We start from the raw sequence: 115,343 nt of genomic DNA, 5'->3' as shown, positions 1-115,343 counted from the left end.
GGGAAGGACTGGATAAAGGACTGGGATATTTTATTAATGAAGAAGAGGTGCCACGCGCCGGTACTAATGTATACCGGGCTTACCAGCGTACCCGGTGGTACAACGGCGCAATATTCACGTGGGTGGGTACACGTAAACAGACAGGCAGAGGGGAAGGCGCGAGCAACCTGGCGTTTGACAGGATATTGAAAAAGTAAAAATAACTTGTCGGTTTATTAAAACATACAACTAAAAGGGTAACCAATTTATTCCAAAATTTGTAATTTTAGCTTCTGCAAATTAAGCACTAACCCTAATTACGAGACCCTTACCATGAAAAAGGTAGTTGCATTTACTGTCGCTGCAGCAAGCATTTTATTGTTTAGCACCTGTATATCCCGAAAAAGCCTGGATGCCAATTACGTCGGAGAAAATTACTATGCAATACAGGCATATGATGGCTTCTCTGATATGAGTATAGGCGACACCGTTATGAACGACCCTGGCCCGCTTTCCTATATAGATGGAAAGGACACCTTGATTTACCAGCACCGGCGGATAGAAATTGATGGGGAGCCATTTTACCTGGTGGAAGGTGATATCCTGATGACTCCTGACCAGTATGATCGGTTTCGCAACAAAACACCGCTGTTCAAAAAGCCCAAGTATGCAAAGCGGCAACTAAAACAACGTGAGTTATGGGGAATGAAAGATGAATTTGGGAAGTTACTGCAATGGCCCAAGGAAACGGTGTTGACATTTGCAATTATCGAACGCTCCTTTTCAACGAAGCAACAATACGAAACGGTGCGAAAAAACATGCTCCAGGCGGTTGATGAATGGCAAAAAATCTGTGATATCAAATTTGAATACATTGCTGCAAAAGACAAACAGTATGAAAAACGTCCTACGGAAGGTTTACAATTTGTAGTAATCGGCGTGGAGTCCTATAACAAATTCATCGCCTGCGCATTCCCACCCAAAACGGCCACTCCGGAAAGACGCTTGAGAATTGACAGTTCCTATTTTCATACAGATTACGACAAGGTAGGTTTACTACGCCATGAAATTGGCCATGTCCTTGGCTTTATCCATGAACAAATCAGAGTAGGTGCTCCTCCCGTTTGCAGAGAGGATGTCATCAGCGGCGATTTCACAGAAATCACCGATTATGACGATCGTTCGGTGATGCACTATTACTGTGGCGGTAAAGGCACCTTATCACTTGCATTTACCGACCAGGATAAAAAAGGCGCGGTAGAGGCCTTTGGGCCACCTAAAAAATAATTCATTCCTCAAATATTTCTCTATCCCAAACCAAAAACATTTCTATCATGAATTTTAAGTATGGATTAATGACAGTAATCCTATCCCTCTGCACATTATTTTTAAAGGCGCAATCTCGACCCAGTGGTATACTGAACAAAGCAGTGCTAGATTCTATTCGATGTAAAGACTGTGGAGATAAAGCGGTGCTGATATATGACTTCAGTTGCAACACCCTGTATCAGCTCCAGGATACAGACTTTACACGTGTTACAAATTTACGCGGCGTAAAAGTTAAATATAATCAGGAATTGAAGTTCATGGTAGTTAACGTAAACCGCTACATATACAATGTGGGATTCAGCGTTGATGACATAGAATTTGGGAGCGAGCCTCCTGCGCTTTTTAACCAGCTATTTCTAGGTCAGGGAGAGTTTTATGATGCGTTGTTAAAATTGCTTCCTGCTGACAAGAACAGCGCATCCAAATCGCCCCTCGCTAAATTGAAGGATGCAATGGAGATCTATAAAACATCCTATGATAAGCTGATGGACAATTATGTAATGGCCTACAGCAGCTGTGGAACACTAGCGTGTTGTGATGAACTAAAAAACACGGGAAAGCAATCCTTCAGTACTTTGAGCAACCAGTTATCAGCTGTGAGAAATAGCTATAATGATGGCTATGCCGGTATTTCATCAGAAATAAACAAAGCACAGCTTAACTTAAATAACTTCAATCTTAATTTGGACGGTTGTCGCAAAACAATCACGACTAAGAATGCGCTCTCAGAGGAACTCAAAAAACTGAAAGAAAAACCGAAAGAGAATGCTGCCAAAATAATTGAAACGCAGAAAAAAATAGATGCCTTACCTACATGCGATACACTTGAAATCAAGGAGGAAATCAACACGGCTGAATTAGCGGTAAAAGAATACACCCTTACAAAGGAAACACTCGAAAGACTGTGGACCGCTTTCGAAAAACCAGCAGAAGATCAACTGCTCAAACTCGTATTATTTAACAACAACATGAGCCGCGAGCATCTTTATTACACTGCACCTCCCATCTATCCGCAAGGCCACCAGTTACAATTCGGGCTGCGCATAAGCCCCAGAGATACCGGCTCGCTGGTAACCAAATGGAATATTATGCCATTGCGTAATGACAGTACTGGTTTTGATGTGACAGTCGTTAATAAATGGTATGTAAGTTTTAGCTCAGGTGTTTTTGGCAGTTTCGGCAAACGGTTCAAGGACGAGACGTATGAATGGCAGGCACAGCCCAATGCAGGCGGCGTAATCACTGATTCCGCCCAGTACAAACTAACCGGTACCGGCAATGGTTCATCGCCCATCGGTTTTGCTGCACTGGCCAATCTTGGTGTTAAACTGACCAAAGGCTTTGGTGTTGGATTAGGCGTTGGTGCAGGCCTTTCCATTGAGGATCAACCCAAACCTGTATACCTGGCCGGTTTATCCCTGATGTTTGGCACTAAACAGCAATTCAATATCACTATTGGGGGTGTAGCTGCGCAGGTTAAGAAACTCAGGAGTGAGCTATATCCTAATATGGGACAAGTTGTATATGATACCAAACCTACTGGCATCTCGTATAAAAAATCATTGGAGGCCGGAGGTTTCATAGCCATCACCTATACTATATTTACTCCCGGTAGCAAACGAAGCGTAATATCCGGTCACTAATACCTAATTATTTACCATTAGAAAGGTCCGGGATTACCCGGACCTTTTCTTTTTGGAATTATAGCCATATCTTGTAAAAACAGCGTTATTCCACGTTACTATGCCTCCAACAGCCATAACTATATGCGATATACGATGCATACAACCAAAACTACATCTGCCATCTGCCTGAAATCATATTTAACAGTTATACTATGCTGTTTTATCACCGCCCTGCGGGCTCAAAAACCAGTGCGCATACAACACAATACTGCCGAATATATTTTCACCTACGATGAAATCCATTTCCTGGAAGATGCCTCCGGCACCCTCACTTTCCAGGATATACGAAACCGGGATGCAGCTGGCGATTTCAGCGCCAATACCGGTTATTACCCAAAGAACATCCATCAGCCCTCTGTTTACTGGTATAAAGTACAGGTAGTAATAGCCGATTCCGTTAAAAAGAACCAAAGCATCATCGAATTTTTTGACCAAACGATTGATGATTTAACGGTGTACTTACCGGATACCAGCGGCAGATACCAAACCACACATGCCGGTGCAGGCGTAAATTTCAGCCACCGGCTTTACCGCCACAAAAATTTCGAATTCCAGGTTCCGGATTTATCAGCGGGCACTTATGTTTACTACGTAAGGGTTAAATCGTTGAATGAGATCAACTTTATCATGGTGTACCGCAGCATGGAGCGGTTTATCAACTACGCCCTGGTGGAATATATTACCTACGGTCTCTTTTACGGGATGATCCTCGTTTTCTGTTTTTATAACCTCTTGATGTTGCTGGCCACAGGCCTGAGCCACTACCTTTACTATGTGCTTTACATCGTTAGCGTGGGCGTTTATGAAATGAGTACGGATGGTATTGCGTTCCAGTTTATCTGGCCCAACATGCCCCAGCTGAACGTTTATATGTATGGCATCTCCTTGTATTGTATGAGTTTATTTGCGCTCATCTTTGCCAGAACGCTGTTGCGCGTAAAACGCCAAAGCCCTGTACTGTACAAGGTTATAAACTGGATCATTGTTGTGCGTAGCGGTTATTTTTTCATTTGCCTTTTCGCCAGAAAAGAGTGGTTTATCTATAAATTCCTGGATTTCATTCCGCTGTTTGCGGTATTTATTTCCGGGTTGATTACCTGGTATAAAGGGTTTAAGCCGGCGCGCTTTTTTGTATTAGGGTATGCCCTACTGTTTTCAGGTGCCATCGGAAAACTGATCAATGTATTAGGACTGGTGAGCGGCAACCTGGCAGTAGCGCTGCATTACAGCATGGTATTTGGATTTGTAATGGAGATGGTATTGCTTTCCTTTGCCATCGGGGATCAGGTGCGGTTGCTGCGTAAAGAGAAAAAACAGGCCCAGGACGATGCCTTTTTTCACATGCAACATCACCTCCGGCTGCAGGCCGGGGTGAATCAACAACTGGAAGAACAGGTGGCAGCACGCACCCGGCAGCTGGAACTCCAATCACAGGAAATTTACGAGCAGGCGCAGGAAATTGCCCGTATGAATAAATTACTCGAGAAAGATAATGCAGCGCTCAAAACCAATATAGAAAAAATCACCGATGCACGTATCACCTCCGCAGCGCTTACGTTTGAAGAATTCAGTCAGAAATATCCGGATCAGTCAACCTGTTACCAGTTTCTGGCAACTATAAAATGGAACCATGGCTTCTCCTGTAAAAAATGTAATTACCACAACTACAGCAAAGGGCGAAAACCCTTTAGTCGACGCTGTAACAAATGTGCGTACGAGGAATCACCCATGCACGATACCATCTTCGAAAACAACCGGATACCGATCAATAAGGCATTTTACATTGTCTATTTAGTGTTCACCACCAAGGGTAACATCTCCTCCTATCAAATTGCTGAAAAAACGGGTATGCGCCAGGGCACTTGCTGGGCTTATGCAGTAAGGATTAAGAACCTGTTGGAGGGAGAAAAAAATCTCTCTAAAAAAAATAAAAAAAGTAGCTGGACTGATTTAATTATGAAGATGTAAGCGTTGCGCATCAAAATTGGACGCGGGCCCCGAACGAGAGGTTACGTGCACTGGTAAACACCCCGTTCAATTGCGTGACCTGAACAGCACCGGAGTCAAGAAACAATTCATCCGTACCGCTGCCGGTGGCAGCGTGCCGGAACACACCGGAGATAAACAATGATAAATAACTATTCAGTTTAACAACACCACTTACCGCCATCCTCACCTCATATCCCCTGGCATGGTGCTTAAAACTCACCGGATGCTGAAAAGCATCAATAAGGTTCCAATCCGCTACGGCACCATATTTCAGCTGACTGTATATCAACTCCCCGTCAAACGCCAGCCACGAAACGACCCGGTAATTTCCGGATACGCCACCGGACACACCCTTCCAGGTGGTGTTGTAGGTGCAACGCAGTGCTTCCTGGGCATGATTGAGCAGCAGCAGCGATGCAGTGTTTTTCGTATAGCCGGCAGATGCAGCCAGCTGCCAATTTTTATGGTGCACCAAATAGTATCCGCCAGACAACCGGAGGGTGGACATGCTCCCTTCATCACTATCCAATTGCGCGTGGTACGTAGTCAGGCTGCGGTTATTATCGCCATAATCCATATCCGTAGCTTTACCTGCGGTAATAAAACATTTCGATACCTCCCCTGCTGCAAACCAGCGCCTGGTGGGATGAATAGTTAACCTACCCCCTACCACAGGGCCGCTCAGTGCGCGCCATTTTATTTCCGACAATACGTTGATGGCTTGCCCGTTCAGGTTACCGGCAATGGACCAACGAAGATCTGCGACCTGGTAGCCGCCGGCCACGTCAGCGGTTACAACCTGTGACACAGCGGCGATGCTGGTCGAAATGAATAAAAGGATGAGCAGGCAATGTTTCATGTTGCATAATTTGGTTTACCCACCCGGCCAACTGCCAGCGGTGGGTAAACTAAATGGATTATTGATTTACACCGAAGGCTTCCCAGCCTGATATAGTGGTGCGGGTACAGGTCATTGGCTGAGTACCGTTTTCAGAACTCACATACAGCCCATTGTTACCCCGCAGGGATATTTTACCATCCGCGTTCACCACCCAGTCAAATTTCTCCCAGTCCCCGATGGTAGTGCGGTTGCAGGTGATAGCCTGTGCCCCGTTTTCCGATGATACATATTTGCCCATGGCCTGCAAGGCTACTTTGCCCCCGCCGGCGTCCACCACGGTAAAGGTTTCCCATCCGGAGGCTGTAGCGCGGTTGCAGTTCATGGCCTGGGTACCGTTTTCACTGCTCACATATTGATTGTTAAAACCTTTCAGCGTTACAGTTTGTCCGATTGGCGCTGTGGGCGTAGTACCACCACCTGATCCGGACCATTTAAAAGTGGTAGCGGTACCACCGGGAATGGTATAGGTAAACGACTGGCTGCCCCATTTCACCTTAAAGGATACACTGGAACCGCTGTTGTTAAAAGCCAGCAGCACTTTTGACCCATCGCTGTTTCGGAATGCAGTGGTTTGGATACTTCCGGAACTGTTGGAAGCAATGCGTACCGCTCCCGGCCGAACGAATTTGGAAACATGGGCAATAATGTAATAGCCCACACGGCGAGTAATAGTACTGCCATCAATGGTAACGGCCCCACGGGAAACGGTGCTGCCGCCGGGCGTGTGCGGGCCTCCCTGCGAATCACTCACCAGGTTCCATTCCAGCACGGCTTTAGACCAGTTGTTGAGCGAACCGATCACCACATTCTGCACGTGCCAGGCCAGGTCGCCGGAGAAGCTGCCGGTAGTGGAGGTATATTGCTCCGTAAAATACACATTCTTATTCGTGGCGTTTTTCACGGTGGTCATTGCGGAGATGTTACCGCCGTACAGGTGAAATGCGGATCCATCCACATAAGAGCTGTTATTGGCTACGTAAATCGGGAACTCTGTATTATCACAGTTGTGATCATAGCAAATAATCTTACAATTGAAGCCGGCGCCCCGCAACTTTGGTCCCATGTAGCTGTTGATCAGTCCCAGCTCATTTTCTTTGGTGAGCGTCATACTGGGTTCGTTATAGGGGTTCAGCGGCTCGTTTTGCGGCGTTACCGCCCATATTTCAATGCCCTGTGCCCGCATGGCGTTCATATAGTCCAGCCAATATTGGCCATAGCTTTCGTAGTTTTCTGCTTTCAGGGTGCCGCCCACAAAGGAACCGTTTGTTTTCATCCAGGTGGGGGCGGTCCAGGGCGTAGCCAGCACTTTGATGGCAGGGTTGATGGCCAGTATTTTCTTTAAGATGGGAATGGTATAGGTCAGGTCGGGGCCGGATAAACTAAAGGAGGCGCCATCGCGATAGGTATAGGAATAATCGCTCAGGTCTGTAGCTCCCACCCCTATTCTTACTACTGAGAGTCCGATGCCACCAGAAGGGCTGAAAAGCTCATTTAATAAGGAGTTCTGAGCGGTGGACGAGAGGTTGCTGATTAATTTGGCACTGCCTTGTGTGAGGGTAAAACCGAATCCGTCGATACTCTGGTAGGTGGTGGCTTCATTAACGGTGATGGTAGTGGCAGCAGTGCCGGCATCCGGCGCGAAAGTAACATTGCCCTGTTGCTGCAGCAGCTGGCTCTGACTGCCGGTAGTTTGCCAGATGCTGACAGATTCATTGGCGCGGACAGTGGTGTTGCCTGCTCCAGCCTCAGGTGTATAAATATTCTTTTTACAGGCATACAATGCAATACAAAGTAAGCCCACGGCGGCAAGCCGGAGATAGTTTTGCTTCATAATGTGGATTTTTATTGGTTATAAGCTGAGTGTGAGCCTCCTGTTCATGCTATTGGTGATCGGGTGATTCATAATCGTGGCTGTACTGACTTAACGGGAAAGGCTAAATGAAAGGATCTGCTCATCTCTTCCTGACCAAATTTATCAAAATAAAAGTCAAAAAAGCAAGAGGATATTATTACAAATAACTGATTTTCAACTATTCACATACTACAATAATTCACTTAAGGCACATGTTACGTTTATACGTAACTGTTGGGAAACACAGGTTTGTAAAGTCAATCGCCTTACATATAATACACCTAAAAAACATGCATTATTTTTTAGGGAGATGTCATACTTACGGGTGATTTACCGAAAAGTAGCCGTCTTATAGATAATAAGTTATATTTTAGCCGCACAAAATCACCTATGATAAGAATCAAGTTCTTACTCTCTGTACTACTGTTTTTTGCCGTCAACCAATTATCCGCACAATCCCACGTCACTACGCCGGGATCATTTTGCAAATACGCTAAAAACAGCCTTCGCAACAAAAATATCTACGCGGAAGGCCATACCATATGCCCCGCCTGTGATAAGGAGGACGAAAAAGAGGCCACTGCCAGAAAAGCAGAAAACAAACGGCGAGAGGACGCCAAAAATGCTGCCATTGCTGCCGAAAACCTGGCAAAGCAACGGGCATTGGACGCAGAAATGAAAAGGAAACGGGATGCCGACAAAGGTGTCACCGAACTGGGACTAAAGATGTCACCTACAAAGGGAAGTACAGGCGCACCACCACCGGTAGAGATAGATGGGATGAAGGCCGGTTACTTCTACGATGACGGCCAAACGGACAATCAATCGGTGTCCTACATGATTTATTACCCCAATCAATCAGAGCGCAATAACCAGATATATAAGCTATACAGCGATATAAATTATTTTGTATTGAATGGAAAAAAAATCCTGGATAACGACGAATTCAAATACTGCATTGGTGTCAGAAGAGTACCAGGCCAGGTAGGCCATAATACCGCAAATTTTCCACCGGGGGTAGGCATAGCGGTATTAAACAAAATTGTGGATGACCATGTGGTATCCGACCTGGTAGATGCCACCGGAAAAAGGCTGTTTAACAACGATAATATCTCCACCATCGTTCATTTTACCGATGACTGGTTTATTTTGATGGAAGGAAAGCCATTTGGTCTGGGTGGCCACCCATACTACGGCTATCAGTTTCCCGCAGCTAAGTTTTATAACTACAAAACCGGGGAGACTTTTGATATCCCCAACGCACAACCAGGCTCAAGGTCCTATGTTCAAATAAGTGCGGCAGTGAACGGTAGTTACATGTTGGCCAGGGAGCTACGGGATGCATCAACCTACAGGGCATATATACGAATATATGGCAGGGACAAATCTACCGTCTACTTTATCACCAATGAGGGCAAACTGGAATGGGATGAAGTTAATAAATAAGCATAAAAACAACCCCGTGAAACATTTTCTTCTAATTATATCATTTTTTGCTGTAATACTGCCGGTAAAAGCACAGAACGTCCCCTACGAGTCGCTGGATGCTTATTCAAAAGTTATCAGCAGCTACCAGATGGAAGCCAACAATCTTTCCTTTACCTACCATGGTACAAAATGGGAATTTAGCTTTCCGGAAAGTAGTTTCAACCTGGCTTTTCATAACCAGTTAGGAACGGAGGCACTCTATAAAAATATGGACGGCAGGGATCTCCTTTACCTGACGGAAAACATTGATCTCTCAAAAGTAAAAGGAATCACCTGGGAAAATCTGAGCGAGGAGCTGATCCTCATCAAACTGCATCTGAAAAGTGGAGATTCGGTTAAAACAAATATCTATGAAAATGGCAAGGTGATTAACACGCATGCCACCGCCTTCGTTAACTTCTTTTGCAAGGACAACCAAAGCCGCAGCGGATTTGTAAGCAAACTATATGATGCATGCCTGGCCTTTCAAAAAGCGAAAGGACTCATAACAGCAGAAGAAATTGCAGCGCAAAAAAAGGATTGGGGCACGGGACCGGCAGCATTCATAAAAAAGCACCCTAACTCCATCTATAATATGGAGGCGGAGCAAATAGTACAGACACGGGAGAAGGAGAAAGAGGTGAAAACCCAAGTAGCCATGGTAAGAACCGCCGTGTTGATAGATAGTATTTCCGACCTGCTCGGTATCAGAATTGGCATGTCCCAGGCCAGCTTTACGCAGAAAAAACCTGAGGTAGCAGCATTGTTCTTTACCAGGGAAAATGCACTTATCTCGGATGGAGGAAACACTAAAATCTACTATGATATGAGTAGAAAAAAGAAAAACAAAATTCTTTCTCCCGTAAAATACATTGAATTCAAAAATGATAAACTGACTGAGTTTGCATATTCCTATAGTTACGCCAGTGCCGCTGAAAGGTTGAGGGCCTATGAGCTGTGTTTACAGTTATTTAAGAATAATGTACCTCCGGCATATATCAACATCTACGAACGCAATTTTGTGGTCACACATCCCACTGAAAAATATGGGTTCTATGTTGAACACAACCCGGACTGGGATAATTATGAGCAAACATTTATGGTAAAAATAAGATTCTGGAAACGGACATAAAGTGGTATGACTATACCCCCAACTCCAGCTGATTTTTCACCAGGTTAAAATAATTCATTTTCTTTTCCACCAACTGCGGGTGAGTGCCAAATTCCACAATCTGGCCTTCCTTCAATACAATGATCTGATCCGCATTTTTTACGGTTGATAGCCGATGGGCAATGATCACCACCGTTTTTCCTTTGAAAAACGTTTGCAAATTATCGTGGATCACTTTTTCATTCTCCGCATCGAGCGCGGAAGTAGCTTCATCAAAAAAGAGAAACTGCGGATTTTTATACACCGCCCGCGCAATTAAAATTCTTTGGCGCTGCCCTCCGGAAATACCACTGCCGGAGGCGCCTATCTTCGTGTTCAGCTGCAACGGCAGCTGTTCTACAAATGAATTGATATTAGCAATACGCAAGGCATGTATCAGGCGCTCCATATCTATCTCCTCCTCCCCGCATACTATGTTGCGCAAAATAGTATCTCCAAAAATAAATCCGTCCTGCAACACCACACCGCTATTGCGCCGCAGCCATAGGTGCGACACCCCCTGCAACGGGCTTTCCCCCAGCGTGATCTGCCCTTTCACCGGTTCATAGAATTTCAGCAACAGTTTCATCAGCGTGGTTTTCCCGCTTCCGCTGGCCCCTACAATAGCTGTCACCTTTCCCTGGGGTATATGCAGGTTTATATTCTTTAAAACATAGGGAGATGCGGGTCCTTCGTACTGAAAATCTAATCCCGACAATCTAAAATCCAGACTCGTCAGCGTGTGTTCATGACCGTTACTCATTGCTCCCATGGCATCTTCCTCCTCGTGCTGCTGTACTTCGTTGAGACGTGCCATGCTCAGCCTGGCGTCCTGCAACGAACGGAAAAAATTCACCAGCTGGTTAATCGGCGTATTCATTTGCCCGATGATATAAGACACGCTGAGCAGCGCACCCAGCGTCATATGGCCGGTTACCACCAGGGAAGCCGCCATGAAAGTTACCAGTATGTTTTTCAGCTGGTTCAGAAACTCAAAGCCAGACAGCTGCAGCTGGTTCAGTTTCATACTACGGATGTTTACCTTAAAAATCTTATGCTGGATTTTTTCCCACTCCGTTCTTTTATAATCTTCAAACTGGTTGAGCTTCATCTCCGTGACCCCATTGATAATTTCAAAGATCGACTGCTGATTTTCACTGCGCAGCTGAAACCTGAAATAATCCAGGATCTTACGTTGCCTCATCCAGTACAGCGACCACAAAACCGCTACGGTACTAAGTCCCAGGTAAATGAGCAGCAGTTGCGGATTGTAATACCACAGCACTCCAAAAAACACGAGGAAGGTGATCATGGAAAAAAACGTCAGCAGGCTCTGGGAGGTAAGAAAGGTTTCTATCCTATCGTGATCGGCTATACGCTGATTAAAATCTCCCATCAGCTTCGTATCAAAAAACTTAATCGGCAGCTTCAGCAGTTTCCGCAGGAAATCCGAAATAATCTGAATATTCACCTTGGTAGCCACCACCATCATCATCCAGTTGCGCAGCAATTCCATACCCAGGGAGCCTAAATACAGGCTTAGCTGCGCTAATAATACCAGGGTGATGAAATGCAGGTTTTTGCCATTCACGCCCCGGTCAATCAAGCTTTGGGTAAGAAACGGAAACGTGAGTGAAATGCAGGAACCCAGCAACAGGAGCAGCAGCATCCATATCAGCGGGCGCTTATGCGGAACCAGGTAGCTAAACAGGTAACGGATGGAGGCATTATTCTCCTTCGGCGGATCGAAGTTTTCGAAAGCCGCGGTGGGATGCAAAAAAAGCGCCACCCCCTCCTCTCCGTCCGAAAGCCACTGCTGCGCAAAGCGTTCCTGCGTTAATGTAATGAAGCCATGCGCCGGATCTGCAATGGTAAAGAGCAGTTTACCGGTAAACAGCTGGCGGTGTACCTTGCTGAGTACCACAAAATGATTCTGATTCCAGTGCAGGATCGCCGGCAGCGGCGTATTATCCTCCGCAAGCATGTCGATCGTGAGCTTCCCGGGCAGCGTTTCCATGCCTATCCGCTGGGCCGCCTCACTTATCCCCAGGAGGGATACCCCTTCCCTGGAAATAAAAGAATGCTCACGGAGATAGGTCAGGCCATAGATTTTGTCGTAGTACGACGCTACCATAGCCAGGCAGGCGGGCCCGCAATCCATCTGATCATGCTGAGGAAAAAATTTCATCTTATATACTTGTAGTTTGCTGATCTAAAAACATTTCCAGCACCAGTTGCTTTTTACTGTTTTCATCAAATTCATGTACACAGTAATCCTTATCGAGATTCTCCAGCACCATCTGGCTGCAACCACCACCGCAAATAGGCATGATAGAGCACTCCTGGCAAGGTTTATTGGTCAGCTTGGGTGTAAGCCGGCGGGTATGTTGCTCATTCCAAACGATTTCTCCCTGTTCGGTTAATACGCCTTCCTTGTTTTTCTGATTGAAGTCACGGGCGTTACATTTGTACACATCTCCGTTGTAATTGATAACTGCCTCGTTTACCTTATCTGCATAGCACGAGCTGCGTACCGTATCCGCCAGGATAGCGCTTCTGTGAATGATATGACGCTCTTTGGCGTATTCTTTAAAAGTAGCCACACGTGCCACCAGTTCAGGCGTTCCGGGCTCCTGGAATACCTTCTGCATTGATAAAGAAATCAGGCTCTTTTCTTCTACCGTCAAATCATCCAGGTCGTTGATCACATCTTCCAGGCCGTTGAGGTTTGCGGCGGTAAAATTGATGCGGAGGGTAACAATAAAGCCGTTCCTGGCCAGGTCCTTGATATTGGCAATGATCTTGTCATAGGAGCCTTTTGATTTGGACACGAAACGTACCTGGTCGTGCTGCTCCCGGTTGCCATCCAGGGTGATCTGAAATCCTGAAACAATATATCCTTTCAGCTCTTCAATAATTTCCTTGTCGATCAGCAAACCGTTGGAAGTAATAGATATTTGCAGTTCCTTGCCCAGCCTGTCAGTAATGGCTTTGGCGCGTTTCATTAAAATACTCATTTTATCGTAGAACAGCAATGGCTCTCCACCGAAAAATGAGAGGCTGAAAATCTGGATGCTGGGATTTTGCCGGAAAATATTTTCAATTAACAGCTCGATCTTATCAATCACGTCGTCGGTAATCCTGGATTTACGTTCATGATTTTCGTAGCAGTACCAGCAACTGAAATTACAGTTCATAGTTGGATTCACAATCAGGTGAAAGTAGTGATCCTGATTGTCGATACTGGTAATGAGGTCGCGGGCACGCTGCAATTCGTCTATTTCATCCTCCACTATAAATCCAAGATCTACCAGTGCGTCATAAAATTCCTCATGGATTTCATAGAGCTCTTCTACGTCTGCCGGGGTTTTGATCACCATCAGCATATCATACAGGGAGGTATCCAGGAGTAAGAACTTATTGGCAAAGGAGTTATGATATACAATAGCATCACCGTATGGCACGGCGGTATTGAATCGACTTAATTTCATACGATTATGTTTAGAAAGCTTACATAAAGAGCCGGTTTTAGCAAGCTAAAACCGGCTTTAACGTTCCAAATTATTTGCAAGCGCAAGCACAGGTATGACCAGAAGCCACGTCCACGTTTACGTTTACTGGTTCGGTTTTAACTGGTTCAGTGGCACCAAATGCAGAGAAACCACCTTTCAGTTTACCTTGTTCGTTTTGTTTCAGGGGAGTTACTTTTTTCTCCAGACCTTTTAAATTGTTTTTTGCTTTCATGTTTTTAAGTTTTAAGTCTCATGCTTACTCTCTTCAGGATTTTCAGCAATCTCCTTGTTGCAACGAGTTTTACTATATAGCGTTATAGTCTTTGTCTGCTTTCATTGTCAGTACTCACTCTCATATTACTTACCTTCTTCTTGTTATCAAATGAATACTGTATGGAGAATAAAATGCTCCGGGTCAGGCGTTTCATGTAGAAGTAGGAAGTAAAATCCTTGTAGTACGACAGATTTTCATCAATGCGGGTATTGAAAATATCATTGGCACGCAGCATCAATATCAAACCTGCACCGGGGATAGTTTTCTTTACTACTACATCGGTTTTATATTTCGGCTCCCCTAAGAGATTTTTATTCCGATACCGGTGCTGATAGTTGTTAAACACATCGGCCGACCAGGTTTTAGCGAGGCTGAAATGCAGATAGATATTATTGTAAAATGAGAGTCCCGCCGTGTTTACACCATCAATTGCCTCAAAGGAATTATAGAAGATCCCGGTACTGACACTGGTATAAAACCAATTGGTTACATTCCCGCTATAATTATGATCGATCCCGGTTTCAAAAAATCTACCGAAGTTCTGGGGCTGGAAATAGTTGACCAGATTGGTGTCTGTATAGTAGGCTCCCTGAATGGTATTCACTGTTTTTCTGCCAAAAACGGTAAACGACTGTGCAGGCAGGTCCAGACTCAGCTCACCCATGTCCATGTAAAATGGCTGCAGGTAAGGGTTCCCTATTTGATAGAGGTAATCGTTTTGCTTAACGGTATAAGGGTTCAGGTCCGCAAAGGATGGGCGGGTGATACTCCGTTTATAGTTAACAGAAAAACCTTTATCTGCGGTCCAGTTATATTTATAGAAGATGTTAGGAAACAGCCTGGAATAGTGCTGGCTCACATCTTTATAATTAATTCTGTTTAAACCTTTAATAGCCGTGTTTTCCGCCCTTAATCCCAGCTTAACAAAATGGGCCTTCCACTGTTTACTGGCCATAGCATAGCCGGCGAGTATGCTTTCGTGATTATCGAAGTCCTGGTGTTGATTTTCATCAATAACCCATCGGGCATCTTTCAGGTATTGCGGAATTAATACATTGCTGCGTTTAACATCTCCATATTTAACCCCTGCCTGAAAAGTAATACCATTGCTGATTTTCTGTGTCCAATCCGCCTGCAGGGTATAATAATCAGATAATGCGGTAGTATGGTAGATGTAGTGGCTGTTCCGGACCTCGTCAGCAGGATAGCTGGTTTGCACGTCATTAAAAGGCCTGCTGTTATCTCTTCCTATATCACCAATAAACTGGATACTACTTCCCAGTGTATCGGTTTTATAGCCATAGTTAAGGGTGATGTACCAGGGCTTGTTTTCAAATCCTGAAATGGAATGTATATTACTATTGACTGGTGCGGTATTTTTTACGGTGAGCACTTGTGTGCCAAGCTCATTGAAGTTGAAATTATTTTTGTTCAAATAGGCTTCTACACCAAATTCATTTCTATTATCGGGGTAGTACACCAGCCCTGTTCTCAGGTCCAGGCTTTTATCCTGCTGATCAAAAGTGGCAGTATTGGCATTCGTGACACCGGATTGATAGGCGAACCTACCGTTTGTTTTACCGAGGTCACGGTTATGGTTATACCCCAATACTGAATACACTGCCAGCTTTTCAGAACCATAGTTCAGGTTGATATTACCATTATAAGTACCATACTCCTGTTGCCGGAACAGATAAGACGTTTTAGCAATCGCTTTAAAACCATTCAGCTTTTTTTTCAGGACAATGTTTACCACTCCGCCACCGGCAGCGGCTTCCTGCTCTGCGGAGGCGTTGTTTTGTATTTCAATTTGCTTAATTTCTTCTGCGGAGAGGCCGGATAAGAAGCTGCCCAGTGCCGCTCCCTGTAAGGTGGCTTTACGGCCGTTAACCAGCAGCGTTACACTCCTGTTGCCTATCAGTACCGTACCATCCGGACCAACTGTTAATTTCGGACTACGCTGTAAAACTTCTGTTGCATTAAAACCTGTGGCAAGGAAGCTATTCTCTACATTCACTACCAACTTATCTCCCACCTGCTCTACCAGCTTTCTGTTAGCGGTGATGGTAACGCCTGACAGTGCTTTTCCGGTCACTTCCAAAATTCGTATATCCATTACCGTATCACTGCTGATATGGACTGTATTTTCCCATAGTTTACTACCCAGATAGGTAACTACTTGCTGATACTTACCGGGTGCAATAGCTGCCAGGGTGTAACTTCCTGTGGAATCGGTAAAACCAATTCCAGCGCGGATGCTGTCCTGCATCAGCGCTACAGTGGCATAAGCAATAGGGGAATATGTGCTGTCTGAAATTTTACCGGATATGCGATACTGTGCCCACAAAGGGGTACAGCAATACATGACCAGTACCAGTGTAACCAGTGCCGTCTGTTTGCCCATTATTTCTAAAATTTACATAGCTGTCCTCCCGGAATATGAACCAGGAAAAGTTAGGGTAAAGAATTACAGGAGGAGATTTAACTCCACAAGTGCTTTGTAGTAATACTCGACTAAACTGTTACCCGTGTGTGAATTGATTCAGGTTAAGCGATCAATTAGCAGGACAGTAAAATTGATTTTATTTCATATAATCAGGTTAATAAATAATGTCATCATCGAATCTATGGGTTCGTCTGTTGTTTTCCAGGTAGTAGTGGATTAACTATGGGTCTTCAGTGTGCTCCTATATCAGATTCTTTTCTGTTGAAATGAAGATATAATTTTTTTTCAATTGTAGTGATTTTTTTCTGAAAATATTTTGAATATTTTTTTTGAGACGGCAACTACATAACTACCATGAAATGTAATACCACCGCAGCTATCACAAAACCCATTCAAAAGTGATCTTACCGTATTTTATTTCACTGCGGTATACTTGCAGGAGTAAATTTATTCTAAAAAAATACCGCTGTTGAATGTTGTTTTTTATTCCATTCATTAATTATATTTGGAGACTATGACCCGGCGGTAACAATACTGCAAAAGAATTTTGTGTTGGCCGAAAATGTTATACCCATCTATCCTTTTTTACTAAGACTATCCTTACCCAAACGCACTTAACCAAACAAAACCTATATATGAAAACAAGTCACCTAAACTTCCGGTTATCACTCCTGGCACTATTTTGTGGACTGTTAGGCGTGATCGCCTGTAATAAGTCCGCCAGCGAAGATCCAGGACTGGCAAAAGTTGCTGAAGTAAATGCAGCCACCGCACAAGCAGGAAAAATTCACAACTCCGGACTGGACTATATTGCCGGCACCGTGTTCAAACTCACCACACCAGGAGAAAGCTTTGCCAAAGCTATCCGGACTAAGGGCAGCAGCATGTCGCGCGCAGCTACACTCACCACTACCACGGCAGACATTGCCGCAGCAGCTGCTGCCTATGTAGCCAAAGATCCAGCCTACGCCGGTATTAAGCTGGCTAATCCGGATGAAGCGGTACGCAGCCTGGATGAATTGAATGCTAAATTTTATGATACAGGATTACAAGGGCAATGGACAAAATCCTATAGTGACAACAAGCTTAAATCGCTCGCTACCAGCAGGGAATATGCCATGGTAGCTGATATAGAAGCTACGTTCAATGACCTGTACAAACAAAATCTTACCTACGATCAATTTTACACCAGCTTTAAAAGCAAAGTGGAAGACCTGAAAAAGAAATATGCAGGCATAAAGTACGCTGAAAACGAGGGCGAGTTATTTAACGGCATCCTCAGTATTGGGGCCAACTCTAATGAATACTGGTATGAAGCCTTCAGGGAAGCAGATCTTATTCTTGGCGGCGGGGATATTATCCTTCAGCCAGGTAATGGCGAGGTGATTAGTCCCTGTGCCTTTGTACAGGCCGATTGCATAGGTTATCTCTCTGGCTGGGCTTCTGCGCTGTGGGATGATTATAATAGTCCTGGTGGTGTTAAACCAAGCGGACAAACCCGCAGAATCGGCCAGGGTGTGATCTGGGGACTCAGCGCCAGTTCCTTTGGCCTGATAAGAATGAAAGTAGCGCCGAAGGTGGTGGTTACACCAATCCTGCTACCAGAGCCTGATAAAGTTGTGCCAGTAAATTAATAGCAGCAGCTATTTCCTGACAAACAAAAGAGAGCTATCAAAAATAAATGAGCATCCTGAGAATGACGCAGGTAGCCAAATGAAAATAGGCTGTATCAAAATTTTGTTACAGCCTATTTTTATTGCAACTGCTAATGGAATTTTGCTTTTATTTTTTCGGCTCCCATACATAAATCATTACACCCCGCGGATCAGACCAGGCATATGACATAGGACGATTATAAAAGCTGGCTTCCGGGCGGCCCAGGAAAAAGCTCGTCACCCGCGGGAGCTTAAGTCCCGCATAGGCAGCTCCTCCGGAAACATCTTCACAAAGGGAAGGCATACCAATGGCCACATGCCCGTGTGCCTGACCTGCACTCACAAAAACAACGGCCCTGCCCTGACTGGCGTAGAATGCCGCATCATACAGGTTTTGCTGCACTGTAGCCTGGCCTATTGCTTTCCAGCCCTGGGGCTCACTACCCAGGTAGTTGAAGATTTCATTGGCCGTCATATAGCGTTTTGTGCCATTGTCATTCGTTTTATAAAATCCATCCAGGCCATAAATACGGTTTAATGCCATCGATACATACAAGTTACAGGGCGTATCACCATTAGCATCGGCGGCATTACAGGAGTTACCAAATTCTTTGAGCATATTGCCTATCTCATAGGCATACAGCTCCGGATTAAGCACAGACGCTTCGTTTAAAACCGCCTCCGGTATCAGCCCCTCACTAAACAAGCGCAACAGCTTCATATTGTTGATATGATGCGTGGCAGCCTGCTCGCACTGCAGCGGGTATTTATTATACGTACCGGACGACTTATCACTAAACACAGAAGCGTACCGACCTACCTGGTTGAGCCTTTGCCCGTATACCTGGAAATCATTATTGGTTGTAAAAATCGGATGCGGTTTACCCTGGGCATAGTATTCCAGGATTTCCTTCCTGATCCGGGTAATGTTCAGATCACGTTTAAACATCTCATATTGCAACCCATCATTCGTCAGTATTTGCTTTAGCGGATGATCCGCTCCCACTTCGGGAATGCCCGGAATGCCCTGCGGCATTGCCGGTGTGGTCATTAACCGGAAGGGGATCACATTAGGCAAATTGACTGTTTGACTACCACTGCTGCCCCACTCCTGCATTACACGCGTATTGTTATAGTCGTATTTGCGTAACAGGTTGGTAGAATAAGCCAGTTTAGCACCCAGCGCAGCGGTGTTCTTTATCTCCCATTCCTTTGTAATCTCCTCCAGTTGTTGTTGGCGTTGCTCCAGCAAAGCCACACGATTATTGATGTTAGTCCTGGCCTTTGCAATTTCGGTTACACCATATGGCCCTCCCCTGTTATCGGTAGAAAAACCGCCATCCCGCACCGAGCCGAGGATATCTGTTAATGGATTGGCCCCGCCATTATTAAGACTGTTATGATAGTTACCATAGTTATATCCTAATCCATATGCACCATCAAAATTCAGGTAGTAGAAAGCCGGCCGCTCGTCAAAAGTCGCTACCACGGATATCAGCGCATGGTACTTATTCATTCGCTTTTTATTTCCTTTTAACGTGGCACCTGACCCGGCTTTCAATAACATCTCCCTGGAAAAAAATTTATTGACTGCCGATAATGACTGTTTATTGGTTTTAAAAGGCAGCCCATGTACCAGGTCGTCCCTCATAGTGATGCTATCCTGTACCAACAGTGTTTTCAGGTAATTAAGATAGCTCGTAACCGGAATTAACTTCCTGTTATTGATCCATTCATTCACCAGCAAACTTAACTTCTCCCTATTTTGCTCATACAAATCCAGCTTTAGAAAATCCTGCTGACGTTTGGTGAAATTACGGAGCGAATCAGTTTTATATTGCTGCAATTCACGATAGCTCCTGCTGGAATATAACAGCACGTCGCTTAACAGCGACTGATCAAAAATTGCTTTAATACTATCTGAAATATTATACTGCTGCTCTATTGTTTTCAATTTTTCTGCAGTGAGGATATGCGCTGCAGCATTGGTTCTGGCGTTATTATACACGATCGCCTGCCTCCAGTGCATGGTGAGGGTATCCAGAAAGAGGGACCCCTGTGTTAAAAATGGTTTTCGCTTTTCATATTCTTCGTAAAAAATCCGGTTGGACAAGCGGTGCAGGCTATCAGCGCGAATAATTTTATCTTTCAGCATATGCATACCGTCAAAAACTTTCTGCATTTGTTTTAACTCCTGATCGCTCTGATAAAACTGGTAGGCCATCACCACAATAAATACATAGGGAAAGTAAGTAGCGGCTGCCTCTGCACCATAAGCACCCACCATAGCCTCATAGTAGAAAGGCATAGAGGCCAGGGCAGCATTACCCATATTATTATTGCCTGACCACTCACCGGAGCTACCATCTGAACTTTCTGTATAGCTGGCAGATGCTGATACTGCGAATTTATCACTGGCTGTATTAGCGACATTATTGCCCATTTTCAGCACCGATTCAAACAACAGCTCCCGGCCGGCATACACTAACCCGGAATGAAGAAAAGCGGGAACAGTAACGGCCGAATCAATATCTGTAATGATCCTGCGGGCACGCAACATGTAATAGCCCAGATCGTTCAACCTTATTTGATTTTTACGGGCATCTTCATAGCGTTCTATTGCCAGCTGTAACTGTTGCGGACCAGTAAGCGGCAGCTTTTGCAAGGAATCATAAGTAGCCTCAAACCGTACCATCCCTGTTTGCAGCACATTCAGGCTCGAGTCAATAAATTCCATCAACTGCAGTCGCATGGTAGATTTAGCGGTGAAGAAATTCTGCCATTTCACCTGCACATCTTCATCAGCCAGTTTATGCGACTGTTCCTGCAGATCCTCCTTTACCCAATCCAGGAATTCGTCTCCATATTTGGACGATTGCGCCCATGTGCCCAATGAGAGATGCAGCAGCACCAGCGATAGCAATACCCTTGTTTTCATTTTTTACCTACTAAGTTTTTGATAATTATACTTCCCTTTCCATCCACATCTGTTTCTTTGAAAAGCATATTGTTATTATTCCAGATTTTATTGTTTTCTGCAATCTTCAAATGCTGATCAAACATATCCTGCAAGTGTTGCCTGGTAAGGAACTGGCTGAGTTCGAACAATAAAGTCTGCACATGAATCACGGAATAATTAACCGGACCAAATACGCCGTGTTTCAGAAAGGTGGCTACCAATTCTATGATGGCGATGCTGTTATTGCTCTCCTTCACTTGTTCCCTTAACTGTTGTAGTTTTTGTTTTAGCTCCGCATTATTTACTTCGGATAATAGTTTATCGAGCAGTTGAAGGAGTTGCGTTTTATCTCCGGGATTGACCAGTACCTGGTTCAGTGCACTGTACACACTTTTTACCTGGGTATTGTAGCTGCTGATGCTGGCAAGTTCCGCTTGCAGTTCCTGCTGGATATTAAACAAAAAATTGTCCTGCACCGCGTGTTCAGACATGATGTGCAATACCGTCTGATACTTCTTATGCTCAAAGGTATGGCTGTAGTCATTCCCATCCCCTACAGTTGATTTGATGAGTTTTTTATTGATGTCCTCTATTTTTTGATAGTAACGTAATCTGTCAATAAACTGATTGTTTTGTGGAGTATCAATACTAAAGCCTTCCTGCATGGTAACGCTGATATTGATGAGTGCCGATTTATCCGCCACAAACGGCATGGTTGCTATTACTTTATCTGTACTGAGGTCAAAGGTATCCTGCTCACCTGCACTGATAACAATACCTGTATCTTTCAGGTGAGTGATTTTGATCAGTGGCTTCAGGGTATTGTAATTATCGTTTCGGATGGTTGCAATCGGGAAGGAAACAGGATATAATGAATCATATGGAATATAAGGCAGTTCAAAGATTAGTCTGGTATCCGAGCGCAGTTTGGCTGCCTGTAGATCCGCGGGCGAAAGGTCGCCCATGTTAATAAATGGCCGGTGACCAAAATCGGGCATATACGCGGTAAAGGAGAAATACCGGAGGGTAGCTTTGGAGTTATAGCTGCTGGGGTAGTCCAATTCTTTGGCTGTAAAGGACATTTCTCCCAGCCGGCCGAAGGTCAGCTTTGCGCCTGGCTTCATCTCATCCGGGAAGCCCGTCACGAATTTGGCTGGGAGCTGGCGCAATTTCATATGTACATTTTGTGGCTGCAATTGCGAGAGGGATGCGAATTTCACCAGGTCACTCCTTCTTTTGGTGATGGGTTGATGGAGCGGCAGGTTGTCGCCAGGGTTTACAGTGAGCATTTGCTTTCGCAGCAATTCCATGGTCAGTACATACTGCAGGATCACGGGTCTTTCGCCCAGGTAGTCAGTGGATTCGAATAGGATATCTATTTCGTTGGGGGCTAATCGCGCGTCGTGTGCCAGCAGGTACTGAACCATTTCAAGGTCGCCCTGGGCGGCACAGGCAAACAGGAGGGAATAGTTTGCTCCCGGATCATTTACCCTTGCCCCATTTTGGATGAGGAGTCGCAGGAAGTCCCAGTTTTTTGCATGGGCTGCGGTGATAGTGAGGCGTTCCATGTAAGGACCAGGTTGTTGCAGGTCGGCCTTCCATTCCGCCACCACTGGCCACAGTGTGGCAGCATCCATTTGCTTAGCCAGGAAAAACAGGGTGGCGTTACGGTCAATGGCGGACCTTAACAAGGCTGTTTTCTGTTGACGGTTAAGATGTGCGTACCAGCTCTGAAATGTAGTGGTGGTAAGTGCGGAGTCTTTTACATGCGTCAGCAGATTTATGAAATAAGTAATGGTGGCCGGAGACGGCGTTGTATTTTTAACGTAATTGGAGAGCGGTTCCAGGTCGGCCGGATCATTGGAATAGCGGAAATTATTTCGCTGGATCATCTGGGCTACAAACCGGAAGGTGCCATCCGTAAAGGCTATGTTTTCATTTTCCTGTGCGAGCGTAGCTATCAGCGGAAATACTTTGGAGCTGACGCCGGCGGTATCCACATAATATCCCAGGAGTAAGTCCTTAAACTGATCCTTTCCATATACCAGGGCGATTTCGAGGCCGTTAAGGCCGGCAGAATCTTTCCTGATCATCAGTGGCATCAGCAGTTGATGATGCCGTTGAAAGAAGCGCTGGCAGTTACCTATGGCGGCCACGTGAGCGGCATTTCTGCCGGAGGTGGTGGTCAGGGCCGGGTTGGCGCCCAGTGCCAGGAGGGTATCGGAGAGGTGGTCGTTTCCGGATAACAGTGCCGTATGGAGTAGCGGATTGCCCCGCATGACTGTATTGATGATACCTGGATTTTTTTGCAATATGCTGATGACGAAAGAATCGTTTTTAGCGAGTATGCCGGCGTACGCCAGCTGCGCGGGCCCTACACCTTCCCTGGATGGAAACTTCCTATGGATGAGGTGCTGCATCATGGCCAGGCGGGGATAATCCATGGCATAGCAGAGGTCCAGGGCTGTTTGCCCGTCCTCGTCCACCAGGTTGGTGGGAACACCATATTTGAGGAGCGTGTCCACCGCGGCTATTGCCCGTTTGGAATCGTTGGCAAGCCGGAGGTAGGGCAAGGACTCCGGATCAGCAGAGGCGGTAGTCCCGGGCAGGTAATCGTCCAGCACCCATCGGGCGGCCTGTGGCGGGAACTCCTGTACTACCCCGTGATACGGCAGGTAGGTTTTCCAGTCGGCCCCCGGCATTTTAGCAACATACAAACCGATCAGGTTGTACACGCTAAACTGGATAGCATACTGGAATGCCTGGTAATTTTGGGTAGACAGAGTGGCTCCTTTCGCCATAAGCAGCTCGGCCATTTTCCGGTTACCGGTAAGCGTGGCGATGGTCAGCGCAGTTTCGTGCTGGTAAACACCATTCACGGCTGTGCCGTTGTTTAACAGGGATTCCACCTGTTGATAATTTTCGGCGGCAATGGCTTTAAACAGGTCTTTATGTTGGGACCAGGCACTGTTTGACAGCAGCACAAACAGTAGTACAGAGATAAATTTTGTCATAATTAGGTTGATAAATAGCTACCTGCTTTTATTCGGGGCCACGCTGATCCATTTTGCATCTCTCGCAGATCGTAAAGAATATATGGGGCAAATATAATTTACTGTTCTGAGATGTGTTTAATATTTTAGTGGCCCATTCGTGCTATTATTACCTCTTGCCTGATTTTCTGACTACATCAAACTCTTTATATAAAACACAACAGGCATAGATGCAAATGCCGCCGGGATGATTACCGCAAACAGCCAGATACCGGTCCCCCGAATTATTGGTGTATAGCGGCCATGCACCACTCCCACCGTCCGAAACGCGCTTTGGAAGCCATGATACATATGATAGGCAACCGCGACCATAGCCAGGAGATAGAGTACCACATACCAGAGCAAACTAAAGCTATGGGTTACGATCACATAGAGGTCTTTCACCCGTACGATTTCGATATTGCCCTCTTGTGTAACAGCATAGTCAAACGCAGGCGATTCCGGCACGTACAATGCATTCGTGATTTCGCCCGTCATCAGGTCTTTCCGGTATTCGCGGTAACTGCCCTCTGTGAATTTATATCTCCCCCAAAAATTACTCATGTGAATAACCAAGAAAAGGAAAATTATACTCCCCAGTAAACCCATATTCAGGGAGGCCCAGCGTACTGGTGCTTTAGGGGCGACTGCATATTTCACAGGCCGTGCTTTGCGATTATTGATCGTTAGTACAATTGCGTAAAACGCATGTACGAGTATAGCGATGTAAAGGGTATAGGCAGCTATTTCAACAGGTGGAAAATGCGTCATAAAATGCGCATAAATATTAAACGTATAGCCTTCGTCGCCTGCAAACAGCGTCAGGTTACCGCCCAGGTGCACTATCAGGAACAGGCAGAGGAAAAGGCCTGTCATGGACATAATCAGTTTTCTGCCAATCGTGGAGCTAAAAAATTGTCTAAAATTAATCATTGTATATTTTATTTTTTATGGAGAGATGTATTTACACGAGGATGTCATGCTGCGGCAGGATCGGCGCGGGTAATTCCGTTTCGCCTAACATTTCCCTGATGTCAATTTCAATGGCGTTGCATATTTGCGATATGGGCACATCGTTGGCACTTCCTTCAAACGGATTTTCGGTGCTCTCTCCTACTTGTTCCAGCGTGGTATACAGCCAGGAAATGATGGCGCTGAAAGGAATCAGCAGCCAGATCATATGTCCTTTCATGATACCTGAAACACTGTCGTTGAGCTTATCGAACTCCCGCAGCAGGCCAAATGGCAGCAGGAAGCAAAACATGTGTACGAAGATGTTATTGATAATAGCATACTGACGGGGATACGGTGTATTCTTCAGTGATTCGCAATGCCCCTGCTGGCTCACGAGGTTATTGAGTGTGCGCTGCATTTCCAGGTATTGCAGTGGTACTATTTCCTGGACATCAAAGGCGTTTTTTATTGCTTTGCTTTGAAGCGCCAGCAGCTGAGTAGCCATGTTGTGCGACCGGGATATGGCGGACAACTCCGCTGCCGGAAGGTATTTTGCCAGCGTTGTTTCAAGATCCGTTTGGCGTTCCGGGATACGGTAGTAGCGCTGGTATTCGGCATTGTAGCCAGCATCGGCCACTTCCCATACGCGTATTTCCCGCATGTTGTAGCGGAGCACGGTGAGCCAGGCAAAGTGCCGGTTCAGCAATTCTTTAACAAAGTCCGCGTCCTTGAAATAGTCGCGGCACATGAGTCCCCAGGCCTTACTGAGATTACTGATATGCGCCCAAATCACATGACCATCATCCGTGCGGTTATAGGTTTGCGTGTTTTTAAACCCTACAATGAAAGCGGTGGCGGTACCTAATAGTGCTACCACTACCCAGGGTACCGCGATCCATTTCCATCCCAGGAGCTGGTATAAAACCAATGGGATGGTGTTGAGAAGGATGAGTATATAGATGCGTCTTCTCGTCCAGAAAAGGAAGTCTGTTATTTTATATGATTTACCGGTGTGCATGTCTGTTGGTTTCTTTGCTGCTCCAGCGGTTACAACCGACATGCCAAATAGTTAACTAACTGGAAAACAGTATATTGTATAACAATGGCGTATATTCATGCACGATATATAGTGAGTTCACGATTGAATTAGCCAAATATGGTGAAAATGGGATGTCCCTTTAATTGATTCGTCTCACACCAGGGATCATTTCCGCTTGGAAATGACACTTTCAACAATTTTTTATTTATCTAAAATCCAATGACAAATGGAAATGCCCGTTTGAACTTTTATTTGTATTTTTGCAATATTATTTATTGATTTACAATCGTATATATTGCATGTTTTTCGATACTTATAAAAATCACCCCGATGCGCATATCAATACTTCCCTATTTTGGGAGTATGACAAATCAAATTTTGATTTTGTAAGCATGAGAAATATTGTTGTGCAAAGGGTAATTGAACGAGGATGGCCTAACGACTGGTATGGCATGTTAAATCTATATGGTATTGATGGTGTTAAGGAGGCAATAAAAAGCCTACCCTATCTTAACGAAAAAGATATGAACTTTGTAAGTCACCAATTTAATATACCATTATCTGATTTGAAATGCTACGAAAAGAAACAGTCAGCGAATCCACACTGGAACTCTTAAAAAGTTTAATGAAAGATGAGCATCTACAGGATTTTTTTCTGGTAGGTGGAACGGCACTTGCGTTACTGATTGGTCACCGTATTAGTATTGACCTTGATCTCTTCACTATAGCTCCATTCAATGAAGATGCTGTCTTAACTGAACTGGAAACTAATTATAGCTTTCAATTAGATTTTCAGGCAAGAAATACAATTAAAGGGCGAATTCAGGAGGTTAAAGTCGATTTAATTACGCATGCTTATCCCTTAGTTCAACCATTAACTGAAGAAGAAGGGGTACGAATGGCAAGCCTAAAAGACATTGCAGCAATGAAACTAAATGCAATCACAGGAAATGGTACGCGTTTAAAAGATTTCATTGATATCGCTTACCTTTCAGCTTACCTTCCACTGGCTGATATGTTAGAAGCCTACAGTGAAAAATATTCATCCAGAAATCCTATTATGGTTCTTAAAGCCTTGGATTATCACAATGACATTGATTTCAAGGAACCTATTATGATGCTCGATGGAGAATACTCATGGAAAAAAATAAAAGGACGCCTTGATCAGATGACACTTCATCCGCAAAAGCTCTTTAGCAGCATTTTTTAATGCTATCTCGGACGAAGATTCACAATAGTTATCAACTGTTAACTCATCAATTACCCCGAACGCTTTTACAATCGCCAGTTTATCGCCAGGGAGAAAGTCCACCATCAGATTTCAGCACACCTAGATGAGCTTTTGACAAACTATTTCAATCGCCAAAACGGATATGTCACCTTTGGCGTTCAGGCAAACAACACGATAACCCATATCATCTTCAAACGAAAAAAACTTTTTAAAAAATTTAATTATTTGTCGATCAGACAATTAATAAAATAATAAAGTCAACCCTCCTTTGGTCAACTATTTAAACAAATTCTGTAAAATCAATACTGATTAACGAGATCACAACAACAATACAATTGTACTAACGACACTTAATATTTTAACATTTGCGCCTTTACATAATTTGGGTATTTTTACTTTATGCGCAACGATATTCCCGAATTACAAAGAAGAATATACGGCGGTGACACACAGGCATTTAAAGAATTATACGACTGTTGCTGTACTCCATTGCTGCAGTTAGCCACAGCCATTGTTCGCAACAGGGAAATGGCAGAAGAAATAGTAGCAGATGTTTTTATAGCCATATGGAAAAAAAGAGAAAGCCTTTGTCAAACCAATAACCTCAAATGGTACCTATATGCGGCCACCCGCAACATTTCGCTAAACTATCTACGAAAATATGCCCCACAGAAAACACAGCTGCTTGATGAATCCTATTCACCGGAATATGAGGTAAGTCCGGAAGCGCAACTCATCAGCAATGACATGATCCGGCATATTAACCGGGCCATTAATGAACTGCCGCCGCAGTGCCGCCTCATCTTTAAACTGGTAAAAGAAGATGGCCTCAAATACCGCGAAGTAGCCCTCCTCCTCAATATCTCCATAAAAACAGTAGAAAACCAGGTAGGTATCGCTTTAAAAAAACTAACCAAAATGAAAGCAATCTTAATTGCTTCCTTACCTGGCGCCCAATAACCCACTCCACAAAAATTTTCTCCCTGCCTTAGGGGTATTTACATTTTCCTGTTGTCTTATACCCACGGATGCCTTTTCCCATCATTTTCACTAATACTATGAGCAACGACCGTATATGGATACTACTCGGAAAGCAGTTCAGTGGAGAAATATCCACCACGGAACTAGCTGAACTGGAAACATTGTTGAAAGAAGATTCCGATGCAGCAGCGGCCAGGGAATTGGCCGCCAATGTCTGGGAAACACCCATACAGGATGCAGCGGACGCCAGCAATGGCAAAGACCGCATATGGGCCGCAGTAAAGCCGCAACTGACCCCGCTCCGGCATCGCCCGGTATTACGCAGATTACAAACTGCGGCCATCGCTGCTTGCGTAATAGTCCTCCTTTGGTTCGGATGGCTACAGATACGCCCTACTACTCCTGCATTACAACAGCTAAGTGTGGCTGCCGGAAAATCCAGGGTAGTTCTCCCCGATAGTTCCATCGTATGGCTCAACGCCAATACGCAACTACATTATGACAAAAACAGCTTTGGCAAACAATACCGGGAGATTACACTCAGCGGTGAGGCCTTCTTTGATATCGCAAAAAATGAAGCCATCCCCTTCATTATCCATGCCGGGAAAATAAATATCCGGGTACTTGGAACCGCATTTAACGTGAAAGCCTATACGGATGACAGCGCTGTGTATACCACGCTGGTCCGCGGAAAAATCGCGGTATCATTCCAGGAACAAACCGTCATACTGCAGCCTGAAGAAAAACTGACCGTACCGGTAACCCAAGCAGTCAAAGTATTTCAGCCAACGCACCTGAAGAAAGACAGCAGTGGCCAGCTTCCTGAAATCTCCTGGATAAATAATAAACTGATATTTGACAATGATCCTTTTGCAATACTTGCAAATAAAATGAGTAAGTGGTATGGTGTCAACTTTCATTTCGAATCTCCCGCCCTCCAACAATTGCGGTTTACCGGCATCATCGATACAGAATCAATAGACGAAGCATTGAAAATGCTGCAACTCTCCAGACCTTTCCGTTTCCAGATCAGCGGGAAGGACGTATACATCCATAATTAACAGCCTATTATTCATCTTCAAAAATAAACGTTATGACCTAAAATCATTACACATCCGGTTACGATACTTTCCTTCAACCTAAATCATTCCATGTTATGAAATCAATGATTCTATGGACTTTTAATAAAAGTCTGCATATCGGTATGCCATGTTTGCTCTTCCTGGCCTTACTTATTACTCACATCCTGCCTGCCTACGCTACCACTCCGTCACAGGAAAGGATTACCATCTCCCTGGAAAAAGTCAGTATAAAAACAGTACTGAAAACGATTCAACAAAAAAGCCACTGCCGCCTCATATACAGTGACGACATTCTGCCGGAAAAACCACCGGTATCCATTCATGCGGAAAATGCTACCGTTGAGCAGGTGCTGACACAAACATTTAGCGGCACTACCCTGCGGTATGCTGCAATGGATAATAATGTAATCATAATAGCCGCCAGAGATGCCAGCGCCATTAAAATAAGCGGCACCGTCACCAATGAACGTGGTGATCTGCTTATTGGCGTGTCTGTAAAAATAAAAGGTACCAACATTGGGACTATGACCAATGAAAAAGGGCATTTTGAGTTACAAGCCACAGCAGGCGTGACGCTGGTATTCAGCTACGTAGGTTATGAACAGGCAGAAATCCTGAGTACCGCCGATCCTGTCAACATAGTCCTGAAAGAAAGTGCCAGTGGTTTGAATGAAGTGGTGGTAGTGGGTTACGGCACACAGAAAAAAACATCATCCACCGCCTCTGTATCCGCCGTACAGGGAAAAGAGCTGGCAAAATCGCCGGTTACCAATATCTCCAATTCACTGGCAGGGAATGTTGCCGGTATCAGCATGCGTCCTAATGGCGGGCAGCCGGGAAGAGACAATCCTGATATACATATCAGGGGCATCGCCACTACAGGTAATAACTCCCCGCTCATCGTAGTGGATGGTATCATCCGCAATAACATCAACGAAATTTCCCCCAGCTCTATCGCTTCTGTCACGGTTTTAAAAGATGCCGCTGCTGTAGCACCTTACGGGCTGGGGGGTGCAAACGGGGTAATCCTTATCACCACCAAACGTGGTCAAACAGGCATTCCATCGCTTTCACTCAACGCCTACTATGGCTGGCAAACGCCTACCTATTATCCTAAAATGCTGAATGCACAGGATTATATGCGCCTGCGTAATGAGGCTTATATGAATGAAAACCCCGGTGGCACACAACAACCTTTCGCTGCGGATTACATCAATGATTATGCCGCCATGAACGCGAAGGACCCCGACAAATACCCAATCAGCAATACAAAAGACCTGGTACGCATGCAGGCACCCATGCAAAATTATAACCTGCAATTAAGCGGTGGCACCAAAGTTATCCGCTATTACGCCGGTCTTGGTTACCTCAACCAGGATGGTATGTTCGCTCCTGTGAACTATAAGCGTTACGACTACAACGTAAACATGGAAGTAAGCGCCACCCCCACCACGATGGTGTCTATGGCGCTGATTGGCGCCATCCAAAACACCAACAGTGTGGATGCTGCTACCACACCGGGGCAGTTGTTCCGTAGCGCATACAAACTGATTCCCATCACGAACCTTTATTACAGTAATGGCCTGTGGGGTGAATTTGCCGGGAACTCTCCGGTAGGTATTCTGAATGCGGGTTACTCCCACCGCAAAGCTACCTCGCTGCTCACCACACTTGCGGTTGAACAACAGCTGCCGTTCATCAAAGGACTAAGCATTAAAGGAACCTTCAGCTACGATCCAAACGATGCAATGGTGAAAGGATGGCATACACCGTTTTATTTTTACTCACAGAATACTACCACTACCCCTTACACCTATACGAAACAGATATCCACTTCGGAGGGTAACGCCGCAGCCTACACCTGGCTCAATCAGGAATATGCCAAAAACCAGTACTTCACCTACCAGGGATTCCTCAATTACCATAATACCTTCGGCAAGCACGATGTTACTGGTTTGCTTGTTGCTGAAGCACGCAAAAACGACTCTACCGGCTTCTCTGCCCGGCGGAATAATTTCGCTGTAAACATTGACGAACTGGGCATGGGCAGTTCCAATAAAAATGATTTTGACAACAACGGTTCTACGGTTACCGGTAGTCAACTTGGATTTGTGTACCGGTTCGGTTACAGCTATGACCATAAATATCTTTTTGAAGCAGCCGGCCGCTATGATGGCCACTACTATTTTGCTCCCGGCAAACGCTGGGGCTATTTCCCGGCCTTCTCAGCCGGATGGATTTTATCAGAAGAAAAATTCATGGCTGCTCGTCCCTCCGCACTCAACTACCTTAAGCTGAGAGGATCATGGGGAAAATCGGGTAACCTGGCCGGATCAGCCTTCCAATACCTGAATGGCTATAATTTATACGGCAATGCCTATGCTTTTGGCAACGGTAATATGGTACAAGGTGCTAACATCACCATGGAAGCCAATACCAACATCACCTGGGAAATCTCCACCAAAACGGATGTAGGGCTGGATGCCTCCTTATGGGAAGGGCTACTCACACTTGAAGTAGATTATTTTCATGAAAGAAGGACAGGCATGCTGCTGCCTCCGGCAGTAACGGTGCCTGTGGAATACGGTCTGAATCTTTCCGATGAAAATCAGGGTATCATGGTTAACAAGGGTTTTGAAGTAGTGGCAGGTACCAACCACCGTTTTTCAAACGGACTCCAACTAAACCTGACTGGTAATTTCAGTTATGCGAAGAATAAAATGGAGCAAATATTTGAAACGGCGGCCACCCGTAATAATCCCAACCGTAGCAGAACTGGCAGACCTTTCGGCACACAATTCGGCTACCGTGCGCAAGGCCTCTTTTCTATGGCAGACGATAAAAATCAGGATGGTATCATCAATAGCGATGATGGCTACAATGTTACCCAGTTTGGCGTACTTCACCCCGGTGATATCCGCTATGCAGATATCAGCGGCCCGGATGGGAAACCCGATGGAAAAATAGACGCCAATGATGAAGTGGTGATTGGTAACCCCGTATATCCTTTTATCACCTACGGCTTTACTCCCAGCGCATCATGGAAAGGGTTTGACCTCAGCTTATTTTTCCAGGGATCAGCCCTGTCAGGCCTGAACATCCGCGGATTCCAAACCGTTCCTTTCAACAACAACAATAGCAATTCGGCATATGAATACTATAATAATCACTGGACACCCTCTACCCCAGATGCAAAGTATCCGCGTGCTAATCAGTCACCCTATGCCAACAATACCCAGAATTCTGATTTCTGGATCATGAAAACAGGGTACCTGCGTTTAAAAACTGCGGTATTGGGATACACGCTTCCTGCCCGTATTTCCAAAGCGATGAAAATGCAACGCCTACGTTGCTATTTCTCCGGGCAAAATCTGCTGACGTTCAGCAAAATGAAATTCATGGACCCGGAAGTAGGTTATACCGATCTGGAAACAGCCTACCCCAACCAAAAGGTTTTTGTGTTCGGGCTAAATGTCACCTTTTAGATTCATCCTGTTAAACGAGCTAATATGAAACAATATATCAAGCTGTTGCCGGTTGCCATACTTTTATTGGGTATGCTCTCCTGTAAAAAAGATTTCCTGGAAAATACCAATAAAGCAAAACTGACGGACGCCACGCAGTGGGGCTCTGAAGGGAATGCCGATCTTTTCCTCAATGATATTTACAGCGCATTACCCAATTATTGGAACCAGCCTGAAAACCTGGACAACTTCACTGACGATAACGATGCAGGCTTTTACTATACCTCCTATAACTGGAAACAAGGTATTGTAGTCGCTTCCTCCAACGATTATACGGTATGGGGAGGCATCACCGGCTCCGGGGATCTTACCAACTGGACCACCACATTCACCAACATCCGCAAATGCAATACCTTCATCACCGAAGTACGTAAAAACGCCAAAAATTTCTCGCCGGAATGGCTGAATAAACGGCTGGACGAGGCCCGGTTTATCCGCGCCTTTTTCTACAGCGAATTGTGGATGCACATCGGCGGATTACCTATCATTACGGCTCCTGCGGACAGGCGCACCATGGATAGTGCTGCTATATACACGCCCAGAAGCACCTTCGCTGAAACGGTAGATTTCATCACCACCCAGCTGGATTCAGTCGTTAAAGGAGGCTACCTGGAGTCTAAATACAATAAAGGAGATGCCAATGCCGGCAGGGCTACGCTGGGCGCCGCACTGGCCTTAAAAGGATGGGTAGAGTTATACGCGGCTAGTCCGGCCTTCAACGATGCACAACCCGCTGCCGGCAGCGATCCTAACAAGGTTGCAGGCTACAATAACTATGACGGACAACGCTGGGCCAAAGCTGCCACTACTTTCAAACAATTTATAGACCAGTACGGCAACGGCAAGGTATATGAGCTGTTCCCAAACACTGCTGCCATCTGGTACGAAGCGAATGAATACCATTCAGAAGTGATATGGGATCGCCAGGTGGTGGCAAACATTATGGGTTCCTCCTTTGAACAATATGGTGGTCCGGTGTGGATTAACGGTGTTTATTATACGTGGGGGAACTACTGCCCCACCCAGGAACTGGTAGACCAGTTTTATATGGCCAATGGCAAAGCCATTACAGACCCAACGTCGGGCTATGATCCGCAGCATCCATTTACGGGCCGCGAGAAGCGCTTCTATGACTGGATTGTATATGACGGTGCTCCTTATAAAATGGACTGGATGGACAAAGGCGATACGATATATACCCGTATCGACAAGGTACATCCTTCCAAAAACCAGATTGATTTCGGTACTGATGATGTAGGAAATACCGGTTACTATTTTAAAAAGCGGCTTAATCCACTGGTACGTCCGGGCGGAGGCGCTGTAAGTGGTGCTAACTTCATTTATTACCGGTATGCAGAAGTATTGCTTGGCTATGCAGAAGCGCAAAACGAAGCAGTGGGGCCTGATGCAACGGTATACGATGCCATCAACCAGGTCAGGAAAAGAGGCAATTTGCCTAACCTCGCACCTGGACTATCCCAGGTAGATATGCGCAAGGCTATTTATCAGGAGAGAAGAGTAGAGCTTTGCTTTGAAAACAAACGTTTTTACGATATTATACGCTGGAAGACAGCCAATACTGTTATGAACGTAGATAAACATGCCATGAAGATTTCGAATACAATTCCTGATAACAACTCGGGTGTCTGGAAATATGAAATCGTACCGCTGAACCATCCACATGTATTCACACAGAAAATGTACCTGAACCCAGTACCACAGGATGCGATAGACCGTAATCCACGCATTGTGCAAAACCCTGGATATTAAACGGTATGATTATACTTCTGGAAGAAACGCAGGAATAGCCCGGCTATTCCTGCATTTCCTTTGATTTATCCGTGCGGATTTAACCTGCGCTTATTTTATGAGCGCCAGCCTCGCGTAAATCTCCATCATACCGGCCTGCCCCAGTAACTCCTTCTCAGGGCGGTTGCCCAGGAGACTGGTTTTAGGATCACGGTCCTTTTCCCACACCTTATCAGCATAAGCCTGCATGGCCTGGATGTATTCCCGATGATGATCTACCTTATACAAGGCTTCATATCCGCGAAGCAACACCGCATTAAACCAATAGGAAGAGGGAAAGCGACCATTCCGGAAAAAGTGCCGGTAACTCCCATTGGCTATCTGCTTCGCTTCTTTCAGATACCTTTCCTCCTTCGTTAACTGATACAGCTTTACATTGGCCTCCAGCATGGTACCTGTATTGTACGTATAAGCCGCTGAATCAATACGGTTGTTCTCCGCAGGCTTTATAGCATCCCAGTAAATAGCATCCGGACTGCGCAGATAACGGTTTACCCAGTTATACAGCAGTAAAGCCGTATCGAGATAAGGTTGATGCCGGGTAGACTCATATAATTGCAGTGCCAGCAAAATACCGGGACCATTGGAACAGGTATTCTTCGTGGTCAGATCCCTCTCCTTCCAATATAATCCACCACCAGTGATGGTATCATAGCCGGTCATCATGAAACGGTAGATCTCCTCCCCTTTTTCCAGGTACCATTTCTTTCCTGTTCTCGTATAGGCGTCCAGGTAAGCGATGCCAATCCATTGGTTATCGTCGAAATACCGGTCCTCCCTTCGCTCCTTCACCACATAGGAAGCATAGCCCGGCGCAGGTGGTATGGGATCGTAATATTGCTGGATGGCATTTACCACTGGCGGCATATAGGACTTTGCCGGTTGCATTCGCTCCATTTCATTCGCCGCCTGTATCAATGCGCAAAGTCCCCAAAGATCTGCGTGGAGATTATGATTCTTTGTGCGGTCACTCGTCTGTATGTACAAACCTGTTTGTGGTTCGTATAAATACTTGTCAATGGCCTGCTGGAGCATTTCTGCACGCTGACGGTTACTTTGTGCAAATACACCGGCAGCAGCCAGTAAGCAGCATAAAGTCAGCCTGATCTTTCTTACTTTCATACTATTCTCAGTTATTTCAGTAATCCCATATTTTTCAGCTTCCAGACGGCCTCTATCAACATAGCACCACTTAGCTGGGTAGTTAAATCAGTACTGGTAGCAGGTGTGGTCCATTCTTTATTGAATAACACCTGAGGCCGGGTTGTCCCTTTTTGCCAGAGCGTTTCTGCATTCAGCTGCAGGAAACTGGCATATTTTGCAACCTCGGTACTGCTGATTGAACCATCCGTTATCAATAGCATCAGGTAACGTACCAATACTCCCTTAAACAAACCAGCATCTCCATTACCTTCATCCTTGAGGATGTTACCGTTGGTAAATCCACCAGCCAAAGTATTCCCGGCTGTTTTCAGCGCATCGTTGAGATAAATATTCTGACCGGTCAGTTTGTACAACTCTACCCCGGCACCAATAAACACACCCTGGTTATAGGTAAAGTTCCAGTTTTTTGTTACCTGGCCACTGCCATCCTGGTTAATACCATCCCAAACCAAACCTGTGGCAGGGTCAACCAGCGTACTCTTTTGCCAGTCGTAAATCTTCTTCGCCCAGGCAATATCATCCGGGTTTTGTGTCACCGCATACATTCGGCAGGCAATAATGCATGCGGGTGCATTGGCCGGTGTATTCTTATAGTTTTTGGATTTATCCTTATTCCAGTGAATTCCACCACCCCAAACTTCATCCCAGCCTCCTTTGATATCAGCCCATAAAAGCACCGCCACATCCTTGTACCTGGTGTCGCCGGTGGCATCAAAGGCACGTAAACAGGCCAGATTCATCCATTCCATATCATCATAGAAATGGTTGATATAAGAATTGCCATTCTTTACTTTCATTCCTTCCAGTAACTCATCCATACGGGCTTTGATGGCGGGATCATTTTTACGTATATAGGCATCCGTTAGTACATCCAGTGCGTGTGCATTTGGCCAGTAATTGAAGGTAGTATTATTCGCACTACCCGCATTAAAATACCTGCCGGCGTTCCAGAAGTTAGCAGTAAGCCCCTGCAATGAAGAATCCGCAATTTGCGACCAGTCAAATACATACCGGGCTTTGTTGGCACCTGGCCCCGGACCATCATCAACAGGTTCTTTCAAACACGCAGCGAAGGCCAGAGAAAGCAGTAATAAGGAATATCGTAGCAACTTCATAGTGGTCTTATTTTACGATGATTTCGTGGGTGTAATTCTTTTCCGTTCCTAAATAAATATTCACATCGCAGTTTTTGGTATCTGCCTCTGCTGCAAACTTGTAACAGTAATTCCACTGGTCGGAGTTGGCAATAGGGCGAAGTTCCCAGAAGCTCAGCGGTGTAGTGGCAGTAGGACGGTTATTATCCGCATTGGCACTACCTACCCATTCCGTTCCGGCCGTACCATCACCACCTTTTACATTAATACGGAATTTATAACGCTCATCCCTACCCCATGATTCCTGTTTGAAGGTAATCAGTTGACTCTTGATACTCCAGGTACCATTACCTGCATATGGAATCTCAAAAAGGAACTTATTATCCGGTGCGAACCATAACCCAATGGTACCTATTTCAGTGACTGTAGCAGCTGCATTGTTAAAGTCCAGACGCAGGCGATATACTTTTGTACCAGCCGTTTGCTCACTTTCACCTCCTTCTTTTACAGCAGTACCGCTGATAGCATACATCACTGGCGTACCGGTATTTCTGCTGGCAAATGCATACTTCCCATTTTTGAGGGAGGTATAAATTTCGTATACGCCCGGACCGGTGGATTTCAGTTTCAACGCCTTGGATAAGTCAGTACCCGCTTCTGTAGCGGCTCCCGTCAGGTATACATCTGTGGGAATTTCCGCAAAACCATTAGGTCTTTCCACCTCAATTAATTTAGTTTCGGCTGCTTTCTGGATATTATACCCTTTTGATGCCAGTACCGTCCATTTCAGCTTGCCGGTTGACAGGGACGCAATGCCAGCCTTTCCGGCAATACTGTTGAGGTTTTTGTGCGACAGCGTCAACCTGTTTTGCACCCCACCTCCATCAGATGAAAATTTAGCGATCGGTGCAGAGAAATCACCATTTTCTTTATCAAAAGCTACTTCATAGATAACCAGGGAACCATCTTCTGCACGGGCCTGATCCCATTCAAAGCTCACAGTAGCGCTGGTGGTAGGTTGCAGCTTAATGAATTTATTATCCAGCGGAGCGGTCAACTTAGCTACAGGTTGCAGGTTCGTGTTGAGAGAATAGTCATCTCTCTTACAACTAAATAATAAAACACTCAGTAGGATGATTATATATTTTTGCATGTGATTACAGTTTAAAGTGGAAGGTTATTACCAATCTTTGTTTTGTGAAAGATTTTTATTCTGATCGCGTTCAACAGTAGGTACTGGCCACAGGTAGTGTTTCGGATTGGTAAACTGCCTGTTTTCTACAATGATATATCCGTTTGCGTCCTTATTGAAAGCGCCGGAAGTAACTTTAATACCTCTTACAGGTTTGTTCAGCACTACATCGGCTGTTTTCCAGCGGCGTATATCATAAATGCGCCCTCCTTCAAATGCCAGCTCTGCTCTTCTGTCACGGCGGATCACCTCCCGTAGCTGGCTTTGATTTAGTGCAGCATCAAACTGCAGGGCGCCTGCATCAGTGAAACCGGCGCGGGTGCGGATCAACTGGATAGTCTGCCCCCACACTGTTGCATTCATCTGTGTCAGTTCATTCTTTGCTTCCGCATACATCAGTAATACATCAGCATATCGGATCATGATCAGGTTCAGGCCGGAGGCATAATTGGTGGCTGCGCGGTCGTAATGTTTATAAAAATAATAACCGGTGGGAGATGCACCCTGATCGTCCACAGTATTGGTAGTGGGTACAGATCCTGGCTGTGTAAGAATAGTTTGTTCTGCTCCCGTGAAATCAATCACCTTGGAGCCATGATGCAGAATGGTAGCTTCAAAGCGTGGATCACGGTTGATATAGGGATTACTTTCATTGTAACCCGAGCCGGTTTCGTTGATACCCTTCCCGTTAGTCATGATATAATCATTTACCAGATCCTGTGTGGGTACAAGTACACTTCTCAGTGCTGCTACCGTTTGTGGCATAAAGGAACGCTGCTTGTCATGCGTTCTTCCACCGCCATACTGCAAATCAAGAATCACCTCGCTGTTGTACTCATTTGCTACGGTAAACAGATTGCGGTAGTTAGGAAACAGTGCATAAGTGCCATTTTCGGTTTTACCGATTAGCTTTTCGCAATCGGTAACCACAGCAGCCCACTCGCTGCGGAACAAATGTACACGGGCACTTAGCGCTATGGCAGCTCCACGGGTAATGCGGCCACGGTCATTTTGCGCCTGCTGCACATTGGTAGGCAAGTCTTTCTCTATGGCTGCCAGTTCCGCCAGCACAAAATCCTGGATAGTATTTTTATCTGTACGGGCAATTGTGCGGGACTCATCTATGGAAATCAAGTTAGTGTAGTATGGCACATCCCCGTACCAGGCCGTCAGCTGAAAATAAGCATAAGCACGGATGAAGCGGGCCTCCGCAAGGATACGCGCTTTGAGCAATACATCCATATTCGGTACCCGGTCTATATTGTTGGTCACATTATTACATCTTCTGATAGTGAGATAGTAATAACTCCATGTATCAGCAACGCGGGCGTTGGCGGCATCATATCCTCCGTTGGATATGGCATTTACATTCAGCTGGCCGGTGCCTGCGTTATAAGCATTATCACTAAGGGCCTCATCTCCAAAATAATAATCTGCTTTTGATAAATGCTCATAACAGGCGGTGAGCGCATCCAGCGCATCCTGGGAATTACGCCAGAAAGCAGTTTCGGTGAACTCCTTGGTGATAGGCTGATCCAGCTTGCGGCAACTCATAAAACTGCCGGCCAGTAATATTGATAAAATTAGTTTCTTCATACAAATAAAATGTTTAGGCATCAAAACTTAACATCCAGACCAAATGCAAACGTGGCCGCATTCGGGTAGTTACGCCCCGCAATCGGATTATAATTGCTCATCGACAGCTTATCATCAAACTGGGAGAACTCCGGGTCCACTCCCATTTCACGGAAGCGTTCAGGCATAATCGTTATCAGGTTCTGGCTGGTGAAGTAAATCCGCACACCCTGGATCTTTGCCCTGCTCACCAGGGAGGTGGGCAGATTATATCCCAGCTGAAAGTTTTTCAGGCGTAGATATTTGGTATCAAACAACCAATAATCGGAATAAGCGAAGTTGTTGGCATTCGCAGAACCAATGGTTAAGCGGGGATAGCTGGCCCCTGGATTGGTGGGCGTCCAGCGGTCCAGATGCTGGATCATGGCATGATCCTCATTATTATGGAAGGCCTCCACGATATCACCTCTCAGGAATTGTGAACGCTTGCCTACTCCCTGCCAGAACATGGTGAGGTCAAAGTTTTTCCAACTTACATTATAGGTGAACCCAAAAGTTAAACGGGGGAATGGATTACCAAAAATGTAACGGTCATTTTCATCGATGGTGCCATCCTTGTTACGGTCAATATATTTCACATCTCCCGGCATCACCTGCTGGTTATAGGCAAACGGAACTTTTGGCGCATTCTTTATATCATCCAGGTTTTGGTAAAGTCCTGCTGATTTATAACCATAGTAAGAGGCAATCGGAAATCCTTCTTTAATAATAAAGGTCACATCAGAGCCACGCACTGACTCCTGACCAAATTTGATTACCTTATTCAGGTTATCCGCCAGATTAAAACCAAAGTTGTGGCGGAACTTACCGGTAGTCATCCGGTAGTTTACTGCTAACTCCCAGCCTTTGTTATTTACCTGACCTACGTTTTCCAGCGGTGCTGCAGTGCCCGCAGTTCCCGGCACGGTCTGAAACAGGTAAATACCATTGGTCATCTTATCAAAATAATCGAAGGAGGCAGTCAGTTTACCTTTAAAGAACTCTGCATCTACCCCATAGTTGCTCATAGTGGAAATTTCCCATTGCAGCAGGTCATTGTAGGTAGAAAAGGTAGCACCGATGGCAGGAGTATTATTAAAAGAATAACTACCAGTATTATATGGCGAGCCCGCATCATCTGTAAGGCGTACACGCGCCAGGTAGTTAAATCCTCCGATGTTGGAGTTGCCCACCTGTCCCCAGGAATAGCGCAGTTTAAAGTTACCTGCCTTCTCTTTGATGGTTTCCATGAAGGTTTCATCGGTCAGTCTCCATCCCAGTGAAAACGCCGGGAAGAATTGCCAGCGGTGGCCGGGGGCCAGCTTGGAAGAGCCATCATATCTCCAGGTAAATTCTGCCAGGTATTTATCATTGTATACATAGTTTACTCTGCCAAACAAGGAGTTTAATGCATACAGATTCGGATTCACAATATCATTATAGGTACCAATCTGGCTGTAGTCGAAAGTCCCGTCCGGTTTAGGGATATAGCCGCCACCGATAGCCCAGGAAGGGTCCAGGTTAGTGGTTCCGAAGCGGTCGGCACGGAAACCGTAGCCTTCATCTATGGCATCACTTCGCACCCCTACCTGACCTTTTACATAATGTTTACCAAACGTATTTTCATACTCCGCGGTGGCGAATACGTTAGTGGTCAGATCCTTGAATTCATCGGCATGGAGTTCATTAAACTGTGGCGGGGTAGCGGTAGTATAATAAGGCGCATAGGTAAATTTATTGATCCTGCGCATGTTATTGTTGATGTTGTAATTGCCGGAAGCATTCAGGTTAATTTTAAAATGATCTACCGGAGAAATGATGACATCCACACCACCCATCAGGTTATCGATGGTACGCTGCTCGTAACCGCCCTGATTGAGGAGCGCAAAAACACTGTTGCTGGTTAAAGGCGGCACCACCCAGTTACCAAGACTATCTCTGATGGCAGTAGTACGAGGTACGCGCATGGCATCACGGATCAGGAAACCTATGTCTGATGTTTGTTTGCGGAAGGTGGAACGGGTATAGGATGCATTGGCATTTACCTTTACATATTTACTCAGGTCCAGCGATACATTCAGTCGGGCATTATAACGTTTGTAGTAAAAATCCTGATCTACATATTTGTTCTGTAGCATATTACCCTGATCCAGATATCCCAGGGAGAGGAGGTAACTGCTGGCCTTACCACCACCGGTAACGCTCAGACTATGATTCTGCTGCGGTGTGTATTTGTTGATCATTTCATGCAGGATGGCAGGTTCAGAACCGCGGTCGTGCCAGTACTGAATTTCTGAAGGTGCGAACTGCGGTGTTTTTCCGGAGTTAACCAGCGCTTCATTTTTCAGTGTCATGTATTCCCAGCCCACTACCTGCCGTGGCAGTGTTGTGGGGGTTTGCCAGCCATACATGCCATTATATTGTACCGTGGCACGTTCATCTTTTTTACCTCTTTTGGTGGTAATGTAAATTACCCCGTTAGCGGCCTGTGAACCGTAGATAGCAGCAGAAGCCGCATCTTTCAGCACTGAGATGGTTTCTACATCATAAGGATTCAGATTTTGTAACCCGTTTCCACCTGCCACTACCCCATCAATAATCACCAGGGGGGCGTTACCGGTTAAGCTACCGACACCACGGATGTTCATGGTCATGGCGGCGCCGGGTTCAGCGGTATTCTGTTGCAAAATCAGGTTTGGCGCCTGGCCCTGTAACGCCTGGAACATATTTACCGCCGGGCGGCTGGTGATATCTTTTGAGTTTACAGTACTGATGGCTGCTGTTACCTGTGTTTTCTTTTGTTGTCCGTAGGCAGTTACCACAATTTCTCCGAGGTCTTTGGAATCTTCGGTAAGCATGGCGACGATGCTGGTCCGTCCACTGATGCCAATTTCAGAAGGAATATAACCAACTGAAGAAAATACGAGGGTACCATTAGCTGCGCCGGCAGGGATTTTCAGGGTATAGTTACCTTCTGCATTGGTAACAGTACCAATGGTGAGGCCTTTGACGCGGATGTTTACACCCGGTATGGATTGCCCTTTGTTGTCCACTACACGGCCGGTAATAGTAATATCCTGTTGCTGGTTGCCGGCAGTGGTTATGTTACCCCGTTTCAGGATAATTTTGTTGGCGATGAGTTCATAATTGATCTCCAGCGGCAGGAGAATCATTTGCAGTACATCATCCAGTTTATTATCCTTTACATGCAGAGATATTTTCTGTGCGGCTTTTATGTCGTCATTGGAATACACAAAAACAAGGGAAGTCTGGGCTTCAATTTGGTCCAGCACTGTTGCCAGGCTGGCATTTTCTACCTGCAGACTTACCAGGCTGTTCAGTGAGGAAGGCTGTCGTTCCAGTTCTTTTGGCGGATCATGTTGCACCTGTCTCCTGTTGCCTGATGCATAAACCACCTGTGCATGGAGGTCCAGCACGCTCAGCAGTGATATACAGATCATCAGCGACAGGAAAGGGGGGCGAAAAGAAGGCTTGTATAGTTCCTTTCTCATAACGTAGTGGTGATTAAAAATGAATAAATGTGTATGTTGGCTGATATTATTCTCCTATAACGAGCGTTGAATCGGTAATACGGTAGTGGAATGCTTTTGATTTACTGAGGTAGTACATGATGTCTTCTAAACTATTGTTGTGGAAGGACCCCGTTAGCCGGAACTGTTTAGGCGCATTGGCTTCAAACTCCACCCTTTTATTGAAGTTGCGTTCCAGGCTGGCGCCGATTTCTTCCAGTGTGGCATTCCGGAAAATCAGGCGGCCTTCTGTCCAGGCTTTATCTTCACTCCCAATGGTATTACCTTTGATGAGGGTGCCGCTGCTGGCCGTATATGATACTTTCACATCCGGTGTGATGAAGATGGTATCACCGATTTTTTTATTGTCTTCATACCGGGGAATGAAAGCCACTTTACCGGTTACCACGGCGGTTTGCACAGGTTCATTAGCGTATGCCCTGATATTAAAGGAGGTGCCTAATACTTTGATGGTACCGTTTTTCAGGTGAATGACAAATGGACGTCTGGCATTGGAGGCCACATCAAAAAAGGCTTCTCCTTCCAGGAATATTTCGCGGCTGTTGCCACGGAATTTTTCCGGATAGGTGACCACGCTTTCCGCGTTGAGCCATATTTTACTACCATCTCCTAATTCAATAAATGACCGGATTGCTTTACCATTACTGCGTTTCACCCATTGCTGCCGGGGAGCATCAGTGGTTTGATTATTAGCAGTAATAAACAGGAAGACACCTACCGGGATCAACACTGCAGCGGCCGTAACAGCTGCTATCCATTTCCATCGTCCGGATTTTGCGGAACCTATCGGATGAACGTTTGCCGGCTGGGGTGATTTAATTTTATTCAAGGTGAGTTGCAGCGCCTGTTCTGTGTTTTCGGCAGATACCTGCAACGGATCTTCAAAGTAGTGACGGAGATGATGGTATTTTTCTTTCCATACCGGCGATTGCTCCAGCAGCGCGTCCAGCTCCGCTATTTCAGCAGGAGTGGCTACACCTACCAGTTTTCGGGTTACCAGTAATACGAAATGGTCTTCGTTTATCATAAAATGGAATCATGTTCAGGTATAAGGACAGGTATCGGGAGGAAAACTACTTACAAGGTTTTAAATTTTTTTTTAGGGAGATGATTAGGCCTTTTGTTTTATAATAATTTGGGGAGATGATAAGGCTGTTGATATCAGGGAGACAACAATTGCGCTCCAATCTCCCTTGTTTATCAGACTATTTTAATGCAGTAGAACACCGGATACCAGCAGCAATAGGAATGGCGGCAGTAGCGTTCTATTTTTACCGATCACGCCAAGGCCTTCGTTGAGACGGCGCATTGCCCGGAATAACTGTGTTTCCACTGTACGGGGGGAGATATTAAGGATTTCCGCCACCTCCTTATATTTAAATCCATCTTCTTTGATCAGCTGAAAAATACGCCGGCACTGGGCTGGCAATGCGGCTACAATCTGGTCCATTTTAAAGCGCATCTCTTTCCACTCCAGGTCACGTTCTATGTCAATGCTGTTGCGCAAATCAGCGGTATCGCTGCCAGATAATGGTACAATACGGAGGTGACTGTACTGTTCAAGATAATTATACGAATGATTCTTCACGGCAACAAACAGGTATACCTGCAGATTAGCCACCTTTTCAAGTTCGCTGCGGCGGTTCCATAATTTCACGAAAACATCAGATACAATTTCTTCTGCTGCTTCCCTGACATGGACATAGCGGATACAAAAATGTAATAAGCGATCGTATAAATGACGAAACAGGTGGGCAAAGGCCTGTTCATCATCATAGCGTGCAATTTGTGTCTGCCATTCACTAATCTGATTGATAGTCATTTTATGCTAAATCGTTATTGCTTGTCCGACAAAAAAAAAGAGAATTGATGTTCTCCGGCTGATCTGGCTGTTCTTCCTTAAATAAGTTGGTTGATGTATTCCCAAACAATGATATAAAAAAAGACCAATACTTCCAATATCAGGTGGCTGGTTAAATAATTATTGGAGAGAAAGAATAGCAGCGGTGGAAAGCGGGGAAATCCGACATTGATACTAATAAAAAAAGGCTTGTAAGTTTATAACTTACAAGCCTTTGGGGTGCCCAGAACAGGAATCGAACCTGCACACCCTTTCGAATACAAGATTTTGAGTCTAGCGCGTCTACCAATTCCGCCATCTGGGCAATTGCCTTTTGCAATGCTTTTCCGCCGTAGCGGGATGCAAATGTAGAAATAAAATTTTAATAAACAAATATTATTTTTTTCGGGAGCCTAATTCTTATAAAATCAGTGAAATAGATCCCGATCCTGTCTGTGGCATGCTATTGGTTGTTTATCTGTAAATTTGTTTTATGAAGAAAGTACATGTACTGATAGCCACCGTAGCCATAATGCTTTTCGCATCCTGTTACTCCACCGCACCTACCGCCGGTAATAGCGGCAAAGTACCTCCCGGACAAGCAAAGAAAATGACCGGCTCCAAATCTGCCAAACCATATGCCCCCGGACAACAAAAAAAATATTAAGATTTCCTTAGCATTATTCCTGGAAAGGATGCTTACCTTCATAACATGTTACGCACCGTCATTTTCACAGCAATATTGATGTCAGCCATGGCTGCAAAAGCCCAGCTGCCCGTATTTCCGGGTGATCAGCATAACACAGCCTCCGTACTGCGGAGCCAGGAGAAAGATAGCAGCCAAATTCAGAAGAAGTGGTTCGTGACCAAATACACCGGCCTCTCCGCCGGCTTCGTTGGGTTTAAAGGAGGTAGCGGTACTTACCTGTCGGCCCCGATGGCCTTGCAACTCAACCGACAGCTTACCCCTAACCTATTCGCCTTCGGCAGCCTCTCCGCCACGCCTACCGTCATGCGGTTCAGTGGACCGGCCTACCAGCCACTCTATAAAAACGCTGGCAACATGCAGATGAATAGCTCCGGCATCTTCCCTGCCGCCAGAGCAGGTATCATGTACATCAGCAACGACCGCACCTTCTCTGTTTCCGGTAGCGTAAGCGTTAGCCAGGGTACCAATTACGGCTACTCACCTTTATACAATCCCGCTAATTCCTTCATGCAATACTAATCTACCCAAACTGCCATTATTTATTTTTTTCGTAAATTAAATAATGCAAAAAACAGTGCACATAGGGTTAATAAGGGAAGAAAAGCAACCACACGACAACCGCGTGGCCTTTACCCCTAAGCAATGCCAGTGGATCATGCACCACTTTCCACAGGTAGCCCTGTACGCACAACCCTCACCATACCGTTGCTTTAAAGACGAAGAATACGCCAAAGCCGGCGTTACCATCTCCCAAAACATGGAAAACTGCAGTATACTTTTAGGTATAAAAGAAGTGCCACCGGCCAAACTGCTGCCAGATAAAACTTACCTGTTCTTTAGCCATACCAAAAAAAAGCAGCCGCATAACCGCGACATGCTCAAAGCTATACTGGATAAAAATATCCGCCTGATAGACTATGAATGCCTCGTACACCCGGACGGTCAACGCATCCTCGGCTTCGGCTTCTTTGCCGGCGTAGTAGGCGCCCATAATGGATTGCTGGCATATGGTCAAAAAACCGGGCTCTTTAAACTCAAGCCTGTACACCAGTCGCACGACTTTCAGGAACTCATTTCTCACTATTTCGGAGTAAAACTCCCACCACTGAAAATAGTAGCTACCGGCTCCGGACGCGTAGCCGCGGGCGTGCTGGAAATCATGGGACTACTGGGCATCAAATATATTCCGCCGGAAGAATTCCTAATGAATAGCTATAACTATCCCGTATATACGCAGCTGAAAGCTGGTGAACTGTATCTGCGAAAGGATGATAAAACTTATGGTCGCGCCGACTTCCACGCCCACCCGGAGCAATACGACTGCAAGTTCCTCCCCTTCGTGGCCGCCAGCGATATCCTTATGAATGGCATTTACTGGGATAAAAACATTCCACCGCTTTTCTCCGCCAGGGATTTGCAAAAAGATAATTTCCGCATCCAGGTGATAGCGGATATCACTGATGACACAAACGGCAGCATCCCCTGCAACCTGGGCGACAGCACCATCGAAGATCCGGTGTATGGGGTAGACAAGCAAACGATGACCCGGACGGCACCTTACCAGCCCGATACAGTTGATATGATGTGCGTTAGTAATCTCCCCAACGAACTGCCACGAGATGCTTCCCAGTATTTTGGTGATCAACTGATGAAATATGTGTTCGAAGACCTCCTGTCCGGCAATAGCGAAATGATCAAAAGAGCTACCATTGCGGAAAACGGGAAACTTACCTCCTATTTTGACTACCTGCAGGATTACATCTCATGACCAATAATTGTCTTGATCACTTTTTGTTTTGCACCTATTCGCCTTTGCTGTAATTTAAAGCAACACAAACCCCTCTTATGAGAAATATCCTATTTGTAGCGCTGACAATTATTAGTATACCACTCACTGCACAAACCAGGGCTGACAGCATCAGCATTGTCTTTCCAAAATTGCTGATCCTCAACCAGCAGCAGGAAATTCTACTGGAATATGATTCCAGTCGTAAGGCCTACGAAGTGCCCAGCACCGGGTTTCTGGAAGGCCCCACCTCTTTCCGCAATTACGTTGATAAAGCCGCTGCCGAAATAGGTTTCGCCTATAGTAAATTCACCATTGGCGGGATATTCACCTATGTGCACCCCAAAAGATACAATACCTATATCAGGCCATACTTTGTGCTGCAGTTTGATCAATATCTCCACCAAAAAACATTTGCAGACCAGCGTTATAAATGGTTTCACCTCCAACAGGCACTGGCTGAAATCAAATATCCCGCTTCCCGTCTGATCGTTGAGAAAATTATCCAACAACCAGCAGCCCAATGGACGGCCACCTTCGAAGAGTACGGCTATACGAACCCGGTAGATACCAGCAAAATCAAATTCCGCATCATTGAAGATTTCTACACTATAAAATGAACAACCAATGCAACAATCCCCCAGGAACATCCTTCGCAGAGTGGATAATTATGCAGCATCGAGTATACTGAGAGCAGCGTAATTGCTGGTGGAATAGGCAAGATCAAGAAAAATCTTTAATTTTAAAAATCAGTCTGCTTTTGTCCAAAAAGTTATTTCGATGTTAAGCAGAGTTTTTATTAAGTAAAATGGTGGTAATATTACATTGATAACTTTTGAAGACAAAAAATATCACGATCATGTCTAAACTCCAATAAATGGATACTCCTTTTTTTAACCCTAAACTTCATGGGAGGAGATTTGAAGACCATTCGATTCCGGTCGAATTATTGGAAGATTTTAATCTGTACGAAGAACTCCTTTTCAAAGTTGCCAAGTGGGTTTATTATGAGCAACATGACAAAATGAAGGTCCCAAAAGGATTTGGGCATGGCGTGTCCCTAAAACTTGTTGCTGTATCCGAAGGTAGTGCAATTGCCAATATAGTTCTGGCTGCAACCAGTTTTATGGTGGGGGACCTGGATACCTTTCCAATCTTCGAAACTGCACGAAATAAAATAGAGGAGGTGATAGACCGGGCGGATAAAGGAGAAGAGTTTACAGACATCCTACCTCCTGAATTCTTAACTTATTTTAATAAGATCGGCAGACGGTTGCATGATGATGAATCTATTTCATTCTCAAATAATACAACCCGCCCTGCAAGACTAAGTAACCGCAGTCGAAAAACCCTTGTATTATCGGCTCCAAACGCTGATAATGTTAGTGTTGCCACTTCCTTTCGCGGCAAGGTATCCAGCTTTGACAAAGCGGAAAAATCTTGTACCGTAATTAGTCCCCAGGGTGAAAAAGTGCTAATTAAATTTGGTAATGATTACAGCGATATCTTTCTGAATGCATTTAGCAACTATGAATCAGGACAGAAGGTTTTGGTGAGGGGCATAGGCCAATTTAATAAATCCGACAAACTTACTTCAATGGAAGTAGATTCAGTCACCTTCCTGGATGCCATGGATGTTCCTTCCAGGCTGGACGAGTTCATGAAATATAAAGTAGGCTGGTTTAATGGTGAGGGCGAAGCATTCAATGAAGCCGGGATTACATGGTTAAGCACTATGTTTGATGAGTATTTTCAGGCAGGTCTCTTACTGCCCTATACGTTTCCAACCCCTAACGGAGAAATTCAGTTTGAATGGAAAAAGCAGGATTCCCCTCACGACCTTACAGCATATGTAAACCTGCAAAAGAAAAAGACTTACGTAAACTACCAAAACATGAAAAATGACGACGATTTTCTTGATCTGGAAATAGATCTTGATCAGGAAAAAGGATGGTTACAACTCATGAATTTAGTATCCAAATATTTCAAAGCATAATGACGTTAAAATCCGAAACACTATTATACAGGCAGGTTCACCCTTCCTGGGTGCAAAATGGCGGCGTTTCCAACCAGGCATTTGTTACCTCACAAACATTTAAACCTACGCCAAAAGACCAGAACAAGCTTTCGATGTATGACGGCGACCAATATTCAGCCCAGGAATCTTATGAACACTATTCTGAAAAGCTAACATCAGCTGGAGTATTGGGCGTAACGGTCAAAGAGTTTCAACTGGAAGAATTACCCTGCGAGTCAGATGATGTGACATTTCAAGGACATGTGCTTGTCGATTATGGTGATCATACCAAAGGTACCATTGAGCGAAAATCTAAAAAGATCCGGGATATTGCGATTCAGCGTGGATGGGTCTATATTCCATAATAAACACCTGTACTTTAGCGTAGTGCAGGTCTTATTCCTGTTCTGGGCACGATACTGAACCTAATGCTAAGCAATACCCTATGTCCCACACCAACTTCCTCCAACTCCCCTTTCTCTTCTCCCCGGAAGCCCTCCTCCAGGATCTCCACCATTGCCTTTCCCAGCCGTGGTCCCCGCACTTCCACCAGGAAAATTACTCCGGTGAATGGAGCAGCATTTCCCTGAGATCAGCATCCGGCAATAGTGGTGATATCTTGTCCCATGCAGGTCAAACATTTCAAAACACGGCACTACTCCAGCACACACCCTATTTTTCGTATATCCTTGACTGTTTTAAATGTCCGCTGGAAGGTGTAAGATTACTGCAACTGAAAAGTGGCAGCACTATCAAGCCACATAAGGATATTGCAGCTTCGTATGAAGAAGGAAATTTACGTATACACGTACCAGTTATTACGCATCCGGATGTCCTGTTTTTGTTGGATGGCGAAAAACTCCCCATGCAGGCTGGCGAATGCTGGTATGCCAACTTCAACCTCACTCATGAAGTGATCAATAACAGTCCGGTGGATCGCGTACACCTGGTGATAGATGCGCTGCGCAACGAATGGACGGATGAACTGTTTGAGAAAGAGGGATTCCCGGTTCCACCGCTGCCAGGCCAGCTGGATAATACTACTAAGTTGCAGGTAATTGCAGAATTGGAACGCCAGCAAAACCCTGCACTGCAGGAGTTGATCAACCAATTGAAGGCTGAAATTGGGTTATAACTTCAGGTAATAGGCTTTCAAAAGAGACACAAACGCCGGGGTATATTGATTTTCCATATCTCGTATATCCATATCCGTTATAACAGTTTCCCTGGCAGCAGCAGAAAAAATCCCCACGGCCCTAAAATAGCCATGCTTCCCGCTTTGCTTTATTTGTAATAACTGATTCAGGTGATACCCCTTCGCCTCCGCCAGCGTCCTGAACGCCTGAAACTCCACATGAGGCAGCAATATGGAAAACGATGCTCCAGGTTTAAGATTTGCAGCAACAGCAGCAATGAGCTCGCTGTAACCCAGACTGGTAGCATGCATGGCCTTATCCTTCTGCAAATGCCCGCTCTTCAGTGCGGACTCATAAAACGGCGGATTAGAAATAATAAAATCAAATTTCTCCGAAACCGCCAACTGCCGTACATCCCCTTCTTTTACTTCTAATCGCTCCCGCCAGGGAGAAGCTGCAAAATTTTCCCGCGCCTGTAAAGCCGCACCAGAGTCCAGTTCCACCGCGGTGATAGCTGCCGGATGCACCTGCGCCAACATCAGACTCAGCAACCCGGTGCCGGTCCCTATATCCAGGATGCGCTTCACTGCAAAGCCATGATCCACCAGGTACTGCGCAGTGAAAGCACCTTGTATACAGGCGTCTGTACACACTTTCATCGCGCAGTGTTCCTGGTTTACAGTAAATTGTTTAAACTGGAAATATGTATTGGCCATGCCCTTATTTTGACTGCAAATATAAGGAGAGATCAGGCATCCGCAGATTACGGTGTGGCGAAACTGCTTTGGCATCTTTGATGGTAATACGGTGAATACCACTGCCACCCTTGACTTCCAGCGATGTTGGCTGCTCGTATAACTGCTGCGGCACGTGGCGGTTAATCCCCCATTGCAGCTCTTTTGCAAACCGTGTATACAGCTTTACAACAAGCTGGTTTTTTCCTTTCTCCAGGCGTACCAGCAGCACTTCCGACTGCGTAGTTCCCCGCTCCGGATTGTTATGAATCAGCTGCTCCTCCCCGTTTACATACACCTGTATGCCGTCGCCGCTGGTGAAGCCCAGCAGGTAATCGCCGGCTTGCGGTGCGGTTACTTCCTGTAAAACGTAATAGTTGGTACTGCGGCCACCAGCAAAGGTGTGCGTCGCGTCATTGTTGAGATCAGACTGTAGAGTCCAGGCCTGCTTGCCCGCAAATGGTTTCGAAACATCCACCTGGTGCAGATCGGCCGCGCTGCCACCAATACCTCCACGCATAGCGCCGGTGGTATACACAGCCCCCCATTGCAATTGCGCCAGGTCATTCTTCAGCGGAATCACTTTAGCTCCTGTAAGCGGCAATTCATGTACGGTTCCATTCAATTCCAGGGCCACTGTCCTCCCCTTTTCTGCTTCACTGTAGCGTAGGGTTATCTTTTTGTTTTTGGGAGATGTAAAGGCCCATGTTTCACCAACCTCGCTTCGATAGTAGCTTTCATAGTCGGCCCCAGAGAAGCTGAATAAAGGCACCACATTGCTGCGATCCAGCACAGCCGGTGCTTTAAGCCAATGTACCGGGGTAATATCCAGCGCACCATCATAACTAATAGCCACCACAGGTATGTGCTGTCCTGCCAAAGCCGATGCGGGGAGTTTAATCAAAAGTCCACCTGCAGCTGCATTCACTTTTCCTTCCAGGGGTTTATTACCGGCTACCAGCCGCATGTCGGTTATTTTGTTATGAAATCCGGGGAGATAAATATTGCCATCTGCCGGAACATCCAGTAAGTGCAGGAACAACTGCCCTTTCTTGGCAGTCACTTCGCCCCAGGCAAACGTAGTATCAAAAGGGTTAGGGCTGGCGCCGTAAATAGCTTCCCCGTTCTGCTGCAGCCACGCACCGTTAAGCAGCAATACCTCTCTTTCAAAATCAACCACGGAGCCATCACCGCGCGGACCTATATTCAGCAGAAAATTACCTCCCCTGCTCACCACTTTAATTAACCCACGCAGCTTTTCATCGGCCTTATCAGCCGCTTTTCCATGCTGCTGCCAGGAGCGGTAGCCCCAGGTTTCGTCATATACCGACGCCGGCGTTTGCCATGGCGACGCAATTTTATAATCGGGATATTGGTTATCTCCCATTACACAAAAATCCCCTGCATCATTACCCAAACGGCCGCTCACCATACAGCCCGGCTGCAGCGAATGCACCAGCGCCGCCAGCTCCCGGCTCTGAGGTGCTGTAAGAGAGCCCATGTCAAACCATATTTCAGAAACCGGTCCGTAGTTGGTCATCAGCTCCCGCACCTGTTGCAGGTTGTAGGCATGATGCTCCGGCGTAATAGGATCACTGTTGCTGCTGCTGATCGGATATGCCTGAGGAAAATGCCAGTCGATCAGCGAAAAGTACAAACCAAACTTAAGCCCGTGGCGCTCACAAGCTGCCGCCAGGTCCTTGAGCACATCGCGCTTGTAAGGTGTGGCATCCACCACATTATAATCTGTGTAAGCGGATTTAAACATGCAAAAACCGTCGTGGTGCTTGGAGGTGATCACCACCGACTTCATACCGGCCGCTTTGGCCAGTAATACAATGGAATCTGGGTTCCACTGCGCAGGATTAAAACGATTGGCTACGTCGCCATATACATCACTGTAAATGCCTGCATGCGATTGTATCTGTTCACTGTATCCACGGGTTACCGGCTTGCCTTCCCATACACCACCCAGCGTGCTGTATATCGCTCCCCAATGGATAAACATGGAATATTTCTGGTCCTTCCAGGCAGTAAGTGCTTCCGGCTGCTGCGCACGGACACCCGTTGCGCCTAACAGCAGCAACGCAAAGAATATTTTTTTCATCATACAAACGAGTTGGCTAAACGAATAACCAATATAGCGCTAAATCGTTAAAGTACTGCTGAAAAAGTGATGGATCAGAAGGCTGCCCTGGCTGTAGGCACCGCATCCAGCGATACGAAATCACCTGCCAGGTACTTGTAATAAGCAGTGATGGCAATCATGCCCGCATTATCCGTACAATACTCAAACTTAGGAATAAACGTACGCCAGTGGTGCTTTTTGCCATATTCCTCCAACGCGGTACGCAAACCGCTATTGGCACTTACACCGCCGGCAATGGCTACATCCCGCACCCCTGTTTCTTCTGTTGCCTTTACCAGCTTGTTAAGCAAAATACTTACAATCCGATGCTGAATAGAAGCACAGATATCCGCCAGGTTGTTTTGAATGAATGCCGGATCTTTCTGCTGATTTTCCTGCAGGAAATAGAGAATGGAAGTTTTCAGGCCACTAAAGCTGAAGTTCAGCCCGGGAATACGTGGCTCCGGGAATTTAAACCGCTTTGGATCGCCTTCTTTGGCGTATTTATCGATCAGCGGACCACCAGGATACGGCAGCCCAAGTAATTTGGCACTCTTGTCGAAAGCCTCTCCGGCAGCATCATCCAGGGTTTCGCCTATCACCCGCATTTTCAGCGGACTCTCGCACAAAACAATCTGCGTATGGCCACCGGAAACGGTCAGGCAAAGAAATGGAAAATCGGGTTTGGGATCGTCAATGAAATTGGCCAGCACGTGCGCCTGCATGTGATGCACGCCTATCAGCGGTATGTTCAGCGCCATCGCCATGGATTTGGCAAAGCAGCTACCTACCAGCAAAGAGCCTATCAGCCCGGGCGACTGCGTAAAGGCAATGGCACTCAGCTCTTCCTTCTTTACACCCGCCATCTGGAGCGCCACGTCTACCACAGGAACAATGTTTTCCTGGTGGGCGCGACTCGCCAGCTCCGGCACCACGCCCCCGTATTCTTCGTGCACTTTCTGATTGGCGATGCGATTGGATAACACTTTCCCATCTACTATCACTGCCGCTCCGGTATCATCACAAGATGATTCTATTGCTAATATTTTCACTGACATAAGCGGCAAAAATACAAATTAATTGCTTCTTATCGCCACCACCGGATCGAGCTTGCTGGCACTATAAGCCGGGATAAAACCTGAAATCATGCCCACACCGGCACTTAAACTCAAACCAAATATGATATTACCTGCGGTCATATACAACTGGAAGCTACTGGTGGCAGAAATAATGGTCGCCAGCATCACCACCAGCAATAACCCTATTATTCCACCAATTAAGCACAGCATCACTGCTTCCAGCAGGAATTCCATCAGAATCACCTGCCTTTTGGCACCTATTGCCTTCTTCAACCCAATAATATTCGTGCGTTCCTTCACTGTTACAAACATGATATTGGCAATCCCGAAACCACCCACCAGCAAGGCAAATATGGCGATCAATCCCCCGCCTAAATTTATAGCTCCAAATATGGAATTCAGGTTTTCATTGGCAGAAGTGATTTCGTTCATCGCAAAATCATCTTCCTCCACAGGACGCAGCCTGTGCGCAGCCCGCATCACCGAACGGATCTCATCTTTAAGCTGGTCCAGGGATACATTAGGCTTGGCTTTAACCAGCATGTACGGGCTACCGTTACGGCGCTCGTCCACCAGGGTACGGCCGAATTTATAGGGGATAATAATGGCATTATCGTAATTAGGCCCGCCAATCATGCTCTCCCCTTTCTTTTTCATGACGCCCACCACTTTCACATCTCGCCCCATCAGCTTCACCGTTTTTCCCAGTGCTGCCTCCGCAGAGCCAAACAGGCCTTCCCAGATGGTAGCGCCCAAAATGCCTACCGGCGTGCCACTGTTGCTCTCAGAATTGGCAAAGTAGCGGCCATCAATAATGGCCAGCTGCTGAATCTGGTCAAAGTCGTGCGTCACCGCCATCATAGTCACCCCATCCATATAATCATCACCCAGCTCCAGGCGCCGTCCGCTCACGTCGAAGTCGAACGACACATAACTCGCCCCCTGCACCTTTTCCTGGATCAGCTTCAACTCCTTAAACTCCGGCTCCGGACGGTTCATGTATTTCCACCAGGGGTACTCACCCCCGCCACCCCAGGGCCATTTCTGCACGTAAATAACATCGTCGCCCAGCTCACTGAGACTATTACGCACGTTGCGTTCCAGGCTGCTGGTGAGGGTAAAAACCGAGATGATACAGAATATACCGATCGTAATGCCCAGTAACGACAGGAAAGTACGCAGTTTATTCACCCGCAGTTCCTGTATGGCCATTTTTAAACTATTCCATAATATTTTCAGGGTAGCAATCATATTTCAAATTTAGTGGATTTATTTGCAGATTACTACCCGGTAAACACTAAATATAGCCGGATAAAAAATTTAGTTACCTTTGCTGCCATTTTTCTGACATAAATATGAAGTACGCTAACGAGATTAATAAAAGAAAATCCTTCGCCATCATCGCCCACCCGGATGCCGGTAAGACCACGCTGACAGAGAAATTCCTCCTGTTTGGCGGTGCTATCCAGACGGCAGGTGCGGTGAAATCCAATAAAATCAAGAAACATACTACCTCCGACTTCATGGAGATAGAAAGGCAGAGGGGTATCTCGGTGGCCACCTCTGTAATGACGTTTGAATACCGCGATGTACTCGTGAACCTCCTGGATACCCCCGGTCACAAGGACTTTGCTGAAGATACCTACCGCACCCTCACCGCAGTGGACAGCGTAGTGCTGGTAATCGACTGTGTGAAAGGGGTAGAAACCCAGACAGAAGCACTGATGGAAGTTTGTCGCATGCGCGATACCCCGGTAATCATCTACGTAAACAAAATGGACCGCGATGGTAAAAACCCGTTCGACCTGCTGGATGAACTGGAAGAGAAACTCTCCATCCGTGTACGCCCGCTCAGCTGGCCTATCAACATGGGTAAGGACTTTAAAGGTGTATATAACCTGTATAACAAAAGCCTGGTAAACTTCCTCCCGAATAAAAAAGCTACAGATGAGGATGTGGTAGATCTGGCAGATCTCAGCGATAAATATATAGACGAACATTTCAATGAAAAAGATGCTGCCCAGCTGCGTAACGACGTTGAACTGATCGAAGGTGTATATGACGAGTTTGATAAAGAAGATTACCTCAACGGTAAGCTGGCACCGGTTTTCTTTGGCTCCGCAGTGAACAACTTCGGTGTGAAAGACCTTCTGGATACTTTCGTGGAAATTGCACCTACACCGCGTAACCGCGAGAGCAGCACCCGCGAAATCGATGTACACGAAGATAAATTCAGTGGCTTCATCTTTAAGATCCACGCCAACCTGGACCCTCGTCACCGCGACCGCATCGCCTTCCTCCGCGTTTGCTCCGGCAAATTCGAAAGGAATAAATTCTATAAACACGTACGCCTGGATAAAGACGTGCGCTTCAGCAACCCTTACAGCTTCCTGGCCCGCGAAAAAAATATCGTGGACGATGCATACCCTGGCGACGTAGTAGGTTTGTTTGACACCGGTAACTTCAAAATCGGCGACACGCTCACTGAAGGGGAGAAATTCTATATCACTGGCATCCCCAGCTTCTCTCCTGAGCTGTTTAAGGAACTGGTGAACAAAGACCCGATGAAAACCAAGCAACTGGAAAAAGGTATCCGTCAGCTGACAGATGAAGGGGTAGCCCAGCTGTTTACCCAGCATGGAGGTAACCGCAAAATCATTGGCTGTGTGGGTGATCTCCAGTTCGAGGTTATCCAGTACCGCCTCCTGCAGGAATATGGCGCTGCCTGTCAGTTCAATACCCTGCCTTATTTCAAGGCCTGCTGGATCACTGGTCCTAAAAACAAGATTGAGGACTTTATCCGCTTCAAATCCGCTAACATCGTGGAAGATAAAGACGGACACCTGGTGTACCTCGCGGAATCAGAGTGGTACCTGAATACAGAACGGGCCAACAATCCTGAGATTCAGTTCAATTTTACTTCAGAAATTCATAAATAACGGGCATTTTCCACGCGACCTGCGGTCGGGTGGAAAATGCGCTGAGCGATCCCCGCCTGCGGCCAGGATCACTCAGGGCAAAAAGAAAGCGAAACCTAATACCGGTTTCGCTTTTTGCATTATTTAAGGAATTATTATTTATTATACTTGAAGATGTATTCTTCAATAGTCCCGTCCCGTGTTCCCTGTACACGTGCTTCCAGCACCGTCGGGGCAGAAAACCGGTAGGTCACCTTTTGCGGAAAATCGTTTTTCAGGTCCTCTGCCACAAAGCCGATCGGCTTCAGCACTCTTACTTTCAGTTTCACCGGCACCAGTGTTTCATGGCCGGTATATACGGGCATAAAGTAAATCGCATCTCCCTGTTTCACCAGACTAATGGATTGCTGCAGGGAACTATCGCCCTCGGCTACACGCCAGGTGCGGCCATACCAGGTGGAGTCATTCACCTGCTGCCATTGCTCTACCACAGAACCTTTGCGGGTATTCATTTTCCAGGTACCTGCGAGTTTTTTCAGATAAGGGAAGTCTTTAACACTGGCTTGTGCGCTGACTGTTTGCCAGGCGCCACCGACGGCAATCAGCAACAAACAGCGTGTGGCCGTTAGCGTGATTAATTTATGTAGATGTCGGTTTCGCATATTATTAGCTGAGAAGTACAAATGTAACCATCCCCATTATCAATAAAAAATGCCACCCGTTTTTAATCCGGATGGCATTTCAATTTTTCATTTTTCAGTTATCAATTAACGATGGTAACACCTGCATGGAAAACCGCTCTGGGTCTTGCTACAGGCACTGGTACCGGAATCACTGCCACTGGTGGCGGTGCGGGTACATAATAAGCTGGTCTGTATCTTGGTCTGTCATATACCACTACACGTCGTGGTCTGCAATCATCGTAGCGGCGGTAATCACAATGTCTGCGATCATAGCGCTCATATGATTTGTAGTGGCCGTTGCCATGGCCTCTGCCATGTCCATAACCTCTTTGCGCATAGGTGGTGACTACGGCTCCGCCGATCAACACTGTCAGAAGGATTAGTTTTTTCATTTTTTTGGTTTTTAGTTCAAGATTGGCTGGTACAAATTATTACAGGTGTTAATCAAGCGCGTTGATCAGCTTCGTAAGTGCCGCTGATGGCAAACGTTCCGTAGGAATTGGTTATGACAGCATTGGCGTATTGATTGTGTTTATGATGATGAGATGTAAGCCACGAAAGCCATCACCATCATTGCTGCTAAGGCTAATATTTTTTTCATGGCACATCTGATTAGGTTATGAATACAGGTTGTTGCACACCAACTTACTACTTCCGTATTAATGCTACTCCTCTCCGCGATTCGTAATGTTTCCACCTGGTTATAAGCTGGTGGCTGCATTTTTACCTGTTGAAACAGATAAATTCAACATCTGTGCCAAAAAAAATCCCCCGCAGGTTGCGGAGGATTTAAATGTATGAACAGACTTTGTCCGGAGGTATTAATATATCAGCCAAACGCTGTACTGGTATTGCTCTTATTAGAATCGCGGACAACGGGTAGCATTTACCCTGCCCCAAGGATTACCACCGTTGCCCAGGCGGTAGGTGATGGTAAAGCCGGTGAAACCATACCAATCCTTATATTTATCAGAACCTCTTTTGCTGCCATCTACCGGATAGGTTCCTGGTGTCAACTTGCTTACTTCATCACCACGGTAAGCCATATCAACAGAAGCTTGTCCACGATAAGCCAGCAGCGTGTTCTGATCTACATATGTTTTACTTACATCATCCAGGTAATCGGTAATGGTTGGACGCAGTCCCAATTCAAAGCCCAGTGTCCAGCGATCGCTCAGGATAGCCTTGAAGCCTACCCCGAATGGTACTGACACAGTGAACATATCGTATGGTAAACGATCAGGATATTGTGGTAAGCCCTGCCCCTCAGTACCCAGGCGGCGGAGTCGTACCCAGTTGCCAGACTGGTCTTTGGCCTGCGGGTCAAATCCAAAACCGGCAATACCTGCAAACACATATGGCGTAAAGCCCTTTTCGTCTATATCCAAAAAGTTTAGTTCTCCTATTAATGCAAACTCAATAATACGGCTGCGGAAGCTGAGGTTGCGCGCCACTAAAGCCGTATTGGCGTTGGTGCTGTCGGCGCCGGCAGCCACGCCATAGGTAATGGCGCCCCGGAGAGAAAAATAACGATTAAAATCTTTTCTGACTAAAATTCCCAGCGCTGGCCGGGTGTACTTCAAGTCTACCTTCTGTTCCACGAGATCTCCACTGTAATTGCTGATTCCCAAAAATGCGCCGACATGCCAGTCCTGCGCCATACTGATAAATGGGATTGCCAAGAATAACAATAGTATTCCGGTAGATTTTCTGATTTTCAAGGTGTCAGTTTTTAAGAGGTTAGTCCGGTATAATTGAATAATCTATATAACGCAATTTGTCATTGTTTTATTTGCTACACAAGTACTAATCGTGTAGCTATCCACGTTACACCGAACAAATATTAATATTTAAAATGTAAAAATAAACTAATAATACAATTCCTCCATAAAGAAATCCATTAACATCTGATATAAGCCCATCCCTCCATTTGCCGCTCCACCAGATGTCCCACCCCTGCAGGCACTATTTCCACAAAAGGCAATAACTCCGATTCCGTTACGTGTTGACTGTTCATCGTATTCCTGCAAATCAGCCATGCCACCTTATCTTGAGCGAGTACTGCCACCGCGTTGGCCGACGGGCTGTCATGCATTAATAAAGGCCATGCCCCGCCATGCACTATTACTTCCACCCGCACGGCCTGCCCCTTGCCTGCTGCATAAGTCAGCAGATTCCGGATCTGACCCAACATGGCTTTATGCATATCCTCCCCGGCAGTTGTGATTTGAAATACGACTTGCATATTGTAAATATAACAATACCAGTCAAATATGAAATAAATAAATACTTCAATGATAAAAATTTGCACGTGGATACCTGCTTAACAGCAGTACCAGCAGAGATGTTGAATATAAAGGCGGGAAAATCAATCAGGGCTCCTGGCGGGCCTTGCGTAATTCAAATAGGGTCTGATTCAGCTGCGCTTCGAGCTTGCGGCATTTTTCAGTGGCTTCGTTTATACGATGGCGGTAGGTCACCTCCTTAATCTCCGATTGTAATAAACTGATATTGGCTACCTGCAGCTGTTTACCCAGTTTCCCCAACATCAGCCAACCCAGGTATACCAAAGCACCCAGTACCATCACCACCAGGCCTATAGCCAGGAACAGGGAAATACTGACGCCTACCGGCATAATCACCCTCCCCATAGCAAAGGCGTTGCGACAGGCGCAACCCCAAAACAGGATGGATAGGACAAATACCTTGATGGAGTTAAGAAAATAGACGGATAAGCGCCCATGGCACTTAAACGGATGTACCTTTTTACGATTTCTATTGGCTTCCATGACAATCAGAAATGACAGGTTATTTATTGCTACCCTTCACATATAGGACCAAAATACGTACAGAAGTGGTTGCTGCACTAAAAGTATCTAATCCAATGCATTTCGGTTTGTCCATTTCAGCTTTTTTCTAAGTACGACAAAAATATTTTTTATGCCTCCAATCCCTTCTTCAATAATAACATTGATAATCAACTCAATGAGAAAATTACCGAGCCATTCGATAATCATATTATTAAAATTATAATTAGAATAAAAAAATATTTTGTCTAAATTGTACTATTCGTGAATACAGTAGGACCAAAATTGTACCATTAATCCCCGTGAAATAACCTAAACAGGTTGCTATGAAAAAGACTTCCACCCAAACGAAAGAGCAACTGGAGGCGCTTGCATTGCAAGGCCTGTGCTTCGCTGATGACAACGTAGGAGAACCCTTTTCCATCAGAGAAGTATCTGAACGCCTCGGCATGTCTTACTCCTATTTTTATCACACCTTCGCTGAAATTATAGGTGAACCATTCTGGCATTACGTGAAACGCCACCGCCTGGAACTGGCAGCAGGACTACTCCGCCACAGCGGCTATAATATCAATGAAATCAGTGAAATGTGTGGTTATGCCACCACCTCCGCACTCAGCAAGGCTTTTAAGCAACACTTTCGTGAAAGCCCCATGCAGTTCCGCAGGATACTGGTACTACCCAACGAAAAAAGAACACTCGACATCGCCGTCACCATCACCCATAGCGGCAGCGATACGCCTCTCAGCAGCTTCTTCAACGTGGAACGCTGCGAAAAAGTAACAGTACCAGATACCATTTTGTATTACTCCCTGATATCGCGTGGTCAAAATCCAGTAGCCGAAATGGTCGCTAAAATGACCCACTTCGTTGGACTGTTCCATAAAATGCAAACCCTGTACGATATTCCCAACAGCCGCATTATTACAGGAACACTGGATTCCGTGCCGGTAACCGATTATGAAAAACTGAGTATGTACGCAGGAATTGCCATCCCTGCCAGCGATATAAAGATGATGCTGCAACTGGAAGCACGCTACCCCTACCTGCTCAAAAAGCGTATACAGGGCGGCTCCTATCTGCGTCTGCCGCTGCCCATGGACTGGGCCACCGCAGGTATTCCCATGTACGATTTCATCAGTCGCAACTGCAAGGAAGGGATATTCAAAATGAGTGGGAATCATTTCTTCATATCCCTATCCCTGTCTAACTATTGCGAAATTTTTATTCCTACTTTAAGAAAGCACTACTAAACTACTTCCCAACAACAGGAAACAAAGTCCTGAAACAATTCGCCGGCGTATTATTATTCGGTGCCTCACCTGCTTTAGGCTTTCTCACCCCATAATACTCGTCCAGGAAAGTACCGGCATCCGACCAAACCGTTTGCATCATTCCCTGATAACGCGGTTTCATGTCGGCAGTAGCCGTATTGCGGTAATCAAATATATCCTTCAACTGCAGCACTGCATTGTTAGGCATCCGCCAGGGGCAGGTAATCACACTCAAACCTTTCATTGCGAAATATACCGGCGTTTTATCAGGACGCTCATAATGCCAGTCGCACACCATGATATCCTTTGGCACCAGATCCACCGCACGATGGGTGTTGTTCATACTACCTTCCCACATACCAATACCGGTGGTTTTACCGTCAATCAGCCTGTCGCCCCAGATCCACAACTGCCGGCCCTTTTCAGCCAGGTGGTTGCGAATCTTCCATACCTCACCGGCATACAGCTCCGCTTTGTCGCGGCCACCGCAACGCGGACACTTATCCTCACCGATGTAAAACACCTCATCCATGCCGGCATGAAAAGCATCGGTTTCAAAGGCATCACATACCTCATCCACCAGCTCAAACACTACCTTGTGCACGCCCGGGTGTAAAGGACAGTAGCTTTTGCAATACAACCCATCCGGGTTTGGCCAGGCATACTTCTCCGGCATCTTTACCCAGGGGGTTTCGTCGAAATCAGGGTATACCTTCAGTAAATTTGTGGTTTGGCCCGCCCACGACTGATGTCCCAGCAAATTAATCTGAGGAATCAGCCTGATACCATGTTTGCGGCTGGCGGCTACCAACTGCTTTACCTGCGCATTGCTCAGCGCATCCTTATCCCGCAACTCGGGATGCGAGGTATACTGGTAATTAAAATCTACCCGCAACACCAACGTATTAATGTGCCGGGGCGCCAGCTCCTCATTGATAAATTTGATAAAAGATTCCACTCTGCCGGAGCTGGGAGCTCCAATGCAAAAGCCTCTTACAGGCAGGGAGTCAATACTCGTTTGGGCAAATCCGTTCAGTACGAATAGTAATAAGAAAAAGGTTGATAATCTTTTCATGTAAAAGAGGGTTTTAAATCACTAGCTCACAAAATAACTATTGAAAAGTTGTGGTCCTATGCCGTTCGCGGAATTGCTAAATTCATAATGCAAAAGATATTGATTTGTAATATATTTGAATAAATACTATCTGCATGAACGATTTAAAACTGCCCTTTTACGCTAAACTCGCCTTTACCTTATTGTCATTGGTATTGATCGTAATGATAGCGCGGACTGGGAGCGAAATCATCATTCCATTATTGTTTGCTCTCCTCATCTCCATCATGCTGCTGCCCATTGCCTCATTACTGGAGCGCTGGCGATTTCCGCGGGGACTGGCTGCATTCACCTCCCTGCTATTGTTTATCATTTTTTTGATGATCATCATTATGGTACTTACCAAACAAATGCAGGCCTTCATTTCTGATCTGCCACAGCTGGAAACAAAACTGATGGACACCGTCAGCTCCCTGCAAAACTGGGTAAACACACAGTTTCATATCGATAGCAGCACCCAGATGACCTACCTGGAAAAGCTGGCCATGGGCACCCTCGGCACAGCTACCAGCTTTGTAAGCTCCACCCTGCTCTCCGTTTCCTCGCTGATCATTTTCGTAGTATTCGTACTCCTGTATACGTTTTTCATTATGCTATACCGCAAGCTGCTGGTAAGATTCCTCGTAGCGCTGTTTGCAGAAAAACATAAAGAGACACTGATGGGAGCTGTAGAACGTACCCGCTCCATCATTAAAAGCTATGTGGGCGGACTCATGATAGAAATGGTAATCGTGGCAGTACTGAACTGCACCGTGTTTGCCATCCTCGGCATCAAATATGCCGTGCTGCTGGGTATGATGGCGGCCATCTTCAACATCATCCCCTACATCGGTATCTTTACCGCACTGGTGCTCTGCATGGTGGTAACACTGGCTACCAGCACCCCTATTGCTTCCCTGCAGGTAGGTATTGCCCTGTTCCTCATCCATCTCGTGGATAGTAATATCCTGTTCCCCAGCATCGTAGGGCGGCAGGTTAAAATCAATGCGCTCGTGACTATTATCAGTGTTATCCTTGGAAATATGCTCTGGGGCGTACCAGGAATGTTCCTGGCAATACCAGTGATTGCGATTGTGAAAATATTATGCGAGAGCGTAGATAACCTGCATCCCTGGGCTATTTTGTTAGGGGAAGAAGATAAGCCGAAGAAGTTGAAGCTAACCCGTAAAATTTTAAAAAAATAATCTCCCATGAGAAAGTGCCTTCGGCACTTTCTCATGGGAGATTGGATCAGCGCCGCAGGCGCTGATCCAATCTCCCTACCTCTTTGCAGTAACCACCTTCCGGTAACTCCAATAAAACACTACCGGAAATATAAACAGGTTAAATAAAGTATCGGTTATCAACCCGCCAATCACCACCCTCGCCAGCGGCCTCGCCGTTTCCGATCCAATCCCCATACTGGTAGCCGCCGGCAACAGCCCGATAGCCGCCATCATAGCAGTCATGATCACCGGGCGTATGCGCGACTCCACTCCTTCGTGTATGCCTGCCAGTAAGCCGGCATCTGTAGCAGCAGGCAGGGTACGCAGGTTGGATTTGAAACGCGACAATAATATCACCCCGTTTTGTACACAAATACCAAACAAGGCAATAAAACCAATACCTGCGGATATACTAAAGTTAGTACCGGTTAGCCATAGGGAGAAGATACCGCCGATGATGGCAAACGGTACGTTACCGAGTACCAGCAATGCATCTTTAAAGCTCCCGAACAACACAAAAAGGATCAGGAAAATCAACAATAAACTAATGGGCACCACCTGCGCCAGCCGCTTGCCGGCGCGTTGCTGGTTCTCGAAATCACCCGCCCACTGCAGGTTGTAACCTTTCGGCAGCTGCACTTGTGCCGCCACTTTCTGCTGTGCTTCCTCTATCGTACTCCCCAAATCGCGCTCCCGAACCGAAAACTTGATGGCGCCGTAACGCTGGTGTTTATCTCTATATATAATACTGGGACCAACCCTATGACCGATGTCCGCGATCTCTTTCAGGGGAATTTTATTGCCACGGATAGTAGGAATGATCAGGTTCCCAATGGCTGTTTCATCCTCCCTGAACGATTCCGGATAACGAATGCGCAAGTCAAAATATTTCTCCCCCTCATAAATACGGGTGGCCGCCTTACCGCCAATAGCCATCTCGATCACAGAATTGGCATCCTCCGTGGTAACGCCGTAGAGCGCCATCTTCTGCTGATCCAGGTTAATGCGCAGCTCCGGCTGACCTAAATTCCGAAGAATTCCCAGGTCCTCAATCCCCCTTACCCCTTTCAGGATCTTTTCCAGCTGTTCCTCCTTTTCTTCTATCACCTTAAAATCATCTCCAAATAATTTCACCACCAGTGAACCTTTCACACCGGACACTGCTTCTTCTACATTATCCATAATAGGTTGGGAGAAATTGAGGGTTATCCCGGGAATACCATCCAGTTGCTGCTGCATTTTATCGATCAGCTGTGCCTTCGATAATCCGCTTTCCCATTCATTTTGCGGATATATATCCACATGCATTTCAATATTGTAAAATCCGGTTGCATCAGTACCGTCATTGGGGCGGCCTGTTTGCGACATCACCTGCCGCACCTCCGGGAACCGCAGCAGCTTACGCCGCATGTCATTGGAGAGCTTCACCGACTCCTCCAGGGACGTACTCAGCGGCCCCGTAGCCCTGATATAAATGGCACCTTCATTCAGCTGTGGCAAAAATTCCGTTCCTAAAAACTTAAAGCAGTACAACCCAGCTACCAGCACTATCAACGATCCGAAAAACACCAGCCGCCGCCGGTACATCGTAAACCGGAAGATCCGCAGCGTAAGCCGCTGCACCACTTCCAGGAAAATATTTTTCTTCTCCCTTACATTCTTTTTTAACAATACACTGGCCATAGCCGGCACCAGCGTGAAGGTTAGGATCAGCGCGCCCAGCAAGGCAAAGCCCAGTGTCCATGCCAGTGGAGAAAACATTTTACCTTCCACTTTTTCAAACGTAAAAATTGGCAGCAACCCTGTGATGATAATGAGCTTCGCAAACAAAATACCTTTTCCGTTTTCCATACAGGCTTTACGGATCATCCCCAGCTTATTGAGTTTATTGAAGCGCTCCATCCCTATTTTATGCGCCCGCTGATCCAACATCACAAAAATCCCTTCCATCATCACCACAGCCCCATCGATGATAATGCCAAAATCGATCGCTCCCATCGATAAGAGGTTGGCACTCATTCCCTTCAAACGCAGGCAGATAAAGGCAAAGAGCAATGCCAGCGGAATCACTACCGATACAATAACGGTCGTGCGCCAGTCGGCCATAAACAGGAATACGATCACCGTTACAAATATGATCCCTTCCAACATATTGTGCAATACCGTATGGGTACTGAATTCGATGAGGTCTTCCCGGTTATAGAAGGGTTTTATTTTTACATCCTCGGGGAGAATTTTACCATTCAGCTCAGCGATTTTTTCCTTGAGCGACAAGATCACATTGGCAGGGTTCTCCCCTTTGCGCATCACCACGATACCTTCCACCACATCGTGATCCGCATCCCGGCCCACCTGGCCTAAACGCGGCAGCGCCGCTATGCTCACATCTGCCACATCCTTCACCAGGATCGGAGTTCCATTGATATGGTCTACGATGATGTTCCTGATTTCGTCCGCGTTGTTTAACACGCCAATGCCGCGGACAACGTACGCCTGTGCATTTTTTACAATTACATCTCCCCCTACATTAATATTGCTTTTGGTAAGCGCCTGAAACATTTCACCGGCCGTGATATCGTACTGCACTGCTTTATCAGGGTTGATGGTCACCTGGTAAATTTTCACTGCTCCTCCAAAGCTCACAATATCTGCCACCCCGGAAACAGCAAGCAGGTTGCGTTCCACCACCCAATCCTGCAGCGTTTTTAACTCCGCCACCGACCGCTGGCTACTCTCCAGCGTATACCGGTAAATTTCTCCTGTAGGCCCATATGGTGGCTCAATCTCCGGGTCTACCCCATCCGGAAGATCCGCGGAAGTGATATTGTTATTGATCTGCTGGCGGGCAAAAATATCATCCACATCATCATCAAAAATCACTTTCACCACCGATAACCCAAACAGCGAAGAACTACGTATATGCGTTTTCTTTTGCGCGCGGTTCATCGCAATTTCAATAGGCCGTGTCACAAATTTTTCCACTTCCTCGGCGCTGCGGCCCTGCCATTGGGTAATGATCGTCACGGATGTATTGGTGACATCCGGAAAGGCATCCACGCCTATCTGCTTAAAACTGATATAACCCGCCACCGCCATGGCAGCGGCTGCGAAGAAGATAAAATATTTATTGATCAGGGAGAAAGCAAGGACTTTCTTCAGGAATTTGTTCATACTGTCAGCATTTTATTGCAGGTCCTGCAGGGTTTCATAAATAAATACTTGTCGCGATGCAATAATTTTATCCCCGGGCTGCAGCCCAGCAGTCACGTAGGCGCGACCTTCCACCGTACTGGCCACCTTTATTTCCCTGATTTCCGCTCCCGGCTTTTTATCCGTGAGTACCAGTACAAAATATTTGTCCTTATCGAAGATGATGCCCCTGGAAGGAATGCTGATGGAGTTGGTATCCGAATGCCGTTGTGTTTTAATGCTCACAAACATTTCCGGCTTCAGCAGGTAACCGGGATTATCCATCACCACGCGGGCTTTCATCACTTTATTTTCAGGGTCCAGCACGTTGTAGATTTTTTCGATCTTCCCGCTGAAAGTTTTGTCGGGATACGACAACGTGCTCATCTCCACTCTATCACCCTCACGGATACTCGCAATATCCGATTCAAACACATTGATGATGGCCCAAACATTGTGCAGGTCCGCCACTACAAAAATCGGATCACTGTTATCCGGCCGCCACTGCATGCTTTCGGCGGCCCGCTTGATGATTACAAAGCCTGGCACTGGCGCTTTCACAGCATAGGTGCTCTGATGCGCGCCCCCGTTGATATCCACGATAGCAGTGGATTTATGCCAGGCCGCTACCGCTTTGTCATATTCATTTTGCGCGGTTTCATATTCCTGTTGTGAGTTCAGTCCACTTTTATAAAAGGATGCCGCTACTTCCAGGTTTTTCTTTGCTGTCAGCATTTCTTTTTCGCTGATCGTTTGATCAGCCGTGTAGGTAGCCATTTCAGGGCTTTTAATCAAGGCCAGTACTTGTCCTTTCTGCACATAATCGCCGGAATGGACTTTCACATTGGTGACGATACCACTTACCATCGGAAATATCTGCGCCATTTTATCTTCGTTGGCAGTAATTTTTCCAGTCAGGGAAACCTGGTGTGCGGTGGGTGTGATGGCGGCTGTGTCTACCTCCAGCCGCCTAAGCAGGGAATCGCTCAGCTCCAAGGATTGTTTTCGTATAGGCTCCACCGTATTACCGCAGGAGGTGATGGCAGCCATGAAAAGTAAAATGCTGTATAATTTGAATAGCTGTTGCATGTGGTTGAGTTAAGGATGGAAAATGGAGGCGCCGGTGGCATAATTGATTTTTTCCAGGGCGCTGAGGCGACTATAACGGAGCTCATTCATCTTGCGCACGTTGCTGCGGTAGGCATCGTAGAGGTCAATAAACTCCAGCAGTCCGATGTTATGCTGCTGATAGTTTTTTTCTATTTCGCCCATCATGTGCCGGTAGTCCTGTTCAAAGGCCGGGTCCATGTCGCCGGCCATTTGTTCTGTTTGCACGGCTTCGCGGAAGCTGTTCATTACCTCATGGGCCAGTTGGTCCTGCCGGCCTTGCAGTTCCAGCCTGCTGCCTTCCAGCGTGGCGCGCGCCATACGGATATTGCCCTGGTTGCGGTTAAAAAAAGGCAGCGGCATGCTTACTCCCAGGCCGTTGTAGTTACGTTCAAAATTTCCCTGTTTATCGTACGACAATCCTACCTGCAGGTCCGGCACAGCCAGTGCCTTTTGCAGGCGCAGGTTAATTTCGTTATAGTTTACATTTTCACCGGCGGCTTTAAGGTCGTAGCGGTTATGCATCGCGGTATCCAGTAAATTCTGGTAATTGTAGGCAGATGCCAGCGGCAGCGGTTGCGCCGCAGGCACGTCCGGGAAAAGGGTCACCGTTGGCGGCACCCGGATCAGCAGTGCCAGGTCGGACTGGGTTTGTTGAACGTCCTGGCGCAGCTGTAGCTCGTCGTGCTGCAGGTCGTAGAGCAGCGACTTCAGCCTGATAATTTCTTTCGGAGCAATATGGCCCAGCTGCTGCTGTTGTGCAAAGGCGCGTACTACCTGTTGCAGGAAAGCGACCTGGCTGGCATAGGTTTGCAGGGACTGTTGCTTGTAATAGAGGTCATAAAAGTTGTCGGCCAGTTCATATCGGAGGGTGCGCAGCAGGTCGTAAAACTGGTATTCGCTCAGTTTCACCCCGCTGCGTGCCAGTTGGATTTCCTTATTTCGCTTGCCCGCCAGCTTGATCAGCTGCTGGATCTGTAAGGTGTTCTGTCCTTCATAACCGAGGTCAAACCATTTGCCGGTGGTATGGTTATACAGCACATTCTCGAAGCTCACTTCCGGGTTATCGTATAGTCGTGCGGTGATGACAGCCGCCTTTGCCGAGTCGATATTATACCGTTGCGCCAGCAGTGGTATGTTCTGTTGCAGCAGCATGGTGGTGGCTGCCGGCAGGGTCAGGTGCAGGGTATCCGACTGGGCGGTGGCGGTGCTCACCGTCAACAATTCATAGAGGATAAGTAATGCCAATACAGACAATCTGTTCATCATACAACAAGAATTTTTCTTGCTGGCAAAGATGAAACGCTGCTATTAGCGGGCAGTTAGAATCGTATTAAAACGAAGTTAGATTTGAAAACCAGATATGAAAGGTAGTGCCCTGGGTGGGTACGCTACTAACGGTGATGCGTGCACGATGCAGCTGCAGGATTTTTCGGGTCATGGCCAGGCCGATGCCATATCCCGTGTAGGCGTGTGCGTTAGAGGCGCGGTAGAGTGGCATAAAAATCCGTTCCTGCTCTGCTTCGGGGATACCGATGCCGGTATCAGTAACGGAGAGCAGCAGGCCTTCGGCGGTGGTTTCCAGGGTAGCCGTTACCGGTGCATTACCTGAGAATTTAAAACCGTTTTTAAGGATATTGTTGATGGCAACTGCCAGCAACTGAGGGTTGCCGGAAAGGGTCAGCTGCGCAGGAGAGACCGTGGCCGGTAGTTTCAGGATCAGCTCCTGTGCAGGCGCCTGGTGGCTCCAGGAAATACGGAGGGCTTCCAGCATTTCATCGAGGAGGATATTTTCCAGTTGGGAAGCGTCCGGCACTTCATCCACGCGGGTAAGCTGCAACAGGCCATCAGTAATGATCCTGAGCTTTTCTGATTCACCCAGGAGGGTTTCCAGTGTTTGCTGGTATTCTTCCGGGGAGCGCAGTTTTTGCATGGTCACTTCGATTTCCCCTATGATGGTGGTGAGTGGGGTACGTAGTTCATGCGAGGCGTTGGACACGAAGGAGCGCTGCATTTCGAAGGCGTTTTCCATATGAGCCAGCAGCTCATTGAAGTGGTGGGCCAGCTCATCGATTTCGTCTTTGTTGCTGCCGCGTTGGAGTCGCTGGTGCAGACTGGTAGCGCGGATTTTTTTTACTTCACGGTTAATATGCTGAATGGGGCGCAGTGCTCTGCTGGCGTACCACTGGCTCATTCCATAAGTGACCGCGAGGGCAATGAGGCCCATGATCACGAGGCTCCAGAGGAGGTAGCTGAGTTGCTGTTCACCGGTGGCATTGCGGGCGGTAACGATTACTACGAAATCACCTTGGTTGTCGGGGTAGTAAATGCCGAGGCCGTATTTATCCCTGAAGCTGAACCGGTAGGTGTGGTGTTTTCTGATATTATTGAGGAGTGATGCTGGCCAGTCGTATTTGGCCTGTTCTATAAATACAGCGTGGTTGTTACTGTCGTAAATATTACTGGCTTCTCCTGGAATCCCCTGCTGGTAGCTCTTTTCAATCTCCAGAAATTTCTTTTTGGTGAGCTCGTCTTTTTCCAGGTATACTTCCGCCGTTAACAGGGCCCTGCCTTCCAGTTGTTTATAGAAGTTGTTGCGCACGAAACGTGCGGACAGCAGGTAGATGATCACAAACACGGTGGTGAGAATGATCCCGCTGATGAGGGTGAACTGTAGCGACAGGCGGTGGCGGATTTTCATATCAGCTTTTTATTTTCATGACGTAACCCATGCCTACCACCGTATGTATCAGTTTATCGCCGGTGAATCCTTTTTCAATTTTGTTACGGAGGTAATTGATGTAGACGTCGATGGTATTGGTGCCCGTGTCAAATTCCAGGCCCCAAACCGATTCAGCGATGAGGGCACGGGACAGCACTTTAGCCGGATTTTTGAGAAACAGCTCGAGCAGTGCATATTCTTTGGCAGTGAGCACAATTTCTTTGCCTTCGCGGTGGGCCGTTTTGGTGCCGGTGTCGAGGGTCAGGTCGGCCAGTGTAAGCACAGCGGCATCATTGCGGAACTGCTGATGACGGCGGCCGAGGGCATTTACACGTGCGAGCAGCTCAGAGAAATGGAATGGTTTGGAGAGATAGTCATCTGCGCCGGCGTTTAGTCCATCGACGATGTCGGTGGTGTCGTTGAGGGCGGTGAGCATAAGGATGGGCGTTTGCACAGCAGATCCGCGCAGGTGCCGGCATATCTGGATGCCGCTGATACCAGGCAACATTACGTCGAGGAGGATGAGGTCATAATCATCCTGGAGAGCGAGTTGTTGTCCCGCTGGCCCTTCGGTGGCTACCTGTACCTGGTGCTGGTGTTCTTCCAGTCCTCTTTTTATAAAGGCTCCTACTTTTATTTCATCTTCTATTACCAATATCTTCATAAGCAAGCCGTTGTTCCGTTAATAAACGAAATTAGTCAATGTTGAAGAGAACGTTATTAAAGCGGGATTAAAATGCTTAGCTTTACGCCTCATCCAGAACTTTATGCACGTACCCGAAATCACTGTTGGGGAGCTGGTGCTCCGGCCATTGAAGGACAGAGATGCAGCCGCACTTTTCAGGCTGTTTAGCCAGGATGCGGTGACGAAGTTCATGGATATTGAATCTTTCCGCAACATCACGGATGCCACGCAGATCATTACTTATTTCCGGGAACAGCAGCAGGCCGAGGAAGGCTTTCGTATGGGCATTATGCTTGGTACGGAGCTGGTTGGCACCTGCGGCTATCACAAATGGAATAAGCCCCATTACAAAGCGGAGATCGGCTATGATCTGTTGCCGGATTTATGGGGCAAAGGCATTATGACTGTGGCGGTGGGCGCTTTGCTGGACTTCGGATTCCAGTCGATGGAGCTAAACCGGACAGAGGCTTTTGTAGATCCGTTGAACACACCATCTTCCAGGTTACTGGCCAGGTTAGGGTTTCAAAAGGAAGGATTATTGCGGGATGCTTTTTTTGAGAAAGGCACTTTTGTGGACGCTGAAATTTACAGTCTGCTGAAAGCCGATCATGTGCGGGAATACATCTGGTAACATACTTATGAGATAAATAATGAGCTTAACTTACAGACACGCTACAATCGATGATTTGCCACGTATCGTGGCTATTTACAACACTACTATTGCGGGCCGCATGGTAACGGCGGACACCGAGCCGGTGACGGTGGAGAGTCGCCATAACTGGTTTTACGCCCACGATGATTTGCGTCGTCCATTGTGGATGATTGATGATGCTGACGGGAAAAACATGGGCTGGATGAGTTTTCAGTCCTTTTACGGCCGGCCGGCATATAACGGCACTGTGGAAGTAAGTATTTATCTGGATGAGTCAGCCAGGGGTAAAGGATATGGTGGGGAGATACTACAGTATGCTATTATGGTGGCGCCGAAATACAGCGTAGAAACTTTGCTGGGTTTCATCTTTGCTCATAATTACCCCAGCATAAAATTATTTGAGAAGACAGGATTTACGGAGTGGGCGAACTTGCCGGACATTGCAGAGCTGGATGGGGTGAAAAGGAGTTTAAAGATTTTGGGGTATAAAGTGCTGTAGAAGCGCAGCCATCAAAAAGCGCAAGGGGCGGCCTATAGATGTAAATAATGCTGCAGGCGCGCAATGCTTACACCTCCCCGTTTTAGTGCTGGTAATTGACAGCCTGGGCATACAGCGGCCGGGAACATTCCCTTATATTAAAAACACAGCTTATGTGGTGGATATATGCCTTGCTTTCCGCTTTTTTTGCGGCGCTCACTGCCATCTTCGCGAAGGTGGGGGTGTCTGACATTCCTTCTAACCTGGCCACAGGCATTCGAACGCTGGTGATCCTGGTGCTGGTATGGTCTATTGTTTTCTTCCGCGGGGAATGGAAAATGGCGGGTGGATTGAGCCGGCATGGGCTTTTGTTTTTGGTCCTTTCCGGGTTAGCTACGGGGATGTCGTGGTTATTTTATTTTAAGGCGTTGCAGGTGGGCAAGGTGAGTCAGGTGGCGCCGGTGGATAAACTTAGTGTGGCGCTGACGATCATTCTGGCGGCGGTTTTTCTACACGAGAGTATGACGTGGAGGTCGGCCTTGGGGGCAGGGTTGATTATTTGCGGGACGCTGGTGCTGATTATAAAATAGTGATGCTTATTCCGGTATCGAAAAACCGTATTTCGTAAGGCCGCAATTCTAATGGCTCTACCGCTTCATAGTATGAAGGCAGGTCAGCGTCGTCATACCCTAAAACAAAAACAGACACAATCTCTTGTGTCTGTTAGCGTTATAAACAAAGTCGACAATTTAAATAGAAGGTGTGATTTTATACACGCACCTGCGTGCACCATTGATAATATGCTCCTGTCTGCTAACATCCACATCATTTCCTACAATAGAAACGAAGGTATTCATTTCTGAGGTGCAGATATTATCGCACTCCTGTGCCGCGCAACATATAGGACAGTGATTTTCAATGAAATAGTAGGTACCATCTTCTTTTTTCCATTCAGCCAGGTAACCTTCTTTACTCCGTATGGCTGCAAAGGCATCCAGGCGGCTTTCGAGGCCTGCTACCCCATCGAGGGCGGCATGGTATTTTTCCTGCTGATTCTTTTCTCTGGCGGACACTACACTTTCCAGTGCGTCTTTGCCGAGTACATTTTTGATGGTTTGGATCAGCTGCAGGGTGAGCTCGGTATGGGTATCCGGAAACCGGGCATTGCCGAGGGCGGTAAGACTCCAGATCTGCATAGGCCGGCCTACGCCACGGGAGATGCTTTCGGGCTGTACCAGTCCTTCTTCCTGCAGTTTAACAAGGTGGAGGCGTGCTCCCTCACTGGTAATACCCAGCTCATCCGCCAGCTTGGAGGCTGGCAGCGGGCCTTTGGTCTTGAGCATGGTCAAGATCCTGTCGGCAGCATTTCTGATTCGCGTCGGATATTTTTCCAAGTTATTACTTGTTTTATTATCAAATGTCGTAATTTTGTGGGAGCAAAAAAAAAGTTTTTTGAAAGAATACCGCGGTAAAGTAGGCTGAAACCCAGCCAGATGCTGAATTTTCCAAGTAAAGATTGTAATTTTGCATTCCTTATTGAATTTTAGCCCGCCTACCGCAAATTTATTACTCGGGCAACAGCGCAGAAAAGTATACAATATTTCGGCCGGGGAACCGGCTTCAGTAATTTAAAAAATGCTGATTTATGATAACCGTTTCAGAAAAAGCAGGTGAATATATTAAAGCATTGATGGAAAAAGACCATCATGCGCCAGGTACCTTTGTTCGTGTTGGCGTAAAGGGTGGCGGATGTTCCGGCCTGGAATACGTCATGAAATTTGAAACAACAGAAGAAGAAGGAGACCAGGTTTTCGAAGATAAAGGTGTAAAAGTTGTGGTGCAGATGAAGAGCTTACTCTACCTCTATGGCACCCAGCTGGATTACTCCGATGGGCTGAATGGCAAAGGATTGTTCTTTAACAACCCGAATGCTACCAGAACCTGCAGCTGCGGCGAAAGCTTCGCTGTATAAGCAGGTGTAGAAAAGCAATTTTCTAATTCCCACCACTCAAAATCACAAAATTGTATGATGAATAGTAACGAAATAATAGATGATATAGCCAATAAGGAGTATGAGTTTGGCTTTACCACCGATATTGAAATGGATATAGCACCTCCTGGGCTAAATGAAGATATCATCCGTTTTATTTCGGCGAAAAAGAATGAACCTGAATGGTTGTTGGAATGGCGACTGAAAGGATTTCAGGCATTTAAAAAATTGAAATTCCCTACCTGGCAGCATTTCGAACTGCCTGAACTGGATTTACAATCCCTCTCCTACTGGGCAGCTCCTAAGCAAAAGAAACAGCTGAACAGCCTGGATGAAGTAGATCCTGAATTACTCGCTACATTCGATAAACTGGGTATTTCCATTAATGAACAGAAAGCACTCACAGGTGTAGCCGTTGACGTAGTATTCGACAGCGTATCCGTTGTGACTACCTTCAAAACCAAACTGAAAGAACTGGGTGTGATTTTCTGCTCTTTCGGTGAGGCGGTTCAGGAATATCCTGACTTAGTTAAAAAATACCTCGGTACAGTAGTACCGGCTTCAGATAATGTTTTTGCTGCCCTGAACAGCGCCGTATTCTCCGACGGTTCTTTCGTGTACATTCCCAAAGGCGTTCGTTGCCCAATGGAACTGAGCACTTACTTCCGTATCAACGCACAGAATACCGGACAGTTCGAACGTACCCTCATCGTTGCTGACGATGAAAGCTACGTGAGCTACCTCGAAGGTTGTACCGCTCCAATGCGCGATGAAAACCAGCTGCACGCCGCAGTAGTAGAAATCGTTGCCCTGGAAAAAGCAGAAGTAAAATACTCCACCGTTCAAAACTGGTATCCTGGTGATAAAGACGGTAAAGGTGGTATTTTCAACTTCGTAACCAAACGCGGTATCTGTAAAGGCGCTAACAGTAAAATCTCCTGGACTCAGGTAGAAACCGGTTCTGCCATCACCTGGAAATATCCAAGTGTGATTCTGCAGGGCGACTACTCCGAAGGTGAATTCTACTCCGTAGCAGTGGTTCGTAACAAACAGATCGCTGATACCGGTACCAAAATCCACCACATCGGTAAAGGCACCAAAAGCCGTATCATCTCCAAAGGTATTTCTGCCGGTCATGGCGACAACAGTTACCGCGGACTGGTATCTGTAGGCCCACGCGCAGAAAATGCCCGTAACTTTACCCAGTGCGACTCCCTGCTGATCGGTAACCAATGCGGCTCTCATACCTTCCCGTATATCGAGTCAAGGAACAAATCCGCGATGATCGAACACGAAGCCACCACTTCAAAAATCGGGGAAGACCAGATCTTCTACCTCAATGCCCGTGGCATCGATACCGAAAAAGCCGTTGCACTCATCGTAAACGGTTACGTTAAAGAAGTACTGAACCAGCTGCCTATGGAATTTGCCGTAGAAGCACAGAAACTTTTATCTATCACTCTCGAAGGAAGCGTTGGATAGTTGGGAATTGGTTACAAAAATTAACCAGTAACTGATTACTGACAACTATTTAAACATACAGAACACAATAAAACAATCATGCTGACGATTAAAAATCTGCACGCAGAAGTAGAAGGGAAAAAAATTCTGAAAGGTATTAACCTGGAAATTCCGAAAGGGGAAATCCATGCTATCATGGGACCTAACGGTTCCGGTAAAAGCTCGCTGGCATCTGTGCTGGCCGGCCGTGATAACTACGAAGTTACAGAAGGTGAAGTTTGGTTTAATGGCAAAAATCTGCTGGAAATGTCTCCTGAAGATCGCGCCCGTGAAGGTGTTTTCCTGGCTTTCCAGTACCCTGTTGAAATCCCGGGTGTATCCAACATCAACTTCCTCAAAACTGCAGTAAACGAGGTAAGAGCCTACAAAGGCCTCCCTCAGTTGGAAGCAAAGGAATTCCTGAAGCTGACCAAAGAAAAACAACAGCTGGTAGATTTTAATACCAACCTGATGAACCGTTCCCTCAACGAAGGCTTCTCCGGTGGTGAAAAGAAACGTAACGAAATTTTCCAGCTGGCCATGCTGAATCCTTCCCTGGCCATCCTGGATGAAACTGACTCCGGCCTGGATATCGACGCCCTGCGCATCGTTTCCAACGGGGTAAACAAACTGCGCGATGCCGAAAAATCATTCGTAGTAATCACCCACTATCAACGTCTGCTTGAATATATCGTTCCTGATTTCGTACACGTACTGTACAACGGCCGCATCATCAAAACCGGTACTAAAGAACTGGCCCTGGAGCTGGAAGAAAAAGGTTACGACTGGCTGAAAGAAGCAGAGCACCAGAAAGAATCAGTATAATCAAATTACGATAGCCCATCATCTCTCGTAATTTATTAAAAAGCGTTAGCAAAATGACAAGCGATACCATCATGATACCTTTTTACCAGGCTTTAACGGAAGACGTAAATGCACTGCCGGCTCCGCAGGACTCCCTGCAGGAAGTTCGCCGCGGCGCATTGGAACGCTTCTCCGCTACAGGTCTCCCTACCCTGAAAACGGAAGCATGGCGTTTTACCAATATCCAGCGATTCCTGAAAGAGTATCCATATGAATTAACAAGTACACCTGCTACCACCACCGCCGATGTTGCCAACGAAGCCACTATCCCGGGACTGGACGCTTACCGTATCGTACTTGTAAACGGCCATCTGCAGGCAAACCTCTCCAGCATTCCGGAAGGGAAAGGCATCCGCATCGGCACCATGAGCGCCAGCACCGATGCCCCTGGCTTCGCTAAATGGTTCAATCAACATACACAGGTAAACGGTGAACCACTCGCCGATCTCAATACCGCCCTGTTCGCCGATGGCCTGTTCATCGAACTGCAGGCAAATGTGAGCGTCGACAAGCCCATTCACCTCATTCACGTATATACTTCCGACCGTCACGCATTCATACAGCCACGTCACCTGTGGGTACTGCACAAAGGCGCTACGGCCACCGTCATCGAATCCACCGTACACCCTAAACAGGAAGCGGTAGCATTCTCCAATTGCGTAACCGAAGTAGTGGTTGCCGATAACGCTGAACTCTGGCACTATAACGTACAGCAAGGCGCGGAAAATTTCCGCCAGGTAAACACCACCGCTGCACAACAGGAAAGAGACAGCCGTTACCACCACTTCAACTTCACCCTGCCCAATACCCCGTTCACCCGTAACAACCTGAGCGTAGTATTACACGGCAGCAACACAGAAACCAATCTGAAAGGCATCTACCTGGCAACTGGTAACCAACACGTGGACAACTACACGTTCATGAACCACCTCGTTCCGAACTGTAACAGCAACGAACACTATAAAGGTGTACTGCTGGAAAATGCTAACGCAGTATTCACCGGCAGAATCCATGTGCACCAGGAAGCGCAGAAAACCAACGCCTTCCAGCAAAACAATAATATCCTGATGGGCGATAAAGCGACCATCAACTCCCAGCCACAGCTGGAAATATATGCCGACGACGTGAAATGCAGCCACGGCTTTACTGCCGGCCAGTTCAGTGCAGACGCCCTCTTCTACCTCCGCGCACGCGCCATCGGTGAAGAAGCAGCAAAAGCCCTGCTGGTAAACGCATTCACCCACGATGTAACCGACGAAATCGCAGTACCTGCGCTCCAGGAATACATCCAGGGTCAGATCGAGGCCATCATGAACAATTAAGACCGATACATCATGGAACATATTGCTAACATAGGAACCGCCGCACTCGATGTTGCCGCCGTCAGGAAAGACTTCCCGATCCTGCAGCAACAAGTGCATGGCAAACCGCTGGTATACTTCGATAACGGAGCTACCACGCAAAAGCCAACAGCGGTCATCGAAACATTAGAACGTTACTACGAAACATATAATAGCAATGTGCACCGTGGGGTACACCATCTGAGCCAGGTAGCCACCGACGCATTCGAAAAAGCCCGCAACATCGTTACCGGTTTTATCAATGCCCCCGATAGCAGCCAGGTCATCTTCACAAAAGGTACCACAGACGGAATCAACCTCGTAGCCAGTGGCTTCAGCCGCCGCTTCCTGAAACCAGGCGATACCGTCATCATCTCCGCCATGGAACACCACTCCAACATCGTGCCCTGGCAGATGGCCTGTGAAGACAACGGCGCCACCCTCAAAGTAATCCCTATCAACGATAAGGGTGAACTGATCATGGAAGCCTTTGAAGCCATGCTCGATGATACCGTAAAAATTGTATCCGTCACCTATGTATCCAATACACTGGGCACCGTAAACCCGGTAGAAGATATCATCACGGCAGCGCATGCACGAAATATCCCCGTGCTCATCGATGCCGCTCAGGCTATCCAGCACATCACGATCGACGTGCAGGCGCTCCAACCGGATTTCCTCGTATTCTCCGGCCATAAAATCTACGGCCCCACCGGCACCGGTGTACTCTACGGCTCCGAAGAATGGCTCAACAAACTGCCCCCTTACCAGGGCGGTGGAGAAATGATCAAAACCGTTACCTTCGAAAAAACAACGTATAACGTACTGCCCCATAAATTTGAAGCCGGCACTCCTAACATCGCCGGTATCATCGGACTGGGAGCAGCCATCGAATACCTGCAGCAAACAGGTATTCCCGCCATTCAGCAGTATGAAGAAGCACTGATGAGCTACGCCTTGGAACAACTGCGCCAGATAGACGGTATCCGTTTTATCGGCGACGCTGCCAACAGAAGCGGTGCCATCTCCTTCCTCGTACATAATATTCACCCGTTTGATATGGGCGAATTACTGGACCGCCAGGGAATAGCCGTGAGAACAGGTCACCACTGCACCGAACCACTCATGAACCGATTTAATATTCCAGGTACCGTAAGAGCTTCGCTCTCCTTCTATAATACCAGGGAAGAAATTGATAAACTGGTGGCAGGTGTGAAACGCGCCAGCACTATGCTGCTGTAAACAGGGGATTATGACGATAAAAGAAAAACAGGAAGAGGTAATAGACGATTTTTCCTTTATGGAAAACTGGGAGGATAAATATGAATATATTATCCAGCTGGGAAAAGAACTGCCCCTCATTCCGGAGCAATACAAAACAGACGATAACCTGATCAAAGGCTGCCAGTCCCGCGTGTGGCTACACACCGAACTCAAAGACGGCAAGCTCTTATTCTCGGCCGATTCCGACGCTGTCATCACCAAAGGCCTCGTAAGCCTGATGATTTCCGTGCTCTCCGGCCACACACCTAAAGAAATCGCTGAGGCAGAGATATTTTTTATTGACGCCATCGGCCTGAGCAGCCACCTCTCTCCCACCCGTTCCAACGGCCTGCTGAGTATGCTCAAACAGATGAAACTTTATTCCGTCGCCTACCAGGCTAAAAATAACTAGTCATGAGTGAAGTAACATTAAGAGATCAGATCGAAGAACAACTCCGCACCGTTTACGATCCGGAAATTCCGGTGAACATCTGGGAACTCGGACTGGTATACGCCATTAAAATCAGCGAGGATAACGCCATCAACATCGACATGACGCTGACAGCCCCCGGTTGCCCCGTTGCCGGAGATATCATCCGCGAAGTGGAAGAAAAGGTCAGAAACGTAGAATCCGTGACCGATGTTCACGTGCATCTCACCTTTGACCCACCTTGGACCAAGGAAATGATGAGCGAAGAAGCTAAGCTGGAACTGGGTTTCCTGTAAGATATTACGAAGACTGATACGGAGGTGTCAGTCTTTTTTTTGCCCCGGAACTCCCCCGGCCTGCGGCCGGGAGGAGTTCCGGGAGATGTGGGCGCTGCTGCGCCCACATCTCCCGGAAAACAAAAATTTGTACCCGGCCTTACCTTCCCGCGCACCACTACGGCCGACGCGTGATTCGTACAGGCTGCACAGGCTGTATGCCCCCAACAGCGAAAACCTCCGCCCCTGATACGATCTCCTCATCGCCACGACTTACAGACAACGCATCTCTCTTCCAACGACACAACAACATCTCCCCACAAAAGCCCCCTGCGCGCAGCGCAGCCCCCCCTCCAATGGCACCGAAGGTGACATTGGCAATCCCTAAGATCAAAAAACACCCCCCTTTTTTTATAAATGCCACTGATATTTAGCTTTTTATTTTTCGATTTTATTTAATTTGTGCCGGAATTGCAAACAGAAACCACTTTATTCACTTGATAAAAAGCCGCCTTAAGCGGTAGCACGCAGCCAATACCAATAAACTGAATCCATCTAAACCTTATGCCATATACAGCGGAAACGACACAACCAATAATTGAAAGGCTGAGAAAAAGGTTCCACCATGCCAATGAAACCACGATCGTGTCGATCCATCTGTTCCTGACAGGCGCACAAGCTTCCTTACCGGTACTAAACACACCCGATGAAACAGCCATGGCAGGCTACTTTATCCCCCTGCTGCAACTGCCCGATCAATGGAATGACAACGACCGACTGGTGCTTCAGTTACTATCCGATCCACAGGTATGGGAGCAAAATGAGCATGATTTCCTGACGCATATCGTCCCTATGCTGGATATGCCAGGCAGCTCCTCCTCTATCGTACAACGATTCAGTACATTCACCCACTTCCTCCAGCAACAGGGCTACAGCCCTGAGAAAATTGGTTCCATGCTCATCCGTTATTCCAACTACGGAGACAATATGGACCTGCTCCCGCTGAAGTTTTCGCCCCTGCGGAAATTCCTCCAGGACCTGCTTAGAAGTACCGATGCACTCGCTATCCAACCATACCTGGAAAGGTGGTATCAACTTAACTGGAACTCCCTGTTTTTCAGACTCCTGGCCAAAAGCCATCCGGACCTGGAACTCCCTTACCTTGAAAAAAAGCTTTTAAGCCCCGTAGCGGGCTATTTAAACAGCGATCTGGCCAACGCCTTATTGCAAAACAACTTCGCCAGATACGAGCCCTTATTGCTGCAAACAGGCAATGCCGCTACTGCCCCTGTGGCAGTACAGCTGGGCGTACAACTGGCACTCACCAATTACCAGCCAGACAACTACCAGGCTAACCTCCTGCCGCTGTTCCGGCTATATCTCCGGGAGTTTTCGCAAACGCCCGTTGACAGCGAAGGTCAGGCCAGCAGCATCCTCCAGGCGGATACCACTGGCAGCTACCCGCTCAGCCTGATCGCCCTGCACGGCCTCCTGCAACATAATGCCGCCGAAGGTATGGACTACCTCCTCCAGTTCGTCCGTGAACAAAGGGAAATACATCCTGCCTGTTTCGAAATACTGGGCCAGCGCCTGCAACAACAGGCCGTACCTATCCTGATGGAAGCGCTGGAAAAAGGCTACGACATCAAGCTGTTACTACCGGTAATGGAACACGTCGAATCCACCCAATACTTTGAACAACTATGGCCCTATACCCTGCACAAACTGAAGTCAGTGCGTATGGCCGTAGCCGTTATCCTGGCAAAAGATCCGGACGCCTACTCCAAAGCAGCCGAACTATTACAGCATAAAAAGGCCGAGCAACGCCTCACCGCCACGCTCATCCTCTGTAGCATTAATACGCCGGAAGCGCGACTCCTTATCACGGAAGCACTGCACAACGAAATCAACGACGATGCCCGCGACCTGATGCTGGAAACACTGGGCAACGTGATCCGCTATGAAGCGGATATGGACACCGTTAACCAGCTCATCGCTTCCGCCAGAAGCCGGTATAAGCTCAACCGCCCCCTGGAAAAATGGATGGACGACCAATCCCTCCCGCTCCTGTGGACCAAAAACGGCGAGCAGCTGCCACTGGAAGCCACCCGCTTCCTGCTATACCGGATGTCGCGCATCACCGAAATGGGTGCAGACGTAGAGGCGAAACCGTTATTGAAGCTGCTGGACCCGAAACGCAACGACGACTTTGCCATGGGCCTGTTCGATATGTACGAGCAGCACGAAGGCGATACCCGCCTGAAGTTCCTCCTGGCAACAGCCGCCTTTACCGGCCATAATAAGCTCGCCGCCGCCCTCCAGGCTAACATCGGCAGCTGGATCAACGAGCGCCGCCCACGCCAGGCAGAGCACGCACTCGATGCGATGGCGCTGCAGGCGAATAGTAAGTCGCTCCAAATAGTAGCCTACTACGGTAAAAAATATACCACCCGCCGCGTACAGCTCGGCGCCGCCGCCAGAAACGCACTGGTGCGCGCTGCCGCCGAGCTGGAGCTGACCTTCCATGAGCTGGGCGACAAAGCCGTGCCAGACCTGGAGTTCGAAGGCAGGTACCAATCATTTGAGATGAACGGCGATACCTGGAAAGGTTTCGTGGATAATAACTTCCGTATCGCTTACCTCAACCGCAAAGGAAAAAGGCCTAAAACGCCTCCTACCGCGGCCTCCAAGGAAACGAAAAAATTCTTTAAGGAACTGCAGAAACAGCTGCCCGCCATGGCAGCCCAACAGGCAGAACGCCTCCAGCAGTTCCTCGTAAACCAACGCAGCTGGAAAGCAGCCCAATGGCTGGAGCTCTTCCTCCAAAACCCATTGATGTTTGTATTTGCCAACAGACTCATATGGGCAGTATATGATGAAGAAAACCAGCTGATGACCAGCTTACGCTGCACTGAAGATGCAAGGCTCATCACCATCAGCGGCGCCGCTATTGAGCTGCCGCCTTTCGCCACCGTGCGTTTACTGCATCCGCTGCAAATGGATGCAGCCATGATGGATCAGTGGAAACAACACCTCACCGCCAATAATATCACACCAGCTTTTGAACAGCTCGATCGACAGGTAACCACCTTACAGCCGGAACAGCGTATGCAAACGATGATCACCGACTTTGAAGATATTGCCGCCGATCAGGAAGTGATCCAACAGCACCTGCTCAGCAGAGGCTGGCAACCACAAACAAACGAAGAAGGCGTGGCCCATACCTGGTATAAGTCCAACGACATCCAGCAGGTAGAAGCGCGCATTGCTACCTATAATATTTACCAGGAGTCAGGTATCCGTTGCAAGCTCGGCAACCTGTACTTTACCAGACAACTGACTACAGAACAGATCAGCAGTGCGCCCACCACGCCTGCTGATCTCCTGCAGCTTTACAAAGTGCCGCCGGTATTCTTTTCCGAGACGGTCACTGATATTGCCTTGTCGAGGGTAAAAATGGAACTGGTGTAATATTCCCCGCATAACCGGATTTTATTTGTAATTTTTCCAGTATTGGAAACGCAATAAAAACCACTTATGCAAACAATTTTTCAGCGGCTGGCAGCACTCAGCATCCTGCTTTGTGCCTCCATGCAGCTCTACGCAGTGAACATGATTCCAATGCCGGCGGAACTAAAAGTAAACGGCACCATTTTTACCCTCTCCCCCAGTACTACTATCACAGGAAACAGCCCGGCAGAGGCAGCGTATTTACAAGCAGCGCTGGAACAAACGACGGGCCTGCATCTCCCTACTAACGGAAAAGGACAAACGAATTTTATCAGACTGGAAGTAAACAGCAAGTTGCTGGCCCAACTGGGCCAGGAAGGTTATACACTGCACGGCGATGCCAAAGGTGTACTGATACGCGCAGCCACTGCTGGCGGTGTCTTTTATGGTGTGCAGTCGCTACGGCAGCTCGTGACCACTAACGGTAATGCACATACGATTACCGGCGTTGATATAACCGACAAGCCCCGTTTTGGCTGGCGCGCTTTCATGCTGGATGAAGCCAGGCATTTTCAGGGAACAGCAGCCGTAAAGCAGTTGCTGGAGGAGATGTCGGTGCTGAAGATGAATACCTTCCACTGGCACTTAACAGACGATCAGGGCTGGCGGATAGACATCAAAAAATATCCCCTGCTCACGCAGATAGGCAGTCACCGGGATTCTTCACAAACAGCTTTCAACAGCAAAGTGTACCGTGTAGTAAAGCACGAAGGCTACTATACACAGGAGCAAATCAAAGATATCATTGCATATGCCGCTGCAAGGCATATCACGATTGTACCGGAAATAGAAATGCCTGGTCACGCCAGCGCCGCCATAGCAGCCTATCCCTGGCTGGGTATGCGGCATGAACAAATTGCGGTGCCGGCACAATTTGGGGTGCATTACAACGTGTTTAACGTCAGTGATCCTAAAGTGATTACCTTCCTCCAGGACGTGTTGCAGGAAGTGATGGCGCTGTTTCCATCAAAGGTGATTCATATTGGCGGCGATGAAGTGAAGTATGACCAGTGGAAAGCAGATTCAGGGGTGGTGCGTTATATGCGTGCCCATCAGCTCAGCTCTCCGGCCGATTTACAGATTGCATTCACCAACAGCATCTCCAATTTCCTGGCTGGTAAAAACCGCCGGATGATAGGCTGGAATGAAATCATGGGCATTAAGCTGCACGAGTACAACGATGCAAAAGATGATGCCGGTAAGGAAAAGCTGGCACCCGGTACCGTGGTACAGTTCTGGAAGGGCGACCTCTCGCTCATCCGCGATGCGGTGTCCAAAGGCTACGACGTGGTCAATTCCTATCATTCCTTTACGTATCTGGATTACGATTTCAAGCTGGACAAAGCCTATAGCTTTGATCCCGTTCCAAAAGGGCTGGAACCGCAGTATATAAATAAAATTCTGGGTAGTGGCTGCCAGATGTGGGGCGAGTTTTTGCCCGATGTCAAAACGATGACCAGTCACGTATTTCCGCGCCTGGCGGCCTACGCAGAGGTTGGCTGGACAAATGCCGGCAACAAGGATTACGAGCGTTTTAAGAAGGGATTACCATTTTTTTATGGCCGCTGGGAAAAGGCGGGGATTGCCTTTACTAAACAATAACTTCATACGTGGTACAGGTGCGCCAAGCGTGCCTGTACCATCACGGTGCCCTGTTGCAGGCGGCTACCAGTTATCTTCCTATAAAATAACCAGCATCAAGGAAAAAGTTCAACCGCCTATTCCCGTATTGTTGGCGATACTCCACAGGGTGTAATTCCCCTAAAACCGCCACCAATGGCGCAAATCAGTAAATTTCAAGCAGTTATCAAACTGCCGGAATGAACCATTTATTTCAGCATGAAATTGGAATAAGGGTAAGTGAACCATTCATAAAATATTATGAAGAACCTACCCGCCACAATTGGACTGATGATGGTATTATTTATCGCTGCATTTTTTATCCTTAGGGATGACCATCAGGTGGAAGCGCAAACTATGCCGGGATTAACAACAACATGGCAAGATACGATTCCGCCCAAGCCAAGGCCAGATACAGCAAAATGGCCACCACAGCAGCATCCTAAGAAGGATAAGAAACATGACCGTGATACCTTAAGAAGAGATACCCTGGGCATCAGATAGCGAACCATCATTGATTAGTAGAGTAGAGCAGAACGCCGCACCAGATATACCGGTGCGGCGTTCCTATTTCCATTATTCATTAGTTAAACGATTTAGCAACAACAGTTACCTTACAACTCAGGGAGTGTAAGTAACCGCACTGCTGTACAGCACATTTGATACAGCAGAAAATAAAGTGGCTTTGTTAGTACTCGTCAGATTATACCACAGGTAGATACCATAGCCGTTGTTTTTCGTTTGCGTGGCCAGGTTTACACAGGTGCTCTGGCTCGTGCTCATGATATTTACCGCTGCGGGCCCTAAATTAGCTTTGGTTAAACCTGCTACATTTGGAACGGAATAACTGCCATAGATGGCATTCCAGCTATAGTTGACGAAGTCTCCGGCTTTCTTGCCGCCGTACGACAACCGGGAAGCAGCGGGACCATAATAATAGAAAGAAATAATTTTGGCAGGCATCAGCGTACGCAGTTCTTCCAGGAGGAATACAAAGGAACTGTCGTTAGGCTGAGGCAAACCATTGTTGCCATAATCCGCATACTCATCATCGAAATCAATACCATCGAGACTATAATACGCCACTGTATCGGCCAGCTGCTGGGCGAAATCGTGCGCTTTGGCCCTGGTGGTGAAGTTACAGAAACCGGCACCCTGGTGGTTTCCCAGGATAGAGAGCAATACTTTCATACCCTTGTTTTGTAACGGCACAATCTGCGTGGCCCTGTTTACCAGCACACTGGTTACCTGCGGATTGTTATACAGGTAAGCCTTGCTGGTAGTGGTGTTGTAATTGATGTTAGCCGCAAAAATAATGGCAATATCAAAAAGTTGCTGACCGCCGGTGGTCAGCGTATATTTCCCGGCATTCAACATGCTGTTGCTGTTGACCTCTACATACACTACTGATTTACCGCCTGCTTTGGTAACTGTTTCTGTTTTCGGAGTGGAGCTGGTGGCAGGTGTGGCGGCATCTTTTCTGCAGGAAGCAAAACTAATCGCTGCAACGGCTGTAATGGCCAGCATTACATGCTGCACGGCGTGGAATCTGGATGTCATGTTACTACTTTTGAAGGTTTAAGAAAACAATAAAAAATAAAGGGTCGGATCGTGGAATGTGGCTATGGGTCTGACAGTGTTGCTAAATCATCGGGACTTAAATAGTGGAATGTTCCCTGAATATAGGGAAAATATCAGATTTTAACTAAAACGTTTAAGCACAGTACTGCAAAGGATTTGAAGACTGTTTAGCAGGTGCATTACAGCGCTGGCCGGGATTACACGTGGCAGGTTGCTAAACTTACGGGATCGCATATACGAAGATGTTCATATTTCTTTCACTGCCACCTTCGCTGGAGGTGGAGGAATGAGATGCACAGGGCCGGCGGGCACCCGGCTTAGTACAGGGGGCGCTTCCTGAAATCCGGCACCAGTGGTGCCGGATTTCAGGAAGTACCAGGGGGCCGAAGGCCCCCGGAACTTCCTGAAAAATTAATACAAATAATTCTGTTCCATATTAGGATTCGCCAGCATCTCACTCAGCGGAATAGGATAACGTACATCCCTGTCCGGATTACAATTGCGGGTTTCTACGGGCGTAGCCTCACCGGTAGCCGGATTGGTAGCACCATACACCTGGCCTGTCATCACCGTACCAAAAATTTTCCACCGGCGGATATCGAAAAAGCGGGCCCCTTCGAAACAGAGCTCAGACATACGCTCCCTGCGTACCAGGTCCCTTAACTTTTCCTGGGAGTTATACTTTACTCCATCGGCAGCAGGCATGCCTGCGCGATTACGAATCTGGTTAATGTACGTCAGCACATCCGGGTTTTGCCAGTCGGCTGTTTCAATCAGTGCTTCCACATAATTGAGCAGGACCTCCGGATAACGTATGATCATATAATCCAGGGTACGGTTTGCTGAAGCTGCATTGCGATCTTTCGGGTCAAGGTACTTATTTACCCAGAAACCAGTAGCCGTGGCATTTTGAGCGCCCAGTTGATCAGCACCGGCTGCAAACGGCTGTAACGTAATCCCCTGATATGATTGTCCGGGTAACAATACCGCTCCCACCAACCGGGGATCCCGGTTATTTTTATAGTTAGGATTTTGCCTGTAGATCGCCTGGGAGTCCGCCGGTAATTCCGCCAACGTTTTGCCCTGCAGGGTTTCAAAATTATTGAGTACCACATTGGTGGGCGACACCACCGTCTTCCCTCCTACTCCGGCTGGAGCAAAGGTTAACCAGGCACCGGCGCAGCCCTTATCCTTGAAAAATATACGCTCTTTATTCAGCTCCCCGGTATACAAAAACAATTCTGCATAGCTGTTTGCTTTTGCGTTTGTGCTTTTATACAAGGCAAATGTTCCCTGGTCAATTACCGCCTTTGCATTGCTTTTCGCTACGTCAAAATGACCATAATACATCGCCAGTTTGCTCATGAGCGCATAACATACACCGGAGGAAATACGCCAGGCCTCATTGCTGTTATAGCTCGCCGGCAGATTAGGTATGCAGGCGGTCAGCTCGCTCATCACGAAATCATAGACTTCCTGCTCCGTATTGCGTTTCAGATCGTCTTTCAAAGGATCTACCGACTCCGTTACAATCGGTATACCACCGAAAAACATCAGCAGTTCCATATGGTAGTAGGCACGCATCGCACGGGCTTCATTTTTATAGCGCTCCCGGAGTGTGGAATCCATAAAGCAGCGATCCACGTTTTCGAGGAAGCGGCAGGCGCGGCGGATATCTTTAAAATCGTCCTGCCATACGCTGAGGGCCACATTCCAGCTGCTGTTAGCCAGTCCCTTACCATACAGTTCATAACTGCCCCTGGTATCCTGACGGGCTACTGCCTCATCGCTGAGGGCGGATAAAAACATGAGCTGCCGGCCATCCGATCCGCCCGGCAAGCCTGCATACACAGAGCCGAGCGCGCCAGTAGCATTGGCTTCTGTTTTCCACCAGGTTTCGTCTGTCACCGCCACGGGATCATCATGCGTGAGGAACTTCGTACAGCTGCTCAAACCTAAAGCAATGATGAGTATCCAAAATTTATTGATAGGCATGATTATATTTTTAGAATTGAACATTAAGACCTGCGATAAATGATTTCATTACACCATAAGTCCATTGGTTACCCTGGCTTTCCGGGTCCATCAGCGTCATGCTGCTCAGCGTCCACAAATTCTGCGCATTCGCATACACCCTGATTCTGCTGATACCGGCGCGTTTCAGCGCATCTGAACTATAGTTATATCCCAGCTGGATATATTTCAGACGCAGGTAGGCTCCGTTCTCAAACCAAAAGTCAGAGCTGTATTTGTTGCTGGCCGGAGCGGCATTCAGGCGCGGAAACCTCGCATCTGTACGTTCCGGTGTCCAGTAGTTACTCAAATAGTATTTCGTAGGTACGCCTCCGTCTTTACTCATATCCAATGGAAGTGCAAGCATACCCTGTAAAATCGCATCGCTTTTATTTACACCTTGCAGCAAAAATTCCAGGTCCAGTTTTTTCCAGCCTATATGTACGTTGGCAAAGTAGTTGAGCGTAGGCAGATTGCTGCCAATGCGCTGCTGATCTTCACTGTCAATAATCTTATTATTGTTAAGGTCCAGGTACTTGATGTCACCGGGTTTGGCGCCAGGCACTACCGGGATCAGCGGGTTACCCGCAGCATCAAAGTCGGAAGCCTGTAGCAGCCCGGCCGCCTTATAGCCAAACCATGAGCCAATAGGGCCGCCCACTTCGTCAATAGTAGTGGTGGTAATGTTGGTACCACCCGCCATATCGGTGATACGGTTTTTGTTGCTGGTAACACCTGGGCGAATAGAAAGATTCACGTTCTTATTTACCTGCGCGTTATAGTTCAGGGATACTTCCCACCCTTTGTTTGACACCTTACCGGAGTTAAAAGGCACATCGTCTTCAAATCCGCCGGTGTACGATAGCTGCGGAAACAGGATCATGCCGGTGGTACGTTTGTCATAATAGTCGGCCACCAGTTCCAGCTTGCCTTTGAACAACGCCAGATCCAACCCGATATCCAGCATGTTCACAGTTTCCCAGCCAATGATAGGGTTACCGTTGGATGTTTCCACACCATTGCTGTTATTGATGGTGTTTTGGTACAGGTAAGGGTCAATGCCTTCATTACCCAGTTTACCGAGTGAAGCGCGCAGCTTCATATTGCTCACTGCTCTAATGCTTTGCATAAACGGCTCCTTGCTCACGTTCCAGCCTACTGCTACAGAAGGAAAGAAGCCATGTTTATTTTGCGGACCAAATTTGGAACTACCGTCTGTTCTGCCGGTCAGCTCGAGCAGGAATTTATCGCGGTAGGAATAGTTCACTTTTGCGTAGGCGGACAGCAGCGACCAGATGCTGATGCTGGTTACATCGCTGGAGCTGGTTTGTGTACCATTATTACTTTCTTCCTGTGAGTAACCAGCCATGGCAAAGAGGTGGTGGTCGCCTCTGTCGAGCGTATAATCCGCAGACCCGGCCAGGTAATAGTAAGTAGTGCGTGCCAGCTTGAAGGCGCGTTGTTGCGTCCAGGTCTGTAATAACTGTCCGGTATTATAATCCAGGAAGTTATAGTTATCGCGGGTATCCTGCGTGATATCACTGTTCAAACGGAAGCTGAACTGCCCCCGCAGAAACAGGTTAGGCATTACCTCCCAGCGGGGCTGGAGATTGATGCTGCTCTGACCAAATTCCCCTTTGCGGATACCTCCTTTTTCGGCGTATGCCAGTGGGTTCACGATGTCTACAAATCGACCATAGATATCAACACCATATTGATTTTCGGGATATTTAGGCAGTATGGTAGGAGGTACGCGGTATACATCTTCCAGGATGCGGTTCCCGTTGGAACCACTCAACCTGTTGGGTTGCGACTGGTTTCTCTTGATCGCCAGCAGGTCGATGTTGACCGTTAATTTTTTGCTGAGGCTTACAGAAGTATTTGCGCGGATATTGTATTTACGTTGGCGCGATAACGGTATAATCCCTTCCTGGTTCTGGTAGTTGACATTGAGGGCAAAGCGGGCCATATTGTTACCACCGCTGATGCCAAGCGACTGACTCGTGATAGGCGCTGCTTTGTTGATGATGAGGTCTTGCCAGTCGGTATTCGGGTACTTCACCGGGTCTGCGCCGGTGATGGTGCTGTCGATTACATCCTGGGAATAAAAAGGCTGGTTGCCGGCATTTACCTGTGCCTCATTGTACATGCGCATGTAGGCAGGTGCATCTACGAGGTCGGGCAGGAAGGTGGGCGACTGCAAGCCATAATAGCCATCATACATCACGCTGACTTTTCCGGGTACGCCACGGCGGGTGGTGATTACAATGACCCCGTTGGCAGCGCGTGCGCCATAGCTGGCGGCGGCGGCGGCATCTTTCAGTACCGTTACACTTTCGATGGTGAGCGGATCAATATGGTTCATATCCATTGGCACACCGTCTACCAGCACTAACGGATTGGAGCTATTGAGGGTACTGATACCGCGGATTTTCACCGTGGCAGCATCGCCTCCTGGCAGGCCGCTGCCTTGTTGTACCTGCAAGCCGGTCACACCGCCCTGCAGGGCCTGGGAGATGGTAGTAATAGGTTTGCCATTCATGGCCGAAGCCACGTTCAGCGTAGCCACTGAGCTGGCGATATGCTTACGTTGTTGCTCTGTAAGACCTGTCACCACCACTTCATCCAATCGGGAGATATTTTCTTTGAGCGCGATGGTGAGGCCGTTATTACCGTTGCCGGAGCTGTATTCCTGCGGCAGGTAGCCGATCTGGGAAAATACCAGCAGCTTGTTTTTAGGTACGCGGATGCTGAAATAACCATCCGGATCTGAGGTGGTACCGATGTTACCGTCTTTTAGTTTTACGGTAACGCCTGGCAGGCCTTGCGGAGGTTCGTGGGTATCGTATATCCGGCCTTTTACCAGTACCAGGGTATCGTCAGCGGCGGCGTTGCTTTTGCTTTGCCTGGGAGGCATGGCCGCCTTCGGCACGATGGTAACCTGGTTACCGGAAATCGTATAGCCGAGGCTGGTAGATTGCAATCCTTTGTCGAGAATATCGGTGATGCCTGCGTGCATAAACAGGGTGATATTTCCCGCATCTGCTACCAGGTCATCTTTGTAGAAAAAGCGCCAGGCACTTTGTTCCTGGATTTGTTTAAACAGTTCCGTTACCGGTGCGTTTTTTAGTTTTACGAGCAGTTGCCCGTTCTGCGTGGCCGTGGCCGCCTGCGTTGCAGCAATACACAGGCATAGGAGCAGATAAACGTAGAGTTTTCGCATACATCTATTTTGGATGGTTTAGAAAATAGTGGTCCCTGCCGGTTTCTGCGCATAAACCGGCCGGCAGCAACTTTTCAGTTGCCGATTGATATTCGATAAAAGCCTATTTGTTATTTAATGATCACCCTTCCATCGGCATACTCACAATGCATGGATGTAGCGTTGGCAATAGTATTCAGCACTACCTCCATCTTATTCTGCAGGTCAAGGTCTCCGGAAAATGTTTCTTTGGCAGCCATCGGGCTGATATCAATTTTTATATTATAGTACCTGGCTAATTTTCTCAGTATTTCATGTAACGAAGTATGATCAGCCATCAGGTGATGCTCTTTCCAGGCGGTGTAGTGCCCTGTTATCACCTGACTGATCCGTACAGGTTCATTTGGTTGTAACTCCGCCAGCTGTCCGGGTTTCAGCAAACTTTCCTTATCATCACTTGCCAGTAATACACTACCGCTGCATAGTACCAGTTGTTGCTTTTCATTTTTGTAAGACGATAGATTGAACGCGGTGCCCAGTACGCGTACCTGTGCATCTGCGGCGTATACATTAAACGGATGCGCAGGATCGGCGGCTACTTCGAAATACCCCTCTCCTTCCAGTACTACTTCACGGTTGCCGCTGTTGAAAGCGGTGGGATACACCAGTTTGGAGCCGGCGTTTAGCCATACCCGTGAGCCGTCCGGCAGCGTGATTTGTGCAGTGTGGGCATAGGGTACCAGCACGGTATTAAAGACGGCCGCTTTGTTTTGCGCCAGTGCTTCATTGTTTACCAGCAGGGAATCGTCATGGAGGTAACTGATCACTGCATGCTGCTGCGTTACCTGCATCCCTTGCTGCTTACCGAGTAACAGGCGTGTAGCCGTGAGCGTGTCGGCATCCAATTCCGGCATGGCTTCGGCATAGCGCACAATGGCGGGTACCGGTTTACGCGTTGTTTGCAGCCATATCAGCGGCGCCAGCAACACCAGTAAGGCTGCAGCTATTTTCCAGCCGTGCACCACCAGGAACGGTTGCTTTGCCGGGCGGTCCATGCGCTGGTGAATACGGGTCCAGAGTGCATCCTTATCGTCTGCGCTCAGGCGTTCGTTGCCAGCTGCTTTTGCAAGCGCGGCCATGTGGGCTTCGGTACGGCCTGGTTCAGGTTGTTCCTGCTGATCAAATAGGTCCATGTGTGCAATTCCGGCTATAATTAATAAGAGTAGGTAGTAAAAAGAATATAGACTCCGTTTTAAAAATATTTTTACAGATGGCGGAAAAGTTGGCCTATAATAATACTGAAAGCGGCTGCTGCCGAGGCATCCAGCGCCTGGCGCATTTGTTTCACTGCCCTGTAGGCAAGGGTGCGGCAGGTAGGTACGGATATCTGCATGATAGCTGCGATCTCTTCATAAGATAAATCACAGTGGTATTTCAGATAAATAATTTCCTTCTGGCGGGCGGGCAGCTGATTTAATTGCCTGGCCAGTTGCCGGTAGAGTTGCTGCTCCTGTTCGGATGCGATGATGGCTGATTGTACAGATTCTGTTTCAAAATCAACGGAAAACTGCATCATGTCGCCCTGGAGACTGGTTCTGGACGCCTTTTTAAGGGCGGTATACAGTTTGCGCCGCATAGAGGAGAGCAGGTAATAGCGCACATTCACCTCCGTGGCCAGGTTGCGGTGCCAGGTATGGAGGTCAATAAAAAGGTCGTGCAGGCAATCGAGTATGATCTCTTTATCGTTAGTATACCTGTTGGCATAAGCAAACAACAGGTCGGCATATGCCTCGTACAGCATTTTGAATGCAGGTTGTTCCCCTGCAATGATGCTTTTCCACAGCGTGTTTTCGTTTACTACCTGTATATTTTCCAAAACTGATGAAGTTAAAGTGGCAGTACCCATATAACTGCCGTACGCTTTCCGGTTGTCGTTAGCTGGTATCCTGCAACTGCCACCTTTGGTGTCAGTTGAGAGATGCCGCGCGGCATGCAGCGGCGGCCGGAAATTTAAATAGGACTAAAATTACTTATCCTGGCAAAAAGGCTACGTTATGAAATCTTTATCTTCTGGTTGATGGCTTCCTATCATTGTTTCACTAACAAGATAGGAATTTAGTTTTAGTTGTAATACAGGTAGTAAACTTAATTTTTATTTTTCGAGGGTACCGAAAAGGCCGTTTTTGTAATCCGCAAAGGCTTGTTCAATTTCTTCAGCGGTATTCATTACAAAATTGTCTTTGGCCGCTATGGTCTCATTGATAGGAGTGGCGGAGAGATATAGAATGCGCGTGATCTCGGTCGCCTGGACATGAATATCCGTATTCGGGTCATCCTTATCAAACACCACCAGGTGGTAGCCATCCACGGAGGTGCCGTTTACCAGCAGGTTCCCGTCGATAGCATAGAGTAATGTCCAGTTACCCGGAGTGGCCTGGAAGGAAAACTCCTTATCTGCATGAATAGTACCCCAGATAGCAGTGATAGGCGTGAAATTGGTAAGCGGGCCTGTTTGTCCTCCATAGTCTCCTCCTATCAGGGTTAAGTGTACTCCGTTTTGGTCGGTAACAACCGGCATACGATCACCGGTAATATATTGATAGTAGGGATCACCGAATTTCCGTTCAGCCGGTACGTTGAACCATAGCTGCAGCAGTTCGTAGTTGCCACCTTCTGCCAGGAATTCAGGAGAAGGGCCTTCACTGTGCAGGATGCCTTTTCCGGCAAACATCCACTGCACGTCCCCGGCGGAAACTGCCATGGCGTTACCGGCATTATCGCGATGATAGCCCTGGCCCTGCAACATAAACGTTACGGGCGCAAAGCCTCTGTGCGGATGCGGGTGCAGGCGCTCTTCCGGGCTGCCGGCAGCATAAAACTTAGGGGGCATGTGGTGTACCACAATGAAAGGATTCGCGAAGCGAAACTGTGCAGTAGGCAATGACTGCCGTACCGTTTCTGTTTCTGTAATTTTCTTTTCGCGACCCTCCAGTACATGCAGGATTTTCTTCTCCATAAACTAACTATTACTTGATGCTTCCGGTAATACTTTTAAACGGGCCTTTTCAACGGAGCTGCGGAACATTTTCAATATGAGCACTTCATAGTGGTCGATATTTACAATTTCCCCTTCCCGTGGAATATTCCCGTGTACGTAGTTTATTAAACCCGAGAGTGTTTCATAATGTTCGCTCTCCGGCAGTGGTACAGGTAAGTGTTCGTTCAGGTCCGCCACATTTTCATGGGCGTGTACAATATAGGTGGAGTCGTCTTTTTTCTCTACGATCGGCGCCTCGTGGTCGTGCTCATCCTGGATATCACCTACCAGTTCCTCAAGAATGTCTTCCATGGTCACGATACCTTCGGTATCTCCAAACTCGTTGGTCACTACTGCAATCTGGGTGCGCTGCAGCTGGAAAGTACGCAGCAGGTCCTTGATCTTCATGCTGTCCGGTACATAAAATACCGGTTTGAGGATGGAGTTGATATCGGTGAGTTTTTTCTCATGCACCCCTTTTACGAGGTCCTTGGTATAGATGATACCTTTCAGATCATCCAGGGAGGTGCTATAGACCGGGTACCTGGAATAGCCGTCGGTGATCACCTGGTTTACCAGCTGGTCAAATGGCAGGGCAATATCAAGGGCAGAAATATCCTTACGGTGGGTGAGAATTTCTTTCACGCGGCTATCGTCAAAATCGAATACATTTTGAATCAGCTCTCTTTCTGTTTCTTCGATAGCGCCGCCTTCCTGGCTTTCAGAAATGATCAGTTTAAGCTCTTCTTCGGAGTGAATTTCCGATTCACCGGCTGGCTGTAAGCCAAACAGGCGCAGGATGCTGTTGGCCAGGCCGTTGAGCATCCAGATGAAAGGACGGAATACGATGTATACAAATTTCAGGGGTACTGCCACTGCCAGCGTAGTAGGCAGGGGCTTGCGGATCGCCATGGATTTAGGCGCCAGCTCTCCGAAAACGATATGCAGTACAGTGATGATAAAGAATGCAATAGGAATGGCAATGGCATGTGCTGCGCTCGGCGTGATGCTCATACCGATGCTGGACATAAAATTCAGTACCAGTGTGGTTACTACCGATTCACCTACCCAGCCCAAACCAAGGGATGCCAGGGTGATACCCAGCTGGGTGGCGGCCAGGTAGCCGTCGAGGTTATTCAATACGTGTTTGGCAGCTTTTGTAGCGCGTTTTGAACCTGCGCCACTGCTGTTTATTTGTGATGATCTGACTTTAACTATGGCAAATTCGGCTGCTACGAAAAATCCATTCAGTAAAACGAGTATGATAGTTCCAAGAACTTGTAGAAACATTATGTGGGTAAATTGGTTCGCAAGCCCAAATATAGGCTAAAGAAATCTTATACGTTAATCAATTTTTGTCTGCCTCAGCCCCCTTCCGTATTTTGCAGCCCTAAACATTTTTTTCCACTAGTCTACTATTTTCATAGAGTTTATGTATTTTGTGGAGAAATAGACAGGAAATCTACATGGAGAAAGTTATACCATCGCACGTAGCCAATACCGCCAGCGCTCCACCCATTGAGCCACCAGCAACAGTTACCGCTGCAAAGCTACCGGCAGGAAGGGCCCGGTTAATCTGGTGGACGGCCGCCGTTTTGTCCCTGGCAATTTTACTGGTAACCGTATGGCTGCAGGTACCCACCTTCCGTACCTACGTGGAGGAAGTACCTGCCACCTTCTATTATTTCCTGATAGCAGGCTTCATTTTTGCCATGATTGACGGTGCCATCGGTATGTCGTACGGCATCACTTCCACCACTTTTTCTCTGGCTATGGGAATCCCTCCCGCATCTGCCAGCACAGCCGTACATATTTCGGAAATTCTCAGCAACGGGATTGCCGGCTGGATGCACTTTAAAATGGGGAACGTTAATAAGAAGCTGTTTAAAATGCTGATTATCCCGGGCATTACCGGTGCTGTCATTGGCGCCTACCTGCTCTCTTCCCTTGAACATTACTCCACCTACACTAAACCGGTAGTTTCCTTATATACTTTCATCCTCGGTGCCATCATTTTAAAGCGCGCTATCAATATCCGGCGTAAAGCCAGCGAAGGTGAAGCGCCCAAAAAGATTAAACGCATTGGTATCCTGGGATTCTTTGGAGGCTTTATTGACGCCATCGGCGGCGGTGGCTGGGGCTCTATTGTACTCTCCTCCCTCATTGCAGGAGGCCGCCATCCGCGGTTTTCCTTAGGAACAGTGAAGGCCTGCCGCTTTTTTATTGCCATGCTGAGCTCTCTGACTTTCATTACCATATTATCCCACGTACACTGGGAAGCGGTAGTAGGGCTCGTTGTAGGAAGTGCCATCGCTTCTCCTATTGCGGCCAGGGTATCCAATAAAATTTCTGCTAAAACTATTATGCTGGCGGTATCAGTAATTGTAATGCTGGCCAGTGTGAAAAGTATATACGGCTTCGTATTAAAAATGCTGTAGGTCGTTAAAACTCTGTTACAAGCCTGTTTGCCTTTAGGGTGACAGGCTTGTTTTGTTCGTACTGGACCCAGGCGTACACTACCATCTGAATCCTGTCGTCAAAGGGCTTGGCAGGGAGGTAGTTATCATCGATATAGATTTTTATTTCTGCAGTTTTGTCTTCAAACTTGTACAATCCTTTACTCACCTTCCCGGAAATATACCCGATCAATTGCACGGTGGTACTGTCACGATCCAGCTGGCGCGCTTTGCGCAGCACCTCTCCCACCGTTAGTTGCTCCTGCGGAGGAATTACAAACGCAACGGTGGTAAGCAAAAGAATACTGAACAGCAGTTGTTTCATGGGTGATGGTACTGGTTTCTTTTGTGTAAACAGCCGGCAAAAAGAAATGTTCACCTGGCGGTATCTTCGTACATCCATCCCGTTTACTTTGGCATGTTAAGAATTACCGCTAAATTGTATGCTGAAAATTATCCTGCATGGGTTTCCTCAAAAATTACAGCCATGTACTGTGGCTGCTCGGCGGCATCATGGCCGGTAGTATTCTCGGATTGGTACTGGGCGAGCGCGTAACGGCGCTAAAACCTATCGGTGACATCTTCCTGAATCTCCTGTTTACCGCTATTATTCCCCTTGTATTTTTTGCTATTTCCAATGCTATTGCTCAGGTAGATGCTGGTAAAAAGTTGGGCAGCATACTTGGCGTAATGTCGGTAGTTTTCCTTTGTACGCTGCTGATCGCAGCTTTTTGCACCATCGTATGTGTATGGCTGTTTCCTATTCACCAGGAGGTGGTGTTAACGCATCAGGCGGGCGACATTTCCAACCCCGGCAATATTGGCCAGCAGCTGACGCAGCTGCTAACAGTGGATGAATTTTACGCTTTGCTTTCCCGCAAAAACATGCTGCCTTTCATTATATTTTCCGTGATCACCGGTTTTGCAGCCATGCGCTCCGGCCCTGCCGGCGCCGGTTTCCGGCAGTTTCTCCATTCCGGCAATGAAGTGATGAAGCAGGTATTGCTGGTCATAATGAAAGCGGCACCCATTGGATTGGGTGCTTACTTTGCTTACCAGGTGGGAACATTGGGGCCTGAACTATTCGGTACCTATGCGCACTCGCTGGGCATCTACTATGGATTTGGCACGGTTTACTTTTTGGTTGGTTTCAGTTTTTATGCTTTTGTAGCCGGAGGTACCAGCGGGGTAAAGCGTTTCTGGAAAAATAATATAGTCCCTTCACTAACGGCAGTGGGAACCGGTAGCAGTATTGCCACCATTCCTTCCAACCTGGAAGCTGCTCCACGCATGGGCGTGCCCAACGATATCGCGAGTGTGGTAATACCACTGGGCGCAACGCTGCATAAAGATGGTTCCAGTATCAGCTCCATCATCAAAATGGCCGTGGTATTCGGCATGTACGGCAAGGCTTTCGATAATCCCCAGACCATACTGATGGCGCTGGGCGTAACGGTGATCGCCAGCATTGTAGAAGGAGGTATTCCTAATGGTGGTTATGTAGGTGAACTGTTGGTGATGAGTGTGTATGGCTTTCCGCCGGAGGCCCTGCCAGCACTCATGATCATCGGCACACTTGTAGATCCGCTGGCCACCATACTCAACGCCACCGGTGATAATGTGGCAGCCATGCTTACTACGCGGTTCCTGCGTGGTTCCCTGCAACCACCTACAGGTGATACAGCTTAGTTACTCGCAGCGGTAGCGGTAGCTGCCTGGGCTGCCTGTTGCACCGCCAGCTTGTCGAAAGCTTCGCGTAAATCTTCCAGCAGGTCACTGGTGTCTTCCAAACCAACAGATAAACGGATTAAACTATCACTCACGCCGGCGGCTCTACGTTTTTCATCCGGGATGGATTTATGCGTCATAGCTGCGGGATGTGCTACCAGGCTTTTGATGCCACCCAGGCTCTCTGCCAGTTTAAAATATTTAGTAGCCGTTACAAACGTAGTAGCTGCGGCCACAGTATCTTCCTTCAATGTAAAAGAAATAATACCACCAAACCCTTTACTCTGGCGCTTTGCCAGCTCATGACCCGGATGCGATTTCAGACCCGGATAAAATACTTTATCCACCAGCGGATGCTGCTCCAGGAATTCGGCCAGGCGCTGCGCATTCTCATTGTGTACACGTATGCGCAAAGGCAATGTTTCAATACCACGTATCAGCAGAAAGCTGTCGAACGGCGACAACACGGCACCACAGGCATTCTGGTAAAACTTGATTTCCTGCGCAAGCTGCTCCGTTTTTGCAATCACTACGCCGGCAATAAGATCACTATGCCCTCCGAGGTACTTGGTAGCGCTGTGCACCACCAGGTCCGCTCCCAGCTCCAGCGGCTTTTGCAGGATAGGGGAAGCAAAAGTATTATCCACGCATAGCAGGATATGATGTGCTTTGGCCAATTTGGCTACCGCTTCAATATCTGAAATCTTTAAGGTAGGATTAGTGGGTGTTTCCAGCCATATCAGCCGGGTAGCCGGGGTGATAGCGTGGAAGATGGTCGACACGTCCGTAGTATCTACATAATGAACAGTGATACCAAATTTTTTGTAGACTTTATCGAATAACCGGAACGCACCTCCGTAGATATCATCCACGGCAATTATTTCATCACCGGATTTGAGCAGTTTGATCACTGCATCTATTGCTGCGAGGCCGCTGGCAAAGGCGGAAGCCCCTGCACCGCCTTCCAGGCCTGCAATAATTTTCTCTGCTGTTTCGCGGGTAGGGTTATTACTGCGTGCATAGTCATATCCTTTATTCACGCCAGGTGCATCCTGCACAAAGGTGGATGTCTGGTAGATTGGTACAGCAATAGCGCCGGTCTGAGGATCTACGGGAATCGAATGAATCAGTTGTGTGATAGTACTCATGGGAAAAAAGTTTTAAAAATGAATAATGGGCTCTTGCTGAGGTACTATCAAGCGGGCATACGGGGGCCTGCAGCTGTGTTTCGTTTGCGCACAGGCACAAAAAAAACTCATCTGACAGCCAGATGAGTTTTAATATGTTGATTCCGGAGAATACTGTAAAACTTTGAATCTGACTTATCTTTCCTCATATGATGAGGATGGATGCAGCACCTTTCACCGGGTGTGAAGGTTGCTAAGGTATCGACGGGCCATGTCCCTACTCCTTTCTTGATAAGTAACTTCTTAAAGAACTGATGCAAAGATACAGCGGAAAATCAATTCTCCAAATTTATTTCCTACAAAACTAGTAGACTAATCTACTTTTCAGCGGCTACAGTATCACGTATTCCTTGCTGGTAGCCGGTTGGCGTGTAGTTGAAAAATTTTTCAAATTTTCCGGAATTGAAGTGATACGGATAATTATTCTGGTAGAGCATTTCTACTATCTCTTTAACGGTGGTATCAAATATACCTGTAGCGCCCAGCATAAATTTGCCCAGGTTGAAATGTTTTGCTTTCACACCCATGGCGGTAGCGAACATTTGCACGTAGGCCTTTCCATCCGGCGCAGGGGCGGCGGTAGGCAGATGCCATACCTGGTTCCAGGATTCAGCCTGCTGCGATAATAAATACATACCATGGCCGGCATCCGGTGTATAGGTATAGCTATGCGGCATATCGTCGCGACCAATCCACATGGCGGCACTTTTCTTTTTGAAGCGCTCCATGATCATCAGGTTCAGAAAGCCCGTCTGATTGGCATGGGGACCGTAGAAGTCGGCCGCCCTGGCGATCGTAGCGTTGATATTACCCGCTTGTACTTCGTCCATCAGCTGGGTGGCAATTCTGGCACGCACGGCTCCTTTTTTACTGGCCGGGTTATACGGCGAGGACTCCAGCATCTGCCCTTCTACTAACCCATATGAATATACGTTATCGAAAAACAGGAGTTTGGCGCCGTTAGCTTTGCAGGCACGAATCACATTGTCCATGATGGCCGGCCAGGCAACTGACCATACTTTAATATCATATTTGAGTCCGGCGCAAAGAATCACTACGTCTGAGCCCTGCACGGCGCGCAGCGTATCTGCTTCACTGGTGATATCGGCGGATACCAGGTCGGTAATACCGTAAATAGATTTCGGGTTACGGCTCACCAGGCGTACCCGGTGGTTGTTTGCGGTCAGATGTTTAGCGGTTTCGTTGGCGATTACACCATTGGCACCTAGGATGGTGTACAAGGGTTGGATAGTGGTTTCCATTATTAGTGCGTTTAAATAAAAGTAGCAAAAGGATTTGATTGTGATTTATCTTTTTTGCCCGTTTGCGTGTTGTTGATGAAGGTCGTTTCTCGTTCGCCTGCGGAGGACGGGAAACGATTGAGGCGATACCTTCGGTCTCGCCTCTGGCAAATAAAGTACAGTCGCAGGCATCAAGGATCTAGCGGATCACGACTATCTGCCTGCAATGAATTCAAATCGGGCAAATAAGAAATACTCGTTTCACTGACATTCTGCGGCTTTATCATCGGCAGGTAACCGAGTTCCTGCCTGCAACGCAGTTCGAATAAACGGGTGCTGATGTAGGTGAGATGCATATTGTCCGACACGCAGAGTACGCGTTTATCAACCGGCATTCCGGAGCGATAGATGAGTCGGTTGGCGTTTCGGATATTGGTGGTGGTATGGCGCGCGTAAGGCTCTGCAATCACCGCATTATCGGGCATTCCCAGGCTATCTACCAGGTACTTCTTCATTTCGAGCGCTTCTGCAAACGGCGTGAGGAAGGGATGTACATGACCACCGGAAACAATGATAAAAGGCGCGAGCCCCTGCTTATACGCTGCTACACCGGATTTACAACGGAGCTTACCCGCATCACTGATATTACTCTTATTGCCCGGCCCTGCGCCCAGGATCAGGATGGCCGTATACGCAAACTTTTTCCAGTGAATGGATTTGATGGTGGCGTAGGCCGACTGGTTGAGGTTGGACATGGGCTCATACCTGCCGGCTTCATCGTGGCGATTGAGCGAAAGCAGCGCCAGTGCCAGGTCCAGCGAAGGTTCAAAAAAGAGGTTGGTTTTAAGGTCTTCAGACTGGAGCTTGTCCAGCACGCTGTTTACGCTGGCGTAGTAGTCGGGCGATTTCACCCAGTACGCTGCCGAATCGATGTTGGGGTAGCGGAAGCCCTTACCTTTCGTATAGGCGTCAATGATATAGTTTACCCCTTTGGCGGCGTCCTGCCAGGCTTGTGTTAAAAGTGCCGTATCACTCATACGGTTGTACAACTGAAACAGGCCGCTGTTGCGCATGGTGTGAATCAACGGACTCATAGCCGTCTGCTCCTGTTGCAACAGTTCGTTCAGGCGGTAGCCGATGCCCGCCACCTCTTCATTGGAAAACAGGAAAGGCCTCACCAGGCCGTTGGCATCTTTTACATCCGCATGCACGGGGCCCGCAAGGTGTTCGCTGAATGATTTCGAAATGTTTTGCAGATACGCGTCCTGCACGATGACTTTCCGGACGGCAGGCATTTTCTCTATCAGGGTGAATAAGTAGAAATTTCTGTCCTGAACAGCATTGGCACCGGAGAAAAAGGTGTAATGCGGATCAGGCCTGGCCATTTGCGCCTGCGAGGCAAAGGTCGCCAGGAGGAAGGATACAGTTAATAATCTTCTGAAATAATGCATATACAAGATTACAAGATATTTCTTCAATTATAACCTAAGGATTTCAAATTTGTTCAATTCATAATCTAACAAAATATTATAATACATCATTTAGACTAATGCATAAAATACTTATAGCTAAGTAACTGCAAAACAATAATTTATCATGAAAATCAGATTATAATCAACCATTGAAAACCCTTAATTTTAGCTCAAAATACGATAGCAGCCAAGCGCCAAACACCCAAGCATGCACAATAACCACGAGCGAAAAACATTTGTCCGTTTTGCCGTCCTGATCCTGTTGGTACTGATATTAGTAAGCCTGTTTATGCTGTTGTTTTTACGGAAGCGTACCTCACAGCAACTAAGTCACACTATCCGGGAAATGGGAACGGTAATGATCAGTCCTGTGCACCTGGATAATGCCATGCGATTGTTGTACCGTGCGGATAACAACTTCAGATTATATACGGTTACCTGGGATAAACAGTTTTATACCCGCTACCAGCAAGAGCTCAATGGGCTCAGCCAGGAGCTGGATACGCTACTGACAGACAGTATCAGCAACGGCGCCATTCACCGGCTGCTGGCAGGAAAAGCCGAAAAGATGCGGGTGTTTATTGCCTGCCGTGAAAAGCTGGACACCCTGCTGGCATTGCAACAGGCCTATGTGCCGCCGGCGGTATCGCTGCCGGAACGGGTGATGGGCGCCATTAACAAACAAGCCCGCTCACATACAGATACCGTAGTTACCACCAGCGAAGTAACCACCCGGAGTAAAAAGAAATTGTTTGGGAGATTAAAAGACGCCATTGCCAACAAGCCCGCTGCACAACAACAGCGCAGCCAGGTAAATGTAGTCCACCATAATAACCCTGCCGCCGGCAATGCGCAGCTGCAATATATGCAGTCGGCCTACGACCAGCTATTCACCGACGCTGCCAAAACACAGCGCAGCATGAACAGCGCCGAGCAGGACCTCGTGCTGGGCAGCACGCGTATTTTCGCGGCGCTGGACTCCCTCCTGCAACAAGCCCGGGAAAACATCCTCATCGCCGCCGGCGAGCAACGGCTGGCACAACAGGCGGCCGCCACCGGCGCTGTACAACGCATCTGGCAACAGAGCTACTGGGAAATCCCCCTGGTGCTGCTGCTGGCAGGATTGATCGTGTACGGTATTATGCGGCTGTATCGCTACGACCTCGCCCTGCTGCGCAGTCAGCAACAGGCGGAGCGGCTGGCGCGACAAAAATCCGAATTCGCTGCCACCATCAGTCATGAACTACGTACCCCTATTCATAGCGTGCTCGGCTACACGCAGCAACTGAAGCAGGAATATAAACCAGAAACGGTGTCGGCTATACGTACCGGTGCCGAAATGCTGCTGCAGGTGGTCAATAACGTATTGGACTATACGAAAATAGAAACCCATAAACTCGTATTAAAACAGGAGAAATTTTCGCCCAGAGCCGCCATTGAGGAAGTTTGTAACACCTTGCTGGTACAGGCGGAGATGAAAAACCTGCAAATGACGGTCAACATCTACTTCCCTACTACCCTGCTGGTTTGCGGAGATGCCTTCCGGCTCAAACAGGTAATCACCAACCTGGTGGCCAATGCCATCAAATACACGGAAACCGGGGATATTACCATCACCGCTTCCATGCGACAAACAGACAACGCTGCCAACCTGATGGAGGTAGCCGTCACCGATACCGGTATCGGTATTCATAACCGCGACCTGCCCCAGCTCTTCGACGCCTTTACCCAGGCGGGCACCCCGGACACCTCGTTTGTAAAAGCTGCCGGCAGCGGGCTGGGACTCCATATCGCTAAAAAAATCATTGACCTGCACCAAGGAAAGATCTACGTGAAAAGCATTCACGGTAAAGGGTCTACTTTCTATTTTGAGATAAAATACCCACCGGTGGAGCATACGCCCGCCACCCGGAAAGTGACTGTACCGGTCAACATAGGCGACCTGGAGCGCCATAGCGCACTTACGCGGATACTGGTGGTAGAAGATAGTGTACTGAATCAGAAATTGCTATCGCTCATGCTGGACCGCATGCAGGTGCATTACAAAGTGGTATCCAATGCAGAAGAAGGGCTGATTGCCTTTGATACGTTCCGGTTTGATATTGTGCTGACAGACATAGACCTGCCGGGCATGGACGGGTTAGCCATGGCGCAGGCAATGAGGAACTGGCCGGACAAGGATAAGGCGGCAGTTACCATTATAGCTATTACAGGTAATGTGTTGGAAGAAGACCTGGCATTATACCTCAAGTCGGGCTTCAGTGACTACATCATGAAACCATATCGTGAAGAGGATATCCTGGAAAAGTTACAGCTTTTCGGGATGCCGGTATAGGCTTGCTTACCTTTTACCCAGCTGCGCAAAAAAGCCGGTGATTTCATCGGCGATTTTATTGAGCAGCCCCATATTCAGGCGGTGTCCGGCATCGGTGGCACCTGGTGCACGCATATAACCGTCGTCGTCCATTTCCAGCATAATTTCTTCCCCGTTCACATCTACGGCAAAGCGTTCGTGATCTGGAGTACCGGCGGGTTTTACATAAAAGCGGCCGAAGGGCGTTTTGATCATAAATGGCTGCATATACTAGTATTTTAGGGTTATTCAACGCAAATGGCAGGCCAGGGGAAAATCAGGACGACAAGAAGTTATAGTATTTGTACCATACATCTTCAAACTCTTTCTGAGAAAGGATTTCCGCTACCGGGCGCGACTTATCGTCCAGTCCGTCCGGTTGAGGCAATGGTTCCACACTGAGGGCTGTCCCTCCAAAATTAAAGGTACTGTCTGCGATGCCAAAACTACCGTCCGGATAGATTTCAATCTTCCTGCGTTCAAAGCGGCCGTCATCCAGTTCACTAAATTGGATTTCGGCACTGTCATCTTCCGGGTTTAACCAATATATTTTGACATACTGCATTGAGTATTAGATTTTTTCGAGCTTGCATTCCCATACCTGGTCATGCTGCTGGGGACTTTCAGAAATCACACCTTTGATTTTATAGGTGTGGCCTTCCTGTTGAATCTGGTCCCCTACCTGTGGTACACCGGCATCGTTGAACCGAACGGTAGCCATAATGCCGAACGACTTATAGCTGTTGATCTTGACGATGGCGGCAGAGCGTAGCACTGCAGGAATGGATTTCTTTCTGGAAGATACTTTGTAAATAAAGATAACTCCGCCTATGGCGGCAATGGTCAGGGTGGTCAGGAATAAAGGATTCACAATTTACCAGGTTTAGCAGTTGAACGTTGACTTAGGTCCAATCAAATTAAGATTTTTTTCGCAGATTGTACCCAAATTTTCGTTAAATCCCTTATTGGCGCATACAGGCCGCTTGTAATGTCAAACCTGCTTTGACCCCTGCCGGTCTGCTTCTGCCATTTTACCGGCTGAAGAACCCGGCTCCGCTTCAAAAAACTCCAGCGGGTTATCGTATATAAAAGTATATCCCAACATTTTTTTCAACTTGGAATTGGACACGATCTTGTACGACTCGTCGTCCGGGGTTTTGCGCCTGGGACGCAGAAAGCCATAATGCGCAGCCGCTGCCACATGGTAGTTAAACTTCATCGGATGTGAACTGGCGCAGGCGTTAAACACTTCGTTCCAGCAATCCTTTTCCAGCACGGCAGCAATTACGCCCAGGCAATCCAGCCGATGAATAAGGTTTAGGGGCATATCCTGGCCTTTTGCTTCGTTTACCTTCCTTTGGGTGGTTGGCATACGATCGTAGCCAGCAAGGCCTCCAAATCGCAACACAACGGTATCCCAGGCGGTTGCCTGCATCAGCAACTGCTCTGCTTTGAGCAGCGCCAGGCCGTTGGGCGTATCAGGCAACTTCGTACATTCCTCCGTTACCTTATCGTTTACGTTCGGGTATACAGAGGTAGAACTGATAAAAATAACTTTTCCAATACGGGTGGTACGCAGGTGACCAACCAGTGTGGTCATCTCCTCTACAAACGCGCCTTCTCCTCTTTGCATACGTGGGGGCACGTCTATGATAAGTACATCTGCATCCCAGAATTCAGGATCAGCCGTCATCTTCGTTTCTTCCAGCTTTACCAGGCACCCCTGTACGCCCAACCGGTTCATTTCCTCCACGCCGGCAGCCGTAGTTCTGGACCCTTTCACGCGATAGCCTGCTGCCTGCAAATGCAGCGCCAGCGGCTTTCCTACCCAGCCACATCCCAAAATGCTTATCGAGGGAAACTTTGAATTATACATGGTTTAGCTTACTTGTCTCCTGTAAATATGATTCAAAACAAAGATCATCATTTTCCCGGGAAGTAACTCCGCTGTTCAGATTTCCTGATACAATTTATAACTTTTGACAGATCTATTTAGTTCAGTAGCACCGGAATTCTCCGGAGTTTTTGATATATAACGTTTATGAATATACGGGCTTATTGGAATGCCCATTTCCTGAGTGCGGTGAACAGTAATTTGTTGTCTTTTTCCTGTTGACAGGCAACTCTGCAAAATCCATTGGAGAGTCCCTCAATATTGGAGGCGTCCCTGATAAGAATGCCGTATTTGTCGATCAGCCACGACTTCAATTCCGCCGCCGTACCGGTCAATGTTTCAAATAAAAAATAATGCGTATACGTGGGGTAGACTTTCAGCTCCGGTATTGTTTTCAGCTTTTCTCTCAGTTGAAAAGCATCGCCAAGCAGGTTATCCAGCGGAAAATCAAATATGGCAGGATTTGTAATTAAAAAGGTGCCGGCCGCCAAAGCCAGCTGATTGATGGCCCAGGGCATCTGAAAAGCGCGCACCTTATCCAGCAAGGCCTTTTGTCCGGCTATATAACCGAAGCGCAAGCCAGGAAAGCAGGCGGCTTTGGTAGGCGAACGCAGGATCAGCAGGTTGGGCAGGCGATGCAAATGTGGCAGCAGGGAAGTTGTTTCACGGGTAAACTGGATATAGGCCTCGTCCACCACAAAGATGCGTTTACGGTTGGCTGTAATCAGCTGCTGGAGCTGATCGCCGGGATATACTTGTCCGCCGGGATTATTCGGATTACAGATAAAAAAGATATCGGAGTCAATGTGAATGCCATCGGCCAGCCGATCCCAGTTAATGTAGCGCAGCTGGTGGCCAAAGAGGCGGCTGGCGTCCGCGTATTCGGGATAAGTGGGACCTACCACTGTGGTAGTAGCGCCGGCAAAGGCCTGCGCAATGAGGTAGATTCCCTGTGTGGCACCATCAGTGAGCAGGATATTGTCCGGCCCAACCTTCAGGTGCTTTTCCATCAGTTGCTGCAACCGTTCACCGGCTACCTGCGGGTAATGTCCGATTGTATCCAACATGCCCGCCAGGTGGGTTTTCAGCTCAGGCCGCAATCCGCCATACCAGAGGTTGCTGCTGAAATCAGCCACTATTTTTTTGTTGACCAGATATGCGTCATCCCCATGCCCTTGTTTCATAGTTTACAACTCATTGTTTTACCAATGAACTATAAACAGCATTTAGATCGAGATGTTCACGCATTAGGGCCGCCAATTTATCATACTGCTGCTGACGAAAAGCGGCATAGTCAAACCGGGTGCTGATCTGGCGGCCTATGCTATGAATCACCTGTTTTACCACCACCTCATTATCAAGAATACCGTGCAGGTAAGTACCCCAGCATTTTGCGGAACCCCAGTAACCGTCGGCACTTCCATCTCCCAAAATATTTACCGGGCACAACTCCCTGCCGGTAGTAGTACCCATATGAATTTCATAACCCACGCAGGTTTCCGGGTGCTCCCTGAAAGTAAAATACCGTTGTTTCGTAGTTTTTTCCTGCGCCAGTACAGTATTTACCGGCAATAATCCTAACCCTGCGACCTCTCTTATCTCCCCTTCTACCCCGTACGGATCAGCTACTGTGGCGCCCATCATCTGGTAGCCACCACAAATACCGATCACCGTTTTGCCTGCAGCCGCTGCCTGCATTACCGCCGAAGCCGTGCCGTTGCTGCGGATGGCCATTAAATCTCCAATCGTGTTTTTACTGCCCGGCAGGATCACCACGTCCGCTTTTATAATATCGGCGGGGTTATCGGTATAAAAGAGATTGATTTCCTCATACTTTTCCAAAGCATTGAAGTCGGTAAAATTGGACATATGCCGCAACAGCACCACCGCGATATTTACCTTGTCATGGGCCAGGCGTCTGTGTTTTGCTTCCAGCGATACCGAGTCTTCTTCTTCGATATGGATATCGCGAAAGTAGGGCAATACGCCGGTCACCGGCAGGCCGGTTAACTGTTCCAGCTGCCGGCGACCGTCCTCAAATAATTGAATATCTCCCCGGAATTTATTGATGATAATACCTTTCACGAGCGCTTTCTGCGCTGGCGGCAACAGTGCTAAAGTGCCATAGATACTGCCGAAGATACCGCCCCTGTCGATATCCGCCACCAGGTATACGTCCGCGTTGGCATGCATGGCCATGCGCATATTCACGATATCGCGGTCCCACAAATTGATTTCGGAAATACTGCCGGCGCCCTCCATCACCACCGGGTGATATCGGGCGGCCAGGCGATCGTAGGCAACGGTCACCTCCCTGAACAGTTCCAGGTGGTGCGCTGTGGTAAAGTATTCGGCGGCGGTGCGATTGCCGGCGGGCTTGCCATGCAGTACCAGCTGGGCCGACACATCGCTGCCCGGCTTGAGCAACACGGGATTCATGTCCGTACTGCAGGGTACGCCGGCGGCTTCGGCCTGCACGGCTTGTGCACGGCCGATCTCCAGCCCGTCGGGGGTCGCATAGCTGTTGAGCGACATATTCTGTGCCTTGAAAGGTGCCGGCGAATAGCCGTCCTGCCTGAATATGCGGCAAAAGCCTGCTGTGATCACACTTTTACCTACATCCGAAGCCGTGCCTACGATCATGATACTTTTCATCCGGCAAAAATAAAGGCTTCGTTTGTTATTTCTGCACTGTTGTATCGCCGGTTGCAGCTTCTTCCCAGGTATTATTTTTCAGGTTGAGATCCGGCAGCTGCCCTTCAGGGTCCAGCTGTACTTTCAGCAGTTTAGAGGTAGAAGCATACGGAATCGTCCAGGTGCTGCCGCGCTGCCATATTTCCACCGGGAGTTGAATGGTATTGGTTTTGCCATTGGCTTCCGTGATGGAGATAATTACCGGCATGGGCAGCTGGTTGTAATTCCGGATGGTGATTAGCGATCCTTGGGAAGGATCATCCTTGCGATAAGTGACTTTTTCAATTCCCTGATCCAGCTTCCAGTTGTTAAAGAACCAGCCCCGCCAGAACCAGCTGAGGTCTTCCCCGCTGCCGTTTTCTATGCTGCGGAAAAAATCATAGGGTGTCGGGTGTTTGAAGGCCCAGGCATCGATATACTTGCGGAAGGCGTAGTCGAACCGGTCTTTCCCGAGCACCACATTACGCAGCACCTGTAGTCCCATAGCGGGTTTATAATAGCCTGCCGTGCCGATGTAGCTTAATGCGATGACGTCCGGTGTGTTCATTAGTGGTTCTTCAAATTTGGAGAACATCCTGGGGGCTTGTTGCTGTACCGATGATTTCGTATAGTATTCACCGTTATTAAATTCCTGTGTGGCGATACCGTTGATGAAGGTATTGAATCCTTCGTCCATCCAGGCATACTTACGTTCGTTTGAGCCTACGATCATGGGAAACCAGTTGTGGCCGAACTCGTGGTTGGTAACGCCCCATAGGCCGCCATTGCTGGCCCTGTAGGAGCAGAACACGATGCCCGGGTATTCCATACCGCCTACCATACCGGCCACGTTGGTGGCTACCGGGTAAGTGTATGGATACCATTTTTCCGAGTAGTGTTCGATACAGCCCTTTACGTATTCGGTGGATCTTCCCCAGCCGCCGGTGCCGGCATTTTCTGCGATATAAACAGATTGCGCGAGCGCTTTTTTATTACCTGGCAGGTTAATACGGGCGGCATCCCAGATAAATGCTGCGGAGGCGGCCCAGGCTACGTCGCGGGCATTTTTGCAGGCGAAGCGCCAGGTGCGTGTACCCGTTGCCGTATTGGATTTCATGGCAACACTATCGCGTATGAATACCGTTTTATCACTGCTTTTAGCCGCGGCGAGCCGGGACTGTTCTTTGGCGGATAATACCTGCCCGGGGTTGGTCAGCTCGCCGGAACCGGCAACGATCATATTGGCCGGTGCGGTGATATTATAGGTAAAATCACCGTATTCCAGGTAGAACTCACCGCCGCCGAGGTAGGGCAGGTTATTCCACCCGAGCACATCGTCGTACACGGCCATGCGCGGGTACCACTGGGCTATTTCATACACCCAGCCGTTGCGCGATTTGAGGCGGCTGGTGCGGTCGATCCCATACTGCGGGATAGTATAGGCATAATCTATTTTCAGTTGCAGGGTGGCACCGGATTTGAGCGGTTCTGCCAGTCGCACCTGCATTCGGGTATCGGTAGTGATATAATTGGCTTCCGATTGTTTGCTGCCTTGAATTATTTTAACCGTGTTGAGTTCAAAGCCTTTAGTATAGTCTTTATTGGAGAAGCGTTCGTTACCTCCGGGAATGGTGGCGGTACCGCGGGAATCTTCCCGGAAGTGCTGCTGATCCAGCTGCAGCCAAAGGAATGGCAATGCCTGCGGGCTGTTGTTACGGTAAGTAATGGTAACGGTACCGGTAATACGGTGATTTACGGTATCCAAAGCAGCGTCGATGTTATAGTCGGCGGCATTTTGCCAGTATTTTGGGCCAGGTGCACCGTCGGCGGCGCGGTATTCGTTGCCGTTGCTGGTATAAAATAATGGCGCGAAAGCCTCGTGATGGTCATAAGCTGGCGACTGTGCGGAGGCTGCAGCGCTGGTGGCCAGCAGCATCAGCAGAAGTGGGTATTTCATTGTCATGTATGCGGTTGATTTTTGTCGGAGGTTAAATATACGAAGCGCAGGGATTCCTGCAAAGCTGCATAGGTGGCAAAAATTTTATCCAGTTTCTGCCTTCAGCAAGGCTTAATATAATTTAGGAGAGACCATTGGTCTCTCCTAAGATAAAATTTCAGGGAACAAAACGCAGGCCTGATATTATTTTTGGGAGATATTAATCACACCAGTTTCTTGAATTCCTTTTTCACATGACGGAGCCGGAATGCGAAAATGATGGCGAGCACGCCAGCCACCCAGAAGGAGGCGGCAACGATCCCCAGGATGGTGGCCACGCCCAGGGCGGGGTTGTCGAGGATAAACACGGACAGCATAATAAGAATGATCCCTCCTACGAGCAGCCATCCCCAGTTAGGCACTTTCTCCATGCTGAGCTGGATGGAAAATACAATCAGGCTGATACCGCGGAACAGGAACCAGAATCCCAGGAAGATGGGAATAACGGCCATACTCACGGCGGGGTAAATCATGAGCAGCAGCCCTACTACGAGATCGATAATGCCAGAGGCCAGCGACCATCCCCATCCATACATATGTTCCCGGTTGCTCACCGCGAAAATAATTTCAGCAAAACCGGACACAAAAAGGGTAACGGCGAAGAATATACTGAGCAGTACATAGCTGCTGAAGGGGTTGGAGAAGACTACGAACCCGGCGATGATGAAAATGATCCCATTGAGCAGGTACAGCCACCAGTATTTTACATTACTTCGGATCGCATTGAAGAGGTTAGACATAATATAATTATTTAATTAAAACTTGGTTTTCTGATACAACCCTAACACATCATAATGTAAAATGTTCAGCCGGGAGGTGATGGGAAGGCTAAATAACTTAACTTTGCGCGATCTGATTTAAATCATATTTATAACAAATTCTGGAAACTATCTTTGTGAGATGAACAAGGCGATTAAGCAACAGAGAGCACGGCCAAACTGGTGGGCTCAAGTAGATTTCCTGGGCATACATTTGGTGCCCTTTCTTGCATTTTTTACCGGCACAACAGCATTTGACTGGATATTGTGCGCGGCACTGTACGTAGTGCGTATGTTTTTTGTGACGGCGGGCTATCACCGCTATTTCTCGCATCGTGCATTTAAAACGTCGCGATTCTTTCAGTTTATTCTTGCAGGTGGTGCGCAAAGCAGTTTGCAGAAAGGCGCATTATGGTGGTCAGCCAATCACCGTATTCACCACAAACACAGTGACACACCGGAAGATCCACACTCTGCCAATATTTATGGCATCTGGTATGCGCATATCGGCTGGATTATGGGCCCGGAATATAAGCCTACCCGCTGGGATCTGATCAAGGATCACAAGGCGAAGGAACTGTTCTGGTTAAATAAATGGCATATGATTCCTGCGGTGGTACTGGCTGTTGCCGTGTATTTTGTAGGTAACAAGGTAAATGGTACCAGTTGGTTTGACTGGAGCGCAGGTTTATCTACCCTGTTCATCGGTTTCTTTGCCAGCACTATTTTCCTGTACCATGGTACTTTCACCATCAATTCCCTGATGCACAAAATTGGTAACCAGCGTTACAAAACCGGCGACCAATCCCGCAACAGTGTATGGCTGGCGCTGATCACCCTCGGCGAAGGATGGCACAACAACCACCACTACTATCAGAGTTCTGCACGTCAGGGTTTCTATTGGTGGGAAGTTGACATCTCCTATTATGTGTTAAAAACACTGAGCTTGTTTGGTATTGTATGGGAAATCCGTCCGGTACCTGCTAAAGTAAGGGAGAGCAATAAAATCAATCAGCTACAGGATGGAACACCTGCCAGTGAGGTAAGAGCATAGTTTCCGCTTAAACGAATAAAAAAGAGGTCGTCACGGTTATCCGCGACGACCTTTTTGTGTGCGCCAGGCATGGCGATCTGCTATAGGGTGCAAGTCCCGAACCCACTTTGTAGTAGGAAGGGTTAGCCAATAGCAAGGGTGTCGCGGGCGACTGCGAATCTGAAGGAAGCTGGCGGCA

At 47.4% G+C, this 115,343-nt stretch carries 91 protein-coding genes, 1 tRNA gene and 1 riboswitch (1 of these 93 running past the window's edge); of the genes, 39 read left to right on the top strand and 53 right to left on the bottom strand.

All coding sequences use genetic code 11. The features are described 5' to 3' along the window. From KW844_RS11080 to KW844_RS11065, 4 genes are all read left to right on the top strand, one after another. Positions 1-197, top strand: the end of a protein-coding gene (locus KW844_RS11080) for a hypothetical protein (protein WP_218376793.1). Its footprint begins 1,663 nt before the window's first position; the window shows 197 of its 1,860 coding nt (coding positions 1,664-1,860); its start codon lies off the left edge, out of view; its stop codon occupies positions 195-197. A gap of 115 nt (positions 198-312) precedes the next feature. Then, positions 313-1,266, top strand: a complete 954-nt coding sequence (locus KW844_RS11075) for a matrixin family metalloprotease (protein ID WP_218376792.1) — start codon at positions 313-315, stop codon at positions 1,264-1,266. Between the two features lie 299 nt (positions 1,267-1,565). After that, positions 1,566-2,951: a hypothetical protein gene (locus KW844_RS11070; protein WP_218376791.1), complete on the top strand. Its 1,386-nt coding sequence runs from the start codon at positions 1,566-1,568 to the stop codon at positions 2,949-2,951. Between the two features lie 135 nt (positions 2,952-3,086). After that, on the top strand, positions 3,087-4,961 hold the full coding sequence (locus KW844_RS11065) for a 7TM diverse intracellular signaling domain-containing protein (protein ID WP_218376790.1): 1,875 nt from the start codon (positions 3,087-3,089) through the stop codon (positions 4,959-4,961). Between the two features lie 10 nt (positions 4,962-4,971). On the opposite strand, the gene KW844_RS11060 is transcribed toward KW844_RS11065, so the two are convergent. Together KW844_RS11060 and KW844_RS11055 are read right to left on the bottom strand one after the other, a co-directional pair. Continuing rightward, a complete protein-coding gene (locus KW844_RS11060) occupies positions 4,972-5,841 on the bottom strand; it encodes an omptin family outer membrane protease (protein WP_218376789.1) in 870 nt (289 codons plus the stop codon). A 58-nt stretch (positions 5,842-5,899) separates the two neighbouring features. Then, positions 5,900-7,714, bottom strand: coding sequence for a glycoside hydrolase family 30 beta sandwich domain-containing protein (locus KW844_RS11055; RefSeq protein WP_218376788.1), 1,815 nt, complete (start codon positions 7,712-7,714; stop codon positions 5,900-5,902). A 411-nt stretch (positions 7,715-8,125) separates the two neighbouring features. On the opposite strand from KW844_RS11055, the gene KW844_RS11050 reads away from it, so the two are divergent. After that, a complete protein-coding gene (locus KW844_RS11050; RefSeq protein ID WP_218376787.1) occupies positions 8,126-9,181 on the top strand; it encodes a hypothetical protein in 1,056 nt (351 codons plus the stop codon). Next, complete coding sequence (locus tag KW844_RS11045) at positions 9,165-10,334, top strand: hypothetical protein (RefSeq protein WP_218376786.1); 1,170 nt, start codon at positions 9,165-9,167, stop codon at positions 10,332-10,334. The genes KW844_RS11050 and KW844_RS11045 overlap by 17 nt, the downstream gene beginning before the upstream one ends. A gap of 10 nt (positions 10,335-10,344) precedes the next feature. On the opposite strand, the gene KW844_RS11040 is transcribed toward KW844_RS11045, so the two are convergent. The 4 genes from KW844_RS11040 to KW844_RS11025 all read right to left on the bottom strand — a co-directional run bounded on the left by KW844_RS11040 (position 10,345) and on the right by KW844_RS11025 (position 16,542). Further along, the gene (locus KW844_RS11040) at positions 10,345-12,540 is read right to left on the bottom strand and encodes a peptidase domain-containing ABC transporter (protein WP_218376785.1); all 2,196 of its coding nucleotides are present in this window, start codon (positions 12,538-12,540) and stop codon (positions 10,345-10,347) included. Position 12,541: 1 nt separating this feature from the next. Further along, positions 12,542-13,843 carry a radical SAM/SPASM domain-containing protein gene (locus KW844_RS11035; protein WP_218376784.1) on the bottom strand — a complete coding sequence of 434 codons (1,302 nt, stop codon included), beginning with the start codon at positions 13,841-13,843 and terminating at the stop codon, positions 12,542-12,544. Between the two features lie 70 nt (positions 13,844-13,913). Next, the gene (locus tag KW844_RS11030; RefSeq protein WP_218376783.1) at positions 13,914-14,096 is read right to left on the bottom strand and encodes a hypothetical protein; all 183 of its coding nucleotides are present in this window, start codon (positions 14,094-14,096) and stop codon (positions 13,914-13,916) included. 82 nt (positions 14,097-14,178) lie between these two features. After that, entirely contained in the window at positions 14,179-16,542 is a 2,364-nt protein-coding gene (locus KW844_RS11025) for an outer membrane beta-barrel protein (RefSeq protein WP_218376782.1), read from the bottom strand. A 677-nt stretch (positions 16,543-17,219) separates the two neighbouring features. Between KW844_RS11025 and KW844_RS11020 the strand changes: the two genes are divergently transcribed. Next, positions 17,220-18,218, top strand: a complete 999-nt coding sequence (locus KW844_RS11020; RefSeq protein ID WP_218376781.1) for a hypothetical protein — start codon at positions 17,220-17,222, stop codon at positions 18,216-18,218. A 148-nt stretch (positions 18,219-18,366) separates the two neighbouring features. On the opposite strand, the gene KW844_RS11015 is transcribed toward KW844_RS11020, so the two are convergent. The 4 genes from KW844_RS11015 to KW844_RS11000 form a co-directional block, all read right to left on the bottom strand. Beyond that, complete coding sequence (locus KW844_RS11015; RefSeq protein ID WP_218376780.1) at positions 18,367-21,177, bottom strand: hypothetical protein; 2,811 nt, start codon at positions 21,175-21,177, stop codon at positions 18,367-18,369. Then, positions 21,174-24,212: an ankyrin repeat domain-containing protein gene (locus KW844_RS11010; protein ID WP_218376779.1), complete on the bottom strand. Its 3,039-nt coding sequence runs from the start codon at positions 24,210-24,212 to the stop codon at positions 21,174-21,176. Before KW844_RS11010 ends, KW844_RS11015 begins: the two co-directional genes overlap by 4 nt. A gap of 171 nt (positions 24,213-24,383) precedes the next feature. Next, a complete protein-coding gene (locus KW844_RS11005) occupies positions 24,384-25,163 on the bottom strand; it encodes a succinate dehydrogenase cytochrome b subunit (protein ID WP_255578349.1) in 780 nt (259 codons plus the stop codon). A gap of 31 nt (positions 25,164-25,194) precedes the next feature. Continuing rightward, a complete protein-coding gene (locus tag KW844_RS11000; RefSeq protein ID WP_218376777.1) occupies positions 25,195-26,244 on the bottom strand; it encodes a bestrophin family protein in 1,050 nt (349 codons plus the stop codon). 550 nt (positions 26,245-26,794) lie between these two features. On the opposite strand from KW844_RS11000, the gene KW844_RS10995 reads away from it, so the two are divergent. The 5 genes from KW844_RS10995 to KW844_RS10975 all read left to right on the top strand — a co-directional run bounded on the left by KW844_RS10995 (position 26,795) and on the right by KW844_RS10975 (position 34,811). Beyond that, entirely contained in the window at positions 26,795-27,433 is a 639-nt protein-coding gene (locus KW844_RS10995; protein WP_218376776.1) for a nucleotidyl transferase AbiEii/AbiGii toxin family protein, read from the top strand. Between the two features lie 420 nt (positions 27,434-27,853). Continuing rightward, entirely contained in the window at positions 27,854-28,414 is a 561-nt protein-coding gene (locus KW844_RS10990) for an RNA polymerase sigma-70 factor (RefSeq protein ID WP_218376775.1), read from the top strand. Between the two features lie 98 nt (positions 28,415-28,512). After that, complete coding sequence (locus tag KW844_RS10985) at positions 28,513-29,496, top strand: FecR family protein (RefSeq protein ID WP_218376774.1); 984 nt, start codon at positions 28,513-28,515, stop codon at positions 29,494-29,496. 95 nt (positions 29,497-29,591) lie between these two features. After that, a complete protein-coding gene (locus KW844_RS10980; protein ID WP_255578348.1) occupies positions 29,592-33,002 on the top strand; it encodes a SusC/RagA family TonB-linked outer membrane protein in 3,411 nt (1,136 codons plus the stop codon). Positions 33,003-33,026: 24 nt separating this feature from the next. Continuing rightward, complete coding sequence (locus KW844_RS10975) at positions 33,027-34,811, top strand: RagB/SusD family nutrient uptake outer membrane protein (RefSeq protein ID WP_218376773.1); 1,785 nt, start codon at positions 33,027-33,029, stop codon at positions 34,809-34,811. Positions 34,812-34,901: 90 nt separating this feature from the next. On the opposite strand, the gene KW844_RS10970 is transcribed toward KW844_RS10975, so the two are convergent. The 8 genes from KW844_RS10970 to KW844_RS10935 all read right to left on the bottom strand — a co-directional run bounded on the left by KW844_RS10970 (position 34,902) and on the right by KW844_RS10935 (position 45,630). Further along, positions 34,902-35,972: a glycoside hydrolase family 76 protein gene (locus KW844_RS10970; protein WP_218376772.1), complete on the bottom strand. Its 1,071-nt coding sequence runs from the start codon at positions 35,970-35,972 to the stop codon at positions 34,902-34,904. A gap of 11 nt (positions 35,973-35,983) precedes the next feature. Next, entirely contained in the window at positions 35,984-37,129 is a 1,146-nt protein-coding gene (locus KW844_RS10965; protein ID WP_218376771.1) for a glycoside hydrolase family 76 protein, read from the bottom strand. 7 nt (positions 37,130-37,136) lie between these two features. Further along, positions 37,137-38,261, bottom strand: coding sequence for a SusE domain-containing protein (locus KW844_RS10960; RefSeq protein WP_218376770.1), 1,125 nt, complete (start codon positions 38,259-38,261; stop codon positions 37,137-37,139). Between the two features lie 27 nt (positions 38,262-38,288). Next, on the bottom strand, positions 38,289-39,896 hold the full coding sequence (locus KW844_RS10955) for a RagB/SusD family nutrient uptake outer membrane protein (protein ID WP_218376769.1): 1,608 nt from the start codon (positions 39,894-39,896) through the stop codon (positions 38,289-38,291). 20 nt (positions 39,897-39,916) lie between these two features. After that, positions 39,917-43,426 (bottom strand): TonB-dependent receptor, encoded by a 3,510-nt coding sequence (locus tag KW844_RS10950; RefSeq protein WP_218376768.1) that lies wholly within the window; start codon positions 43,424-43,426, stop codon positions 39,917-39,919. A gap of 46 nt (positions 43,427-43,472) precedes the next feature. After that, positions 43,473-44,492 (bottom strand): FecR domain-containing protein, encoded by a 1,020-nt coding sequence (locus KW844_RS10945; protein WP_218376767.1) that lies wholly within the window; start codon positions 44,490-44,492, stop codon positions 43,473-43,475. A gap of 183 nt (positions 44,493-44,675) precedes the next feature. Further along, positions 44,676-45,287, bottom strand: coding sequence for an RNA polymerase sigma-70 factor (locus tag KW844_RS10940; RefSeq protein ID WP_218376766.1), 612 nt, complete (start codon positions 45,285-45,287; stop codon positions 44,676-44,678). A gap of 259 nt (positions 45,288-45,546) precedes the next feature. Then, positions 45,547-45,630, bottom strand: a tRNA-Leu gene (locus KW844_RS10935). A gap of 168 nt (positions 45,631-45,798) precedes the next feature. Between KW844_RS10935 and KW844_RS10930 the strand changes: the two genes are divergently transcribed. From KW844_RS10930 to KW844_RS10900, 7 genes are all read left to right on the top strand, one after another. Next, on the top strand, positions 45,799-45,972 hold the full coding sequence (locus KW844_RS10930; RefSeq protein WP_218376992.1) for a hypothetical protein: 174 nt from the start codon (positions 45,799-45,801) through the stop codon (positions 45,970-45,972). Positions 45,973-46,017: 45 nt separating this feature from the next. Next, the gene (locus KW844_RS10925) at positions 46,018-46,533 is read left to right on the top strand and encodes a hypothetical protein (protein ID WP_218376765.1); all 516 of its coding nucleotides are present in this window, start codon (positions 46,018-46,020) and stop codon (positions 46,531-46,533) included. Positions 46,534-46,576: 43 nt separating this feature from the next. Then, the gene (locus tag KW844_RS10920; protein ID WP_218376764.1) at positions 46,577-47,782 is read left to right on the top strand and encodes an NAD(P)-dependent oxidoreductase; all 1,206 of its coding nucleotides are present in this window, start codon (positions 46,577-46,579) and stop codon (positions 47,780-47,782) included. Between the two features lie 77 nt (positions 47,783-47,859). After that, entirely contained in the window at positions 47,860-48,420 is a 561-nt protein-coding gene (locus KW844_RS10915; RefSeq protein WP_218376763.1) for a hypothetical protein, read from the top strand. Between the two features lie 257 nt (positions 48,421-48,677). After that, the gene (locus tag KW844_RS10910; RefSeq protein ID WP_218376762.1) at positions 48,678-49,796 is read left to right on the top strand and encodes a hypothetical protein; all 1,119 of its coding nucleotides are present in this window, start codon (positions 48,678-48,680) and stop codon (positions 49,794-49,796) included. Then, complete coding sequence (locus KW844_RS10905) at positions 49,796-50,182, top strand: hypothetical protein (protein ID WP_218376761.1); 387 nt, start codon at positions 49,796-49,798, stop codon at positions 50,180-50,182. The genes KW844_RS10910 and KW844_RS10905 overlap by 1 nt, the downstream gene beginning before the upstream one ends. 80 nt (positions 50,183-50,262) lie before the next feature. Then, positions 50,263-50,952: an aspartyl/asparaginyl beta-hydroxylase domain-containing protein gene (locus tag KW844_RS10900; protein ID WP_218376760.1), complete on the top strand. Its 690-nt coding sequence runs from the start codon at positions 50,263-50,265 to the stop codon at positions 50,950-50,952. Here the strand turns inward: KW844_RS10900 and KW844_RS10895 are convergent. The 4 genes from KW844_RS10895 to KW844_RS10880 all read right to left on the bottom strand — a co-directional run bounded on the left by KW844_RS10895 (position 50,947) and on the right by KW844_RS10880 (position 56,145). Then, positions 50,947-51,669 carry a tRNA1(Val) (adenine(37)-N6)-methyltransferase gene (locus tag KW844_RS10895; protein WP_218376759.1) on the bottom strand — a complete coding sequence of 241 codons (723 nt, stop codon included), beginning with the start codon at positions 51,667-51,669 and terminating at the stop codon, positions 50,947-50,949. The genes KW844_RS10900 and KW844_RS10895 overlap by 6 nt on opposite strands. Before the next feature lie 4 nt (positions 51,670-51,673). After that, positions 51,674-53,797 carry an alpha-L-fucosidase gene (locus tag KW844_RS10890; RefSeq protein ID WP_218376758.1) on the bottom strand — a complete coding sequence of 708 codons (2,124 nt, stop codon included), beginning with the start codon at positions 53,795-53,797 and terminating at the stop codon, positions 51,674-51,676. Positions 53,798-53,868: 71 nt separating this feature from the next. Next, entirely contained in the window at positions 53,869-54,873 is a 1,005-nt protein-coding gene (gene tsaD, locus KW844_RS10885; RefSeq protein WP_218376757.1) for a tRNA (adenosine(37)-N6)-threonylcarbamoyltransferase complex transferase subunit TsaD, read from the bottom strand. Positions 54,874-54,891: 18 nt separating this feature from the next. Further along, positions 54,892-56,145 carry an ABC transporter permease gene (locus KW844_RS10880; RefSeq protein ID WP_218376756.1) on the bottom strand — a complete coding sequence of 418 codons (1,254 nt, stop codon included), beginning with the start codon at positions 56,143-56,145 and terminating at the stop codon, positions 54,892-54,894. A gap of 104 nt (positions 56,146-56,249) precedes the next feature. On the opposite strand from KW844_RS10880, the gene KW844_RS10875 reads away from it, so the two are divergent. Further along, positions 56,250-57,833, top strand: a complete 1,584-nt coding sequence (locus KW844_RS10875; RefSeq protein ID WP_218376755.1) for a peptide chain release factor 3 — start codon at positions 56,250-56,252, stop codon at positions 57,831-57,833. A 134-nt stretch (positions 57,834-57,967) separates the two neighbouring features. On the opposite strand, the gene KW844_RS10870 is transcribed toward KW844_RS10875, so the two are convergent. From KW844_RS10870 to KW844_RS10850, 5 genes are all read right to left on the bottom strand, one after another. Next, positions 57,968-58,474, bottom strand: coding sequence for a DUF6265 family protein (locus tag KW844_RS10870; protein ID WP_218376754.1), 507 nt, complete (start codon positions 58,472-58,474; stop codon positions 57,968-57,970). Between the two features lie 101 nt (positions 58,475-58,575). Continuing rightward, positions 58,576-58,887 (bottom strand): hypothetical protein, encoded by a 312-nt coding sequence (locus tag KW844_RS10865; protein ID WP_218376753.1) that lies wholly within the window; start codon positions 58,885-58,887, stop codon positions 58,576-58,578. 468 nt (positions 58,888-59,355) lie between these two features. Next, positions 59,356-60,177, bottom strand: a complete 822-nt coding sequence (locus KW844_RS10860; protein ID WP_218376752.1) for a DUF6089 family protein — start codon at positions 60,175-60,177, stop codon at positions 59,356-59,358. Positions 60,178-60,395: 218 nt separating this feature from the next. Further along, positions 60,396-60,740: a DsrE family protein gene (locus KW844_RS10855; protein ID WP_218376751.1), complete on the bottom strand. Its 345-nt coding sequence runs from the start codon at positions 60,738-60,740 to the stop codon at positions 60,396-60,398. Positions 60,741-60,867: 127 nt separating this feature from the next. After that, complete coding sequence (locus KW844_RS10850; protein WP_218376750.1) at positions 60,868-61,284, bottom strand: hypothetical protein; 417 nt, start codon at positions 61,282-61,284, stop codon at positions 60,868-60,870. Between the two features lie 344 nt (positions 61,285-61,628). Between KW844_RS10850 and KW844_RS10845 the strand changes: the two genes are divergently transcribed. Then, positions 61,629-62,555 carry a helix-turn-helix transcriptional regulator gene (locus tag KW844_RS10845; RefSeq protein WP_218376749.1) on the top strand — a complete coding sequence of 309 codons (927 nt, stop codon included), beginning with the start codon at positions 61,629-61,631 and terminating at the stop codon, positions 62,553-62,555. A 1-nt stretch (position 62,556) separates the two neighbouring features. Here KW844_RS10845 and KW844_RS10840 read toward each other — a convergent pair whose 3' ends face one another. Next, positions 62,557-63,651, bottom strand: a complete 1,095-nt coding sequence (locus tag KW844_RS10840; RefSeq protein ID WP_218376748.1) for a family 20 glycosylhydrolase — start codon at positions 63,649-63,651, stop codon at positions 62,557-62,559. Positions 63,652-63,785: 134 nt separating this feature from the next. Between KW844_RS10840 and KW844_RS10835 the strand changes: the two genes are divergently transcribed. Continuing rightward, positions 63,786-64,874, top strand: a complete 1,089-nt coding sequence (locus KW844_RS10835; RefSeq protein ID WP_218376747.1) for an AI-2E family transporter — start codon at positions 63,786-63,788, stop codon at positions 64,872-64,874. A 75-nt stretch (positions 64,875-64,949) separates the two neighbouring features. Here KW844_RS10835 and KW844_RS10830 read toward each other — a convergent pair whose 3' ends face one another. The 5 genes from KW844_RS10830 to KW844_RS10810 form a co-directional block, all read right to left on the bottom strand. Beyond that, a complete protein-coding gene (locus KW844_RS10830; RefSeq protein WP_218376746.1) occupies positions 64,950-68,066 on the bottom strand; it encodes an efflux RND transporter permease subunit in 3,117 nt (1,038 codons plus the stop codon). 12 nt (positions 68,067-68,078) lie between these two features. Further along, positions 68,079-69,173, bottom strand: coding sequence for an efflux RND transporter periplasmic adaptor subunit (locus tag KW844_RS10825; RefSeq protein ID WP_218376745.1), 1,095 nt, complete (start codon positions 69,171-69,173; stop codon positions 68,079-68,081). 9 nt (positions 69,174-69,182) lie between these two features. Then, on the bottom strand, positions 69,183-70,460 hold the full coding sequence (locus KW844_RS10820; protein WP_218376744.1) for a TolC family protein: 1,278 nt from the start codon (positions 70,458-70,460) through the stop codon (positions 69,183-69,185). A 64-nt stretch (positions 70,461-70,524) separates the two neighbouring features. Then, a complete protein-coding gene (locus tag KW844_RS10815; RefSeq protein WP_218376743.1) occupies positions 70,525-71,892 on the bottom strand; it encodes a HAMP domain-containing sensor histidine kinase in 1,368 nt (455 codons plus the stop codon). Position 71,893: 1 nt separating this feature from the next. Continuing rightward, complete coding sequence (locus tag KW844_RS10810; RefSeq protein WP_218376742.1) at positions 71,894-72,577, bottom strand: response regulator transcription factor; 684 nt, start codon at positions 72,575-72,577, stop codon at positions 71,894-71,896. A gap of 103 nt (positions 72,578-72,680) precedes the next feature. On the opposite strand from KW844_RS10810, the gene KW844_RS10805 reads away from it, so the two are divergent. From KW844_RS10805 to KW844_RS10795, 3 genes are all read left to right on the top strand, one after another. After that, entirely contained in the window at positions 72,681-73,229 is a 549-nt protein-coding gene (locus KW844_RS10805) for a GNAT family N-acetyltransferase (protein ID WP_218376741.1), read from the top strand. Between the two features lie 19 nt (positions 73,230-73,248). Beyond that, the gene (locus KW844_RS10800) at positions 73,249-73,749 is read left to right on the top strand and encodes a GNAT family N-acetyltransferase (RefSeq protein ID WP_218376740.1); all 501 of its coding nucleotides are present in this window, start codon (positions 73,249-73,251) and stop codon (positions 73,747-73,749) included. Positions 73,750-73,901: 152 nt separating this feature from the next. Continuing rightward, positions 73,902-74,318 carry an EamA family transporter gene (locus KW844_RS10795; protein WP_218376739.1) on the top strand — a complete coding sequence of 139 codons (417 nt, stop codon included), beginning with the start codon at positions 73,902-73,904 and terminating at the stop codon, positions 74,316-74,318. A gap of 159 nt (positions 74,319-74,477) precedes the next feature. Here KW844_RS10795 and KW844_RS10790 read toward each other — a convergent pair whose 3' ends face one another. Beyond that, positions 74,478-75,122 carry a metalloregulator ArsR/SmtB family transcription factor gene (locus KW844_RS10790; RefSeq protein WP_255578345.1) on the bottom strand — a complete coding sequence of 215 codons (645 nt, stop codon included), beginning with the start codon at positions 75,120-75,122 and terminating at the stop codon, positions 74,478-74,480. A gap of 251 nt (positions 75,123-75,373) precedes the next feature. Here KW844_RS10790 and KW844_RS10785 point away from each other — a divergent pair, with 251 nt between their 5' ends. From KW844_RS10785 to KW844_RS10740, 10 genes are all read left to right on the top strand, one after another. Further along, entirely contained in the window at positions 75,374-75,700 is a 327-nt protein-coding gene (locus KW844_RS10785) for an iron-sulfur cluster assembly accessory protein (RefSeq protein ID WP_218376738.1), read from the top strand. A 54-nt stretch (positions 75,701-75,754) separates the two neighbouring features. Next, complete coding sequence (gene sufB, locus KW844_RS10780; protein ID WP_218376737.1) at positions 75,755-77,200, top strand: Fe-S cluster assembly protein SufB; 1,446 nt, start codon at positions 75,755-75,757, stop codon at positions 77,198-77,200. 78 nt (positions 77,201-77,278) lie between these two features. Continuing rightward, on the top strand, positions 77,279-78,043 hold the full coding sequence (gene sufC, locus KW844_RS10775) for a Fe-S cluster assembly ATPase SufC (protein WP_218376736.1): 765 nt from the start codon (positions 77,279-77,281) through the stop codon (positions 78,041-78,043). Between the two features lie 53 nt (positions 78,044-78,096). Then, the gene (gene sufD / locus KW844_RS10770; protein ID WP_255578343.1) at positions 78,097-79,404 is read left to right on the top strand and encodes a Fe-S cluster assembly protein SufD; all 1,308 of its coding nucleotides are present in this window, start codon (positions 78,097-78,099) and stop codon (positions 79,402-79,404) included. A gap of 12 nt (positions 79,405-79,416) precedes the next feature. Continuing rightward, the gene (locus KW844_RS10765) at positions 79,417-80,664 is read left to right on the top strand and encodes an aminotransferase class V-fold PLP-dependent enzyme (RefSeq protein WP_218376735.1); all 1,248 of its coding nucleotides are present in this window, start codon (positions 79,417-79,419) and stop codon (positions 80,662-80,664) included. Between the two features lie 10 nt (positions 80,665-80,674). Further along, a complete protein-coding gene (locus KW844_RS10760) occupies positions 80,675-81,097 on the top strand; it encodes a SufE family protein (protein WP_218376734.1) in 423 nt (140 codons plus the stop codon). Positions 81,098-81,099: 2 nt separating this feature from the next. Next, positions 81,100-81,411: a DUF59 domain-containing protein gene (locus tag KW844_RS10755; RefSeq protein WP_218376733.1), complete on the top strand. Its 312-nt coding sequence runs from the start codon at positions 81,100-81,102 to the stop codon at positions 81,409-81,411. 624 nt (positions 81,412-82,035) lie between these two features. Next, complete coding sequence (locus KW844_RS29390) at positions 82,036-84,861, top strand: DUF4132 domain-containing protein (RefSeq protein ID WP_218376732.1); 2,826 nt, start codon at positions 82,036-82,038, stop codon at positions 84,859-84,861. Between the two features lie 66 nt (positions 84,862-84,927). After that, a complete protein-coding gene (locus tag KW844_RS10745) occupies positions 84,928-86,502 on the top strand; it encodes a beta-N-acetylhexosaminidase (RefSeq protein ID WP_218376731.1) in 1,575 nt (524 codons plus the stop codon). A gap of 279 nt (positions 86,503-86,781) precedes the next feature. Then, positions 86,782-87,024, top strand: a complete 243-nt coding sequence (locus KW844_RS10740) for a hypothetical protein (RefSeq protein WP_218376730.1) — start codon at positions 86,782-86,784, stop codon at positions 87,022-87,024. Between the two features lie 117 nt (positions 87,025-87,141). On the opposite strand, the gene KW844_RS10735 is transcribed toward KW844_RS10740, so the two are convergent. From KW844_RS10735 to KW844_RS10705, 7 genes are all read right to left on the bottom strand, one after another. Continuing rightward, positions 87,142-88,080, bottom strand: coding sequence for an endo-beta-N-acetylglucosaminidase H (locus KW844_RS10735; protein ID WP_218376729.1), 939 nt, complete (start codon positions 88,078-88,080; stop codon positions 87,142-87,144). Positions 88,081-88,512: 432 nt separating this feature from the next. Further along, positions 88,513-90,096 (bottom strand): RagB/SusD family nutrient uptake outer membrane protein, encoded by a 1,584-nt coding sequence (locus KW844_RS10730; RefSeq protein WP_218376728.1) that lies wholly within the window; start codon positions 90,094-90,096, stop codon positions 88,513-88,515. A gap of 10 nt (positions 90,097-90,106) precedes the next feature. Next, positions 90,107-93,337 carry a TonB-dependent receptor gene (locus tag KW844_RS10725; protein WP_218376727.1) on the bottom strand — a complete coding sequence of 1,077 codons (3,231 nt, stop codon included), beginning with the start codon at positions 93,335-93,337 and terminating at the stop codon, positions 90,107-90,109. A 110-nt stretch (positions 93,338-93,447) separates the two neighbouring features. Continuing rightward, entirely contained in the window at positions 93,448-94,509 is a 1,062-nt protein-coding gene (locus KW844_RS10720) for a FecR family protein (protein WP_218376726.1), read from the bottom strand. Between the two features lie 71 nt (positions 94,510-94,580). Further along, positions 94,581-95,192 (bottom strand): RNA polymerase sigma factor, encoded by a 612-nt coding sequence (locus KW844_RS10715; RefSeq protein WP_218376725.1) that lies wholly within the window; start codon positions 95,190-95,192, stop codon positions 94,581-94,583. A gap of 276 nt (positions 95,193-95,468) precedes the next feature. After that, positions 95,469-96,332, bottom strand: a complete 864-nt coding sequence (locus KW844_RS10710) for a pirin family protein (RefSeq protein WP_218376724.1) — start codon at positions 96,330-96,332, stop codon at positions 95,469-95,471. A gap of 3 nt (positions 96,333-96,335) precedes the next feature. Continuing rightward, the gene (locus KW844_RS10705; RefSeq protein ID WP_218376723.1) at positions 96,336-97,643 is read right to left on the bottom strand and encodes a hemolysin family protein; all 1,308 of its coding nucleotides are present in this window, start codon (positions 97,641-97,643) and stop codon (positions 96,336-96,338) included. A gap of 176 nt (positions 97,644-97,819) precedes the next feature. On the opposite strand from KW844_RS10705, the gene KW844_RS10700 reads away from it, so the two are divergent. Next, complete coding sequence (locus KW844_RS10700; protein ID WP_218376722.1) at positions 97,820-98,791, top strand: sulfite exporter TauE/SafE family protein; 972 nt, start codon at positions 97,820-97,822, stop codon at positions 98,789-98,791. A gap of 4 nt (positions 98,792-98,795) precedes the next feature. Here KW844_RS10700 and KW844_RS10695 read toward each other — a convergent pair whose 3' ends face one another. Further along, a complete protein-coding gene (locus KW844_RS10695; RefSeq protein WP_218376721.1) occupies positions 98,796-99,212 on the bottom strand; it encodes a NirD/YgiW/YdeI family stress tolerance protein in 417 nt (138 codons plus the stop codon). 59 nt (positions 99,213-99,271) lie between these two features. Between KW844_RS10695 and KW844_RS10690 the strand changes: the two genes are divergently transcribed. Continuing rightward, positions 99,272-100,498 (top strand): dicarboxylate/amino acid:cation symporter, encoded by a 1,227-nt coding sequence (locus KW844_RS10690; RefSeq protein WP_218376720.1) that lies wholly within the window; start codon positions 99,272-99,274, stop codon positions 100,496-100,498. On the opposite strand, the gene KW844_RS10685 is transcribed toward KW844_RS10690, so the two are convergent. From KW844_RS10685 to KW844_RS10675, 3 genes are all read right to left on the bottom strand, one after another. Beyond that, entirely contained in the window at positions 100,495-101,685 is a 1,191-nt protein-coding gene (locus tag KW844_RS10685) for a PLP-dependent aspartate aminotransferase family protein (protein WP_218376719.1), read from the bottom strand. The two genes, KW844_RS10690 and KW844_RS10685, sit on opposite strands and share 4 nt — an antisense overlap. Positions 101,686-101,856: 171 nt before the next feature. Beyond that, a riboswitch (SAM riboswitch) is annotated at positions 101,857-101,962 on the bottom strand. A 79-nt stretch (positions 101,963-102,041) separates the two neighbouring features. Then, complete coding sequence (locus KW844_RS10680) at positions 102,042-102,986, bottom strand: NAD-dependent epimerase/dehydratase family protein (protein WP_218376718.1); 945 nt, start codon at positions 102,984-102,986, stop codon at positions 102,042-102,044. 170 nt (positions 102,987-103,156) lie between these two features. Beyond that, positions 103,157-104,416, bottom strand: a complete 1,260-nt coding sequence (locus KW844_RS10675; RefSeq protein WP_218376717.1) for a YdcF family protein — start codon at positions 104,414-104,416, stop codon at positions 103,157-103,159. Positions 104,417-104,645: 229 nt separating this feature from the next. On the opposite strand from KW844_RS10675, the gene KW844_RS10670 reads away from it, so the two are divergent. Then, positions 104,646-106,772, top strand: a complete 2,127-nt coding sequence (locus tag KW844_RS10670) for an ATP-binding protein (protein WP_218376716.1) — start codon at positions 104,646-104,648, stop codon at positions 106,770-106,772. A 6-nt stretch (positions 106,773-106,778) separates the two neighbouring features. Here the strand turns inward: KW844_RS10670 and KW844_RS10665 are convergent, their stop codons facing one another. The 8 genes from KW844_RS10665 to KW844_RS10630 form a co-directional block, all read right to left on the bottom strand. Beyond that, positions 106,779-107,018, bottom strand: a complete 240-nt coding sequence (locus tag KW844_RS10665) for a hypothetical protein (protein WP_218376715.1) — start codon at positions 107,016-107,018, stop codon at positions 106,779-106,781. Between the two features lie 49 nt (positions 107,019-107,067). Beyond that, on the bottom strand, positions 107,068-107,355 hold the full coding sequence (locus KW844_RS10660; RefSeq protein ID WP_218376714.1) for a hypothetical protein: 288 nt from the start codon (positions 107,353-107,355) through the stop codon (positions 107,068-107,070). 6 nt (positions 107,356-107,361) lie between these two features. Further along, a complete protein-coding gene (locus KW844_RS10655; RefSeq protein ID WP_218376713.1) occupies positions 107,362-107,661 on the bottom strand; it encodes a hypothetical protein in 300 nt (99 codons plus the stop codon). Positions 107,662-107,781: 120 nt separating this feature from the next. Further along, positions 107,782-108,666 carry a hypothetical protein gene (locus tag KW844_RS10650; RefSeq protein ID WP_218376712.1) on the bottom strand — a complete coding sequence of 295 codons (885 nt, stop codon included), beginning with the start codon at positions 108,664-108,666 and terminating at the stop codon, positions 107,782-107,784. Positions 108,667-108,845: 179 nt separating this feature from the next. After that, positions 108,846-109,868: a histidinol-phosphate transaminase gene (locus tag KW844_RS10645; RefSeq protein WP_218376711.1), complete on the bottom strand. Its 1,023-nt coding sequence runs from the start codon at positions 109,866-109,868 to the stop codon at positions 108,846-108,848. Positions 109,869-109,878: 10 nt separating this feature from the next. Beyond that, positions 109,879-111,339 carry a cobyric acid synthase gene (locus KW844_RS10640; protein ID WP_255578341.1) on the bottom strand — a complete coding sequence of 487 codons (1,461 nt, stop codon included), beginning with the start codon at positions 111,337-111,339 and terminating at the stop codon, positions 109,879-109,881. A 25-nt stretch (positions 111,340-111,364) separates the two neighbouring features. After that, a complete protein-coding gene (locus KW844_RS10635; protein ID WP_218376710.1) occupies positions 111,365-113,314 on the bottom strand; it encodes a M1 family metallopeptidase in 1,950 nt (649 codons plus the stop codon). A 203-nt stretch (positions 113,315-113,517) separates the two neighbouring features. Then, a complete protein-coding gene (locus KW844_RS10630; protein ID WP_218376709.1) occupies positions 113,518-114,093 on the bottom strand; it encodes an HdeD family acid-resistance protein in 576 nt (191 codons plus the stop codon). 160 nt (positions 114,094-114,253) lie between these two features. On the opposite strand from KW844_RS10630, the gene KW844_RS10625 reads away from it, so the two are divergent. Next, positions 114,254-115,165 carry an acyl-CoA desaturase gene (locus KW844_RS10625; protein ID WP_218376708.1) on the top strand — a complete coding sequence of 304 codons (912 nt, stop codon included), beginning with the start codon at positions 114,254-114,256 and terminating at the stop codon, positions 115,163-115,165. The last annotated feature ends 178 nt before the right edge of the window (positions 115,166-115,343 follow it).

It is taken from the genome of Chitinophaga sp. sic0106 (assembly GCF_019219075.1).
GTDB lineage: Bacteria > Bacteroidota > Bacteroidia > Chitinophagales > Chitinophagaceae > Chitinophaga.
The sequence above is the reverse complement of the archived record's forward strand: the minus strand, read 5'-3'. Positions and strand labels throughout refer to the sequence as shown.

Excerpts from the sequence above, each read along its gene's own strand:
- KW844_RS10805 (WP_218376741.1), top strand. The coding sequence starts at position 72,681 with ATGCACGTACCCGAAATCACTGTTGGGGAGCTGGTGCTCCGGCCATTG.
- sufC (WP_218376736.1), top strand. The coding sequence starts at position 77,279 with ATGCTGACGATTAAAAATCTGCACGCAGAAGTAGAAGGGAAAAAAATT.
- KW844_RS10645 (WP_218376711.1), bottom strand. The coding sequence starts at position 109,868 with ATGAAACAAGGGCATGGGGATGACGCATATCTGGTCAACAAAAAAATA.
- tsaD (WP_218376757.1), bottom strand. The coding sequence starts at position 54,873 with ATGTCAGTGAAAATATTAGCAATAGAATCATCTTGTGATGATACCGGA.
- KW844_RS11050 (WP_218376787.1), top strand. The coding sequence starts at position 8,126 with ATGATAAGAATCAAGTTCTTACTCTCTGTACTACTGTTTTTTGCCGTC.
- KW844_RS10690 (WP_218376720.1), top strand. The coding sequence starts at position 99,272 with ATGGGTTTCCTCAAAAATTACAGCCATGTACTGTGGCTGCTCGGCGGC.
- KW844_RS10695 (WP_218376721.1), bottom strand. The coding sequence starts at position 99,212 with ATGGATGTACGAAGATACCGCCAGGTGAACATTTCTTTTTGCCGGCTG.
- KW844_RS10635 (WP_218376710.1), bottom strand. The coding sequence starts at position 113,314 with ATGAAATACCCACTTCTGCTGATGCTGCTGGCCACCAGCGCTGCAGCC.
- KW844_RS10725 (WP_218376727.1), bottom strand. The coding sequence starts at position 93,337 with ATGCGAAAACTCTACGTTTATCTGCTCCTATGCCTGTGTATTGCTGCA.
- KW844_RS10980 (WP_255578348.1), top strand. The coding sequence starts at position 29,592 with ATGAAATCAATGATTCTATGGACTTTTAATAAAAGTCTGCATATCGGT.
- KW844_RS10720 (WP_218376726.1), bottom strand. The coding sequence starts at position 94,509 with ATGGACCTATTTGATCAGCAGGAACAACCTGAACCAGGCCGTACCGAA.
- KW844_RS10680 (WP_218376718.1), bottom strand. The coding sequence starts at position 102,986 with ATGGAAACCACTATCCAACCCTTGTACACCATCCTAGGTGCCAATGGT.
- KW844_RS10940 (WP_218376766.1), bottom strand. The coding sequence starts at position 45,287 with ATGACTATCAATCAGATTAGTGAATGGCAGACACAAATTGCACGCTAT.
- KW844_RS10975 (WP_218376773.1), top strand. The coding sequence starts at position 33,027 with ATGAAACAATATATCAAGCTGTTGCCGGTTGCCATACTTTTATTGGGT.
- KW844_RS10745 (WP_218376731.1), top strand. The coding sequence starts at position 84,928 with ATGCAAACAATTTTTCAGCGGCTGGCAGCACTCAGCATCCTGCTTTGT.
- KW844_RS10855 (WP_218376751.1), bottom strand. The coding sequence starts at position 60,740 with ATGCAAGTCGTATTTCAAATCACAACTGCCGGGGAGGATATGCATAAA.
- KW844_RS11025 (WP_218376782.1), bottom strand. The coding sequence starts at position 16,542 with ATGGGCAAACAGACGGCACTGGTTACACTGGTACTGGTCATGTATTGC.
- KW844_RS10900 (WP_218376760.1), top strand. The coding sequence starts at position 50,263 with ATGTCCCACACCAACTTCCTCCAACTCCCCTTTCTCTTCTCCCCGGAA.
- KW844_RS10685 (WP_218376719.1), bottom strand. The coding sequence starts at position 101,685 with ATGAGTACTATCACACAACTGATTCATTCGATTCCCGTAGATCCTCAG.
- KW844_RS11045 (WP_218376786.1), top strand. The coding sequence starts at position 9,165 with ATGAAGTTAATAAATAAGCATAAAAACAACCCCGTGAAACATTTTCTT.
- KW844_RS10950 (WP_218376768.1), bottom strand. The coding sequence starts at position 43,426 with ATGAGAAAGGAACTATACAAGCCTTCTTTTCGCCCCCCTTTCCTGTCG.
- KW844_RS10795 (WP_218376739.1), top strand. The coding sequence starts at position 73,902 with ATGTGGTGGATATATGCCTTGCTTTCCGCTTTTTTTGCGGCGCTCACT.
- KW844_RS10875 (WP_218376755.1), top strand. The coding sequence starts at position 56,250 with ATGAAGTACGCTAACGAGATTAATAAAAGAAAATCCTTCGCCATCATC.
- KW844_RS10990 (WP_218376775.1), top strand. The coding sequence starts at position 27,854 with ATGCGCAACGATATTCCCGAATTACAAAGAAGAATATACGGCGGTGAC.
- sufD (WP_255578343.1), top strand. The coding sequence starts at position 78,097 with ATGACAAGCGATACCATCATGATACCTTTTTACCAGGCTTTAACGGAA.
- KW844_RS11020 (WP_218376781.1), top strand. The coding sequence starts at position 17,220 with ATGAAAACAAGTCACCTAAACTTCCGGTTATCACTCCTGGCACTATTT.
- KW844_RS11065 (WP_218376790.1), top strand. The coding sequence starts at position 3,087 with ATGCATACAACCAAAACTACATCTGCCATCTGCCTGAAATCATATTTA.
- KW844_RS10890 (WP_218376758.1), bottom strand. The coding sequence starts at position 53,797 with ATGATGAAAAAAATATTCTTTGCGTTGCTGCTGTTAGGCGCAACGGGT.
- KW844_RS10825 (WP_218376745.1), bottom strand. The coding sequence starts at position 69,173 with ATGCAACAGCTATTCAAATTATACAGCATTTTACTTTTCATGGCTGCC.
- KW844_RS10675 (WP_218376717.1), bottom strand. The coding sequence starts at position 104,416 with ATGCATTATTTCAGAAGATTATTAACTGTATCCTTCCTCCTGGCGACC.
- KW844_RS10910 (WP_218376762.1), top strand. The coding sequence starts at position 48,678 with ATGGATACTCCTTTTTTTAACCCTAAACTTCATGGGAGGAGATTTGAA.
- KW844_RS10630 (WP_218376709.1), bottom strand. The coding sequence starts at position 114,093 with ATGTCTAACCTCTTCAATGCGATCCGAAGTAATGTAAAATACTGGTGG.
- KW844_RS11040 (WP_218376785.1), bottom strand. The coding sequence starts at position 12,540 with ATGAAATTTTTTCCTCAGCATGATCAGATGGATTGCGGGCCCGCCTGC.
- KW844_RS10625 (WP_218376708.1), top strand. The coding sequence starts at position 114,254 with ATGAACAAGGCGATTAAGCAACAGAGAGCACGGCCAAACTGGTGGGCT.
- KW844_RS10870 (WP_218376754.1), bottom strand. The coding sequence starts at position 58,474 with ATGCGAAACCGACATCTACATAAATTAATCACGCTAACGGCCACACGC.
- KW844_RS10840 (WP_218376748.1), bottom strand. The coding sequence starts at position 63,651 with ATGAAAAGATTATCAACCTTTTTCTTATTACTATTCGTACTGAACGGA.
- KW844_RS10970 (WP_218376772.1), bottom strand. The coding sequence starts at position 35,972 with ATGAAAGTAAGAAAGATCAGGCTGACTTTATGCTGCTTACTGGCTGCT.
- KW844_RS11010 (WP_218376779.1), bottom strand. The coding sequence starts at position 24,212 with ATGACAAAATTTATCTCTGTACTACTGTTTGTGCTGCTGTCAAACAGT.
- sufB (WP_218376737.1), top strand. The coding sequence starts at position 75,755 with ATGATGAATAGTAACGAAATAATAGATGATATAGCCAATAAGGAGTAT.
- KW844_RS10835 (WP_218376747.1), top strand. The coding sequence starts at position 63,786 with ATGAACGATTTAAAACTGCCCTTTTACGCTAAACTCGCCTTTACCTTA.
- KW844_RS10740 (WP_218376730.1), top strand. The coding sequence starts at position 86,782 with ATGAAGAACCTACCCGCCACAATTGGACTGATGATGGTATTATTTATC.
- KW844_RS10925 (WP_218376765.1), top strand. The coding sequence starts at position 46,018 with ATGTTACGCACCGTCATTTTCACAGCAATATTGATGTCAGCCATGGCT.
- KW844_RS10730 (WP_218376728.1), bottom strand. The coding sequence starts at position 90,096 with ATGCCTATCAATAAATTTTGGATACTCATCATTGCTTTAGGTTTGAGC.
- KW844_RS10640 (WP_255578341.1), bottom strand. The coding sequence starts at position 111,339 with ATGAAAAGTATCATGATCGTAGGCACGGCTTCGGATGTAGGTAAAAGT.
- KW844_RS10815 (WP_218376743.1), bottom strand. The coding sequence starts at position 71,892 with ATGAAAATCCGCCACCGCCTGTCGCTACAGTTCACCCTCATCAGCGGG.
- KW844_RS10710 (WP_218376724.1), bottom strand. The coding sequence starts at position 96,332 with ATGGAGAAGAAAATCCTGCATGTACTGGAGGGTCGCGAAAAGAAAATT.
- KW844_RS11060 (WP_218376789.1), bottom strand. The coding sequence starts at position 5,841 with ATGAAACATTGCCTGCTCATCCTTTTATTCATTTCGACCAGCATCGCC.
- KW844_RS11005 (WP_255578349.1), bottom strand. The coding sequence starts at position 25,163 with ATGATTAATTTTAGACAATTTTTTAGCTCCACGATTGGCAGAAAACTG.
- KW844_RS10660 (WP_218376714.1), bottom strand. The coding sequence starts at position 107,355 with ATGCAGTATGTCAAAATATATTGGTTAAACCCGGAAGATGACAGTGCC.
- KW844_RS10850 (WP_218376750.1), bottom strand. The coding sequence starts at position 61,284 with ATGGAAGCCAATAGAAATCGTAAAAAGGTACATCCGTTTAAGTGCCAT.
- KW844_RS10765 (WP_218376735.1), top strand. The coding sequence starts at position 79,417 with ATGGAACATATTGCTAACATAGGAACCGCCGCACTCGATGTTGCCGCC.
- KW844_RS10920 (WP_218376764.1), top strand. The coding sequence starts at position 46,577 with ATGCAAAAAACAGTGCACATAGGGTTAATAAGGGAAGAAAAGCAACCA.
- KW844_RS11030 (WP_218376783.1), bottom strand. The coding sequence starts at position 14,096 with ATGAAAGCAAAAAACAATTTAAAAGGTCTGGAGAAAAAAGTAACTCCC.
- KW844_RS10965 (WP_218376771.1), bottom strand. The coding sequence starts at position 37,129 with ATGAAGTTGCTACGATATTCCTTATTACTGCTTTCTCTGGCCTTCGCT.
- KW844_RS10665 (WP_218376715.1), bottom strand. The coding sequence starts at position 107,018 with ATGCAGCCATTTATGATCAAAACGCCCTTCGGCCGCTTTTATGTAAAA.
- KW844_RS10800 (WP_218376740.1), top strand. The coding sequence starts at position 73,249 with ATGAGCTTAACTTACAGACACGCTACAATCGATGATTTGCCACGTATC.
- KW844_RS11000 (WP_218376777.1), bottom strand. The coding sequence starts at position 26,244 with ATGTCGGTTGTAACCGCTGGAGCAGCAAAGAAACCAACAGACATGCAC.
- KW844_RS10985 (WP_218376774.1), top strand. The coding sequence starts at position 28,513 with ATGAGCAACGACCGTATATGGATACTACTCGGAAAGCAGTTCAGTGGA.
- KW844_RS10670 (WP_218376716.1), top strand. The coding sequence starts at position 104,646 with ATGCACAATAACCACGAGCGAAAAACATTTGTCCGTTTTGCCGTCCTG.
- KW844_RS10760 (WP_218376734.1), top strand. The coding sequence starts at position 80,675 with ATGACGATAAAAGAAAAACAGGAAGAGGTAATAGACGATTTTTCCTTT.
- KW844_RS10830 (WP_218376746.1), bottom strand. The coding sequence starts at position 68,066 with ATGAACAAATTCCTGAAGAAAGTCCTTGCTTTCTCCCTGATCAATAAA.
- KW844_RS10865 (WP_218376753.1), bottom strand. The coding sequence starts at position 58,887 with ATGAAAAAACTAATCCTTCTGACAGTGTTGATCGGCGGAGCCGTAGTC.
- KW844_RS11055 (WP_218376788.1), bottom strand. The coding sequence starts at position 7,714 with ATGAAGCAAAACTATCTCCGGCTTGCCGCCGTGGGCTTACTTTGTATT.
- KW844_RS10810 (WP_218376742.1), bottom strand. The coding sequence starts at position 72,577 with ATGAAGATATTGGTAATAGAAGATGAAATAAAAGTAGGAGCCTTTATA.
- KW844_RS10880 (WP_218376756.1), bottom strand. The coding sequence starts at position 56,145 with ATGATTGCTACCCTGAAAATATTATGGAATAGTTTAAAAATGGCCATA.
- KW844_RS10915 (WP_218376763.1), top strand. The coding sequence starts at position 47,860 with ATGAGAAATATCCTATTTGTAGCGCTGACAATTATTAGTATACCACTC.
- KW844_RS10700 (WP_218376722.1), top strand. The coding sequence starts at position 97,820 with ATGGAGAAAGTTATACCATCGCACGTAGCCAATACCGCCAGCGCTCCA.
- KW844_RS11035 (WP_218376784.1), bottom strand. The coding sequence starts at position 13,843 with ATGAAATTAAGTCGATTCAATACCGCCGTGCCATACGGTGATGCTATT.
- KW844_RS10785 (WP_218376738.1), top strand. The coding sequence starts at position 75,374 with ATGATAACCGTTTCAGAAAAAGCAGGTGAATATATTAAAGCATTGATG.
- KW844_RS10845 (WP_218376749.1), top strand. The coding sequence starts at position 61,629 with ATGAAAAAGACTTCCACCCAAACGAAAGAGCAACTGGAGGCGCTTGCA.
- KW844_RS10705 (WP_218376723.1), bottom strand. The coding sequence starts at position 97,643 with ATGTTTCTACAAGTTCTTGGAACTATCATACTCGTTTTACTGAATGGA.
- KW844_RS11075 (WP_218376792.1), top strand. The coding sequence starts at position 313 with ATGAAAAAGGTAGTTGCATTTACTGTCGCTGCAGCAAGCATTTTATTG.
- KW844_RS10820 (WP_218376744.1), bottom strand. The coding sequence starts at position 70,460 with ATGATGAACAGATTGTCTGTATTGGCATTACTTATCCTCTATGAATTG.
- KW844_RS11070 (WP_218376791.1), top strand. The coding sequence starts at position 1,566 with ATGGTAGTTAACGTAAACCGCTACATATACAATGTGGGATTCAGCGTT.
- KW844_RS11015 (WP_218376780.1), bottom strand. The coding sequence starts at position 21,177 with ATGAAAACAAGGGTATTGCTATCGCTGGTGCTGCTGCATCTCTCATTG.
- KW844_RS10945 (WP_218376767.1), bottom strand. The coding sequence starts at position 44,492 with ATGATAAACGAAGACCATTTCGTATTACTGGTAACCCGAAAACTGGTA.
- KW844_RS10955 (WP_218376769.1), bottom strand. The coding sequence starts at position 39,896 with ATGAAGAAACTAATTTTATCAATATTACTGGCCGGCAGTTTTATGAGT.
- KW844_RS10960 (WP_218376770.1), bottom strand. The coding sequence starts at position 38,261 with ATGCAAAAATATATAATCATCCTACTGAGTGTTTTATTATTTAGTTGT.
- KW844_RS10895 (WP_218376759.1), bottom strand. The coding sequence starts at position 51,669 with ATGGCCAATACATATTTCCAGTTTAAACAATTTACTGTAAACCAGGAA.
- KW844_RS10755 (WP_218376733.1), top strand. The coding sequence starts at position 81,100 with ATGAGTGAAGTAACATTAAGAGATCAGATCGAAGAACAACTCCGCACC.
- KW844_RS10735 (WP_218376729.1), bottom strand. The coding sequence starts at position 88,080 with ATGACATCCAGATTCCACGCCGTGCAGCATGTAATGCTGGCCATTACA.
- KW844_RS10905 (WP_218376761.1), top strand. The coding sequence starts at position 49,796 with ATGACGTTAAAATCCGAAACACTATTATACAGGCAGGTTCACCCTTCC.
- KW844_RS10930 (WP_218376992.1), top strand. The coding sequence starts at position 45,799 with ATGAAGAAAGTACATGTACTGATAGCCACCGTAGCCATAATGCTTTTC.
- KW844_RS10650 (WP_218376712.1), bottom strand. The coding sequence starts at position 108,666 with ATGTATAATTCAAAGTTTCCCTCGATAAGCATTTTGGGATGTGGCTGG.
- KW844_RS10995 (WP_218376776.1), top strand. The coding sequence starts at position 26,795 with ATGCTACGAAAAGAAACAGTCAGCGAATCCACACTGGAACTCTTAAAA.